Here is a 114760-nt window from a genome sequence, read left to right as displayed (position 1 = left end):
CAACTGGACCGGCTGCACAGTTTCCAAGCCGATCACGCCGAACAAGCCCATCTCGCGCTGGCCCGGCTGACCGAAGTCGCGCACACCGACGGCAATATTTTCGATGTGCTCATGGACGCGGCGCGGGTGTGCACATTGCAGCAGGTCACCGATGCCTTCTTCGCGGTGGGAGGACAGTATCGGCGCACGGTGTGAGCAGCGTAATCCGTCGCTGCGCGCCGCTGACGTGTGACAATCGCCGAGAGCAATGCCAGCGGCGGCGACGGGACGCACAGCATGGATCTGACCGACTTCGACATCATCGATGCCCATATTCACCAGTGGGATCCACATGCCACGCCACGCGAGTTCAGCAAGCTGGCGAAACTGATGCGCTATCTGCCCGTGCCGGTCGATATCGCCGCAAAGCTGGCCCCGCGTGGTGACCGCGAATTCGTCGGCGACCCCAGCGCCTACCTGCAGCCTTATCTGCCGGCCGACTACCGCGCCGATCGGGGAAATACGCCGGTCGAGTCGGTCGTGGAAATCGAGGTGCAATGGACGGGCTGGAAGCCCGACGAGACGCGCTGGGTGGCGAGCCTGCCCTTCGGTGTCGACACACCCGCCTTGGCCACGATCATCGGCTCGGCCGACCCCGCCGCCGCGGACTTCGGCGCGGTGCTGGATGCGCATCAATCCGCGTCGCCGCTGTTCCGGGGCATCCGGACGATGGTCGCCCATCACCCTGATCCCGCCGTGAAGTCGTTCGCCGCGCACGACGGCGCGCTCACCGCCCCCGCCTTCCTGAACGGCTTCGGGCAGCTCGCCGAGCGAGGGCTCTCGTTCGACGCGTGGGTGTATTCGGGGCAGCTCCCCGAGGTGACGGCACTGGCCGAACGGTTTCCCGAGGTACCGATCGTGCTCGATCACCTGGGGACCCCGGCGGGCATCTTCGGACCGGTCGGCAAGAACACCGGACACACCGCCGCGCAGCGGGAGGCCGTGTTCGATCGGTGGCGTGAAGACCTCACCGATCTGGCCGCGCAGCCGAACGTGGTGGCCAAGGTGAGCGGGCTGATGATGCCGGTGCTCGGCCATCCGGTGCCGCGACGCGGCACGCCGACGCCCGTGCCGACGCTGCTCGGCCGGGTGCGGCCGCTACTGGCGCACGCACTGTCCGTCTTCGGCGCCGACCGGCTGATCTGGGGGTCCAACTTTCCCGTGGACAAGCCGATCACCAGCCTCGGTGGAGCAGCCGAGACCGTGGCCACCGGCCTGAGCGACGCGGGTGCGAGCACCGACGACCTGCGGAAGGTGTTCGGCGGCAATGCCATCCGGTTCTATCGGATCGAGCCGGCCGGGTGAATCGCCGCGCACGTCGCTCGTTTCTGTCGGTGCGCGGGTTTAGCATCGGCGCATGAAAGCCATCGGCACCTTCGAGGTCACCGCGTTCGATCCCACCGAGCTGACGCCGCAGCCCCCCATCGTCACCGGGATGCCGGTCGGCATCTCGACCATGACGAAGTCCTACGCGGGCGAGATCGAAGGACTCTCGGCCACGCTGTTCACCGCCGCCTTCGACATGGACACCGGCGCGGGCACCTACCTCGCGATGGAGTCGTTCGAGGGTGCGCTGAACGGAAAGGCCGGTGCGTTCAACTTCGTCCACTCCGCCACCACCGCGGGTACCGACCGCACTGACGAGTTCTTCCACATCGTCCCCAGCAGCGGCACCGGGGAATTGACCGGCATCGCCGGGACCGGCGCGTTGTATGTGGATGCCGAAGGCGGACACCACATCTGGTTCGAGTACGAGCTGGGCTGAACCGCTCCGGTTCGAACGGCGGGGCAGTTCCGCTGCCCCGCCCAGCTCAATTCAAGTGTCGAATTCGGTGTAGAGCGAGCGCAATTCGCGTAGTCCCGTTGCCGCGGTCGGCTCGTCCTCGGTGGACATCCGAAGCGCGCGACGCAGCGGGATCGCGTCGAGGTCTTCGATCACGGCGTGGAATTCGACGCGGGGCAGCTCGGGCAGGACCAGTTCGTCGCCGTAGGGGTCATCGGAATCGGCGGTGCTCGCCGACCTCTCGACGCCGCCGATGAGGGTGTCCAGGTCGAGTCCGCGCAGGGTGAGGATCTCGCTCGGCTGTTCGTCGAGACGCTCGGCGAGCAGGTAGCAGACCGCGGCGACGTGCTTGCACGGCCAGCCCATATCCGGGCAGCTACAGGTGAAGTCCAGCTCCGAGGCGGTGGTCGGCAGCAGGTGCGGACCGAGCGCGGGTGGGAGCGCGCCCGAGGCGATCTCGGCGAGCATGCCGGGCGCCTCCCTGATCTCGGCGAGCAGTAGGTCGACCTCGTCTTCGCGCAGTGGCCGGATCGACAGCACCGAGGTGAAGGGGCTGGGTTGGCTGCCCTGGACCTCGGCGGTCACCGCACCGCGTTCGATCCGGTAGTTCACCACCTGTCCGACCCTGGCGTAGGTGCGTCCGCGCGAGAGCCTGCCCGCGTCGGCCACTTTCTCCACCGCGTCGAGCAGCGATTTGCCCCACCAGGTCCGCCCGAAACCGCCGCGAGCCTGGGCTCCACCGCGGACCGGTTTGCGCGGACCGAACTGGCTGAAGTCGGCCATCAGTCGCCCACTGCCTCGGCGCCGAGAGTGAACAGCTCGCGCAGTTCCTCGGTGCTCATCTCGGTGATCCAGTTCTCCCCCGCGCCGACGGCCAGATCGGCCAATTGCTTCTTACCGTTGATCATTTCGTCGATCCGCTCCTCGATGGTGTCGACACACACCAGCTTGCGGACCTGCACCGCACGCTGCTGGCCGATCCGGAACGCGCGGTCGGTGGCCTGGTTCTCGACTGCCGGATTCCACCAACGATCCAGGTGGATCACGTGATTGGCGGCGGTGAGATTGAGGCCGGTGCCGCCCGCCTTGAGCGAGAGCAACATCAGCGGCGGGCCGTTGTCGCCTTGGAAACCGGTCACCATGTCGTCGCGGCGCTGTTTGGCCACACCGCCGTGCAGGAACGGGATCGGGGTGCCGAATCGTTCGGTGAGATACGGCAGGATCAGATCGCCGAATTCGCGGAACTGGGTGAAGAGCAGGGCTTTCTCGCCATCGGCGAGTACCGCGTCGAGCACGTCCTCGACCAGCGCCAGCTTGCCCGAGCGGTGCCCGCCGCGACGCAGGATCGGCGACCCGTCGCCCAGATAGTGCGCGGGGTGGTTGCAGACCTGCTTGAGCCTGGTCAGCGCGCCGAGCACAGCGCCCTTGCGCGCCATGCCTTTCGCGTCTTTGAGCTTGTCCAGCATGTCGTCGACAACGGCCTGGTAGAGCGCGGCCTGCTCGACGGTGAGGTTGGCCCGCACCGTCATTTCCAGCTTCTCCGGCAGGTCGCTGATCACCGTCGGATCGGTTTTGAGCCTGCGCAGCACGAACGGATCGGTGATCAAGCGCAGTCTGTCGATGGCTTGCTGATCACGCTCGCGTTCGATCGGCACCGCGAACTTGGCGCGAAACGATTGCGGGCTGCCGAGCAGTTTCGGCATGGCGAAGTCGAACAGGGCGCGCAGTTCTTCCAGGCGGTTCTCCACCGGAGTTCCGGTGAGCGCCAGCCGATGTCGGGCTTTCAGCGCCCTGGCCGCGCGCGCCTGCCTGGTCACCGCGTTCTTGATGTGCTGCGCTTCGTCGAGCACGATCCGCTCCCACTGCTGTTCGCTCAGCAAGGTGACGTCGCGGGCGAGCAGTGCGTAGGTGGTGATCACCAGGTCCGAATCTGCCACCGCCGCAGCGAATTCCGAACCGGTGAGCCGCCCGGGGCCGTGGTGCACGAGCATGCGCAGGTCGGGCGCGAACCGTTGGGTTTCGCGCTGCCAGTTGCCGACCACCGACATCGGACACACCAGCAGTGTCGGCCCGACCACCGACTCGCCCATCGGCGTCGGTCGCACGCCTGCCAGGCCGGCCTCGCGCTCATGGACCAGCAGCGCGAGGACCTGCACGGTCTTGCCCAAACCCATGTCGTCGGCGAGGATCGCGCCGCAGTTCAGTCGACTCATGGTGGCCAACCAGCTCAGCCCTCGCTCCTGGTACGGACGCAGCTGAGCCTTCAGGCCGACCGGCACCGGAACCGGCTCGGGTTCGCTTTCCCTGGCGAACAATTCGGCCGCCCACCCGTCGGCGGTGACCTCGGTGACGGGGACATTGTCGACCCGTTCGGCGGCCAGTTCACCGATCATGTCGGCCAGGGTGATCGGGCTGTCGTCGGCGTGCTGCGCGACATAGCGGGCGGCGGCGGCCAGGGCTCGGTGGTCGGCCTGCACCCACTCGCCGCGCAACTGGACCAGGTCGGACTTACTGCTGATCAGCCGGTGCATCTCGGCCGGGGTGAGCACCAGATCGCCGAGCGCCAATTCCCAGCGGTAGGACAGCAGTCCGCTGAGTCCGACAGTGGATTCGGCGGCGGCGGGGCTGCTCACCCGCAACCGCATACTCGGTTCGGCGATGTTCCAGGCGCGCGGCAGGAGTAGTCGAATTCCGGCTTCCTGCAGGGCATGCGCGCCGTGCGCCACCAGGTCGGCGACCACCTCGGTGGGGAGCAGCAGGTCGAGGCCGCGCGGATCGGTGGGCAGGTCACGCAGGCGCGGGTAGGCCTTGCGCGCCTGGCCGAGTTTCTCCGCCGCTGTTCGCACGAGCACCGGATCATCGTCGAAGACAATGGGTTTGGGCGCGTCGTCGACCGGGCGCAGGCATACCTGTAGCCGCCACAGCGCCACCGATTCGTCGGCGGTACCGAATTCGCCGTCGGGTTCGCACAGGCGCAGCACGAGTTCCGGCTCGTCGGCGGCATAGCCTTCGCGCCACTGCGTCAGCGTTTCGGACAGTCGGTAGGAGCCGACTTCCAGCGGAGTGTCGGCGATCAACGCGGCCAGCAGCGGGTGGGTCATCGTGCGGTGCGTGAGATATTCGCGGGCGATCGGGTCGGTGAGATGCGTGCACAGATCATCGAGCACGGCGGCGGGCGGACCGGCGACCCGCAGCGCCGGTGGCATCGCGGCGGCCAGCTCGGCCAGCCACGCCCGTTGACGTTGTCCGCCGACCAGCCGCCAGCGCACCCACCACTGACCGTCGGCCCGCTCGATCTGGGGCACCACCCGTCCGGCCCGCACCCACCGTTCGATGCCGCGCGCGACGTGCGCGAGGAACCGTAGATCGCCCGAGATGTTCTCGCGCGGGAGTCGGCTGCGCAGCACGACGGCCGCCGTCGGTGGCGCGAGCGCGTGCGCGCGAACCTCGGCGGTGCCCGACTGCCCCTCGGCATCGACGACGAACACCTCGGCGCGGTGCCGGAACCTGGCGCGGTCCAAGATGTCGCCGAGCACCGACCCCACGGTGACCGGCTCCGCGTCGTGCCACAGCAGTAGGCCCGATTCGGGGGACCACAGACCGTGCAGCATGGGCACCATCCAAGCAGGCGGCACCGACACCGATCACAGCCGCCATACCTCTGGATTTCTCGCCGCAACGAGCGGATAATTAACTAACCCCTGGTCAGGGCCGGAACACCCACCGGCGACAACTCCATACTCACCCAGGCGAGCCGGACTCGATCCGGTTCGGCCGATGACCCCTTGTAATTCGTGCGGAGGGCAGCGATGACGATTCTGCTCCAGGTTCTCGAGCAGAGCTACACACCCAACACCCCTTGGGAACGGCGCAAATTCACCTTCATCGACACCACGAAAATCCTCGGAATGCGCCTGGACGGCCAAGCCGGTGTCTGGCTCGATCTGTCGCGGCCCGGCGAATCCCAGCGCCTGGCCCACACCATCGACCCCCGGGAATCCATCACCTTCCTGCTCACCGTCTTCGCCAAGATCGCCGAGTGCGAAGAGCGTGGCGGTTCCTGGCTGGTCGGCCACGACGGCGCCCATGTCTCCTCGATCGCAGCGACGCGCTTCCCGCCGATCGCCAATGGCCTCGCCGCCGACGACCTGCTGGCCCGAGCCTGGTTATAGGTCGGTCCCTCTCCGCGAAATACGGCCTTGTCCGCCCAGAACTGACCCATCAGCGGTAATTGTCGGTGCCACCGACTACAACCTGCGGGTATGGGGAAAGCGGCGGGGTTGCTCGTGCTGGTGCTCGCGATAGCCGGGTGCGGGGTGATCGGGCCGACTGAGCCGGTCACTCCCGCTCCCGGCAGCCCGACGCGCGCCGAGGTCACCGCCCTGCTCGACACGGTGCGGGTCATCGCCTCGCGTCCTCGACCGGGCGGCTACGAACGTGGTTGCAAGGCGGGCCAGGCCTGTGTCTTCGGCCCAGCCTGGACCGATGATTCCGATGCCCCCGGCAGCCACGACGGCTGCGACACCCGCAACAACGTCCTGGCCCTCCAGTTGCGCCAGGTCGTCCATCGCGGCCGCTGCGTGGTCGTGGAAGGCATCCTCACCGACCCTTACACCGGTACCGACATCGCCTTCAGCAAGTCCGACGGCGGGCGCATCCAGATCGACCACGTCTACCCGCTGGCCGCCGCATGGGACATGGGCGCGGCGGCCTGGACCCCCGACAAGCGCCGCCGCTTCGCCAACGATCTCGCGATCAACCTCCTGGCCACCGGAGCATCGACCAACCAGTCCAAAGGCGACGACACTCCGTCCGGATGGCTCCCGCCCGCGCGGCCCAACCACTGCTTCTACGCGGCGAAGTACCTCACCGTCGCGGTCGACTACGACCTACCGATCACCGCCGCCGACAATGCCGCTCTCCACGACATCGCCCGGAGCTGTCCGTGAGGGTCGGCACCAGCCCTCACGCTCCGGTGGCCACGGCCCGCTTCGGATCGTTGGACCACTGCGAGTACGAGCCCGGGTAGAGCACGGCGTCGATGCCCGCGACGGCGAGGGCGGCGATCTGGTGGGCGGCGGTGACGCCGGATCCGCAATACACCGCGACCGGACCTTCGCCGAATCCCGCGAAGCGAGCACGCAGGTCGTCGGCGCCGCGGAAATGTCCTGTGCCATCCAGATTCTCGGTGGTCGGCGCGCTCACCGCGCCAGGGATATGTCCCGGTCGCGGATCGACCGGCTCGACCTCGCCGCGATAGCGCTCGCCGGCTCGCGCATCGAGCAGTACACCCGGCCACTTCGCGGCGGCGTCGGCGTCGATCACCGGCAGCCCGCCGGGACGAACCACCAGGTCACCGCCGACCGGGTCCGTTTCGGCGCCGGTCGCGAGTTCTCCACCGGCCGCGATCCAGGCGGGCAGCCCGCCGTCGAGGATGCGCACGTTGTCCACACCCGCCCATCGGAGCAGCCACCATGCCCTCGCGGCCGCCGTCGCGCCGGTCGCGTCATAGACCACCACCGGCTTGCCCTCGCTCAATCCCCAACTGCGCGCACACTTCTCGAAGGTGGCGGGCTCGGGCAGCGGATGCCTGCCGCGGGCAGGCGACGGCGCCGCGGCCAGTTCGGTCTCCAGGTCGACGAATACAGCGCCCGGAATATGCCCGTCGAGATAGTGCTGCGGCCCATTCGGATCACCCAGTGCCCACCGCACATCGAGTAGATGAATCGCTTTGTCCGCCAGCTCTTCCCGAAGCTCCGCCGACGAAATCAACACCGCGTCCAATCCCACTCCTTACCGAGGCCCCCACCTGCGAAACAGTGCCCGCCACCTTACGCACCGTGCCGCCCGACGACACGGGACTTGTCCCTTCCCACCCTCTCTCCGCGCCATCGGTCACGTCGGGCAACGCTGCCGGGGCGGACACCGGGCACCCCTCACGACCCGAGGCCCGCTGAGGCCGGTGGAGGGAACTGGACCGACGAGCGTGCTGATGAATCAGTCCACTTTCGCGGGACTGGTAGGCGACGAGGGCGGATTCATCGGGCAATATCGGCACAATGTCGCAGGTCTCCACCACTTCCCCTGATATCGCCGACGAACCGGCGGGAATCGCGCAGCCTCTCGGCGCGGGCGCGATCACGGCACTGGTCGGGTTCACCAGTTCGTTCGCGGTGGTGCTGAGTGGTTTGCGCGCGGTGGGGGCCAGTCCGGCGCAGGCGGCGTCGGGGTTGCTGGTGTTGTGCTTCACGCAGGGCATCGGCATCCTGCTGCTGAGTTCGCGGTACCGGATCCCGATCACCCTGGCCTGGTCCACACCCGGCGCCGCGCTGCTCGCGAGCACGGGACTTGTCGCGGGCGGCTGGCCAGGCGCTGTCGCGGCCTTCGCGGTGACCGGCGTGTTGATCGTGATCACCGGGCTGTGGCAGCGGCTCGGGTCGCTGGTCGCCGCGATTCCGGTGCCGATCGCCCAGGCGATGCTGGCCGGTGTCCTCGTCCCGCTGTGTTTGGCGCCGGTGCAGGCGCTGCGCACCTCGCCCGCCGTGGTCGTCCCGGTCATCGTGGTGTGGCTGGTCCTGCAACGGTTCGCGCCCACATGGGCCGTGCTCGTCGCCTTCGCGACGGCGGCCGTCGGCACCGGCATCGACATCGTCGTGAACAACCGGCACCTGGAGCTGTCCGCCATGGTTCCGACGGTGCAATGGACTGTCCCCCAATGGCATTGGCAGGCGATCATCGGCATCGCCGTCCCGCTCTACATCGTCACCATGGCTTCACAGAACATCCCCGGCGTCGCGGTGATGCGCTCGTTCGATTTCGAGGTGCCGTGGCGGCCCGCCATGCTCGTCACCGGTATCGGCACCATCCTCGGCGCCGCGGCGGGTGGCCACGCGATCAATCTCGCCGCCATCAGCGCCGCGCTGGCCGCCGCCCCCAGCGCCGGCCCGGACCCGAAACGCCGGTGGATCGCCGCGGCCACCGCGGGCGCCGCCTATCTCGTCCTCGGGCTCGCTTCCGCCGCCCTGGTCACCCTCATCGCCGCCGCCCCCGCGGGCACCATCGAAACCGTCGCGGGTCTGGCCCTGCTCGCCACCCTCGCCGCTGCCCTGACCGGCGCCCTCAGCGATCCCACCCATCGCATGGCGGCCCTGGTCACCTTCCTCGTCGCAGCCTCCGGCACCACCCTGTTCGGCATCGGCGGCGCCTTCTGGGCCCTCGTGGCCGGCCTCGTCGTCCGCCGCTTCCTGCCCACCGGCACCTGACGGTTCGTGCAGTTCAGTTCGGGTCGGCCAGTCGGTCGAGCAGGGGACCGGTTCGGGGGCCGACGAGTTCGCGCATGACCAGAGCCATGTTGGTGCGCTCCACGCCCGGGATCTTCAGTATTCGGCCCGCGATGCGGTAGAGGTCGTCGGCGTCGCGGGCGACAATGCGGACGGTGAGGTCGGTGGCGCCGGTCATGCCACAGACCTCGGTGACCTCGGGGACGTCGGCCAGGTCGTCCACCACGGGGTCGAGTCGGTGCTGGTCGACCACGACCGCGACAAACGCTGCCAGTGGGTAGCCGAGGGCGCGTGGTTCCACTCGGCGTTCGAAGCTGCCGAGCACCCCACCGCTGTCCCATCGGGCCAGACGGGCCTGCACGGTGTTGCGCGACAGGCCGAGGCGCGCCGCGAGCTCCACCCCGGTGGCCCGCGGGTTGGCGACCAGTTCGCGCAGTAGCCGCGCGTCGGTGGCGTCGAGTGTCACGGCATCGGGTTCGCCACTGGTCATACAACGCAGTATGACAGCGCGGGAATCCCACAGACCATGCATTCTGCTCATTTGTGCGCGTATCGCTTGCGCATACCGCGTTATGGGGGATGCTGAAGTGATACACATCGCACTCAGCGGCGTGGCGTACTTGCATCGGCTCACAAGGCAGGGTGACGAGGAGGCGATCACGATGTCGCAGAAGCAGACCTACCCGGTCCAGCTGGTGCAGCCCGACGGCCGTCGGGTGTTCGACAAGGCGCACGCCGCGCTGGTGGCCGATATCGATGCGGCGCGATTGCGGCAGCTGTATCGGGACATGGTCGTCACCCGCCGGATCGACGTCGAAGCGACCGCACTGCAACGCCAGGGGCAGCTCGGATTATGGCCGCCGCTGCTGGGCCAGGAGGCCGCGCAGGTCGGCTCGGCGCACGCTTTGCACCCCGACGACTACGTCTTCTGTTCCTACCGCGAGAGCGCCGTCGCCTACTGCCGTGGCGTGCCGCCCGAGCAACTCACCGCCCTGTGGCGGGGCGCCTCCCACCACTGCTGGGACCCCGCCGAGTTCAACATCACCAACGCCAACATCGTCGTCGGCTCCCAGGGCCTGCACGCCACCGGTTACGCCTACGCCGCCCACCTCGACGGCGCCGACATCGCGACCATCGCCTACTTCGGGGACGGCGCGACCAGCACCGGCGATATCGCCGAGGCGCTGGGATTCGCCGCGGCGTGGAGCGCGCCGGTGGTGTTCTTCTGTCAGAACAACCATTGGGCGATCAGCGAACCCGTCACCGTTCAGAGCAACGTCGCGCTGGTGCGCCGGGCCGACGGCTACGGCATCCCGGGCGTGCAGGTGGACGGCAACGACGTGCTCGCCGTCCTCGCCGTCACCCGGCAGGCCGTCGAACGTGCCCGCACCGGCGGCGGCCCCACCTTCATCGAGGCGATGACCTACCGCATGGGCCCGCACACCACCGCCGACGACCCCACCCGCTACCGGACCGCCGCCGACACCGAGTACTGGGCCCAGCGCGACCCCATCGACCGGGTTCGGCTGCTCCTCGAGCGGGAAGGCCACCTCTCCCCCGAGCTCGCCCAGCAGGTCACCGACGAGGCCGACGATGTCGCCCGCCGCCTGCGCGCCGCGACGATCGAGATGCCCGACCCCGATCCCGAGCGGATGTTCGACAACGTCTACGCGACCGAGCACCCGCTGATGACCGAAGAGCGCCAACAGCTCTCGGCCTACCTCGCCGAAGGAGCGCAGTCATGATCACCACCTTCGCCGCCGCCCTCAACACCGGCCTGCGCAACGCGATGGAAGACGACGCCAAGATCGTCTTGCTCGGCGAGGACATCGGTCGACTCGGTGGTGTGTTCCGCGTGACCGACACCCTGCAGAAGGATTTCGGCGACAACCGCGTCATCGACACGCCGCTGGCCGAATCCGGCATCGTCGGAACGGCTTTCGGGATGGCCTTGCGTGGATACCGGCCCGTGGTGGAGATCCAGTTCGACGGTTTCGTCTACCCGGCCTTCGACCAGATCGTTTCCCAGGTGGCCAAGATCCACAACCGTACCGGCGGAAAGATCAAGGCCCCGTTGACGATCCGCATTCCCTTCGGCGGCGGCATCGGCGCGGTCGAACACCATTCGGAGTCGCCCGAGGTGTATTTCGCGCACACCGCGGGCCTTCGCGTTGTATCACCGAGTACGCCCGCAGACGCGTATTCGATGATTCGCCAGGCCATCTCACTGGACGACCCGGTGGTTTTCTTCGAACCCAAACGTCGCTATTGGGACAAGGCCGACGTAGATTTCGAAGGCGAACCGGATCTGCCCCTGCACAAGGCCAGGGTCTGTACCCGCGGCGCCGATGCCACCGTCGTCGCCTACGGCGGCACCGTCGCCACCGCACTCACCGCGGCGAAGATCGCTGCCGAGGAAGGACATTCGCTCGAGGTGATCGACCTGCGCAGCCTCTCGCCGATCGACGTCGACACGATCGCCGAGTCGGTGGTCAAGACCGGCAGGCTCGTCATCGTGCACGAGGCGCCCGTGTTCGCCGGGCTGGGCGCCGAGATCGCCGCCCGCGTCACCGAACGCTGCTTCTATCACCTCGAGGCGCCGGTGTTGCGCGTCGGTGGCTACGACATCCCCTACCCCCCGGCTAAGCTCGAAAAGCACCACCTGCCCGACCCCGACCGCATTCTGGCGGCGGTCGACCGCTGCCTGACCGCGTGATGAAAGGTGCCCTCGTGCCGGAACCAGCCGCCACCGACGACGGTCATGTTCTCGAGTTCCGCCTCCCCGACCTGGGCGAAGGACTGGCCGACGGCGACCTGGTCTCCTGGGCCGTCGCGGTCGGCGACACGGTGGAACTGAACCAGACCATCGCCGAGGTGGAGACCGCGAAGGCGGTGGTGGCGCTGCCGTCGCCGTTCTCCGGGGTCGTGGTCGAACTGCTGGCCGAGCCCGGCGACACCGTGCCCGTCGGCGCGCCGCTGATCCGGGTGCGCAACGACCTGGAGGTGACGGCGCCGCCGACCGCCGAGCCCCGCACGGACGTGCTGGTCGGCTACGGCCCCGAGGCCGAATCGACCTCGCGGAGAAGGAAAGCCACGCCGTCGATGGCGGCGAGCACGCCGAGCACCCATCGCGCCGCGGCTACCCCCGCGGCCCGCAAGCTGGCCAAGGAACTCGGCATCGACCTGTGGTTCGTCGCGGGTTCGGGGCCGGAGGGCGCGGTCACGGTCGACGACGTGCGCTCGGCCGTGCCGGTCACACAGCCGCGCACCCCCGCCCGCCTCGGTGACATCGCGCCGACACGGCCGTCGAACGGCCACGTCACCGATGCCGACGGGCTCATCGAGCCGACCGCCCGCGAAGAACGCACTCCCATCACGGGTATCCGCAAACGCACCGCTGCCGCGATGCAGGCCAGTTCGCGCACGATTCCGCAGGCCAGCACATTCGTCACCGTCGACTGCACCGCCTCGATGGAACTGCTCGACCACCTGCGCACGACCAAGTCCTTCGAAAACCTCACCCTCACGCCCCTGGCCCTGGTCGCCAAGGCCACCTTGGCGGCGATCGCGGAGTACCCGGGGATCAATACCGCGTGGGACGAGCAGAACCAGGAAATCGTCACCAAGCACTATGTGAATCTGGGGATCGCGGTCGCCTCGGATCGCGGCCTGATGGTGCCCAATCTCAAGGAAGCGCAAGCGCTGAGCCTGCGCGAACTGTGCCGCGAGATCACCTGGGCGGCCGACACCGCACGCTCCGGCAACGCCACCCCCAGCGACCTGCGCGGGGGTACCTTCACCCTCACCAATGTCGGGGTCTTCGGCGTCGACAGCGGCGTCCCCCTGGTGAATCCGGGTGAAGCCGCGATCCTGTGCATCGGCGCGATCCGCAAGCGCGCCTGGGTTTTCCGCGACGAGCTGGCTGTCCGCTGGGTCACCACCCTCGGCCTCAGCTTCGACCACCGCATGGTCGACGGCGAACTCGGCGCCCGCTTCCTCGCCACCACGGCGGGCTTCCTGGAGGACCCGCTGACCCTGCTCAGCCGCATCTGAGAGCTCCGAAAATCGCCGTATAGTGCGGGGCGGTGCGCGTCCGACCGGACTGGGCCACCGCTCGAACGAAGGTCGGCAGAGGCAGCCGAGAACTGGGGGATGTCATGGGGTATCCGTATGGGCCGCAACAAGGTCAGGGCTACCCGCCTGCCGGTCAGCAGGGGTACAACCCATATGGCCGAGCAGCTCCCGGGTACGGCGCACCGGGCCCCGGCGTTCCCGTGTACGGCGCCCCTGTGCCCGGCTACGGCGCTCCCGGATACGGAACGCCTGGCCTCGGCGCACCCGGCTACGGCTATCCCCAACCACCCGCTACAGGGGGCACCGCGATCACCGCAGCTGTTCTCGCCCTGCTGCTTTCATTGATAGGCGGGGCAGGGTTGGCGATCGGCTACGGGATTCTGGGGGATAGCAGCGCCGGCCCGCTGGTGCAGATGCCGGACGGTAGCTTCGCGCGTGAGTCCGTGCCCCTCTCCTCGTTGGTGATGACCTACTTCACGATCGGAGCCATCGTCGCCGCGCTGTGGTTCATCGGCGCGATCCTGCTGTTCCTCCGCAAATCGGCCGGCCGAGTGATCATCATCATCCTGGCGTCCCTCACCGCGCTCGGTGGCCTCGTCTCCCTCGTATTCACTCTCGAATCCGCGGTGAGCTCGGTCGCGGGTGTGACCATCGGCCTGATCCAAGCCGGGTTCGCGACGCTGATCCTGTGCCTCGCCGCGGCCGGGTCGACCGGGCGTTGGATCCGGGCAGCACAGCAGCCACCGAGCTACCCGCAGGGCGGTTACCAGCAGTATTGAACCCACCGGGTGATATATCCGACCCGCAACGCCGACGAAACACGGCGCTCACTCACGGTAAAGAACGGGGACTACAACCTGTTACATGAGTGAGGCACATCCCGTCGACACCCGGCTGCCGTTCGCTCGGCAGCTGGCTTTCGGCATTCAGCACGTCCTGATCATGTACACCGGCTGCATCACCGTGCCGCTGGTCTTCGGTGCGGCCGCCGGGCTGGACCGGGCGACGATCGCGCTGTTGATCAGTGCTGATCTGCTGGTCGCGGGCATCATCACGCTGGTACAGAGCCTCGGCGTTGGCAAGCTGGCCGGTGCGCGACTGCCGATCGTGTGTGGCGCCACGTTCGTCGGGCTCAACCCGATGATCCTGATCGCCAAGGAATACGGGCTCGACGCTGTGTACGGGTCGATGCTGATCGGCGGTGTGGTCGGTGTCGCGCTGGCGTGGCCGTTCGCGCGGGTGGTGCGGTTCTTCCCGCCGCTGGTCACCGGGACCGTGCTCACCGTGGTCGGGGTATCGCTGATCGGGGTCGCCGGTGGCCTGATCATCGGGACCGATCCGAAGTCGTCGAGCTTCGCCTCGCCGTCGAATATCGGGCTGGCCGCCGTGGTCGTGCTGATCGCGGTCGGTTTCGTGTGCCTGGGGCGCGGCGTGTGGTCGCAGCTCGGTGTGCTGATCGCGTTGGTCGCGGGCATCGTGATCGCGCTGCCGATGGGTCTGATCACCACCGCCGGAGTCGGTACCGCCGACTGGATCGGCATCCCGCAGCCGTTCCACTTCGGGTCACCGCAGTTCCCGGTGACCGCGGTGGTGGCGATGAGCATCGTGATGGCCGTGGTGTTCGCCGAGTCGACCGCGAGCATGCTGGCGATCAGCGAGATCACCGGCAAACCGCTCAGCAGAGGCGATCTCGCGCGCGGCCTGGTCGGCGACGGTCTGTCGGGCGTGCTCGGCGGCATCTTCACCGCGTTCGTCGACACCATCTTCAATCAGAACGTCGGCGCGGTCTCCACGACCAGGGTCTTCAGCCGGTATGTCACCGCGGTGAGCGGTGCGATCCTGGTGGTGCTCGGGCTGGTGCCACGCATCGGCGAGGTGGTCGCGGTGATTCCGAAACCGGTGGTCGGCGGGGTCGGGCTGGTGTTGTTCGCGACGGTCGCCGTTGTCGGCGTCACCACGCTACTGAAAGCCGATTTGATGGACCGGGTCAACGCCACCGTCGCGGCGACCGCCATCGGTATCGGCCTGCTGCCGGTGTTCACCCACGGCATGTTCGACAAGTTCCCCACCTCGGCCCAGATCCTCCTCGACAGTGGCGTCACCCTCGGCGCGGCCACCGCGTTCCTGCTGAACCTGATCTTCAACCACAGCCGCCTCGGCACCATTGCCCGCGCCGCGACCACACCACCACCGGCGCCGGATCCTCTGCGCACCACCCCGAAACCCGCCGCCGCCATCTGATCGAGCCGATCGAACCAGTACGGCCTTACTCGTGCTCTCCGAAGTGACCGCATTCCCGGCCACGCACATCCCGACCCCGAGGAGGGATCGACGGGACCGCCGGGGGCACGAACTCGAGCGCGCCAGCGCTCCAAAAACTACAGTGCGGGCATGGAGATAGCAGGCAAGGTCGCGATCGTCACCGGCGCGGGTGCGGGCATCGGCGCCGCTCTCGCTTATCGTCTCGTCGCCGGTGACGCGCGGGTTGTCGTCGCCGATCTCGATGCGGACAACGCGGCGAAGGTGGCGGCCGAACTCGGCGACAAGGCGATCGCGGTCGGTGGCGATGTGGCCGACGAGCTGGTCGTCGCGGAGTTGATCGCCACCGCCGAACGCGAATTCGGGCCGGTGGACCTGTATTTCGCGAACGCGGGCATCGGCGGCGGACCCGGTCTCGACAGCACCGAGGCCCAGTGGGCGAGCACCATCGAGGTGAATGTGATGGCCCACGTGCGGGCCGCCAAGCTGCTCGTCCCCGGCTGGCTCGAGCGCGGCAGCGGCTATTTCGTCTCCACCGCGTCGGCGGCGGGCCTGCTCACGCAAATCGGTTCCGCCCCTTACTCGGTGACCAAACACGCCGCCGTCGGCTTCGCGGAATGGCTCTCGGTCACCTACGGCGACAAGGGCATTCGCGTGAGCTGCCTGTGTCCGATGGGCGTGGACACCCAGCTGCTCACCGGTGGCCTCATCCCCGACGCCCCGGAGGCGGGCGCGCTGGCGATCAAGGCCGTGAAGACGGCGGGCGCGGTGCTCTCCCCCGAGGAAGTCGCCGACACCGTCGTCGAAGCGATGGCCGCGGAACACTTCCTGATCCTGCCGCACCCCGAGGTATTGCAGATGTACCGCAACAAAGGTTCCGACTACGACCGGTGGATTTCCGGCATGCGCCGATTCCAGTCCATGCTCGGAGCGTGAGAACCGGTCGGTCCGCGAGAAAAATTTCGGCGAGGTAGCGGCGAGATCGCTCGATTCCTGCCACGATGGTCGGTAGCCGCCGGTCACGATCCGCTGCCCGGCGGAGGTCTACGCGGAGATCCGGCGATGGCACACCTGATGTATTTCAAGAAGGTTCGCGACGAACGCACCGAGGTCGAGTACCACTGGGGACCGAGCCGAGAACAACTCGACTCGTCGGTGGTGATCGACAAAACCACCTTCGCCGCACTACCCGGACCGCCGGGCTACTCGCCGGCGGGCCAGATCATCCTGCGCGCTCGCCGCGGCAGCGAATGGCCCGAGGTAGGAGTCATAGCATCCTGAACGCATACCGTCGGAGTCATAGCATCCTGAGCGCTACTCGGTGACGAGTTCTGCCGCCGCCGCCCGCACTACCTCGGGTATCGCGACCGGTTTGCGGGTGTCGGCGTCGACATAGACATGGACGAATTCGCCGGACGCGGCGAGCTCCAGACCGGCGTCGCCCTCGCGGAAGATCGCCAGATCGTAGGTGATGCTCGTGTTGCCGAGGCGGGCGATCCGCAGCCCCACCTGCAACTGGTCGGGGAAGCTGACCGATCCGTGGAACCGGCACGAAGTCTGCGCGACGACGCCGAGCGCGGGCAGCGCGGTGATGTCGGCGCCGGTGGCGCGCATCAGCCAGGCGTTCACGGCGGTGTCGAAGTAGGAGTAGTAGGTCACGTTGTTCACGTGGCCGTACTGGTCGTTGTCGGCCCACCGGGTCGGCATCGGCCACAGGACGGGATAGCTCATCGGGCCATCATGCCGCGCGACCCTGTCGATGGTCGCGCGGGCTCACCCCGAAGTGCCGTTTGAAGGCGGTGCTGAGCGCGAACGCGCTGCCGTACCCCACCTGGTGGGCGATGGATTCCACCGTCGCGTCGGATTCGGCGAGCAGATCGGCCGCGAGCGAGAGCCGCCATTCGGTCAAGAAGCTCATCGGCGGTTCCCCGACCAACTCGGTGAACCGGCGGGCCAGCGCGGCGCGGGACATGCCGACGGCCTCGGCCAGGGCCACCACTGTCCACGGATGCGCTGGATTGTGCTGGAGCAGCCGCAGGGCCTTGCCGACCAGCGGGTCGCTGTAGGCGTGGTACCAGGCAGGGGCGTCGTCGCGGGCGAACCAGGCGCGCAAGGCGGCGATGAGCAGCAGGTCGAGCAGCCGGTCCAGGACGACGGTTTGCGCGGGCAGGTCCTTGGTCGCCTCGTCGACGAGCAGGTCGAGCAGTCGAGAATCGAGCTCGCCGCGCGGCAGCACCGCGACCTGCGGCAGCGCGCGCAGTAAGCGTCTGCTCACCGCACCCGCCGATTCGTAGGTCCCGGTGACCATCAGCGTCTCACCATCGGGATCGGTGCCCCACTGCCGGACACCGAGACTCAATGTCTCGCACAGGATTTCACCGTCGGGCGTCGTGGATACCTGTCCCGGACGGATGACGACCTGGGGTTCGGTCAGCGGATCGTCGGCCACCGTATACGGCTGCGGCCCACGGAAAACGGCGACATCGCCCGCGCCGAGTTGCCGCGGCGGCATCGAATCCGTACTGACCCAAGCCTTTCCGCGGATCATCGCGAGCACCGTGAGCGGGGCTTCATCCTGCACGCGCAGCGACCACGGTGGATTCAGCAGCGAACACATGAGGAACGCGCCGCGGGCGCGTGGACCTTCGAGCAGACCGGCTAACGCATCCACCCTTCCACAGTAGACGACTTCGCGTAGACGACAACGCATGTTCGTGAGCGGCACGACGATGTTGCCGCGAGCCGCGCGGCGGTGTACTTATCTCATGACGAACACAGCCTCTCACCAGCAGCTTTCCCTCATCACCGGCGCGACGGGCAAGACCGGCAGCCGAGTGGCGGCACTCCTCGAAGCCGCCGGTCGGCCGGTCCGCCACGGCTCACGCACCGCCGCGATCCCCTTCGACTGGACCGACCGCGAGACCTGGGCACCCGCGCTCACCGGCGTCGACTCCGTCTACCTCGCCTTCCAGCCCGATCTGGCTGTTCCCGGCGCACCGGACACCATTCGCGCGTTCACCGCCGCCGCCCGATCCGCGGGCGTGCGCTCGGCGGTACTGCTGTCCGGTCGCGGTGAACCCGAAGCGCTGGAATGCGAAGAGATCGTGCGGGATTCGGGTCTGAGCTGGACCATCGTGCGCTGCGCCTTCTTCGCCCACAATTTCAGCGAAGGCGCCTTCGTCGACGATGTGCTCGCCGGTGCGGTGGCGCTGCCCAACGGCGATGTGCCGGAGCCGTTCGTGCACGTCGACGACATCGCCGAGGTGGCGGCCGCCGCGCTCACCGACCCTCGCCACGAAGGCCAGCTCTACGAGCTCACCGGCCCACGCGCCCTGACCTTCGCCGACGCGGTCGGCGAGATCGCCGCTGCCACCGGTCGCGAGATCGCCTTCATCCCCGTGTCCCGGCCGGAATTCGTTGCGGCCCTGAGTGAATACCAGGTACCCGACGACGTGATCAGCCTGCTCGACTACCTCTTCGGCACCATCCTCGACGGGCGCAACACCCCCACCGCCGACGGTGTCCGCCGCGCCCTCGGCCGCGAAGCCCGCGATTTCACCGACTACGCCAAGGAAACCGCCGCCACCGGAGCCTGGACACCCCAGCGGTAACACCGCGATCTACGACGGGGGTCCGGTCACGCCCGGTACCGTCGAAGTGGTGAGTTCAGCGACGATCGACCGCCGCCTTCGCCTCGGCAGGGCCGCGGTGTTCGCGACCTTCACGCTGAACGGGTTCCTGCTCGCCATGTGGGTGGTCCACATTCCGGCGATCACCGATCGGACCGGGGTGTCGGCCTCGACGTTGGGGATGTTCGTCCTCTTGCTGGCGGGTGCCGCGATCGTGGGGATGCGGCTGGCCGGGCCAGCGGCTGACCGGTTCGGCAGCCGCACCCTGGTCGCGCTGGCCGCGTCCGCGGTGTCGGTGACGGTGCTCGGGCCCGCGCTCGCGACCGGACCCGCGAGTCTGGCGATCGCGTTGATCTGCTTCGGTTTCGGCAACGGCGCGCTCGATGTCTCGATGAATACCCAAGCGGTGCACGTGGAGCGGGCCTATCGCCGCCCGATCATGTCGGCTTTCCACGCGATGTTCTCCGGCGGCGGGTTCGCGGGTTCCCTGGTCGGCGCCGCCACCCAGCGGGCCGGTTGGTCGCCGCAGGTGACGTTGACCTGTGCGGGCATCGCCGGACTCGTCACCACCGCGCTGCTGGTCCCCCATCTCGTCAGCCACCATCGGCCGGAAGCCAGCTCGCGCCCGGAGCAATACGACGCACCTGGTGACGGCCACGCGCCACACGGCCCGTCCGCTCACCATGCTGTGTCAGCACTCGACAAAGAACCACTCGGTGGAGCCAGTACTTCTGCACTACCCGACCACAGCTCCGGCCATCGCGGTCTCGACACAATGTCCGGTCGAGCTGAGGCGGACGCGCGAACCCGTCGCGAACGCACACGAAAGGTAGTGTCGCTCGGCGTAATCGCATTCGTTCTGCTTCTGGCGGAGGGGGTGGCGGGCGATTGGAGCGCCTTGCAGGCCCGCGAACATCTCGGCGTCTCCGATGCCGATGCCGCACTGGCGTTCGGCTCCTTCTCCGCGACGATGACCCTCGGTCGCTTCCTCGCCGATCGGGTGAGCGGCGCCATCGGCCCGGTCGCCATCGTCCGCTACGGAAGTCTGCTCGCCGCGGCAGGATTCGCCCTCGTCATCGCCTCCCCCTGGCTCCCGCTCACCCTCCTCGGCTGGGCGATGTGCGGGCTCGGCCTCGCCGGCGGCGTTCCCCAGATCTTCTCGACCGCAGGCAATCTCGGTGGCACGACAGCCGCCACCGATATGTCCCGCGTCTTCACGATCGGATACCTCGGCCTCCTGGCGGGCCCCGCGATGATCGGCTGGCTCACCGCCGTCATCCCCCTCACCGCGGCGCTACTCGTACCCCTCGTACTCACCCTCGCCTGCGCCATCGCCGCGCCGGTCGTCCGCCGGTGAAATCACTTGTCCTGGAGGGAAGCAGGCGGTGCCGATCGCTAGAGGTACATGCCGACGTCGGTCGAGTGGTCGATGGTCGACTGGATCTGGATGCCGCCGTCGCGGTGGGCGACCAACTCGGCGAGGGTCGCGCCGTCGGGAAAGCTCGGTGCGGCGGGAACACCGTCTTGGCGGCTGAGCCAATCGTGGGCTTCGGCTGCCGACAACCGGCCCACCTCGAGTTGGGCCAGGCAGCGGCCCGGCCGGACGACGGCGGGGTGCAGCCGGGAGAGGTCTTCGTTGGTGGTGATCGCGATCAACACATTGCGGCCCTGACCGAGCATGCCGTCGGTGAGATTGAGCAGACGCGAAAGCTTCTGGCCCGCAGCTTCTTTCGCCTCGCCGCGGATGAGTTCGTCGCAGTCCTCCAGCACCAGCAGCCGCCAGCGGCCGTCCTCGTCGTCGCCGTCGGCACCCGCCGCGACTTCCATCAGGTAGCCGGGATTGCTGAACAGTTCTTCCGGGTCTACGACGCAGTCGACCTGACACCACGGCGCCCACGACCGCGCCAGCGCACGCAGCGCGGTGGTCTTGCCGGTGCCGGGCTCACCGTGCAGCAGCACCAGCCGACCCTTGATATCGGCGACGCCGAGCCCCATCAATCGCTCCATGCCCGCGGTCACCCCGCCGGTGTAGTTCCCGCGAATGTCCGACCAGGCGGGCGCGGCGATCTGGCGGCGTCTGCGCGCGGGGCGGCGCACGTCCATGTGCCAGAACCCCATCTCGACCGTGGCTTCACTGTCACGTGACAGTGAAGCGCCTTCGGTGGCCGTAGCCAATACTTCGACGGCGAGTTCGTCGCTCACCGCGGTCACTTCGATCGTGGCCGAACCACTCGCCCACCGCACGGCCCGCAGCGCCCAACCGTCACCGGCCGCGAGCAACGCACTGCTGTCGTCGTCGGCGACCGAGCGGACGATCCGCGAGTCGGTCGGCCGCAGCGGCGCGTCGGGACGCACTCGGTCCAGGTGGGCTTGGCGGGCGAAGGGCTGGTCGCCGCGCAGGAACGGGGCAAGGGCCAACGCGTCGATCGCATCGCGGGTGGAATAGGTGGAGTCGATGGTCGCCGACCACGGAAACGGCTTCTCCTGATCCTCCGGTCGACGCGGCGAATCGACGAGCCTGAGCTGTTCGTTACGTGTGGACACCGAGCCCATCCTCGTGGCCGTCCGCCGGAAATGTCCAATGACTTACGGCGAGCACGGCCGGAAAACTCACTGGCACCGGAGGTGTACCCGTCGGTACGGTCGTAGTGTGACGTCGACTCAGCACGACCAGTCCCCGCCGGAATCCACCACGAGGGCCGGGGTCAGGGAGTGGATCGGGCTCGCCGTCCTCGCCCTGCCGACGCTGCTCATCTCGATGGACTTGAGCGTGCTCTACCTGGCGATCCCCAGCATCAGCGAAGCACTCGAACCCAGCAGTACACAACTGCTGTGGATTCTCGATATCTACGGCTTCCTCGTCGCCGGCTTCCTCATCACCATGGGCACCCTCGGCGACCGGATCGGCCGCCGCAAACTCCTGATGATCGGCGCGCTCGCCTTCGGCATCGCCTCGGTGATCGCCGCGTACTCGACCAGCGCGAACATGCTGATCGGCACCCGCGCGCTGCTCGGCATCGCGGGCGCGACGCTGATGCCGTCCACGCTGGCGCTGATCCGCAATATGTTCCACGACGACCGCCAGCGCACCGCCGCGATCAGCGTGTGGATGACCAGCTTCATGGTCGGCATGGTGATCGGACCGCTCGTCGGTGGCGCGATGCTCGAGAATTTCTGGTGGGGTTCGGTGTTCCTGGTCGCGGTGCCCGCGATGGTGTTGTTGCTGGCGACCGGCCCGTTCCTACTGCCCGAATACAAGGACCCGAACCCGGGCAAGCTCGACATTCTCAGCGCGGTGCTGTCGCTGCTGTCGGTGATGGGTGTCATCTACGGCATCAAGGAGCTCGCCAAGGACGGCTGGTCGATCGAGGCCGTCGGCGTCCTGGTCGCCGGTCTGGTGCTCGGCACGGTGTTCGTCCTGCGCCAGAAGCGCCTGACCAACCCGCTGATCGACCTGCACCTGTTCGGCAATGTCCGGTTCAGCGGCTCGCTGGTCGCGTTGATGGTGGCCATGCTGGCGATGGGTGGGCTGTTCCTGCTGCTCTCGCAGTATCTGCAACTGGTGCTGGGCCTTTCGGCATTCGAGGCCGGATTGTGGACCGTGCCGCAGGCGGCCGCGATGGTGGTGGCGGCCGGTGTGGTCAGCGCGCTCGCGCCCAAGATCCGGCCCGCGTACCTGATGACCGGCGGTCTGATCATCGCCATGGCCGGGTACGCGCTGTTCACCCAGCTCTCCGGCAGCGACGACCTCGCGTTGATCGTCACCGGCATGGTGGTGTTCTCGCTCGGCCTGAGCCCGATGTTCGTACTCGGACTCGATCTGATCGTCGGCGCGGTGGACCCGGAACGCGCCGGTGCCGCCTCGGCCATCTCCGAAACGGGTCAGGAACTCTCGGCCGCCCTCGGCGTCGCGGTGATCGGCAGCATCGGTACGGCCGTCTACCGCGGGCAGATGACCGAGCAGCTGCCCGCCGGACTCCCGCCGGAGATCACGCACACCGCAGAGGACACGCTCGCGGGCGCCCTGTACGTCGCGTCAGCGCTGCCCGAACCCTTCGGCGACGAGCTGACCACGATCGCCCGCGAGGCCTACACCCATGCGCTGCAAGTGAACTCGGTGGTCGGCATCGGGCTGACGGCCGTCGCCGCCGGGCTGGTCATCGGCCTGCTGCGACACATCCCCGCACCCGACGAGAAGGCACCTGTCACCGACTGACCCAACGTCGTTCGGACACAACGAGTCCCGCCCGATGCTGATCGGACGGGACTCGCTACTCGCTGAGTTGTCCCCTCCGCGAGGTTCGGATTCGGCCGACTCGGCCGAAGTCTTTCGCCTACTTCGCGGCCGGGGCCGTGTTCGGCATCGGGGAATTGATGGTGGTGAAGTACTGCACCGCAGCCATGATCGCCACGGGAGCGGTGATGAAGATCTGGCCCGCGAGGGTGCCGAGCGCACCGATAGCCATGATGCCCGCGATGCAGCCGACAGCCGCGGCCGGGATGAACGGACCGAACATGCCGACGATGGTGGCCGAGGCGATGGTGGCGCCCGCGATGCCGCCGAGCACACAACCGATCGCGCCGCCGCCGAGGCCGCCGACCAGGGTCGCGATGCTGGCGCCCAGCGAGATGGTGCCGGTCATGCGGCTCCACGCGGCCTGCTCACGGTCGTACTCGCTCTTCCACGGAGCCACGTTCTCGTAAGGCAGCGCGACCGGCTTGTAGGTGGCGTGCGCCAGGTCGAACTGCGGGGTCAGCGTGGCGGTGCGGCCGGAGATGTCGGCGGCGATCGGAAAGACGAATTCGTCCACCCGGAAGGACAATTCGGTACCCGCGACGGTGGTGCCGTTGGCCGCCTTGATCTTGAACACGCCGTCCTCGACCACCATCGAGCCCGCGTCGGTACCGATGATCGTCGAGGTCTCGGTAGTCGTGGAGGTGTAGTTGATCGGCTCATCCGCGGCGGGTGCTGCGTGGCTGGTTCCGGCAGCGATGCCGAGGGCAACGCTGACGGTGGATGCCAGCAGAGCGAATTTTGTAATTTTCACGGGGGGTGAACCTTTCGTGTTCCTCATCATGATGTGCGGCGCACAAACTGTGATCCGAACGAGATGTGACCATAGCTAGGTAAGCCTCACCTATCAAGACCTTGCTTAGGCTAACCTCCAAAACGACCCAGTTTCGCCGCGAGAGAGAACCCTGATGAGAAATCCGCGTTGGTGCGGGTGGCTTCTTGCCGCATTCGCGCTGGTCGCAGTATGTGCTCTCAGCTTGCTGGTCGGCACGAAAGCCATTGCGATCGGCGAAGTCTGGCAGGCCCTGTTCGGCGTGAGCACCACCCCCGATCACGTGACCGTCACCGAGTACCGCGTGCCGCGCACGCTGCTCGGACTGCTGGTCGGGCTCGCGCTCGGTATCGCGGGCTGCTTGATGCAGGGCCTGACCCGCAACCCGCTGGCCGACCCCGGTCTGCTCGGCGTCAACGCGGGCGCGGCCTTCGCGATCACCATCGCCGTCGCGATGTTCGGTGTGAGCGAGATCACGTCGTATGTCTGGTTCGGGTTCCTCGGCGCCGCGCTGGTGTCGGTGGTCGTCTACCGCGTGGGCACCGCGGGCCGATCCGGCACCGATCCGGTGCGTCTGACGCTGGCAGGTGTCGCCGCCACTGCGGTTCTCGGCGGTCTGACCAGGGGCTTGATCCTGATGCACCCCAAGGCTTTCGACGAAATGCGCCAATGGGATTCCGGCGGCCTCACCGGACGCGGATTCGAGATCCTCTACGGCGCGACCCCGTTCATCGTGGTGGGCCTGATCATCGCGGCGCTGTGCGCGCGCTCGCTCAACGCGGTGGCGCTCGGCGACGATCTTGCGCACTCGCTGGGTGTGCACGTGGGGCGCACACGCTTGTTCACCGCGCTGGCGGTGGTGCTGCTGTGCGGCACCGCGACTGCCGCGGTGGGCCCGATCGCGTTCGTCGGTCTCGCGGTTCCGCATGTGGCCCGGTGGCTGATCGGACCCGACCAGCGCTGGATCTTCGCCTATTCGCTGGTGCTGGCGCCGATCCTGGTGCTGTCGGCCGACATCGTGGGCCGCCTCATCATTCGTCCCGATGAAGTCCCCGCCGGCCTGGTCACCGCGTTCCTCGGGGCGCCGGTACTGATCTGGCTGGCTCGTCGCGCAAGAGTAGGTGCCGCCGCGTGAGTTCGACGATCGATTTCGGCCGCGCGATGCTGGTGATCCGGCCGCGCGGAGCGCGTTTGTCCGCCCGCATCGGCGTGCGCACCCTCGTGGTTTGCGCTGTCCTGCTGACGATTTCGGTGGTGACGGCGGTGCTGGCACTCGGCAGCGGCGACTACCTGATCCCGCCACTGCGGGTGCTGCGCGCGCTGGTGATCGGCGACGAGCGGTTCGACCGGCTGGTGGTGTGGGACTGGCGGCTGCCGCGCATCCTGCTCGCCCTGATCCTCGGTGCGGCACTGGGCGTGAGCGGCGCCATCCTCCAGTCGGTGACCCGAAATCCGCTGGGCAGCCCGGACATCGTCGGCTTCAACACCGGCGCCTACACCGGCGCGCTGATCGCCATCCTGACCCTCGGCGGTGGGCACCTGCAGACCGCGACCGGTGCGGTGATCGGCGGGCTCGGCGCCGCGTTGGTCATCCATCTACTCGCGTTCCGGCACAACGTGGCCGGGTTCCGGCTGATCATCGTCGGCATCGGCGTCAGCGCCATGCTCGCCTCGATCAACACCTGGCTGATCCTGCGCGCCGACCTGGACGCCGCGATGTCCGCGGCGGCCTGGGGCGCGGGCACGCTCAACGGACTCTCGTGGCCGCAGGTGGGTCCCGCGGTGGTGATCCTCGCGCTGCTGGCGATCGCGCTGATCCCGGCGGCCCCCCGCTTGCAGATCCTCGAACTCGGCGACGACACCGCTCGCGCGTTCGGCCTGAACGTCAGCCGGGCGATGCTGTGGCTGATCGTGCTCAGCGTCGCGTTCACCGCGGTGGCGACGGCGGTCGCGGGCCCGATCGCGTTCGTCGCCCTCGCCGCACCACACCTGGCGCGCAGGCTGGCTCGCACACCGTCGATCGCGCTCGCGCCCTCGGCGGCGATGGGAGCGATGTTGCTGATCACCTGCGACTGGATCGCCCAGCACGCGTTCGCCCCGACCACCGTGCCGGTCGGCCTCGTCACCGTCTCGGTCGGCGGCCTGTACCTGGCGTATCTGCTGGTCGCCGAGGCGCGACGGAACTAGGAAAGCGAAAAGATGAACGACACTTCACGGCTGCGCGCCGACCGGGTCCGCCTCGGCTACAAGGGCACCACGACCAGCGACCAACTGTCGGTGGACATCCCGGACGGCAAGTTCACGGTGATCATCGGCCCGAACGCGTGCGGCAAGTCCACCCTGCTGCGCGCACTGGCCCGGCTGCTCACCCCCGAGTCGGGGACCGTGCTGCTCGACGACAAACCGATCAGCTCCTACCCTGCCAAGCAGGTGGCCCGGCAGATCGGTCTGCTGCCGCAGACTTCGACCGCGCCGGACGGCATCCGCGTCGCCGATCTCGTTGCGCGCGGGCGCTATCCGCATCAGACGCTGCTGCGGCAGTGGTCGAAGGCCGACGAGGAAGCCGTCGCGTCGGCGATGGCGGCGACCGGCGTCACCGAGTTGTCGGCGCGGATGGTCGACGAGCTGTCAGGCGGTCAGCGCCAGCGGGTGTGGATCGCGATGGTGCTCGCTCAGGACACCCCGCTGATCCTGCTCGACGAGCCGACGACCTACCTCGACATCGCCTATCAGATCCAGCTTCTGGATCTGTGCCGGTCACTGAACCGGGAAGCCGGGCGGACCGTCGTGGCCGTGCTGCACGACCTCAACCACGCGTTCCGCTACGCCGATCACCTCATCGCGATGCGCGACGGGCGGGTGGTCGCCACGGGTGCGCCCGCCGACATCGTGACCGCCGAGCTCGTCGACGAGGTCTTCTCGTTGCGGTGCCGAATCGTCGACGACCCGGAAACCGGTACGCCACTGGTGATTCCGCTGGCAGAAGACGCCGCCAAGGTGCGCTAGACCTGCGGCGATGCGGTAGCCGAACATAGGTATTCCACAATCAGTTAAGTTAGGCTAACCTAACTGATTGTGAATGTGACGAGGGAGGGAGTTGCCGTGAACGCTGGTCTCGAGTTGCCGCTGACCGGACCGCAGCTCGGCATCTGGAACGCCCAGCGCTTCGATCCCGAGTCCGGGCGCTATCTGGTCGGCGAGGTCCTGGAGATCACCGGGGACGCGCCGATCGATGTCGACTCCCTGAGCGAGGCGATCCGTCGCACCGTCGCCGAGGCCGAGAACATGCGGCTGCGGTTCACCGAAACTGCCGACGGGCCGAGGCAATTCGTGAGCGATGCCGAGGCGGTGCTGCGCCCGACCGTCGATCTCCGGGCGGCGGCGGAGCCGATGGCCCTGGCCTACGAGGCTGTCGCGCTGGAGCGCGCGCAGGCCGCGCAACGGTGCCGTGGCATGGTCGACCGGCAGCTCTACAACTACACGCTGATCCGGATCTCCGACTGCGTGGTCTGGTGTGTGCAGCTCTACCACCACCTCATCGTCGACGGTTACAGCGCGGCGCTGCTGTCGCGCCGGGTCGCCGCCCACTACACCTCCCTCCGACGCGGAACACCTTCGCCGAAACAAACTTTCGGAACCATCGCAGAGCTGGTCGCCGAGGAGCAGGCCTATCGGGCCGGGCCCGAATTCGAGGCCGACCGCGCCTACTGGCGCGACCAGCTCACACCGTGGCCTGATCTCGACGGTCGCGGTCGCCACCTCGGCGGTGCGGTCGAGCGGACGATCCGCGCCGAAGCCATCCTGTCCATCGAACTGCTGGCGGCACTGCGCGAGAGCGCCGACCGGCACGGCATCACGTGGGCCGACGCGCTCGTCGCCTGCTACGCCGCGTTCCTGCACCGCCGACTCGGCACCGCCGATGTGGTGGTCTCGATGCTGCTGATGGGCCGGGTCGGCCGCGCCGCCCTGCGCACGCCCGCCATGGCGGTGAACGTACTTCCCCTCCGGGTCACGGTGAGCGCGGGCGATCGGCTCGGCGAGCTGGGCCCCCGCATCGCCGACACCCTGCGCGAGGTCCGCAAGCACCAGCGCTACAGCGGCGACGACCTCGCCCGCGACTTCCACGGTCACGGTGCGGGCGAACTCCTGCACGGAATCGGCGTCAACCTCAAGGTTTTCGACTTCACCCTCGATTTCGACGGTGCGCGTGGTGTTCTGCGCAATGTGGCAGGCGGGCCACCGGAGGACTTGGGGCTGACCGTCACTCCACTGCCCGACGGCACGGTGCTGCTCGGATTCGAATCCGACGCGCGAACCAACGACGCGGACACGGTGCGCGGGCGGATCGCCGGGTTGGTCCGGGTGATCGAGTCTTTCACCGGGTCGGACAAGATCGCGGTGGGTGCGCTCGAACTGCTCGATCCGGCCGAGCGCACGCGGCTGCTGGCCGCGCGGTCGACGACAATGCGGCTCCCGGACACCGAAACCCGGGCTCTTCGCGACGACGAGTCGTCGGTCGCGATGGTCCCCGACGTTCTCGAACAGGTGCTCGCCGAGCAACCGGACGCCGTGGTGCTGAGTTCGGCTGAGGCCGAGTACACCGTCGCCGAACTTCGACTCCGGGTGAACCGGCTCGCGCGCTTCCTGCGCGGCGCCGGAGTCGGGCCGGATGCCATCGTCGGTCTCGCGCTCCCTCGCGATGTGGAATTCGTTGTCGCGTTGCTCGCCGTCTGGCGCGCCGGTGGCGCCTCTCTGCCCTTGGATCCGGAACATCCGGTCGCCCGGCTGCGAGCGACGATCGCGGACGCGGGCCCCGCCGTGGTGCTCAGCGCCGGTGAGTTGGCGGCCCAGCTCGGTGCCGACGCCGTCGCGATCGACGACACCGACTTCCGCGCGCGCCTCGACGACCACGCGGACACCGACTTCGATCTCGCGGTGAGGCCCGAACACGCGGCCTACGTCATCTACACCTCGGGCTCGACCGGTCAGCCGAAAGGTGTTGTCGTACAGCACGGGTCCGTGGCCGCGCTCGTCGCCGCGCACCGCGCCGGGATCCACAGCGCTGCCGCGAGCCGTGCGGGCAACCGTCAGCTGACCGTCGCGCACACCACCTCTTTCGCCTTCGACGCCTCGCTCGACCCACTGCTGTGGATGACGGCCGGACATCGAATCCACGTGTACGACAGCGATACCCGACGTGACCCGGCCGCCCTGGTCGAGGCTTTCGCCCGGGACGGCATCGACGTCGTCGACGGCACTCCGTCGTTGGTCGCCGCCCTGCTCGAACACGGCTTGACCAGCGAACTACCGTCGGCAGCACAGTCGAGCCCGGTCGGCCGGAAGTCGGCGACAGCGCGCCCGCCGCTGACGCTGGTGATCGGCGGCGATGCCTGCTCGGCGGAGCTGTGGGGCGCGATCGACCGTGGCGGGTTCGCGGCGGTCAATCTGTACGGCCCGACCGAGGCGACAGTGGATGCGATCGGGGCGCCGATCGACGGCGCTGGTCCACGGATCGGGATGCCGGTCGCCGGCTCGCGGGCTCAACTGTTGGACAACGGTTTACAGATCGTCGCCGACGGACAGGTGGGCGAGCTGTATCTCGCCGGTCCGCAGATCGCGCGTGGCTATCTCGGCCGGTTCGCCACGACCGCACAGTCGTTCGTCGCCGATCCGTACGGTCCGCCGGGAGCGCGGATGTACCGCACCGGCGACCGGGCGCGCTGGGTTCCCGGTCTCGGCTACGAATACCTGGGCCGGGTCGACAACCAGGTGAAGATCCGCGGCCACCGTGTCGAACTCGGTGATGTGGCGGCGGCACTCGACGGTCTGCCCGAGATCCGCACCGCGGCAGCCGATATCCGCGACTTCGCCGGGCGCCCCACCCTGATCGGCTACGTCGTCGCGGCGACCGACGACCTCGATACCTCGGCCGCACGCACCCGCCTGGCCGACCTGGTCCCCGAGCACATGGTGCCGGCACGACTCGTCGTCCTCGACGCCCTGCCCACCACGGTCAACGGCAAACTCGACCGCACTGCGCTACCGGACCCCGCGACCGACGAGTCCGGACGCGCACCGGCCACCGCCGCCGAACATGCTGTCCACCAGGCGATCTCGAGCACCCTCGACCTCGACGCCGTCAGCATGGACGACGACTTCTTCGCCGTCGGCGGCGACAGCATCACCGCCATCACCGTCAGCAGCGGTCTGCGTGCCAAGGGCCTCACCCTCCTCCCCCAGCAACTGCTGACCCGGCGCAGCCTCGCCGCGCTGGCCGCGGAGGCGGCCCCCGAGCCGCAACATCCCACGACCGCCGTGGGATTCGAGTCGGCAACCGCTGTCTCGTCGTCGCTCCCGACAGCGCCCGGTCGCCTGATCGCAGCGCTCGCGCAGAGTGACGTGGACGAGTTCAGCGCTACCTACGGACCGGTCGCCGACGTGCTCCCGCTGTCCCCCTTGCAGGAGGGATTGCTGTTCCACGCGCTGCGCGACGGCGCCGCCGACGTGTACACGATGACGGCCCGGTTCAGCCTCGACGGCGTCGTCGATCCGGAGCGGATGGGTGCGGCGTTCGCGAGCATGCTGCGGCGGCATCCGAACCTCGGCGCGGCGTTCAGCTATGAACAGTTCGACCAGCCGGTGCAGATCGTTCCGCGGACACCGGGGGTCTCGTGGCAGGTCGAGGATCTGCGTGAGACACCTGATCCCGAAGCGCGAGCGCGGCTTTCGGTGCGGCGCGCCGGCTCCGAACCGTTCGACATCGATCAACCGCCGCTGATCCGCGGCCTCCTGATCCGCCTCACCGACACCTCGCACTGGCTGGTCCTGATCGCCCATCACCTCCTGGCCGACGGCTGGTCGGTACCGACGATGGTCCGGGAAACCCTCGCCCTCTACACCGGCGAGACCCTCTCGACCCCCGCCTACTTCGGCGACTACCTCACCTGGCTCGCCACCCGCGACACCACAGCGACCCTGCACTGGTGGACCGAAAACCTCACCGGCCTGCGCGCGCCGACCCTGCTCGCCGCCACCCCTACGGAGCCGACCACGAACGGCGTTGGAGCACCGCGCTCGGCGGATTCGACGACTGCCCAGCGACAGCGTCCAGTCGGACTTCGGGTTCCGCTGACCGCCGACGTGGCGACGGCCTTGGCCGAGAACGCCCGGCGGCACGGGCTGACCATGAATACCGTGCTGCAGGGCGCGTGGGCGATGGTGCTCGCGGATCACTTCGGGCGGACCGATGTGGTGTTCGGGACCGTGGTGTCCGGGCGTCCCGCCGATCTCGCCGGGGTCGGCGGGATGGTCGGTTTGTTCAGCAATACCGTGCCCGTGCGGGTATTGCTGGGGACCGGTCGGCCGGTGGCCGAGCAGTTCGGAGAGTTGCAGCGGACCTCGTTCGACGGCCAGGCTCGGGGATACCTCGGATTGGCCACCATCGAGCGGGCGCTGGGCATCGGGCGATTGTTCGATTCACTCGTCGTGTTCCAGAACTTCCCGAAAGCCGGTCTGTCGCAGCCGGATCCCGGTGGGGTTCAGGTGGTGGACGTCGATGTGGACGGGCTGACGGACTTCCCGGTCACGGTGACCGCGTTGCCCGGCGCCGAGTTCGCGCTGATGTTGCACCACGACGCGGCCGCGGTGCCGGGCCCGGTCGCCACGCGGCTGAGCGATCGCCTCGGTGCCGTATTGTCCACGCTGGCCGCCGATCTCGATGGGTCCGTCGAGGAAGCCATGGCTGTCGCGATGCCGTCGGAAACACACGGCGGCACGCTGGCCGACTGGTCGGTGACGGCGACGATCTCGGCCGATGCTCCGGCCGTCACCGCGAACGGCGTGACGATCTCGTTCGGTGAATTCGACAGCCGGGTCCATCGGCTCGCGCGCTGGCTCATCGACGCGGGCATTCGGCCCGAAACTGTTGTCGCGGTGGCGATGACGCGGGGCATCGAGTCGATCGTCGCCGCGCACGCGGTGTGCCGGGCAGGCGGGGTCTACCTGCCGCTGGATCCGCGCAGTCCCGCGCAGCGCGCCGACAGGATCCTCGGCACATCCCGCACGGCGCTGGTTCTCACGACCGCGGCCGACGGCTTCGCGACCGATCGCGCGCCCGTGGCGCATGTCGAAGCGTTGGATCTGTCCGATTTCGCCGATACCTCGGTCTCCGACCTCGACCGACTAGCACCACTGCTGCCCCGCAATGCCGCGTACCTGCTGTTCACCTCGGGCTCCACCGGCGAACCCAAGGGCGTGAGCGTCTCGCACGAGGCCATCGTCAACACCTTCGAGTGGATGCAGCGACGGCACCGGTTCGGCGCGGGCGATACCGTCTTGTACCGCACCGCGGCGACGTTCGACGCCTCCCTGCTGGAGCTGTTCCTGCCGCTGCTGGTCGGCGCGCGCGTCGTCGCAGCGCCGGTGTCGGGTCGACTCGACCGCGACCCGCACTACCTGGCCGAACTGATGGCCACCGAGCGGGTCGGCATGGTCCAGCTCACCTCGTCGATGCTCACCGTGCTCGCCGAGGAGGCCGACCTGAGCGGCTGCACCGCGCTGCGCTGCGTGATCACCGGCGGCGAACCGCTGCCGCCGCCGACCGCGGCGCGGATCAGAGCGCTCACCGGCGCCCGCGTCCACAACCTGTACGGGCCCACCGAAGCCGCGGTGTGCATCACCCACCACGAGACCTCCGACGCCGACCGCGGCAATGTCCCGATCGGTCTGCCCGCCGCCGGTGCCGATGTGCGTGTTCTCGACACCGAGTTGCGCCCGGTTGCGGTCGGCGTGATCGGCGAGTTATACCTCACGGGAACGCAATTGGCGCGCGGATACCTCGCCCGCCCGGCCCGGACCGCGGGTTCGTTCGTCGCCGACCCGCTGGGACACGGCGAACGCATGTACCGCACCGGCGATCTCGTGAGCTGGGGCCCACACGGCGAACTCGACTACGTAGGCCGCGCCGACAGCCAGGTGAAGCTACGCGGTCAACGCATCGAACTCGGCGAAATCGAGGCGGCCCTGCTGAGCTGCCCCGGCGTCGCCCACTCGGCGGTGATTCTGCGCGAAGACACCCCCGGCGATCAACGCCTCGCCGCCTACCTGGTGGCCAAGGCGGACACCGACATCGACATCGCCGCGGTCCGCTCCGGCTTGCAGGCACGGGTGCCCGCCTACATGGTCCCGGCCGCGTTCGTCGTCCTCGACCACATCCCCCGCACGACCAGCGAGAAGATCGACCGCAAGGCCCTGCCGGTCCCGACCTATGACGCAGGCCCGAGCAAGGCCGGCGGCTCCCACTTCGCGGTCGGCACCGCGACAGCGACCGGTAGCGGCCCGCACCAGGGCGCCGAGCTGATCAGCGCCATTCGTTCGGCGATGGCAGCCGTCCTGTCCACCACCGACATCGGTGCCGACGACGACTTCTTCGAGGCAGGCGGCCACTCCCTGACCGCCGTCCGCGTGATGGGCAGGCTCCGACGGGCAGGTCTCGCGGTCGTCCTCGATGACGTCTTCGAGGCACCGACCCCACGGGCGCTCGCCGATCGGATCGCTCAGCGCGACAATGCCTCTCGCACGACTTCCCGAGCACAGGACGCGAAGGCCGACAACGCCTGGGGCTCTCGACTCGATCATGTCCTCGAACTCCGCACCACCGGATCGCGCGAGCCACTGTTCTGCGTTCACCCGGTCGGCGGTACCGCCTGGCAGTTCGGCCCGCTCGCGAAACTGCTGCGAGCCGACCGCCCGATCGTCGGCCTACAGCTCCCGACGCTGAGCGACAACACCTTCCGTGCCGAGACCATCGACGACCTGGCCGCGTACTACGTGGCCACCCTCCGCCGAATCCAACCGCACGGCCACTACCACCTGCTCGGTTACTCCCTCGGCGGCACCGTCGCCCACGCCATGGCCGCCGCACTGACCGCGGCGGGCGAGCAGGTCGCCTTCACCGGACTGGTCGACGCGTTCGCCCTGTCCGATCTCACCGAACAGGCGACCCGCGCCCTCACCGATCCCGCCGATCTGGACCGGCTGTTGCCCGACATCCCGGACGACGCACCAGAACTGGCGGCGAAACTCCGCGATGCCGCGACCACCCTGCTCGGCATGGTCACCGCGTCCACCGCGGCCGACTACGACGGCCCGATGGCGCTCTACGCCGCCGACACCGGAACCACACCGGGCCGCACCGAGGCGCAACTGGCGGGCTGGCAGTCCGCACAGGCCCGGCTCGTGGTGCGCCGACTGCCTTACTCCCACTTCGAGATCGTGTCGCCCGCCGGCTGGGCCGAGGTCGCGGCACTTCTCGACACAGACCCGGTGATCGGCGGCTGAGCATGCAGCGCACCGCTTTTCACCGTTCGAAAAGAAAGATGAGGACAACTCCTTCCATGTTCACCACACGATCATCGGGCAGGCTCCGCGCCACCCTCGCCCTGCTGGTTCTCGCGCTGATCGCAGCGCTCACCGGCTGCGGCACCTCTTCGGACGACACCGCCGCACCCAGCGGCCCCCGCGAGGTCCAGACACCGAAGGGCCCGGTCTCCGTCCCCGCGGATCCGCAACGCATCGTCGTGCTCAACGGCACCCTGGCGGGCTACCTCTACGACCTCGAGGCGCCGGTCGTCGCCGCCGACCCGCGTCTGCTCGGCGTCGCGAGCAAGCCGGGTGAGTTCCCGACGGGCTGGGCCGAGGACGCGGCGAAACAGGGCACCAAGGCCCTGCCCACCGGTGAGAACATCAACCTGGAGTTCATCGCCGCCCAGCGCCCGGACCTGATCATCGGCGGCGGCCAGGGCTACCCGGCGCAGCAGTCGGTGAACGCCTACGACCAGCTCAGCGCGATCGCCCCGACCGTGCTGGTGCCGACCGAGACCACCTACTGGCAGGACCAACTACGGGTGATCGCCGACGTGGTCGGCAAGCCGTCCGAGGTCGACCAGCTGATCGCCAACTACAAGGACAAGCTGGCCGAGGCCAAGAGCTCCATCAAGGCGCCCGCGGGCAACGCCGTCGTCATGCAGTCGCTCAAGAGCCAGAAGCCGACCGCGTTCGTGCCCACCGCCGCACTGCCCACGCTGCTCTCGGAGGTCGGCTTCACGCTGGACCGTCAGCTCGAGAGCAAGGCGGGCAACCCCGCTCGTGAAGGGAGCGCCGACTTCATCAGCTTCAGTCCGGAGTTGCTGAACACCGCGGTCGACGCGCCCGTGCTGTTCATGATCCCGCTCAACGGCGGCCGGAGCCTGGCCGAGCTGCGGGCCGACCCGATGTACGCGTCGCTGCCCTCGTTCAAGGCGAACACCGTCTTCGAGCTGCCCGCGACCAGCTCACGTCCTGACTACCGCACGGTCATGACCACGCTCGATCTGCTCGTGGAACGCTTCAAGTGACAGCGGTCGGCGGCCTGCTCATCGACATCAGCCCGCTGCGGACCTCGCGTCCGTTCCGGTGCGCGTTCGCGGCGCGGCTGGTGTCGGTGCTGGGGCTCGGGCTGCTCATGGTGGCCCTGCCGTTGCAGGTCTATCAACTGACCGGCTCGACCCTGCAGGTCGCCGGCATCGCGACAACCACCGCGGCCGCGTTGTTCGTCGGCAGCCTCGCGGGCGGTGTGATCGCCGACCGTTACGACCGGCGCAACGTGATCCAATGGTCGCGCAGCGCCGCGGGTTTCGGCTTCCTGATCCTCGGCATCAACGCGGTGCTGCCCGATCCGATGCTGTCGGTGATCTATCTGGCCGCCGTCATCGACGGACTCGCGGGCGGCGTGAGCGGCTCCGCGTTGATGGCTCTGGTCCCGATGTTGGTCGGTCGCGAGAAGATCGCGGCGGCAGGCGCTTTGACCGCGCTCACCACCGACCTCGGCACCATGATCACGCCCGCGATCGCCGGCGTGCTCGTCGCGCAGACGGGGGTGTCGGTCGCGTTCTTCCTGTGCGCGGGCGCCACCGTCGCCACAGTCGGACTGATCACGGCGATCGGGCCTGCGCCTCCGCCGGCCCGCGACCTGCAGAACCCGGTGCGCGAACTGGCGATCGGCATTCGATTCGCGATGCAGCACAGGACTATTCGCATCATCCTGCTCACCGGCCTGCTCGCCATGCTCGTCAGCGGCCCGCTGGTGCTGTTGCCCGCCTTCGCCGAGGTCGAACTCGGCGCGGGCCCCGGCACCCTCGGCCTGCTCTACGCCGCGCCGGGCGCCGGTGCGGTTCTCGGCTCGCTCACCAGCGGCTGGATGAGTCGCACCCGCTACAACGGGCTCGCCCTGCTGATCTCGCTGGCCCTCATGCCACTGGGCGTGATCGCAGCCGGACTGTGGTCGCACGCGGCGCTGGTGTTTCTCGGGCTGGCCGGATTCGGCCTGGCCAGGGCGGTGAACATCGTGCTGCGCTACACCCTGCTGCAACAGCAGGCGCCCGAGGAGCTGCGCGGCCGGATGGCCGGACTTCTCATGGTGCAGTCGGTGACCGGCACCGCGATCGGTTCGATGGCCGCCGGTTTCGTCGGCCAATTCTTCGCACCGGGTTCCGCGCTCGTGTTCTACGGCGTCGCGGTCCTGGTGCTCACCGGCGTGGTGGCGCTTGCCGCCGGGCCGCTGCACGGAAAGGAACAGCAGTGACAGATCGCAGTGGCTATGCCGCGCGCATCGCCGACGTGCTCGCCAGTGAGCACGGCGCCAAGGTCCCGTATCCGATCGGATTGCAGGAAGTGGAGGTGATCCGCACGGTGGCGGTCGGGGCAGGGCTGCTCAGGATCACCTTCGGCGGACCCGATATCGCGTCCTTCCACAGCTATGTGCCGGATGAGCATGTGCGCCTGGTATTTCCGTGTGAGGACGGGGTGCTGCGGCTGCCCGCGCGCGACGGTCAGTCACTCGAGTGGGGCAACCCGCGCCCGGTGTCGCGCGAGTACACGGTGCGCCGCCACAGCATCGCCGACAACGAACTCGATATCGATTTCGCGATCCACCCCGGCGGCTTGGCCTCGGAGTGGGCGAGCGCGGCGACCCCGGGCACCAAGATCCACATCGCGGGCCCTCCCGGTGGCGTCGTCGTCCCGGAGTCCTACGACCGGTTCCTCTTCGTCGGTGACATCACCGCGCTGCCCGCCATCGCGCGCTGGCTGGAACGGCTGTCGAGGACCGCGCGGGGCTGGGCCTTCATCGAGGTGACCGGGCCCGAGGAAGAGATCGAGATCGACGCGCCGGCGGGCATCGAGGTGCGCTGGCTGCACCGCGGCGACCTGGAGCCGGGCACCGGTGACGCGCTGGAGAAGGCGGTCCGCGGGGTGGAAGTCTCTGCCGGGCAACGGGTTTACGCCTGGGTTGCCGGCGAGGCGGGGTGCCTGCGTGGCATCCGCAAGGTAGTGCGCGGCGAACTCGGCATCGGTCCCAAGGACTCACTGATCGCCGGGTACTGGAAGCGCGGCGTCGCCGACTTCGATCGAGAGGAATGAGCGATGACCGACGAACAAGTCGTCTCGGATGTGGCCACAGCACTCGGTGTCGACCGATCCGAACTGGCCGCCGATACCGACCTGCTGGACGCGGGCCTGGACTCGGTTCGCATCATGTCGCTCGTGGAGAAATGGCGGTCGGCCGGACATGCAGATATCGACTTCCCCACGCTCGCCGGTGATCCCGTGCTCGGGTCGTGGATCGAACTGCTGGCCTGATCGCGTGCCGCGGGCCGGGGGCGGCTCGAAATCCGCGCCGCCCCCGGCTCGGTCAGTTGCCGTGCGCCCCGTCGGCGAGTGCCTGCCGCAGATCCTTGCGGCTGGTCTTGCCGACGCCGGTTTCCGGGAATTCGTCGACGACCACCACCGTGTCGGGCATCTTCCACGCCGCCACTCCGCGCGAGCGCACGAACTTGCGCACCGAGATCAGCGTGGGCCGCTGCGCGGGGTCGATCGGCTGGACGAAGGCGCAGATACGTTGACCCAGAACAGGATCCGGTGTTCCCACGATGACGGCGTCGCGGACCCCGGGATGTTCGAGCAGGTGCGCCTCGAGCTCTTCGGCCGATACCTTCTCGCCGCCACGGTTCACCCAGTCGCCCGCGCGGCCCGCGACCACGAGATTGCCGTCGGGGCGCACGGACACGATGTCGCCGGTGCGGTACCAGCCGTCGACGGTGAAGCTGCGGGCATCGGCGTCGGGGTTGTCGTAGTAGCCGCGAATGGTGTACGGGCCCTGCGTGATCAGGTTCCCGGTCGACCCCGGCGCCACTTCGACGCCGTTGTCGTCGACGACGGCGAGCTGGTCGTGCTCCGACATCGGCCGCCCCTGCGTGCTCACCACCACGTCGATCGGGTCGTCGAGCCTGGTGTAGCAGACCAGCCCCTCGGCCATCCCGAACACCTGCTGCAAGGTCACGCCGAGCGCGGGACCGATCCGGCGGGCCAGCTCGTCCTGGCACCGTGCCCCACCGACCTGGAGGACTCGCAGACTGGACAGGTCGGGGGTCGCGCCCGCCTCCGCGCGCTCGGTCCACAGCCGAGCCAGCGGGGGCACCAGACCCGTGATGGTGACGCCGAACCGCTCGATCAGCGGAAATGCCGTCGCCGGAGTCGGATCCGGCGTCATCGCGACCGCACCGCCTGCCCACAGCGCGCCCAGGATACCGGGCGAACTCATCGGGAAATTGTGCGCGACGGGCAGCGTCGCGAGGTAGACGCAGGCGTGATCGAGTTCGCAGATCTCGGCGCTGCGGCGCACGCTGTAGAGGTAGTCGTCGTGGGTGCGGGCGATGAGCTTCGGGATACCCGTACTGCCGCCGGACAGTTGCAGGAACGCCACGTCGCTCGGCGACGGTCCCGCCAATTCGGCAGGGGTGTCCCGGTATTCGTCGATATCGTGCGCGTCGTCGGGCAGCGACAGACAGTCGACCAGCACCAGGTGACGCAGACTCTCGACCTCGCCGCGTACCTCGGCGGCCAGCGCCGCGTAGTCGAAACGCTGGTGGGTACCGCAGGTGATCATGGCCTTCGCCGCGGCGGCACGGGCGATCGGCACCAGCTCGGCCTTGCGGTGGGCGGGCAGACAGAACACCGGCAGAGCGCCGAGCTTGAACAGCGCGAAGATCACCTCGACGAATTCCGCGCGGTTGGGAAGCTGCACCAGCACCCGGTCACCGGGCGCGATGCCGAGGCGGGCCAAACCGGTGGCGAGCGAGCGGGAACGGCGCTCGAGCTCGGCGTAGGTCCAGCTGTTCGCGTCGTCCAGGACCGCGATCCGGTCCGGCGCCGCGACCGCGCGCGCGGTGAGTACATCGCCGAATGTCTCACCGGTCCAACAGTTCTGCTCTCGATATCGTTGCGCCAGCTCAGCGGGCCACGGAGTGAATCCGGGGAGCACGGGATCGGTCAAGTCGAGCACCTCTTTCCAGCGGATCTTCGAAGTTCCTCGCCGGAAGCTGTAAGGGAAGCTAACCAACCGACGATGAAATCAGGTTAGGCTAACCTCATGCATAGTGGTGAGTCCAGAGGGCGAATCGTTGTCGTCACCGGCGCCGCCGGGGGAATCGGCGCCGCGATCGCCGCCCGTTTCGCCGGCGAAGCGCGAGTTCTCTCGCTGTGGGACCGCGACCCCGCCGTCCACCAGGTCGCAGCCCAGCTGTCGGCACGATCCGCTCATGGCGTCGAACTGGATGTCAGCGACGGCGCCGGAGTACAGGCCGCATTCGACCGTCTCACCACGGAATTCGGAACACCCGATGTCGTCGTGCACGCGGCCGGGCTCATGGTCGGCGGCTCGGCACTCGACCTCGACCCACGGGAGTGGGCACGCTGCCTGACCGTCAACGCCACCGGCACGATGCTGGTCACCCAGCGTGCGGCCGCCGAGATGGTCCGCGCCGGTCGCGGCGCGATCGTGATCGTCTCCTCGAACGCGGCCGCCACGCCACGCGTCGGAATGGCCGCCTACGGCGCCGCCAAGGCCGCCGCCACCGCGTTCACCCGCTCGCTGGCCCTGCAAGTCGCGCCGCTCGGCGTGCGGGTGAACCTGGTCTCGCCCGGTTCCACCGATACCCCGATGCTGCGTGAGATGTTCGGCGGCACCGTCGACGACGCGGCCGAGAACGCGCTGCTCGACGGCGACCCGAGTGTCTACCGCCTCGGAATTCCGTTGCGCCGCATCGCCACTCCCGCCGATATCGCGGGCTCAGTCCACTTCCTGGCGTCCGAGGACGCCCGCCACATCACGATGCACGACCTGCGGGTCGACGGTGGCGCAACGCTCGACATGTGACCGAGAGGAATGATCACCATCAGTACCGACAGCTCAGACCCCGCTTTCCTGCTGTCCCGTCCGCAGCGGACCGTGTCCGCCACCGCGGGCGGGACGGTCTTCCGCTCGGCACACGACGCGATCACCGCACTGCGCAGCGGCCGGATCAGCCACATCGTCGGCGCGCTACCGTTCGCCCCCGGCGCGCCGACCGCGCTGTGGGCGCCGGACTCGGTGACGATCACCGAGGCGCCGCACCGACCCGGTTCGCGGGCGCTCCCCCGCTTCGAACTCGATGCCGCGCTGCCCGCGCCGGAGGAACACCGCCGGCGCGTCGCCACCGCTGTCGAACTGCTCGGCGATCCCGCGAATCCGTTGCGGAAGGTGGTGCTGGCCCGCGCCGTTCGTGCTTGTGCGCCGAAACCCGTTCGAGCACTGGACATCCTGAATTCGATGGTCGCCTCGGATCCGATGTCCAACGGGTTCCTGGTCGACCTCTCCGCCGCCGTCGGGCGCTATCCCGGCCGTCATCTGGTCGGCTCCAGCCCTGAGATCCTGGTACGCCGCAACGGAAGTCAGGTTCTGAGCCACCCTCTGGCGGGCTCGGCCCGGCGAATCCTCGACGACAGCAGCGCCGACCGCACCGCCGCCGACGCACTGCTCGCCTCCACCAAAGACCATGCCGAACACCGCTTCGTGACCGACCAGGTCTCCGCCGTGCTGCGCGACCGCTGCGCCGAAGTACACACTCCCGCACCGGAACTCATGGCCACGCCGGCGATGTGGCATCTGGGCACGCCGATCACCGCGACGGTCCCGCTCGCCGGACCATCGGCACTGGAGTTGGCCGTGGCACTGCACCCGACCCCCGCGATCTGCGGCACACCCACCGCGGCGGCCGCCCGGCTGATCGCCGAACTCGAGGGCGAACGCGGCTTCTACGCGGGCGCGGTCGGCTGGTGCGATGCCGACGGCAACGGGGAGTGGATGGTGAGCATCCGCTGCGCCGAACTGTCCGCCGACGGCACCACCCTGCTCGCCCACGCGGGCGGCGGGATCGTCGCCGCCTCCGACCCCACCGCCGAATTGGCCGAGACCACCGGCAAATTCCAGCGCATCCTCGGGCCGCTCGGTATCGCCGACCTGCCCGTCACCGTCGGCTGACCCCGCCGACCCCAACGTCCAACGGAGACTCCCCCATGCCCATTCCCCCGATCGCGCCCTATTCCATGCCGACCGCGGACGAATTCACGGCCGATCAGGTCGACTGGACCGCCGACGCAGGCCGTAGCGCGCTGCTGATCCACGACATGCAGCAGTACTTCCTCGACGCCTACGACCTCTACCGCGATCCCGCGCGCACCCTCATCGCCAACATCGCCACCCTGCGCGATCACTGCCACCGGTTCGACATCCCGGTCATCTACACGATGCAGCCCGGCGACCAGCATCCGTCGCGACGCGGGATACTCGCCGACTTCTGGGGCACCGGCATGTCCGAGGGCGCCGATACCGAGGTGATCAACGCCATCGCCCCCGACCCACAGGACATCCAGGTCACCAAGTGGCGCTACTCCGCCTTCCAACGCACCGATCTGCGTGAGCTACTCGGCTACTACGGTCGCGATCAACTCCTCATCACCGGCGTCTACACCCACATGGGCTGCATGCTCAGCGCCGCGGAAGCGTTCATGGGCGACGTGCGCCCCTTCCTCGTCCACGATGCCACCGCCGACTTCAGCCGCGACGAACACATCATGGCGCTGAACTACGTCGCCCGCCGCTGCGGTGCCGTCACCAGCACCGACGATCTGATCCGTCAGCTCGGCACCACGAAGGTGGAATCCACCGAACGCCGATCCGCCTGATCGGTACCGACCGAGGGCCCTGCCGTTCCGCCGAACAGCAGGGCTTTTGCCCGCCGAGTCACCTAACCTGGAGTTCATCGCCCGCCAACTGGCAGGACCGGGTGATTTGGGCGAGCGAACCAAGTGAGACGACCGTCGGCGGTCTGTTGATCTAGCGCGCCGACGAAGCCCAAGTGGCCGACACTCGCTGGTCGCCGACGCCATCACCGGCGCGGGCCTCCTCGCCGGAATGGGTGATCGGGATCTTGGGAAACGCGTGGGCGTGGTGGCGCCCGATCCAGGTCAGCAGCTCCTCGCGGACCGCGCAGCGCAGGTCCCACGCATCGTCGGCATCGGCGGCCGACATCGTCGCGCGGACGACGATGTCGGTCGGCGTGCTGTCGGTGACCACGAGATTCCAGCTGCGGCCGTCCCATTCCCGGCAGTCGCGCAGGTAGGTGCGCAGGTGCTCGCGCAGCGCGGGCACGGGGGTGCTGTGGTCGAGGTGCAGCAGGACCGTACCGGTGACCTGCGAGCCCCCCCGCGACCAGTTCTCGTAGGGCTTGCTGTTGAAGTAGGACACCGGCATGGTGAGCCTGCGGTCGTCCCAGATCCGCACGGTCAGGAAGGTCAGGGTGATCTCCTCGACCGTGCCCCACTCCCCTTCCACGACAACGGTATCGCCGATCTTGACCGAGTCGCCGAAGGCGATCTGCAGTCCGGCCATGAGATTGCTCAACGTCGACTGGGCGGCGACACCGACGATGATGCCGATCACGCCCGCCGAGGCCAACATCGACGTGCCGAGGGTTCGCAGACTCGGGAACAGCAGCATGATGGCCACCGCGGCGGTGGTGACAACCAGCACCGAGGTGACGATGCGGCGCACCAGTCCGAACTGGGTGCGCAACTGACGCACGCGCGAAATCTCGCCGGCGCGTTGGGCATAGCGACCCAGCAGGCTGTCGGCGACCACATCGGTGGCGCGGATGACCAACCACACCGCGGCGATGATGGCCGCCGTCGCCAGGAAGTTCCGGATCACCCCGTCCTGGCGCAGGTCGAGTTCGGCAAGCGGGTAGACCGCGTGCAACGTGCCCGTGCCGAGCAGCACCTGAAGCGGCAGTTGCAGTCGCCGCAGCGACGGCAGATGGACGCCGGGACTGCGGCGCGCCGCGTAGCGCAGCAGACGCTCTACCAGCAGACCCACCGAAACCGTGATCGCCACCGTACCGAGCAGCACGACGATCGGCCGTAATATCTCCTCCACGAGATCGAACTCCTCTCGTTGTCGGCTCGCTTCTGCTGCGGCATACCCACTCCCACTCCCGACAGACATGACCGTCTGATGGCGAGTCCCGGTCGGCACAACGACAAGAGGCTCCGCTGTTCGACGAGAACAGCGGAGCCTCTTGCGGATGTATTCGGCTGTCTTACAGCGCTTTCAGTTCCTCGGTGACAGCACCGACGGACTTCTTCGCATCACCGAACAGCATCGAGGTGTGATCGGCGTAGAACAACGGGTTGTCGATACCGGCGAAGCCGGAGTTCATCGAGCGCTTGAGCACGATGACGCTCTTGGCCTGGTCCACATTGAGCACCGGCATACCGTAGATCGGACTGGACTTGTCGTCACGGGCCGCCGGGTTGGTGACGTCGTTGGCGCCGATGACCAGAACCACATCGGTACGGTTGAACTCACCGTTGATGTCGTCCATTTCCTTCATCGCGTCGTAGGACACCTCGGCCTCGGCCAGCAGCACATTCATATGACCGGGCATACGACCGGCGACCGGGTGGATCGCGTACTTGACCTCGACACCCTTGGCCTCGAGCAGCAGCGCCATCTCCTTGACCGCGTGCTGGGCCTGGGCCACGGCCATACCGTAACCAGGAACCACGATCACCTGGTTGGCGTAGGCCATCTGGATCGCGGCGTCGGCGGCGGAGGTCGCCTTCGCGGTCTTGGCCTCACCGTCACCCGAACCCGCCACCGCGCCGCCGCCACCGAAACCACCGGCCACGATCGCGGGAATGGAGCGGTTCATGGCCTTGGCCATCAGGTTGGTGAGGATGGTGCCCGAAGCGCCGACGATCATGCCCGCCACGATCATCGCGGTGTTGTTCAGCGCCAGACCCGCCGCCGCGGCCGACAGACCGGTGAGCGCGTTGAGCAGCGAGATGACGACCGGCATATCCGCGCCACCGATGGGCAGCACGACCATCAGGCCGAGCACACCGGCGAGCACGAGCAGACCGATCATCCACAGCTGCGAGACGCCACCGTTGTCGGCACCGAGGCCGATCACGACGGCGCACACGATCGCACCGACGAGCAGGATCAGGTTCAGCGGCTGCTGCAAGCGGCCGACGCTGATCGGCTTGCCGGACAGGATCTCCTGCAGCTTCGCGAAGGCGATGATCGAACCCCAGAAGGAGATCGAGCCGATCACCGCGGCGAACAGCGAACCGATGATGATGTGGATGGTCGGGGTTTCGTGCAGCTCGGAAAAACCCGCGCTGTCGACGAATTCGGCCCACGCGATCAACGCGACGGTGCCACCACCGACGCCGTTGAACGCCGCGACCAGCTGCGGCATCTCGGTCATCTTGGTGCGGATGGCGGGCGGAACACCCAGCGCCACACCGACGATCAGGCCGGCGGCGATGAGAATCCAGTTGAGCAGGGCGGCGTGGCGCACCGAGATCAAGGTGGCGACCACCGCGATACCCATACCGACAGCGGCGATCTGGTTGCCGCGCACCGCGGTCTTCGGGCCGGTCAGACCCATCAGACCGTAGATGAACATGGAGAAGGCCACGATGTAGAGGCCGTTGACCAGGTAGGTCATATTGTCGACTGCGTGCATCACTCGGCCGCCTTCTTCTTACCCTTGAACATGCCGAGCATGCGGTCGGTGACCACGAAACCACCGATGACGTTCAAAGTTCCGAACACCACCGCGACGAACAGGATCACCTGCACCAGCAGCGAGGGGTCCTGCACATTGCCCAGGGTCACCAGCGCGCCGAGCACGACGATGCCGTGAATGGCGTTGGTGCCCGACATCAGCGGGGTGTGCAGGGTGTTGGGGACCTTGGAGATCACCGCGAAGCCGACGAAGCCGGACAAAACGAGAATCGCGATATTGGCGAGCAGTTCGGTGTACATCAGGCTTCCACGCTCGATTCGTTCTTATCGCTGCGCTCGCGGGTGACACAGGAATCCGCCAGGACCTGATCCTCGAAGTCGGGGGCGAGCTTGCCGTCGACCAGCATCAGTTCCAGCAACGCCGAAATGTTCTTCGAGTACAGCTCGGACGCGTGCTCGGGCATCGTGGCGGGCAGGTTCAGCGGCGAGGCGATGGTCACCTCGTGCTTGACGACGACCTCACCGGGCTCGGTGAGTTCACAGTTGCCACCGGTCTCACCGGCCAGGTCGACGATCACGCTGCCGGGCTTCATGCCCTCGACCGCGGCGGCGGTGACCAGGCGCGGCGCGGGACGACCCGGCACCAGCGCGGTGGTGATCACGACGTCGAATCCCTTGATGGCGTCTTCGAGGGCCTGCTGCTGCTGGGCCTTCTCCTCGTCGGTGAGTTCGCGGGCGTACCCGCCTTCACCGGCGGCGTCGATGCCCAGATCCAGCCACTGCGCACCGACCGAGCGCACCTGATCGGCGACCTCGGGACGCACGTCGTAACCGGTGGTCCGCCCGCCCAGACGCTTGGCCGTGGCCAGCGCCTGCAGACCGGCCACACCCACACCGAGCACCAGCACGGTGGCCGGCTTCACGGTGCCCGCCGCGGTGGTGAGCATCGGGAAGAACCGGGTCGACTCCGACGCGGCGAGCAGCACGGCCTTGTAACCGGCCACGTTCGCCTGCGAGGACAGCGCGTCCATCACCTGCGCGCGCGAGATACGCGGAATCGCCTCGACAGCGAAGGCCTGCACACCGGCAGACTTCAGCGCACCGATCTGATTCTCGCCATTGCGCGGCGCCAGGAAACCGATCAGGGTCTGCCCGGACGACAGCTTGGCCACCTCGCCATCGCTGGGCGGGGCCACCTTGACGACGACCTCGGCCGACCACGGATCACCGATGGTCGCACCTGCCTCTACATAGGCAGCGTCGGGAATGAGCGCGCCGAGGCCGGCACCGGCTTCCACGATCACCTCGACACCCTGCTTGGACAGGGTGGGGATGATCTTGGGCACCAATGCGACTCGCCGCTCACCCGGGCCGGATTCGCGAACGACTCCGACCCGCGCTCCGCGCGGCGAACCCTCGCCCACGTTTTGCGTTGTCTCCACTAGTCAGACTTCCTTTTCGTGCTGGCTTCGAGCCTGGGAACAACGGGGCGCCGAAGTTACCTGTGAGTAAGTTCGACTGAAATCCTCGCCACTGTACTCGGCTCGCGGTGAGCCTAGCCGAGATGCCCGTCACAACGGAGAACTGGACTGACGACCACAAAACGGACACCACCGACCTGATCACCTCTGACAACGACCTCCCGACCCGGTGGACGCCAGTCGGCGCGCGCACCCGGATTCGTCGCCGCAGGTGGGACACATAAGATCACAGGCCCGCGCCGATCACTCGCCGAGGTGCCCGAGCACCGCCGCGTCACACGGGACGTGACGCGGGTCATGTCGACGGACCATTCAGGCTGTTGCGCGACCCAGATCACACCGTAGGGTCGAGGCCGTGAACGACTGCGCCTTCTGTTCGATCGTGGCGGGTGCCGCACCGGCAACCGTGGTCTACTCCGACGACACGGTGTGCGCGTTCCTCGACATCCGTCCCATCACCCGCGGCCATACCCTGATCGTTCCCAGGGTCCACGCGACCGAGCTCGACGATCTCGATCCCGAACTCGGCGCACAGATCTTTCGCACCGGCCACCGTCTCGCCCGCGCCCTGCGCGTGAGCGGGCTCGCGAGCGACGGGGCCAATCTCATCCTCAACGACGGCACCGCCGCGTTCCAGACCGTCGGCCACGTCCACCTGCATGTGGTCCCTCGCAAACACGGTGACAAACTCACCTTCGCCAAGGGTTTCCTGCTGCGTCGTCCGCACGAACCGAATTCGACCGCAGCGGCGATCCGCGCGGGCCTCACCGCGCTCGACCAGAGCGATGCAGAAGGAGCACAGGGATGAACCGGACGCCGGAGCGCGAGCAACTCACCGATCTACTCGCCGAACAGTGGGAAGCCATCGCGCTGCTGGTCGCCGACCTCGACGAAAAGGCCTGGCGCCGCATGTCTCCGCTGCCCGGCTGGACCCTGTTCGATGTTGTCGCGCATGTGGTCGGCAGCGAGTCCTGGCTGCTCGGCGAGACGCCGCCGCCGCATGATCCGTTGCGCCCCAAGGACGATGTGCGAACGCTGCCGCATGTGCGCAACGAAGTGGCCGTGCTCAACGAGATCTGGGTCGACCGGTTGCGCCCGCTGTCGGGCAAGCGCCTGCTCGCGCTGTTCGACGAGACCACCGAGCGTCGCCGGGCCGCGCTGGCCGCCATGGACGACGAGGCCTGGCAGGCCTCTACCGTCTCGCCGGTCGGGCAGGTGCCCTATGGGCGCTTCATGCGGGTGCGGTTGTTCGATTGCTGGATGCACGAACTCGACCTCGCCGACGGGATCGGTCGCAGCGTGCCAGAGGGTGGGGCGCGAGCCGAGACCGCGTTCGCCGAACTGACCATCGGCCTGGGCCGCGCGGTGGTGAAAGGCGCCAAAGCGCCGGATGGTTCGCTGATCACTCTCGATCTGACCGGGCCGGTGACCAGGCAGGTACATCTGTCGGTAGAGGGTGGGCGCGGCACGGTTCTCGACGAGATCTCCGGCGAGCCGACTACCCTGCTCCGGTTGGACTCCGGGCTCTTCGCGCGGCTGCGCGGAGGGCGTACAACGGCTGACCGGCACCCCGGCGAGGTGGTCGTCGAGGGCGATACGGCGCTCGGTGAGCGACTCGTGCGGAATCTGGCGTTCACCATCTGATGCGACTTTTCCTGGCGTCGTACAGGTTCGGCGGTTTCGCCGATCGGCTCGTCGGGCTCGTCGGTGCGCCGGGGCGGGTGGCGGTGATTCCGAACGCGTGTGACGCGTGGCCGGACGCCTGGTCATCGGCGGTGACGAGCGATGTGAAACCGCTGGAACAGCAGGGTTATTCGCCGGAAGTGCTGGATCTGCGCGAGTACGTGGGACAACCCGAGCGGCTGGAACGGCATCTGCGTGGGTTCCCGATGGTCTGGGTTCGCGGTGGCAATACCTTCGTCCTGCGCGCGCAATTCGCCCGCAGCGGTGCGGATTCGGTGTTTGCCACCCTGTTGCGCGAAGACGCGCTGGTCTACGCGGGCTACAGCGCGGGCGCGTGCCTGCTCGGACCCGATCTGCACGGACTGGAAACCATGGACGACCCCGCCGAGGTCCGGCCCGCCACCGGTATCGAACCACTGTGGGACGGACTGGGTGTGGTGGATCGTCGGCTGGTGGTCCACCTGGACTCTCCCACCGACCCGGACGGCGACTCCGCCGCGATGCTGGCCCACTGCGTCGCCGAGCAGATCCCGCATTGGGCACTCACCGACGACGACGTGGTCCTGGTCGACGGCGATCGGACCGAGGTACTCAGAGGCTGAGCCTCACGCAGCGGTCGGTGCGGCCACCGCCGGTGTGCGGCGGAAGACGATCCAGCGCATCGCGCAGTACATGTACACGGCCTCACAACCGCCCGCGAGCAGCCTGGCCAGGTGGTATTCCAGGCCGAGCGCGGTGAGACCGGAGCCGACGCCGAGGATGAACGCCAGGTAGTTCACCAGGACGACAACCGCATACACCGCGGCCTGCTTGCCCATCGGCGCGTGGGAATGGAAGTTGAAGGTGCGGTTGAGCAGGAAGCTCAACCCGAACGCGACGATGTAGGCGAGGGTGATCGACAGCCAGATCGGCAGGCCCAGCCCGCTGTGCAGCAGTGTGAGCAGCAGCAGGTCGACACCGAAGGTGAAGCTGTTGATCAGCGCGAAGCCGAGGAAGGTCGCGGGCACATACCGGTCGAGGCCCCACGGCAGCCGGGCCACGACCGCCTCGCACCAACGGGTGAATCGGTCGGCCACCGACTCGGTGACACTCGCCTGATGCTCCACGCGGCCAGCCTGCCAGCGGCAGATGAAGCCAGGGTGAGCAACCGGCAAACGGGCGGGCCGTGCGGCTAGCGGCTGACCGCCGCGAACGGGCGAGTATCGAACGAGGCCCATGCGGCGAGACAGCGGCGACGGGTGAGCTCGTCGGCCTCGGCGAGCAGGGCGTCACGCAGCAGCGCGGGGTCGGCGCTCCAGCGCGCGGCGATCTCGGCCATCGCGCGGACGTCGAACATCCCGGTCGATTCCAGCGCGGACAGCCATTCCTGATGGACGCCGGTGTGGACACAACGCATCGCCTCGGTGTCGAGGCCCGCGTCGGCGAACTCCGCGGCCAGCAGAGCACCCACCAGCTCGCTGCGGTCCTGCGGTTGTTTCATCATCGCCAGTCCTCCCTACGAAAAGCGGTGCGGCGCAACGGCGTCGCATGAACGATGCGCGCGGAGCGCACCCGTGGAGCAGAACTCGAAACACGCTGGGCGGCGAGGCGATTCACCATCGAACACACCCGGTACGGGCATTGTGACGGATTGGACGGCGTATACACCAACGGGGCGCGCCAGATCACATCGATGCGGAGATTTCCTTGTTCGGGCCCACATCACATCTGGTCGATCACCCGGGCGATGTTCGCGTGACTCCCTGGTGCGCGATCGACCAGGACGAACTGCCCGCGGCGGAGGGGGTGTGCGGGTTAGCGTGAACACGTGGACGAGCCCAGCGGTGACCTCGATTCGTTGATTTCGGCGCTGTCGGACGGGGCGGTCGTCATCGACCCCGATCTGCTGGCGGGCTACCGGCAGGACTGGGCGCGCGATCCCGATGCGGGCACGCCGCTGGCGGTGGTGCGGGCGCGCACTACCGCCGATGTCGCCGCCACGCTGCGGTGGGCGCACGCGAACAAGGTGCCGATCGTGCCGCGCGGGGCCGGGACGGGTTTGTCCGGCGGAGCGACCGCGGTGGACGGCGGGATCGTGCTCAGCACCGAGTTGATGCGCGAGATCGACGTCGACACGGTGACCCGGATCGCGGTGGTGCAGCCAGGGCTGCTCAATGCGGAGGTGAAGCGGGCCGTCGCCGAGGTCGGTCTGTGGTACCCGCCGGACCCGTCCTCGTTCGAGATCTGCTCGATCGGCGGCAACGCGGCGACCAACGCGGGCGGGCTGTGCTGCGTGAAGTACGGCGTGACCACCGACTATGTGCTCGGCATGGAGGTGGTGCTCGCCGACGGGACCGTGGTGCGGCTCGGCGGGCCACGGCTCAAGGATTCGGCCGGGCTGTCGCTGACCAAACTGTTCGTCGGGAGCGAGGGCACGCTGGGCGTGATCACCGAACTCACGCTGCGGCTACTGCCCGCGCAGCCGCCGCAGTCGACCGTCGTCGCGAGCTTCGGCTCGCTCACCGCGGCGACCGAGGCGATCCTGGCGATCACCTCGACACTGCGGCCCGCCATGCTCGAATTCATGGACACCGTGGCGATCAACGCGGTCGAGGACGAGATGCGGATGGGGTTGGACCGCACCGCCGCCGCCCTGCTAGTCGCCCGCTCCGACGCACCGGGCGAATACGCCGGGCAGGAAGCGCAATTGATGGTGGGGCTGTGCGAGAAGGCCGGGGCGACAGAGGTTTTCCACACCGCCGATGCCACCGAAGGTGAAGCGTTCACCGCCGCACGCCGATTCGCGATTCCCGCGGTGGAGAAGATCGGGCCGCTGCTGCTCGAAGACGTCGGCGTGCCGCTCCCCCGCCTCGGCGATCTGATCGCCGGGGTCACCGCGATCGGTGAACGCAACGACGTGCTCGTGTCGGTCATCGCGCACGCGGGCGACGGCAACACCCACCCGCTGATCGTGCACGACCCCACCGACCCCGACAACACCGCCCGCGCCCACCGCGCCTTCGGCGAGATCATGGACCTGGCCATCGCCCTCGGCGGCACCATCACCGGCGAACACGGCGTCGGCCGCTTGAAAAAGGCCTGGCTTCCCGACCAGGTCGGCCCCGACGTCATGGCCCTGACCCGCCGCATCAAGGACGCCCTCGACCCCGAAGGCATCCTCAACCCCGGCGCGGTCCTCTGACCGGGTTAGCATCTCCAGGCATGACCACCAGGCTCGAGCACAACGTCGACGACACCCGCTACGAGATCTACCACGACGATGTCCTCGCGGGATACGCCGACTACGCCGAACGCGAGGACCCCAAGGTCCGCGACTTCCACCACACCATGACCTTCCCCGAATTCCGGGGCCGGGGAGTAGCGGCCGAGGTCGTGAAATACGGCCTCGACGACTCCCGCGAACACGGCTACCAGATCATCCCCACCTGCTGGTACGTCGAGAAGTACGTCGCCGAACACCCCGAATACGCCGAACTCGTCCCGTAATCCGACGCGGTCATCGCGTCTCGTTTTCGGTGCTGCCGGCCACATTCGTATTGTGAACCGAACTGACCCACCAGCTGTCGTCCTGTTCCGTGAAAACCCATGTTCCGCGGTTGGTTACGGAGAAATTCGACGTCCGCAGTGTCTGTTCGACATTGACGATCGCATGCCCTCCGGCAAGCAAACGCGCGGCGAGAATCTTGTAGTTCGCTTCGGCATCCGGGATGTTCCGCAACGCGGTGAGGTGGTAGGCGTGCAGCTCATCCCAGCCTACGAAGACAGCGCCCGCCGGATTGATGAAAACCACGTCGTCGGTGAAGACGCTGTCGAAGGCGTCGGCATCCTTAGCCGTGAGTGCGGCTTCGAGACTGTCGAACACCTTGGTGATCGTGGCTAGAACGAGATCCTGATCCGTTGCGACCACGGCCGCCTTCGGGCGCGCGCTCTGCGCATCGACAGTCATCGTTCCAACATACGTATCCGTCTGCTATCGGTACGAATCCGCTTGTCTCCGCACAGCAATCGACCGGGTGTTCCGGCCTACCCACCCCGAGGGGAGGTAGGCGATGTGGAACACCCGGTCGGTGCGGGAACTAGCCCTTGAGCAGGTTGCGAGCCATCACCAGACGCTGGATCTGGTTGGTGCCCTCGTAGATCTGCGTGATCTTCGCGTCGCGCATCATGCGCTCGACCGGGAAGTCGGTGGTGTAGCCGGCGCCGCCGAAGAGCTGGACGGCGTTGGTGGTGACCTCCATGGCCACGTCCGAGGCGAAGCACTTGGCGGCGGCGGAGATGAAGCCGAGGTTCTTCTCGCCACGCTCGGCGCGGGCGGCCGAGGTGTAGACCATCAGGCGCGCGGCTTCGATCTTCATGGCCATGTCGGCCAGCATGAACTCCGTGTTCTGGAAGCTGGCGATGGTCTTGCCGAACTGCTTGCGATCCTTGGTGTAGGCGATCGCGGCGTCGAGCGCGCCCTGGGCCAGGCCGACGGCCTGCGCGCCGATGGTCGGGCGGGTGTGGTCGAGGGTCTGCAGCGCGGTCTTGAAACCGGTGCCGGGCTCGCCGACGATGCGGTCGCCGGGGATGCGGCAGTTCTCGAAGTACAGCTCGGCGGTGGGCGAACCCTTGATGCCCAGCTTGTGCTCGAGCGGGCCGACCACGAAGCCCTCGTCGTCCTTGTGGACCAGGAACGAGGAGATGCCGTTGGCGCCCTTGTCGGCGTCGGTCACGGCCATCACGGTGTACCAGGAGGACTTGCCGCCGTTGGTGATCCAGCACTTGGAGCCGTTGAGGATCCAGTCGTCGCCGTCGGCCTTGGCGCGGGTGCGCATGGCGGCGGCGTCGGAGCCGGCCTCACGCTCGGACAGCGCGTAGGAGGCCATCTCGCCGTTGACGATGTCGGCGAGGACCTTGGCCTTGAGCTCTTCGGAGCCGTTGAGGATCAGGCCCATGGTGCCGAGCTTGTTCACAGCGGGGATCAGCGAGGAGGAGCCACAGACGCGGGCGACTTCCTCGATCACGATACAAGTGGCGACCGAGTCGGCGCCCTGGCCGCCGTAGGCCTCCGGCACGTGCACGGCGTTGAAGCCCGCGGCGTTGAGCGCGGTGAGCGCCTCCTCGGGGAAACGGGCGTTGCCGTCGACGTCCTTGGCGTAAGGAGCGATCTCCTTCTCCGCGAGGCCGCGGATGGCACCGCGCAGCTCGTCGTGGAAGTCCTCGAGCTTGAACAGGTCGAAATCGGGGTTTCCAGCCATCGGGGGCACACTCCTGGTCGTGGTCGTGATCGCTGCGACGATGCTCACAGCGCGTGGCGCGTCGGCACGCAGTGCCAATCTACCGAGGATTATACGCCCGGCACTCTATCGCTACATGCGGATATATGGGTGGCACTCAGTGTCACCGCTTCCGCGCCCCAGCGCGAGCGGCGCTTACAGGTTACCGAGGCGGGCGGTGAGTAGATCGGCCACCTTGCGTGGCGGCATGTCGCGGGGGAACACCGCGAGCACCAGCTCGTCCGGCTCGGTCTGCACGCTTCTGCCGCGCGGGATCATGGCCAGTTCGGTGCGCAGATCCGCCACCGCGGCCCCCGATTCGCCACGAACCATCCGACGCAGCAAGTAGTTGTGCGTGGCGGTGACAGCGGCGGTGTACTGCACCCGGGCGAGGTCGGGCACCTCCGGCAATCGGCCGCGCAGGAACTCGGTGAACAGCCGCTCATACCGGAACACCGTGACGATCTCGCGCTCACGCAACGCGGGCACCCGCCGCACCACCTGATACCGCCGCGCCGCGATGTCACGCCACTGCGTGAACCGCTCGAACACCCCGATCACGGCCTCGCAGATCGCTTCCCACGGATCACCCCCCGCCCCTTCGAGGAACTCCTGCGCCGAGGCCAGCTGGAACTCGTGATCGGCGAAGATCACATCCTCTTTGGACCGGAACTGCCGAAAGAACGTCCGCCGCGAGATTCCCGCCGCCACCGCGATCTCATCCACCGTCGTCGCCTCGTACCCCCGCTCGGCGAACAACCGCAACGCCTGATCAACCACCGTAAGCCGAAACTGCGCCGCGTCATCGTGTGCCACGGGGGTCAACCGTAGTCACTGCCATGTGGCGGGATTCAGGCAGGCGAACGCGGCGGCGACTGTGCGGTGAATGCGGCGACCAGTTGTGCCATCCCGCCAACTACCTGGTCAGGCGACCTACCGCTCGCGAGACGGCGCAGTTGGAGGCCGACCAACGTCGCGACGGCCAGCGGCGCCACCGAGTCGGCGTCGGCGACACCGAGTGCGCGCAGGATCGATACGGTCGTGTCGCTACGGTCATCGACACCCTCGTCGAATTCCCGCACCCCTGCAAGGACGATGGTCGGCCGGCGGACGCGATCAGCCGAGGAGTTTGTTGCGCAGGGCCTCGTCCTTGTCGAGGACCATTTGCTCGAGGCCGGCCTGGAACTGTTCCATGCGGGTGCGCAGGGCCGGGTCGGCGGCAGCGAGGATGCGGACGGCGAGTAGGCCCGCGTTGCGGGCGCCGCCGATGGAGACGGTGGCTACCGGGACACCTGCGGGCATCTGGACGATCGAGAGCAGTGAGTCCATGCCGTCGAGGTATTTCAGGGGGACGGGGACGCCGATGACCGGGAGGGGGGTGGCCGAGGCGACCATGCCAGGGAGGTGGGCGGCGCCGCCCGCGCCCGCGATGATCACCTGCAGGCCGCGACCGGCCGCTTCGCGGGCGTAGTCGAGCATGCGCTGGGGAGTGCGGTGGGCGGAGACGACGCCGACCTCGAAGCGGATGCCGAATTCGGCGAGTGCCTCAGCGGCGGCTTCCATGGTGGGCCAGTCGGAATCGCTGCCCATGATCAGGCCGACCTGGGGTCCGTTGGTGCTCACGTGGGTTCCTTAAGTGGTCGAAAGCGTTGTGGTGGAAACGGTTTCACGCCCCGTGCGGGTCCCAACCATCGGTCCAGACGGCGTGCGACATCCAGTGCGCGGCCCGCTCGGCCTTGTCGCGCACCTCGGTGACGTCGTCGCCGAGGATGTTGATGTGGCCGATTTTGCGGTCGGGGCGCTCGCCCTTGCCGTAGAGGTGAACCTTGGCCTCCGGCAGGCGGGCGAACAGGTGGTGCAGGCGTTCGTCCATCGACATCTCGGGCGCTTGCGCCGCACCGAGGATGTTCGCCATCACCGTCACCGGCGCGAGGGGGCTGGTGTCGCCGAGCGGGTAGTCCAAAACCGCGCGCAGGTGCTGCTCGAACTGGCCGGTGCGGGCACCGTCCATGCCCCAGTGACCGGAGTTGTGCGGGCGCATCGCGAGTTCGTTCACCAGGAGTTCGCCGTCGTGGGTTTCGAACAGCTCGACAGCCATGACGCCCACCACACCGAGACCGGCGGCCAGCTCCAGCGCCATGGTCTCGGCACGTGCGGCCAGGTCCTCGTCCAGATCCTGGGCGGGGGCGATCACCACGGCGCACTGACCGTTGCGCTGCACGGTCTCCACGACCGGCCACGTCGCGGCCTGCCCGAACGGCGAACGCGCGACCATCGCTGACAGCTCACGCTTCAAGTCGACCTTCGACTCGGCCAGCAACTGCACACCGTGTGCGAGCTGGTCGGTGACCAGCCGGGTGGCCTCGGCGGCATCGGCGGGCATCCAGACGCCGCGTCCGTCGTAACCGCCGCGCACGGCCTTCAGCACGAACGGCCAGCCGTGCTCGTCGCCGAACGCCACCGCCTCCGCGGGCGCGTTCACCTCGACGAACGCGGGCACCGGCAGACCGAGCGAGGACAGCTTCGTCCGCATGGCCAGCTTGTCCTGGGCGAAGATCAGCGCCTGCGGCGGCGGCGCCACGTTCACGCCCTCTGCGACCAGCACGTCGAGGTGCTCGGTCGGCACATGCTCGTGATCGAAGGTCAGCGCGTGCGAGCCGTTGGCGGCTCTGCGCAGCGCCGACAGGTCGTTGTGGCTGCCGAACACGACGTCGGGAGTCACCTGCGCGGCCGGGTCGTCGGGCCGCTCGGCGAGCACCCGTAGACGCTGGCCGAGGGCGATGGCGGCCTGGTGCGTCATGCGCGCGAGCTGGCCCCCACCGACCATCGTGACGGTGGGCATGGCTGACGGATCGAATGAACGTGCACTCACGTCGTGCAATGTTGTCATGTCGAATGCGAATGTTCGCGACCGGTACACTCGGAACTCGTGTCAATCGTCGACGACGTGGTCAGCGTCCTTCCCCCGCGCCTTCGCGAAACCGCGATCAGGCATAAAGAGCTGATCAAGTTCGCCATCGTCGGGGCGACGACGTTCGTGATCGACAGCGGCCTGTTCTACCTCCTGAAATGGACGGTTCTCTCGGATAAGCCGATCACCGCCAAGATCATCTCGGGCGTGGTGGCGGTAATCGCGTCTTACATCCTCAACCGAGAATGGTCATTCAAGAACCGCGGCGGGCGAGATAAGCATCACGAGGCACTGCTGTTCTTCGGAGTGAGCGGGATCGGGGTGATCCTGAGCAATATCCCGCTGTGGATCTCGATCTATGTGCTCGATCTGCGCCAACCCCATGTGAGCTTCCTCGTCGAGAACATCGCCGATTTCGTCAGCGCTTTCGTGATCGGCAATCTGCTGCAGATGGCGTTCCGGTTCTGGGCGATGCGGCGCTGGGTGTTCCCCGACGAGATCGACGACATCGTCGCCGAACTCGAGGTCTTGGTCGAAGGGGAACAGGAACCTCTCGGCCAGAGCTGAGTCAGCGCGGCTCGGTCAGCGTCGCGTTCTGCGGCCGGTTGAGCTTGGAACCGAGGAACACCGCGAACAGCGCCGGACGGCGACGCTGCAGCTCGAGGCGACCACCGTCGGCCTCCACCAGCGCGCGGGCCAGCGCGAGACCGACGCCGGTCGACCCGCCCGCGGAGAAACCACGATCGAAGATGTGCGGTGCGAGTTCATCGCGCACACCCTCGCCCTCGTCGGACACTTCCACACAGATCAGCGGGTCGCGCGAACTCATCGTCGGGACCGTGCGCACCGAGATCGTGCAGGTGCCCGCGCCGTGCATCAGGGCATTGTCGACCAGCACCGCGACGGCCTCGCGCAACCGCGAACCGGTGATCGGGGCCCGCAGGGATTCGTCGCCGAGCAGGAGCAGTTCGCGCCCGGTCTCGTGGAACGGATGGGTCCACTCGGTGACCACACCGCGTAATTCCGCCATCACCGGGACCGGATCGCGGTCGGTGGCGTCCTCGTCGCGGGAGGCGCGGACCAGGTCGTCGATGGCCTCGGTGAGCCGGTCGACCTGCGCCATCGCCTCCTCGGCCTCGTGCACCACCTCGGGGTCGGCATGGGTGGACAGCTCGTCCAGGCGCAGCCGAACGGCGGTCAGCCGGCTGCGTAGCTGGTGGGAAACGTCGGCCACCAGCGCGTGCTCGCGTTGCAGGCGGCCCGCGATCTCGACGGTCGCCGAATCGAGCACGTCGGAGACCCGGTCGAGTTCGGCGATGCCGTGGCGGCGGGGATCGGGCCGGAAGTCGCCCATCGCCAACCGGGCGGCCCGCGCGGCCACATCGCGCAGCGGATCGGCGACCCGGCGCGCGGTGACCACGGCGACCGAGAACGCCGCCCCGAGTGAGGCGAGCACGGCCAGCGCCACCGCGGCCACCGCCTGCTCCTGCCTCGAGTGCATCGGCCCGGCGGGCACCTCGAGCCGCAGCGAACCGGAGGTGCCCATCGACAGCGATTCGACCAGCGGATCGGCGACCTCACCGACACCGACATCGGTGCGCGCGGCATTGTCGTCCGGGGTCGGATAGACGATCGTGAGCTTGCCGCCCTCGGGGACCAACGCGCTCATGGCGCGTATGTCGAGGCCGTCGTGGACGGTTCCGTCGACGCGTTCCTGGGCGATCACCTCGGTCGAGATCCGTTCCAGGCGACTCTGCAGATCGTTGCGGGTGATGTCTTCGACCCACAGCCAGGCGGTGTAGATCAACGGCACGCCGAGCACCACCGTGGTGATGGTCAGCACGGTCAGGATCGAACGCAGGATGCGACGGCGCACGGCCCGTCAGCCTCGGTGCGAGGTGGGTCCGTCGGTATTGAGCCGGAACCCGACACCGCGCACGGTGACGATGCGACGCTCGGCCATCGGGCCCTCGTCGCCGATCTTGCGACGCAACCAGGACATGTGCATGTCGAGTGTCTTGGAACCGCGCAGGTCGGCATCGCCCCAGACCTCGCGCAGGATGGTCTCGCGCGCCACCACCTGACCGGCCCGGTCGATGAGCACCTTGAGCAGCTCGTATTCCTTGTTGGCCAGGTTCACCTCGGCCCCGTTGACCAGTACGCGCCGCGCCGCGGGTTCGAGCCGGATCGCGCCGACCTCCACGGCGTCGTCACCGATTCCGCTGCGCCGCAACAGAGCTCGCACGCGGGCCAGCAGCTCGGCCAGGCGGAACGGTTTGCCCACGTAGTCGTCGGCGCCTGCGTCGAGGCCGACGACGAAGTCGACCTCGTCGGTGCGGGCGGTGAGCATCAGCACGGCCAGGTCGGCGCCGCTCGCGCGCACCTGCCGACACACCTCCAGCCCGTCCATGCCGGGCAGGCCGAGGTCGAGGATCAGCAGGTCGTGGTTGCCCTCGAGCGCGCGGCGCAACACCGCCGGACCGAAGCGCTCGACGGTGACGGTGTAGCCCTCACGCCCCAGTGCACGCGACAGGGGTGCGGCGATCGCCTCGTCGTCTTCGGCCAGCAGTACAGCGGTCATCTGCACAGGTTATGCGAAACTTCCGCCCGCGCTCCGGCCATGCGCAGCTGAGGAACGCTGCGCGTCGGCTCACCGGTATCCGCCACCCCAGTGCTGCTCGTTGGCGGAACGCCCCGCCTCGAACACCTGGTGATAGAGCAGCGAGTGGACCTGCTGCACCTGGGGCACGTCGTCGTACTCGAGCGGCTCCTCCGACGAGGAACCGATGATCAGCGTGCCGGTGCCGAGCGCCCGGTCGAGGAGACCGTGGCGGAACTGCACACTGGAGATACGGCTGAGCGGGATATCGATGCCGGTATGGGTGAGCACGCCCTGGCGCACCAGCACCCGCCGTCCGGTGACGATGAAATGCGTCGACTTCCAGGCGATCACGCGCGCGACGACCCGCCAGGCGATCAGCCCGAGCCAGGCGAGGCCGAGCAGGATCAGCAGCACCGTGCGGACGTGACCGGTGGTATTGCGCCAAGCCAAGCCGCCGAGAAAACCGGCGACCGCGGTCCCGACGATAAGAGTGACGATGGGCCACACCAACATTTTCCAGTGCGGGTGGCGGTGCAGGATCAACTGCTCGTCGGGCGCGAGGACATCCTCCGGGTAACCCATGATGTGACAGTACCGCGCTGGCACACCGCATTTCTCGATGCCACGGCCGAGGCGATACTGTGGATTACACGCTAGATGCCAGGTTTTGCCCATATCTGCTTGCTCGACACCGACAGTGGAGGCACGCGTGACCGAAGATCTGACTCAGCTCGAAATCCTCACGGCCCTCGAACCAGTGGCCGAACAGAACCTCAACCGGCACCTTTCCATCGCCAAGGACTGGAATCCGCACGATTACGTTCCGTGGGAGGAAGGCCGCAATTTCGCCGCCATGGGCGGAAGCGATTGGGAGCCATCACAATCGAGGCTCACCGAGGTCGCCAAGGCGGCGATGATCACCAATCTGCTCACCGAGGACAACCTGCCGTCCTATCACCGCGAGATCGCCGAGAACTTCTCGCTCGACGGCGCGTGGGGCACCTGGGTGGGCCGCTGGACCGCCGAGGAGAACCGCCACGGCATCGTGATCCGCGACTATCTCGTCGTCACCCGCGGCGTCGACCCGGTGGCGCTGGAAGAAGCGCGGATGGTCCACATGACCCAGGGCGCGCACGCACCGGCGAACTGGGGTGGATTCCTGGTCAACGTCGCGTATGTGACGTTCCAGGAACTGGCCACCCGGGTGAGCCACCGCAATACCGGCCGCGTGTGCGACGACCCGGTCGCCGACAAGATGCTGGCTCGCGTCGCCACCGACGAGAACCTGCACATGATCTTCTATCGCAACCTGTGTGCGGCGGCTCTCGATCTCGCGCCGGACCAGGCGATGCCCGCGATCACCAAGGTGCTCACCAACTTCCAGATGCCGGGCGCGGGCATGCCCAACTGGCGGCGCAACGGCGTGCTGATGGCCAAGCACGGCATCTACGACCTGCGCCAGCACCTCGACGAGGTGGTGCGTCCGGTACTCAAGCAGTGGAACGTCTTCGAGCGCAACGACTTCGGTGCGCGCGGTGAGGCCGCGCGCGATGAACTCGCACTGTTCATCGACAAGTTGGAGAAGGACGTCCTGCGGTTCGAGGAGCAGCGCGACCGGTTGCTCGCGCGCGAGCGCGAGGTGGCCGAGCGTGCGACGGCGGGTTCGGCCGCACGCTGACCCCGTGCCGGCGACGGGCCCGGCTCGGGCCCGTCGTCAGTACTGTCCGCGCAGGTGGGACACGTCACCCGCCGACACAGCCCGCTCGCCGATGAGCAGCCGTCCGGTGTCGTCGACGCCGGAGGCCACCCCGGTGAGCACCGTCCCGCCGGGCAGTTCGGCACGCACCTCGATCCCGATGGTGGCGCACCGCTCGCGATATTCGGCCACCAGATCGGCGGTTTCCCAGCCTGCCCGCTCCCACGCGGTGAAGCGGCGCGCGAACTCGGCCAGGATCGCCGCGACCAGCGCGGTGCGGTCGATGTCTCGCGCACCGGCCAGGGCCAGCGAAGTCGCGTGCGCGACAGGCAGTTCCGACTCGTCGAGGTCGACATTCATCCCGATGCCGACCACGACCGCGGGCGAGATCCCGGTCGTGGCGACCTCGGCCAGGATGCCCGCGAGCTTGCGGCCGTCGAGCAGAACATCGTTGGGCCACTTCAATTCCGGCGAGACCCCGGCCGTGCCGCGCAGCGCGTCGACCACCGCGATGCCGGTGAGCAACGGCAGCCAGCCGAGGGCGGTGGGGTCGATGCCGGGCAGGCGAACCAGGATCGACAGCGAGATCTGCGCACGGGGCGGACTCACCCAGGCGCGGGCATGTCGGCCACGACCGCTCACCTGTTCCTCGGCGAGCAGCGCCTGACGGTCGGCGGACGGGTCGGCGGCGCGGGCGACCAGATCGGCATTGGTCGATCCGGTCGATTCGACTACATCGATCCGGTCGTAGAACGACAGTCCCTGCGAGCTGCGCAGACCCTGTACATCGATGGGTGCCCTGTTCATTCTCGGCACGTTACTGGAGTTCTCTGTGAACGATCATGACCACACCGAATAGGCGCTGTGGGCGCAGCCCATCATCAGACCGCGCATGGCCGGAGCGAATGCGAAGGTACGCCTAGCTGGGGTTTCTCTACTGGCCGGTAGGCGAGACTGCCGTGGTGCGCGACGGTGTCACTCGTTACACTCGCAACCCATGACGAGTGTCCAGCAGCAGCCCGCATCGGAATCGGCGGGCACCCCCGATATCCACACCACCGCCGGGAAGCTGGCTGATCTGCGGAATCGGCTGGAAGAAGCGCAACACCCGATGGGTGAGGCCGCGGTCGACAAGGTGCACGCCAAGGGCAAGATGACCGCGCGCGAGCGCATCCTCGCTCTGGTCGACGAAGGCTCCTTCGTCGAGCTCGACGCCCTGGCCAAGCACCGCAGCGTGAATTTCGGGCTCGAGCACAACCGCCCGCTCGGTGACGGCGTCGTCACCGGCTACGGCACGATCGATGGCCGCGACGTGTGCATCTTCTCCCAGGACGTCACCGTGTTCGGTGGCTCCCTCGGCGAGGTCTACGGCGAGAAGATCGTCAAGGTGATGGACCTGGCGATCAAGACCGGCCGTCCGCTGGTCGGCATCAACGAGGGCGCCGGCGCGCGCATCCAGGAGGGCGTCGTCTCGCTCGGCCTCTACGGCGAGATCTTCCACCGCAACGTGCAGGCCTCCGGCGTGATCCCACAGATCTCGCTGATCATGGGTGCCGCCGCCGGTGGTCACGTGTACTCCCCCGCGCTCACCGACTTCGTGGTGATGGTCGATCAGACCTCCCAGATGTTCGTCACCGGGCCCGACGTGATCAAGACCGTCACCGGTGAAGAGGTCTCGATGGAGGACCTGGGTGGCGCGCACACCCACATGGTGAAGTCCGGCGTCGCCCACTACGTCGCTTCCGGCGAGCAGGACGCCCTCGACTACGTCAAGGACCTGCTGAGCTACCTACCGAGCAACAACCGCGCCGAGGCCCCGCGCCACGCGCCCACCGACCCGATCAACGGCGCGATCGACGAGTCCCTCACCGATGAGGACATCGAGCTCGACACGATCATCCCGGACTCGCCGAACCAGCCCTACGACATGCACGAGGTCATCCGCCGTCTGCTCGACGACGACGAGTTCCTCGAGGTCCAGGCCGAGCGCGCGATGAACATCATCTGCGGCTTCGGTCGCGTGGACGGCCGCAGCGTCGGCATCGTCGCCAACCAGCCCATGCAGTTCGCCGGCTGCCTCGACATCGACGCCTCGGAGAAGGCCGCGCGCTTCGTGCGCACCTGCGACGCCTTCAACGTTCCGATCATCACCCTGGTGGACGTGCCCGGCTTCCTGCCCGGCACCGGCCAGGAATACAACGGCATCATTCGCCGTGGTGCGAAGCTGCTCTACGCCTACGGCGAGGCCACTGTGGGAAAGATCACGATCATCACTCGCAAGGCTTACGGCGGCGCCTACGACGTCATGGGTTCCAAGCACATGGGTGCCGATGTGAACCTGGCGTGGCCGACCGCTCAGATCGCCGTGATGGGCGCCTCCGGCGCCGTCGGCTTCGTCTACCGCAAGCAGTTGGCCGATGCCGCCAAGAACGGCGACGATGTCGATGCGCTGCGCCTCGAGCTGCAGAACGAGTACGAGGACACTCTCGTGAACCCGTACGTCGCCGCCGAGCGCGGATACGTCGACGCGGTCGTCCCGCCCTCGCACACCCGTGGCCAGATCGTGTCGGCGCTGCGGCTCCTCGAGCGCAAAATGGTGACCATGCCGCCGAAGAAACACGGCAACATTCCGCTCTGAAAACGCGATATCCCGGATAGGCCGCGCACACTTGTTGTGGAAGACAACTATTGATCAGCGCGGCCACACCGGGAATGATCGCGTCAACCGCGCTGTGAAGCGAAGTAAGTGCAGGAAGGATCTGGCACTGTGACAACTGTGGCAGAAGAAGACGTGCTGACAGTCGCCGAGCTCGAGCTCGTCGTCGAACCACTCGTCGAAGAAGCTGAACTGTCGGTGGACGCGGCGGTCGAGGCCCCGGTGTCGAGCACCGGCGAGCCGATGTTCCGCATTCTCAAGGGTTCGCCCACCGATCAGGACATCGCGGCTCTGGTCGCCGTCCTGAGCGCGGCAACCGCCGACGCGCCCGCCGGTGCATCGAACGGACCGGCCGACGCATGGGGCACATCGACGATGATGCATCGGGGCACCAACCCGTTCTCGCCGTACGTGTACCCGATGCTGTCGCACCTGCGCTGAGGTGACCGAGCTGGTGGGCGAGATGACCAGACTGGTTCTGGCATCGGCGTCGCCGGCCCGGCTCGGGATCCTGCGCACCGCGGGCATCGACCCCGTGGTGCGGGTCTCGGGCGTGGACGAGGACGCGGTGTCGGCGGCACTGCCCGCGGACACCTCCTCGCATGATGTCGTCGTCGCCTTGGCTCGCGCCAAGGCGGCCGACGTCGCCGCTTCGATTCCCGAACTCGCCGCCGACTGTGTTGTCGTCGGCTGCGATTCGATGCTGCTCGTCGACGGGCAGCTGCAGGGCAAACCGCACACCCCAGAGGTGGCGCGCGAGCGCTGGGCCACGATGGCGGGCCGCAGCGCGGACCTGATCACCGGGCACTGTGTGCTGCGTCTACGCGACGGCGAGATCGTCGCCGAGTCGGCCGAATGCAGCAGTACCACGGTGCATTTCGCGAAACCGACGCCCGATGAGCTCGATACCTATATCGCGACGGGCGAACCCTTGAAGGTCGCGGGCGCGTTCACTTTGGACGGGCTCGGTGGGTGGTTCGTCGACCGGATCGAGGGCGACCCGTCCAGCGTCATCGGGATCGGATTACCGCTGTTGCGCCGACTGCTCGAAGACGTCGGCGTCGGTGTCACTCAGTTGTGGCGGGATCCGCGGGGCTGACGGCGCGATCACGTGCTGATCCCCCGGCTCCTTGGCCGGGGTGCGGTCGGGCGCGTTCATCGTCAGGTCGAGCCGGGCCGTACACAGCTCGGGCTCGACGAACGGATGCAACTGCACGTCCACCCGCCCGCGGGCTCCGTTGCGCTCGAGAACCTCCCGCATGAGACCCATGTGCACACCACACACGACCTCGGAGTGCGAGCGGGCCAGTTCACGCAGCGGACAGGCGGTCAGGTTGATCTGTACGTGCTCCGGGGTCTCCCCGGCGGGCTCCTTCTCGGGCGCGAACCCGAGCTCCGACATCAGCGACATGGTGATGTCCCTGGCATCGGCGAGGGTCTCCACCTGCTGCGTGCCGACATCCATCCGCGCACCCCACGCGCGGCCCGCGGCCACGGCGGCGGCGGATCGGGCGACCGGATCGGGACCGAGATGGTCGGCCAGTACCTGCGCGAGCTCCTGGTAGCCCACCGAGCGCTGCACCGCGCGATAGCCGATGCGCGGGCGTCCGCGGCCGCGTGGCGGCTGCTGGAACTGGCGAACCAGCGATTCACGGGTGAGGACATCGAGGTGGAATCGGACGGTGGTGACGTGCTGTCCGGTGATGCGGGCCAGTTCCTGGGCATCGAGGGGCTCGGTGGCGCCACGTAGGATCGCGAGCAGTCGCCGTCGCGGCCAAGAATCGGACATAGCTCACCCCTCCTCTCCAGAGACTTTATCGGACATCCGTGCGCTTTATTCGCCCATTGTGTCGATTCGTGATGTGCCACCACACACTTACCATCGGCTGCGACCACCAAGTGCTCGCACCCGCCCAACTCGCGTGAAGGACCACACCGTGCCTGTCGCCCCGGATCCGCACCCCGCCTTCGGTTCCTACGCAGTCCCGCATCGATTGGTAACCACAGAATGGCTGTCCGCAAACATCGGCGTGCGTGGTTTACGAATCATCGAGTCCAACGATGACATCCTGCTCTACGACATCGGCCATGTCCCGGGCGCGGTCAAGATCGACTGGCGCGGCGACCTGAGCGACCCGGTGACCCGCGATTATGTAGACGGCGAGCGCTTCACCGAGCTGATGCGCGCCAAGGGCATCGAGCGCGACGACACCATCGTGATCTACGGCGACCGCGGCAATGCCCAGGCCGCGCACACCGCCTGGATCTTCACGCTGTTCGGCCACGAGGACGTGCGCCTGCTCGACGGCGGCCGCGACGCCTGGATCTCCGAGGAACGCGACACCACCTTCGACCAGCCCTACCCCACCCCCAGCGACTACCCCGAGGTCGTGCGCGACGACTCGACCGCGCGCGCGTTCCGCGAGGAGGTGCTCGGCAGGCTCGGCAAGCCCCTGGTCGACGTGCGTTCGGCGCAGGAGTACTCGGGCGAACTCGAGGACAAGCCGCTCAACCAGGAGTACGCGACCCTGCGCGGCGGACACGTGCCGACCGCGGTGAACATCCCGTGGACCGCCGCCGCCACGATCGACGGCCGCTTCCGCTCGCGCGCCGACCTCGACGAGGTCTACGGCGCGCTTCCGGCCGACGACCTGGTCGTGTACAGCCGGGTGGGCGAGCGGTCCAGCCACACCTGGTTCGTCCTCACGTTCCTGCTCGGCCGCAGGTCGGTACGCAATTACGACGGTTCGTGGATCGAATGGGGCAACTCGGTGCGGGTACCGATCGCCACGGGCACCGAACCAGGTGTCGCGAATCAGATCATTTGAAACATGTTCACATCACTGGACGCCGCGTAGTGTGACCTGCGACCTACTCGACAGTAGGGCTAGCCGAGTTCGAGCAGGGTTGGCACACTGCCTACACTCGCCCGAGACGAAAGTTGTCGATACCGGGCACGGGGCCTAACCGGCGACCCGTTCCCCGACGCGACCAAAGATTGCACACAGGAGGCTCAGTGCCCAGCCATGCCAGCGCACGGATCACAAAGGTACTCGTAGCTAACCGCGGCGAGATCGCGGTTCGCGTGATCCGGGCTGCCAAGGACGCGGGAATCACCAGCGTCGCGGTGTATGCCGAGCCCGATGCCGACGCTCCCTTCGTGAAGCTCGCCGACGAGGCCTTCGCCCTCGGCGGTCAGACCTCTGCCGAGTCGTACCTCGTGTTCGACAAGATCCTCGACGCCGCGGCCAAGTCCGGCGCCGACGCGATCCACCCCGGTTACGGTTTCCTCTCCGAGAACGCCGACTTCGCCCAGGCCGTCATCGACGCCGGGCTGATCTGGATCGGCCCGTCGCCGCAGTCCATCCGCGACCTCGGTGACAAGGTCACCGCGCGCCACATCGCCGAGAAGGCGAAGGCGCCGATGGCCGCGGGCACCAAGGACCCGGTCAAGAACGCCGACGAGGTCGTCGCGTTCGCCAAGGAATACGGCGTCCCGGTGGCCATCAAGGCCGCTTTCGGTGGCGGTGGCCGCGGCATGAAGGTCGCCCACACCATCGAAGAGATCCCCGAGCTGTTCGAGTCGGCCACCCGTGAGGCCATCGCCGCCTTCGGTCGCGGCGAGTGCTTCGTCGAGCAGTACCTCGACAAGGCCCGCCACGTCGAAGCCCAGGTCATCGCCGACCAGCACGGCAACGTGGTCGTCGCCGGTACCCGCGACTGCTCGCTGCAGCGCCGGTTCCAGAAGCTCGTCGAGGAGGCGCCCGCGCCGTTCCTGTCCGCCGAGGTTCGCGCCGCCATCCACGAGTCGGCCAAGCGCATCTGCCGCGAGGCGGGCTACTACGGCGCCGGCACCGTGGAGTACCTGGTGCAGGGCGAGACCGTGTCGTTCCTCGAGGTGAACACCCGCCTGCAGGTGGAGCACCCGGTCACCGAGGAGACCGCGGGCATCGACCTGGTGCGTCAGCAGTTCGCGATCGCCAACGGCGACGAGCTCTCCATCAAGGAAGACCCCACCCCGCGTGGCCACTCGTTCGAGTTCCGGATCAACGGTGAGGACGCCGGTCGCGGCTTCCTGCCCGCTCCCGGCCCGGTGAACGTCTACCGCGAGCCCTCGGGCCCCGGTGTGCGCGTCGACTCCGGCGTGGTCCAGGGCAGCGTCATCGGCGGTCAGTTCGACTCGATGCTGGCCAAGCTGATCGTCACCGGCGAGAACCGCGAGCAGGCGCTGCAGCGCGCCCGTCGCGCGCTGGCCGAGTTCGATGTCGAGGGCCTGGCGACGGTGATCCCGTTCCACCGCGCGGTCATCGAGGATCCGGCATTCATCGGTGACGGCGAGAAGTTCGACGTCTACACCAAGTGGATCGAAAACGAGTGGAAGAACACCGTCGAGCCGTACACGGCCGCCGGTGCCGCCGACGATGACGACGACGATCTGCCCCGGCAGAAGGTTGTCGTCGAGGTCGGTGGACGTCGCGTCGAGGTGTCGCTGCCCGGTCAGTTCACCCTCGGTGGCGGTGCGGCCGGTTCGGTCGGCAACGGTGTGGTTCGCAAGAAGCCGAAGGCGCGCAAGCGTGGCGGCGCCGGTGCCGGTGCCGCGTCGGGTGACGCGGTGACCGCGCCGATGCAGGGCACTGTCGTGAAGGTCGCGGTCGAAGAGGGCCAGACCGTCGAGGTGGGCGACCTGATCGTGGTGCTCGAGGCCATGAAGATGGAGAACCCGGTCAACGCGCACAAGGCCGGTGTCGTCACCGGGCTGGCCGTCGAGGCGGGCGCCGCGATCACCCAGGGCACCGTTCTGGCGGAGATCAAGTAGGTAGCAAGTCTCACCAACGGGCGTCGGTCTTCTCGGACCGGCGCCCGTTGTCGTTCGCCGGGGTGAACGGCGGACGAAAATCACCTGTCCGCGCCGGATGGGTGCCCGTGTTCTGTCGTATCGTGGATCGGGTGACCAGTACTGCGCACACCGATCTGGACCCGCTCTCGACGCCGGGTTCGGCCACGGTGGCCGAGGTCATCCGGGCTCGCCGGGAATCCGGGCAGCGCGCCGACGGCAATCGGCTCGCGTTGGTGATCGAGGGTGGTGGCAGCCGCGGTGTGTACTCCAGCGGCATGGTCCAGGCGCTCGAGGAGTTGGGCCTTTCGAAGGTTTTCGACGCCGTCTACGGCACCTCGGCCGGGGCGATCAACGGCGCGTGGCTGCTGTGCGGGCGCGCGGCGACGGGAATGCGTTCGTGGACCGACCCGGTGATCATGCGCCGCGTGGTCGATCCGGTGCGGATCTTCCGCGGTCGACCCGTCTTCGATCTGCACTATCTCGTGCACCGCGTGTACGACGGCATCGAGCCGATGGACTTTCCTGCCATCCTGGCCAATCCGACCACCTTCCACCCGATCGCGACCGATATCCGCACCGGGCAGTCGGTGGACCTCGGGCCCTACATCACCGATAAGAACACCCTCATGACGGCGCTACGGGCCTCTGCGGGCCTACCGCTGCTAGCGGGACCACCGGTGGCCCTCGCGGGCGGCAGCTACTTCGACGGCGGGCTCACCGAGACCGTCCCGATCCGCACCGCCGTGGCCGCGGGCGCCACCCACGCCCTGGTCCTGCGGACCCGCCGGACCGATGAACTCCGCCCGCCCGCTCCTTTGCTGCATCGGGTGGTCGGCGGCGGCTATATGCGTGCCATCGCGCCCGGCGCCTTCCGGGCGTGGAGCAAGCGGCCCGGCCAGCAGGCGGTCGAGGACAGCTACCTCGACGGGCTCGGCGATCACGTCCTCCAGGTGCACCCACCCGTCGGTTCCCCCGCCATCGACAGCGCGGCCCGCGACACCGACCTGCTCACCCGCGCCCTCGACATCGGTCGCACAGCGGTTCACTCACTGCTCGGCGGCGGCGCCCTGCGCACGGCCTGACCCCGGCTCGGCGCACGGCACCACTAGGCTGCTCGCGTGGAACCGATCGAGATCAACGCAGGGTCCTGGTATCTACGCGCCCTTCGCGCCGACGAGCGCATCGACGACCGGCCCGCGCTGGCCGACGGCGGCATCACCGATCCGGACTACGTGGCCACCCGGTCGGCGCAGTGGGCCGATGAATCCCATTTCTCCTGGGCGGTCTGCGTTCCGACGACGGCCGAACTGGTAGCCGAGATCGGCGTGACACCGGGCCCCGACGACACCGCCACCGTCACCGGCTGGGCTCGCCCCGGCGAGGACGAGGCACTGACCGCCGGTCTGGCCTCGGTCCACCGCTTCGTCGCGGGCGCACTCGGATTGACTGTCCCGCAGACCTGATCGCCGCTACCGCATGGCACCGCGTGCCCGGCGGAACAGTCTCCGGGCACGCGGCCAACCGTCAGGGTTCTCGCGTGAGCACCGCGTCGAGGGCGCCGACGGCCTGACTCAGCTCGTCCTCGGTGACGGTCAACGGCGGCCGGAACCGGATGCTGCGCTCCCCTGTGCCGAGCAGCAGCACATGTTCACGGTCACGAAGCTCGTTCACCACCCGATCACGCAGCTGCGGCGTCGCCAGGGTGATCGCGCACATCAGCCCACGCCCCCGCGCCTCGCTGACCTTGTCCGGGTGCGCGGTGGCGAGCTTGCCGAGCAGCTCGAGCAGATACGCACCGAGCGGCCCCGCGCCCTCGATCAGCCGATCCCGCTCCAGCACTTCGAGAATGCGCCGGGTGCGCACCATGTCGGTGAGGTTGCCGCCCCAGGTGGAGTTGAGCCGTGAGCTCACCTGGAAGACATTGCCGGCCACCTCGTCGACCCGCCCGCCTGCCATGATCCCGCAGACCTGGGTCTTCTTGCCGAAGGCGATCACATCGGGCTGCACGTCCAATTGCTGGAAGGCCCAGGTGGTTCCGGTCATGCCGACACCGGTCTGCACCTCGTCGAGGATGAACAGCGCGTCGTTGGCGTGGCACAGCTGCTGCATGGCGCCGAGGAATTCCGGTCGCAGGTGGCGGTCACCACCTTCGCCCTGGATCGGCTCGGCGATGAAGCAGGCGATGTCGTGCGGGTTGTCGGCGAAGGCCTGTTCGGCCTGGGCTATGGCGTGCGCTTCGAGGGCGGCGATGTCGGGCCCGGCGAAGGTGTGCGGTGTGTCGATTCGCGGCCAATCGAATTTCGGGAATCGCGCGGTCTTGACCGGGTCAGTATTGGTGAGCGACAACGTATAGCCGCTGCGCCCGTGGAAGGCGCCGGTCAGGTGCAGCACCTTTGTACCGAGATCCGTTGCGCGGCCGTGCAATTCGTTGTGTCTACTCTTCCAGTCGAAAGCGACTTTCAGCGCGTTCTCGACCGCGAGCGCACCACCGTCGACGAAGAACAGATGCGGTAAACGCGGATCACCGAGAACTCGGGCGAAGGTGTCGACGAAGCGGGCCATCTCGACGGTGTAGATATCGGAGTTGCTCGGCTTGTTCAGCGCGGCGGTGGCCAGTTCGGCGAGAAAGCTCTCGTCGCCGGCCAGCGCGGGATGGTTCATCCCGAGCGCGTTGGAGGCGAAGAAGCCGAACATGTCGAGATAGCTGGTGCCGTCGCGTTCGTCGACCAGCGTTCGGCCGTGCGACTCGTGTAGGTCGAGCACAAGCTCGAAACCGTCCGCGAGGATGTGCGAGGACAGGATTTCGTGGACCCGGTTGGCGGGGATGACCGCCGCGCCGGGGCGCTCCAGTTCGATGGTCATGAAACCGACGATACGCAAATATTTACGGAAGTTCTACGGAATCACGGATCAAATTACGGAAGATGACTACCTGTCATAGAATGTCTGCAGGATGATGGTGCTGCGGGTGTGTACGTTGGCTGTGGCCCTGATCTCCTGCAGCAGATGTTCCAGATGCCGAGGCGAGGCCACCCGCACCAGTAGGACGTAGCTCTCCTCGCCCGCCACCGAGTGGCACCCCTCGATGCCGGGGATGTGCTGCAGCAAGGCGGGCGCGTCATCGGGCTGGGACGGGTCGAGAGGAGTGATCGCGACGAACGCCGACAACAAGTGCCCGAGCGCTTCGGGGTCCACCTGCGCCGCGTACCCGCGAATCACCCCGCGCGCTTCGAGCCTGCGCACCCGCGATTGCACCGCGGAGACCGAGAGACTGGCCTTCTCGGCCAGATTCGACAATGTAGCGCGACCGTCGGCCATCAGTTCTTTGATCAATAGTCGATCGATGTCATCGAGCTGGGGTCGAGCCGGTGTATCCGCCATCAGCGAAGGCTAACTCAGCGTGGGGCTCGGGCGGGGAAAACTTCTTACCGTTCCCCACCGAATTCTCCCGAACTATTCCGTGAGTCGTACCAAACAGCAGAAGGTGAGCAGAGTACCGATGACGCAGACCGTGAACTTCTCCGAGCAGCTCTCCCTGCGAGCCAGGGCGCTGCTGCAGGGCCTCGGCGCCGCCGTGCCGGAACCCGGCCCGCTGCTCGCGCGCACGCCGATCTCCGGCGGTGTCCTGTTGCCCCTGACCGCCGACACCCCCGACGACGTCGATGCCGCGATCGGCCGCGCCGCCACCGCATTCGAGGCGTGGCGCACGGTTCCCGCGCCCGTACGGGCGGCGTTGGTGCGCAGGCTGGCCCAGTTGCTGGTGACCAATCAGAACGAGCTGGCCGAGCTGGTGACCCTGGAAGCGGGCAAGATCGGCCCCGAGGCACTGGGCGAAGTGCAGGAGATGATCGACGTCTGCGAGTTCGCGATCGGGCTGTCGCGCCAACTCTACGGCGCCACAATGCCTTCCGAGCGGCCCGGACACCGGCTCATGGAGACGTGGCATCCACTCGGCGTCGTCGGGGTGATCTCGGCGTTCAATTTCCCTGTCGCGGTGTGGGCTTGGAATACCGCGATCGCGCTGGTGTGCGGGGACACGGCGGTCTGGAAGCCCTCGGAGACCACGCCGTTGACGGCGTTGGCGTGCCACACGCTGCTGCGTCGCGCGGCGGTCGAGGTGGGCGCCGATCCCGAAGTGCACCAACTGATCCAAGGTGACGCCACGGTCGGATCCGCGTTGGTCGACGATCCCCGGGTCGCCTTGGTGAGCGCGACCGGTTCGGTGCGGATGGGCGCCACCGTCGCCCCGCGGGTGGCCGGGCGGTTCGGGCGCTGCCTGCTCGAACTGGGGGGCAACAATGCCGCGATCGTGGCGTCGAGTGCCGATCTGGAGCTGGCGGTACGCGGCATCGTCTTCTCGGCGGCCGGGACGGCGGGCCAGCGGTGTACGAGTCTGCGGCGGTTGATCGTGCATCGTTCGATCGCCGACCAGCTGGTCGACCGGCTCGCCGCGGCGTACAGCCAACTCCCCGTGGGCAATCCACTCGACGACGGAGTGCTGGTCGGGCCGCTGATCAACGAGCGTGCCTTCGCGGCGATGCAGCAGGCGCTGGTCGGCGCGGTGGCCGAAGGCGGCGACATCATCTGTGGCGGTGAGCGAGTCGAGGTACTCGGCCCCGACGCCTACTACGTGCGCCCCGCCCTTGTTCGCATGCCCGCGCAGACCGAGCTCGTGCGCGAGGAGACCTTCGCACCGATTCTGTACGTGCTGACCTACGACGACATCGACGAGGCCATCGCACTCAACAACGATGTGACACAGGGACTTTCCTCGTCGATCTTCACCCTCGACCAGCGCGAGGCCGAACAGTTCCTGGCCGGATCCGACTGCGGCATCGCCAATGTCAATATCGGAACATCGGGTGCGGAGATCGGCGGCGCGTTCGGCGGGGAGAAACACACCGGCGGCGGCCGGGAATCGGGCTCGGACTCCTGGAAGGCCTACATGCGCCGGGCCACCAACACCGTCAACTACTCCACCGAGCTCCCGCTCGCGCAGGGCATCCATTTCGGCTGAACAGCCAGGCGCGACTGCGCCCACCAGGCGATTTCACCTTCTGACCCACCCCGTGTAAAGTGGTATTTGCAACGCGGGATGGAGCAGCTCGGTAGCTCGCTGGGCTCATAACCCAGAGGTCGCAGGTTCAAATCCTGTTCCCGCTACTACGAAGAAGGCCCCGGATTTTCGAATCCGGGGCCTTCTTCGTTATCCGTTGCCGAGTCGCAGGGTCCAGTTCCCGCGATAGTGCAGCCGGGTGATGCTCGCGGGCGGAACATCCATGCGCCAGAACGACTTCGCCGGTGCGTCGAGCACCACGAGCAGCGCCGCGCGCACCACGGCCGGATGCGTCACCGCCACGGTGTTCTGCCCCGACGACGCGATCTCGGCCAACCAGAACCGCACCCGATCGACCAGATCGGTGACGGATTCGCCACCGTGCCCACGGAATTCGGGATCGGTCAGCCACGCGAACAACTGATCCTGTGCGAGTTTGCCCATCTCACTACCGCGCCACGACCCCGCATCGAGATCGCGTAATCGCACGTCCTGTTCGCCGACGAGGCCCAATTCCTCCGCCGTCTCCCGAGCTCGTCGCTCCGGTCCTGTCCGCACCAACGCTTCGTCGAGCGGTACACAGGCACGCACAGCGGCCCGCCCCGACTCGTCCAGGGGTTCGTCGACAGGAAAACGCGCCTTACGTACCGCCTCGGTAAGGCCATGGCCGACAAGGTCGACTCTCAGCACCGTTTGCACGAGAGTCGAGGGTAGCGACGAATGCGATCCACGTCACAACCCGGTCTGCGGGCCGCCCCGGTCATCGGCATATCCACGCAGGTGGGGGTACATGAGGCCGGCGAAGTTGTCGGTGGGTCGGTGCACACTTGGTGTCATGGATCGGTTCTCCCCCGCGACGGCACAGTGGTTCGACGGCGCCTTCCCCGGCGCGACGTCGGCCCAGCTCGGCGCGTGGGACGCGATCGCCGCCGGGGAGAACACGCTGGTGATCGCGCCGACCGGATCGGGCAAGACCTTGTCGGCGTTCTTGTGGGCCATCGACCAGCTGGCGCACCGGGACCCACCCGAGCCGGGAGCATCCCGTGGCACGTCGGTGCTCTATGTCTCGCCGTTGAAGGCACTGGCCGTGGATGTGGAGCGCAATCTGCGGGCGCCGCTGGTGGGCGTGACGCAGACGGCGAAACGGCTGGGACTCGACCCGCCGGAGATCTCGGTGGGAGTGCGCTCCGGTGACACGCCGCCTGCCCAGCGCCGGGCCATGCTGCGCACGCCGCCGGACATTCTCATCACCACTCCCGAGTCGCTGTTCTTGCTGTTGACCTCGGCGGCCCGCGAGACGCTCGCCCAGGTCGACACGGTGATCGTCGACGAAGTGCACGCCATCGCCGGGTCCAAGCGCGGCGCTCACCTGGCGCTGTCGCTGGCCCGGCTCGACCAGCTCACCGACAAGCCCGCGCAGCGGATCGGGTTGTCGGCGACGGTGCGCCCGCCCGAGGAGGTCGGACGGTTCCTGGTCGGCAACGCGCCGATCACCATCGTGCGCCCGCCCGCGCCGAAGACCTTCGACCTGTCGGTGCGGGTGCCGGTGGCCGATATGACCGACCCGGGGGGCGACTCCGATCAGCCGGGCTCGATCTGGCCGCATGTCGACGAGGCGATCGTCGACCTGGTGCTCGAGCACCGGTCCTCGATCGTGTTCGCCAACTCCCGGCGGCTCTCCGAGCGATTGACCGCGCGACTCAACGAGACCTACTCCGCCCGGCTCGGCGAGCCGGTGGACACCGAGCACAAGCCACCCGCCCAGCTGGGGCCGTCCACCGAGGTGATCCACGGGGCCGAGCACCTGTTGGCGCGCGCGCATCACGGGTCGGTCAGCAAGGAACAGCGCGCCATCATCGAGGACGATCTCAAGACCGGTCGCCTGCGCTGCGTGGTGGCCACCAGCAGTCTCGAACTCGGCATCGATATGGGCGCGGTGGACCTGGTGGTGCAGGTCGAGGCGCCGCCGTCGGTGGCCAGTGGCTTGCAGCGAGTCGGCCGCGCCGGGCACCAGGTGGGTGAGATCTCGCGCGGCGTGCTGTTTCCCAAGCACCGCACCGATGTCATCCACTGCACCGTGGCCGCCCAGCGGATGCTCTCGGGTGAGATCGAGAAGCTCCAGATCCCCGCGCACCCACTCGACATCCTCGCCCAGCAGACGGTGGCGGCCTGCGCGCTCGAACCGATCGACGTCGACAGCTGGTTCGATATCGTCCGCTCCACCGGCAGCTACGCGAACCTGCCGCGCTCGGCCTACGAATCGGTGCTCGACCTGTTGGCCGGGCGCTATCCGTCCGACGAGTTCGCCGAACTGCGGCCGCGCGTGGTGTGGGACCGCGACGCGGGCACCATCACCGGTCGTCCCGGTGCGCAGCGCCTGGCGGTGACCTCCGGCGGCGCGATCCCCGACCGTGGCATGTTCGCGGTGTTCATGGTGGGTGAAAAGGCTTCACGGGTGGGCGAACTCGATGAGGAGATGGTCTACGAATCACGCGTGGGCGATGTGTTCGCGCTCGGCGCGACCAGTTGGCGGATCGAGGAGATCACCTTCGATCGGGTGCTGGTGTCGCCCGCGTTCGGACTGCCGGGCAGGTTGCCGTTCTGGCACGGTGACGGTTTGGGTCGCCCGGCCGAATTGGGCGCCGCGCTGGGCGAATTCGTGCGCACGGCGGGTCAGGTCCCAGCCGACGAGCTGTCCCGGATCGTGGCGAACATGGGCTCCGGCGCTGCGCCGACCCCGGCCGACGTCACGTCGGAAGTTCCCGCACCCACCAAGACGACCCGGGGCTCGAAGAAGGCCGGGCGTGCCGCAGCGTCCAGCGTCGACGACGCCGCCGAGGGGCAGATCGCCACTCCGAGGAAGGCGAAGTCGTCCGCGGAGCAGAGCAAGCCCGCGGTAAGACTCGAGCAGTTGGTGCGCACCGCCGGACTCGATCAGAACGCGACAGCGAATCTGGTGGGTCTGCTCGAGGAACAACGCAGTGCGACAGGTCAATTGCCCACCGACCGCACGCTGGTCGTGGAACGGTTCCGCGACGAACTCGGCGACTGGCGCCTGGTCCTGCATTCCCCCTACGGCACTCCGGTGCACGCCCCGTGGGCACTGGCGGTGGGCGCGCGCCTACAGGAACAGTTCGGCATCGACGCCGCCCCGACGGCCTCCGACGACGGCATCGTGGTGCGCCTCCCCGATACCACCGATCAACCGCCCGGCGCCGAACTGTTCGCCTTCGAGCCCGACGAGATCGACGACATCGTCACCGAACAGGTCGGCGGCTCAGCCCTTTTCGCGTCCCGCTTCCGCGAATGCGCCGCCAGGGCGCTGCTGCTGCCGCGCCGCGATCCCGGCAAGCGCGCCCCGCTGTGGCAGCAGCGGCAGCGCTCGGCCCAATTGCTGGATGTGGCACGCAAATTCCCGCAGTTCCCGATCCTGCTGGAAACCGTCCGCGAATGCCTGCGCGACGTATACGACCTGCCCGCCCTGCGCGACCTGCTCACCAAGGTGGCCCGCCGCGAGATCCGCCTGATCGAGGTCGAAACCGCGAGCCCGTCACCCTTCGCGGGCGCTCTGCTGTTCTCCTACATCGGCCAATTCCTCTACGACGGCGACAGCCCGCTGGCCGAACGCCGAGCCGCCGCACTGGCGCTGGACTCCAGCCTGCTCGCCGAACTCCTCGGCCGGGTCGAGCTCCGCGAACTCCTCGACCCCGACGTCATCACCCTGACCGAGCAGGAACTCCAACGCCTCACCCCCGAACGTCGAGCCCGCGATGCCGAGGGTCTGGCCGACCTCCTGCGTCTACTCGGCCCCCTCACGCCCGTCGAAGCCGCGGCCCGCTGCGTCCCCCGGCCCGGCACCGCATCCGCCGCCCGCCACGCCGAAGCCATGGAAAGCCGAGCACCCGACGACTATCGCACGCACGATCTCGCCTCGGAATCCGGTGAGCTCACCACAGGACCCAACGGGGGCGCTCTCGCAGCCGAGCCGTCCGATCTCGCTGGAACCGCAGCGATTGCTGCTCCCTCCGACGGGGTGGATCGCGGACTAGCTTCCGGTCAAGATGAGCGTGACCTCGTCATCGACTCCGACGCGCCCGCGTGGTTCGCGGAACTACGGGATTCGCGTCGGGCGCTGGAGGTTTCGTTCGCGGGACGAACCTGGTGGGTGGCGGTCGAGGACGCGGCGCGCCTGCGGGACGCACTGGGAGTGCCGTTGCCGATCGGGGTTCCCGCGGCGTTCATCGAACCGGTGCCCGATCCACTGGGCGACCTCGTCGGTCGCTACGCGCGCACCCATGCGCCGTTCACGACGGCCGCGGTCGCCGACCGGTTCGGCCTGGGTACCGCCGTCGCCGCGACGTCGCTGCACCGCCTGCTCGCCGAAAAGCGGGTCGTGGAAGGTGAGTTCACGCCGGGTACCGCCGGCGGAGAGTGGTGCGATGCCCAGGTCTTGCGTCGGTTGCGCCGCCGTTCGCTGGCCGCCGCCCGGCACGAGGTCGAGCCGGTGTCCACCGCCGCCTTCGCACGCTTCCTCCCCGCGTGGCAACACGTCGGTTCCGGCGAGCTACGCGGCGTCGACGGCGTGGCGACCGTCGTGGAACAGCTTGCGGGCGTGCCGATTCCGGCCTCGGCCTGGGAGTCGCTGATCCTGCCGACGCGAGTGCGCGACTACTCCCCCGCCATGCTGGACGAGCTGATGGCGACCGGCGAGGTGGTGTGGTCCGGCCACGGCGCCATCACCGCCCGTGACGGCTGGATCGCCCTGCACCTGGCCGACCAGGCCCCGTTCACGCTGCCGCCCGCCGATGACATCGACCCCACCGACATCCAGCTCAGCCTTCTGGTTGCCCTCGGCGCGAACCTGGAGCCATGGCCCCCGCCCGGCACCGACTCGAAGGCGCCCGGCCCGCGCGCGAAGGCTGCTCGTGGAAAATCGTCCGACGACAAGGTCGTCGACCTCGACGCCGCCGAGCCAGCCAGCGGCAACGGCCAACGGCCTGATCCAGAACACGATGCGCCCATGGCATCCGGTGGTGCCACACGATTACCACCCACGCTGACCGGCGGCGGTGCCTATTTCTTCCGCCAGCTCTCCGATGCCGCGGGTCTGCTCGACGACAAGGCGGCCGGGGACGCACTGTGGCAGCTGGTCTGGGCCGGCTACGTCTCCGGTGACACCTTCGCCCCGGTGCGCGCCCTGCTGTCCGGCACCGCCAGGACCACCACCGCGCACCGCACCCCGCGCCGCGCTCCCCGAGGCCGCGCGTACCTGCCGCGACCCTCGATGCCGACCCGGTCCGGTCCGCCCACGCTGGCCGGCCGCTGGTCGATCTTGCCCGGACGCGTGCAGGACAACACCGTTCGCGCCCACGCCACCGCCGATCAGCTCGTCGAACGCTACGGCGTGCTGACTCGCGGTTCGGTGCAGAACGAAGGGATCTCCGGTGGGTTCCAGCTGATGTACCGGGTGCTCACCGAATTCGAGGATCGCGGCCGTTGCCGACGCGGCTATTTCGTCGACACGCTCGGCGGCGCCCAGTTCTCCACCACCGATACCGTCGATCGCCTGCGTTCGTTCGACACTGACCGTGACAACACCAGAGCGGGCGTCGCGCTCGCCCTCGCGGCGTGCGACCCCGCCAACCCCTACGGCGCGGCCCTGCCGTGGCCGAAGGGCGACGCCGACGGCGGTCATCGGCCGGGCCGCAAGGCGGGCGCGGTGGTGGTGCTGGTCGGCGGCGAGTTGGTGCTCTACTCCGAGCGCGGCGGCAAGACACTGCTCAGCTTCACCGAGGACATCGGCCTGCGCCGGGCGGCAGCGATCGCGCTGGCCGGACTGGTACGCGACCGCAGGGTCGACAGCTTGGTGATCGACAAGATCAACGGAGAAACCGTGCACGGCAACCTGTTCGTCGAAGTCCTGATCGAAGCCGGTTTCTCGATGACCCCGAGCGGTCTGCGGCTGCGTAGGCAGGTGTAGCCGAATGCCAGAGGGCGACACAGTCTTCCACGCCGCGAAGCGCCTACGCACGGCCCTGGTCGGTAGAACTCTGACCCGCAGCGACTTCCGGGTCCCGCGCTACGCCACCGTGAATCTGGTCGGCGAGCCCGTCGAGGAGGTCGCCAGCTACGGCAAGCACCTGTTCATCCGCACCGACCGCGTGAGCATCCACACCCACCTGAAGATGGAAGGCGTGTGGCGGGTGTTCCATCGCGGCCAGCGCTGGACCAAACCCGCGGTCACCGCGCGACTGGTGCTCGCCAACGACGAGTTCGAGGCCGTCGGCTTCTCGCTGGGCAAGGTTCAAGTGCTGGCGCGCGCCGACGAACACACTGTCATCGGCCATCTCGGCCCCGATCTCCTCGGTCCGGACTGGGATGCGGCCGAGGCCTTGCGCAGGCTCACCGAGTACCCCCGTCGCGCCATCGGTCTCGCCCTGCTCGACCAGCGCAATCTGGCAGGGATCGGCAATATCTACCGCAGCGAGATCTGCTTCCTACGCAAAGTCCACCCGGTTACCGCCGTCGGCGACATCCCCGATCTCGTGGCGCTCGTCGACGAAGCTCACCGCGTCCTCGGCAAGGCCGCACACCAACCACCGTGGCGCGCCATGGTCTACGGCCGTACCCGCCGCTCCTGCCCCCGCTGCGGCACCCCTATCGCCTCCCAACTCCTCGGCGAGAACGAGCCCGCCGACCGCATCACCCAGCGCGAACGCGGCATCTACTTCTGCCCACGCTGTCAGCCCCTACCCTGAAATCGTCTACTGAGGCTCAGCGGTCCTGCGGTACCGGTTCCAGCAGTTGTGGGCGCGGCTCGGGGGCGGCGGCGCGTAGTGCGTCGGCCGATTTGTCGTCGGGTTGGGTCTGCGATTCGATTTCGGCCCGCACGCGCGCTTGATACGTGGATACCTCGCGGTCGATATCGTCGGCGTCCCAACCGAGTACGGGTGCGACGAGGTGGGCCACCTGTTCGGCACTGTTCGCGCCGCGATCGGAGTATTCGATCGAGATGCGGGTGCGACGGGCCAGGATGTCGTCGAGGTGCAGCGCGCCCTCCGCGGCGGCCGCGTACACCGCTTCGACCTGCAGGTAGGCGGGGGCGTCGGTAATCGGTTGCAGCAGTTCGGGTTTGCCCGCGGCCATGGCGAGGACCTCGTCGACCAGGGAGCCGTAGCGGTCGAGCAGGTGCGTCATCCGGTACGGGTGGATGCGGTAGTGCTCGGCCAGCTGCACGGTCTGGTTGACCAGCGCGAAGTAGCCGTCGGCGCCGAGCAGCGCGACCTTCTCGGTGATCGAGGGCGAGACGCGCGCCGGAATGTCCTGTGCGGCTTCATCCATCGCGTCAGCCGCCATCACCCGATAGGTGGTGTACTTGCCGCCCGCGATGCTGACCAGTCCGGGCGCGACCCTGGCCACGGCGTGTTCGCGCGAGAGCTTGGAGGTCTCGTCGTTCTCCCCCGCGAGCAAGGGGCGCAGGCCCGCGTAGACCCCGTCGATGTCGGCGTGGGTGAGCGGGGTGACCAGCACCTCGTTGACCCGGCCGAGCAGGTAGTCGATATCGGCCTTGGTCGCCGCGGGGTGGGCGAGGTCGAGATTCCAGTCGGTGTCGGTGGTGCCGACGATCCAGTGCGCGCCCCACGGGATGACGAACAGCACCGAGGTGGCGGTGCGCAGGATGATCGCGGCATCGCTGACGATGCGGTCGCGCGGCACCACGATGTGCACACCCTTGGACGCGCGCACATGGAATCGGCCACGTTGATTCGATAGACCCTGCACCTCGTCGGTCCAGACGCCCGTCGCGTTGATCACCACATTCGCGCGCGCCTCGCCGGTGCGCCCGTCCTCGGTGTCGCGCAGTTTCACCCCGACGACCCGGTCGGCTTCGCGCAGGAACCCGACGACCTGCGTGGAGGTGCGGATGACCGCGCCGTAATGGGCCGCGGTGCGGGCGACCGTCATGGTGTGGCGGGCGTCGTCGACCACGGTGTCGTAGTAGGTGACGCCGCCGATCATCGAATCCCGGCGCAGGCCGGGAGCGAGGCGCAGCGCGCCGTGCCGGGTCAGATGATGCTGTCCCGGAACCGATTTCGCGCCGCCCATGGAGTCGTAGAGAGTCAGTCCGGCGGCTACGTACGGTCTTTCCCATACGCGGTGGGTCAGCGGGTAGAGGAAGCGCAGCGGCTTCACCAGGTGCGGCGCCAAGGTCGACAGCGCCAGCTCACGTTCCTTCAGCGCTTCCCTGACCAGCCCGAATTCGAGCTGTTCGAGGTAGCGCAGGCCGCCGTGGAACATCTTCGACGAGCGGCTCGACGTGCCCGACGCGAGATCACGGGCTTCGACCAGCGCGACCGACAGACCGCGCGTCGCGGCGTCGAGCGCGATACCGGCGCCGACGACTCCGCCGCCGACGACCAGGACATCGAACTGATCCTTGCCCAGACGCTCCCAGGCGCTGCGCCGATGTTCGGGCCCCAGCTCACCCGGCCCGAGCCGGTCCCGCTTCCCGCCCGCGACCAGCTCACCCGGGTGCAGGAACGGAAACTCCGGTGTCTGCGACATGCTCGACTCCTCGCCGCCGGCCGAGGAACGGCCGGTCCCAGTCGACAGTGGGGGCGAACGCCGCGTTCGGCGGCGCCGCTGCGTACAGGCTAAACGTAGTGCCCGCTCGGCGCTCGGGACGTGCGCGGCGGGGCGCGGCTGCGAAATTCGTCGCCGACGACAATTCCCGCGGTCGCTGGCTCCGCATTCGGTAACCTGCAGCAATGCGTCGCTATGTGGCTGCCATCGATCAGGGCACGACTTCGAGTCGGTGCATCATCTTCGATCGGCGGGGTCGGATCGTCGGGACCGCGCAGCGGGAGCATCGGCAGATCTTTCCGAAGCCGGGCTGGGTGGAGCACGATCCGGCGGAGGTGTGGCGCAATACCGAGTCGGTGCTCGGTGCGGCACTGGGCAACAGCCGGTGCTCGGCCGGGGATCTGGCCGCGGTGGGGATCACCAATCAGCGCGAGACCACGGTGGTGTGGGACCGGGCCACCGGCGAGCCCGTGTACAACGCGATCGTCTGGCAGGACACCCGCACCGATCAACTGTGCACCGAACTGGCCGGTGAGCAAGGACCGCAACGCTATGCGGACCGCACCGGACTGCCGCTGTCGACCTATTTCGCCGGACCGAAATTGCGCTGGATTCTCGACAATGTCGACGGCGTCCGGGCGCGCGCCGAAGCCGGCGACCTGTGTTTCGGCACCATGGACAGCTGGGTACTGTGGAAGCTGACCGGTGAGCACCTCACCGACGTCACCAACGCCTCACGCACCATGCTGATGGATCTTCGTACCCTGCGATGGGACTCGCGGATCTGCGCCGACTTCGGCATCCCGATGTCGCTGCTGCCGCAGATCCGCAGCTCGTCGGAGGTCTACGCCGATATCGTCTCCGGTCCGTTCGAAGGAATCCCCGTCGCCGGCATCCTCGGCGACCAGCAGGCGGCCACCTTCGGCCAGGCGTGCCTGTCCCCCGGCGAAGCCAAGAACACCTATGGCACCGGCAATTTCATGCTCCTCAACACCGGCACCACCCCGGTGTTCAGCAAGCACGGGCTGCTCACCACCGCCTGCTACCAACTCGGTAACGCCCCCGTCGTCTACGCCCTCGAAGGCTCCATCGCCGTCACCGGCTCACTGGTCCAGTGGCTGCGCGACAACCTCGGCATCATCTCCTCCGCCGAGGAGGTGGAACCGCTGGCCCGCAGCGTCGACGACAACGGCGGCGCTCACTTCGTCCCGGCCTTCTCCGGCCTGTTCGCCCCCCGCTGGCGCCCCGACGCCCGCGGCGTCATCGCCGGCCTCACCCGCTTCGTCACCAAGGCCCACCTGGCAAGGGCCGCGCTCGAATCCACCGCCTTCCAGACCCGCGAGGTCGTGGACGCCATGCGCGCCGACGCCGCCGCCCAACGCCTCGACCTGGAGCTCACCACCCTCAAGGTCGACGGCGGCATGACCGGCAACAACCTGCTCATGCAATTCCAAGCCGACATCCTCGACGTCCCCGTCGTCCGCCCGGTAGTCGCCGAAACCACCGCCCTCGGCGCCGCCTACGCCGCCGGTTTGGCGGTCGGCTACTGGTCCGGCCTCGACGATCTGCGCGCCAACTGGTCCGCTGATCGAACCTGGACTCCCGCGCTGTCGGAGGAGGAACGGGCCCAGCGCTACGCCGACTGGAACAAGGCCGTCGAACGCACCTACAACTGGGTATGAACCGACCGCGCAAGCTGCCTCGGCAACAGCGATCCAGGAACACCGTGGAAGCATTGCTCGAAGCGGCTGCCAACTCGCATTCGGCGCCCGGTGGGCCGCCGACCGGAATTGCGCCCGACACCGTGGCGAGAGAACCGGCGACGAAGGGCCTCGGCGTTCAGCTCGTAGTCTGTGCGGCCTTCGACAAGCGCCTGACCGCCTCGGTCAGGGTGGCTTCGTCCGAGGTGGTGAAGCACAGGCGTAAGGTGTTGGGGGTGGTGTCGGCGACGGCGAAGGCCGCGCCGGGGACGTACGCGACGCCGGCTTCGAGCGCCGTGGGCAGGAGTGCGGAAGTGTCGGTGTTGTCGGTGAATTCGGCCCAGATGAACATGCCGCCGGTGGGGTCGGTACAACGAACGCGGTCGGCGAAAGTGGCGCGGACGGCGGAGACGAGGGCTTTGGCTCGGGTGCCGTAGGTGGTGCGAATCGAAGCTATGTGGGTGGACAGCCAGTCGGTGTCGGTGAGCAGGTCGGTGGTGATCTGCTGGGTCAGGGCCGAACCGCAGAGGTCGGCGCCCTGTTTGAGCAGTTCCACTGCGCGACAGACTCTTTCGGGGGCGATCATCCAGCCGACGCGGAGCGAGGGGGACAGGATCTTGGAGACGCTGGACAGGCGGACCACCTGGGGCGAGTACGCGGCCACCGGCGCCGGGGCCGGGGTGTCGAACCAGAGTTCGCCGTAGGGGTCGTCTTCGATGATCCAGAAGCCATGTGCCTCAGCCAGTTCCGCGAGGCGCCGGCGGCGTTCGGGGGTGAGGGTGACGCCGCCGGGGTTGTGGAAGGTGGAGACGGTGTGGACCACGGCGGGGCGTTCACCTGCCGCGAGAAGGTCTTCGAGGATGTCCAGACGCATGCCTTCGCTGTCCAAGGGGACGGCGACGATTCGGGCACCGGCCGCTCGAAACACTTGCAGGGCACCCACATACGCGGGATCTTCGACGATCACGAGGGCGCCGGGGTCGAGGAGGACTTCGGCCAGCAGGGAGAGCGCCTGCTGGGAGCCGTGAGTGATGAAGACTTCCGCGACCGGCACCGTGCGGCCGATCTTTGCCGATTCGCGGGCCGCGATCACCGCGCGCAGCGCGGGCCAGCCGGACGACTCGGTGTACTGCAGAACGGCGGCGTCGCGCAGCGCGGTCTCGGCGGCGAGGGCGATCCGCTCGCGCGGCATCAGGGCGGCGTCGGGGAGGCCGCCCGCGAGGCTGATGATGTCGTCGCGAGCGGTGAGTTTCAGCAGGTCTCTGATCGCCGAGCTCTGCAGGCCGGCGAGCTTGCCCGCCAATGCTGGAATGGTCAGCGACATGGGAACCTCCGGGGACGCCAAGAGAAGCAATCATCCTACGATTGCATATCGCCCACCAGAATATGAAATTGTTGTCTCAAATAATGAGAGCCTACCGAGCAGTGATCGACTTGACCTGCCACTTTCCGTCGGTGTTGGTGGTGATGATCTCCTGCTTGTAGACCACCGCCGAGCCATCGGGGTGCATTTCGCGCAGTTCCACGTCGTAGCGGCCCAGGGTGGTTTCGCGCATCTTCACGCAGTGGGTGGTGCCAGGGGGGATCTGACCGTCGATCGCCTGCTGGATCGTCTCGGCAGGCGAGATGTTCTCGGCGTCGGGCGCCACGAACTCGCGCACTTTCGCCCCGGACCGATCGGTGTAGAAGGCGTATTGGAAGCCGAGGATGGCCCTGGCGCCGGTGGTGGTGTCACCCGGTCCGTTGCCGACGGTGACGGATTGTTCTGCGACAGTCTGGCATTCGGAGGCGGACGCGATCGAGGGAATCGGCGCGGCCGTGACACCCGGATCGGCACCGCCGCCGCGCTTGACCAGACCGATCGTCAGCACGAGGGCCACCACGAGCAGGACGGCCGCGGCCACCCCGCCGATGATCCAGCGCAGGCGCTTGTTGTCGGACTCCTCCTCCACCGGCGCAGGGGCGATCGGCGTCTTCGGCGCCAGACGGCGCGCGATCGGGTCGTCGGCCCACGACAGACCGGGTTCGGACGGCGGCTTCGGGATCGCGCCGTCATCGTCGGGGTTGTCCCACCACGCCTTGTCGGCGGCGGGCCTCGGCTTATCCGGGACCAAGGGGGTGCGTGAGCCCTCCGGCGGCCGCACCGGTTCCGAGGCAGGCCCGACATCGCGCGAGAGTACCTGCGGCACAGCGTCTTTGGGGCCGGGGCGACCACGACGGATCACCTCGGTGAGCTCACGACCGGAAGTCACCGGCACGGAATCACCGAACACCGAGTCGCCGAAGACAGAACTCTCACCGCGCGGCTGCTCGCCACCGAATCGCACCGTTGGATCGGCAGCAGGCGGACCAACGGGGGTGGGACCACCGAACGGTGCCGCGCTCCGCGGACCCGATCCGGCGGGCGGCGTAGGAGGCGGCGTCGCCACCGCGTCACCGAAGACGGACGTCGGCGCGGAACGACGACCATCGGGCAACCGAGGCGGCGCTTGACCGGCGGACGGTCCCGGCGGCACCGAACCGGTGAACGGAGCCGCGGGGGGACCCGGCGGCGGAGTCACGGGCGGCTGACCCGCGACAGGTCCACCGAACGGACCCGGCGCGGGTGCCCCGGCCGGCGGACCGAATGGACCGGGCGCAGGTGTACCGGCCGGCGGACCGGCCGGTCGCCAACCCCGCTCCGGAACCCCGGACGGCGCGGGCGGCGGCGCGGCGGGGACAGGCCCACCGAAACCGGCTTCATCGACCGGCGGCCCGAATCCGCTTACGGGGGGCCCGAATTCCGCAGCAGGTCGTTGATCGCCGCGTTCGTTGTCGTCGCCCTCGGTGCCCAAGTCCAATCCTTTCCCGGGACACACGTGTGGGGCGGTCGAAGGCGACCGCCCCACACGTCAAACTGCGTGTCAGTACTGGATCGAGCCACCCCACTGGGTGTTCACACCCGCGACGTTCAACGTCTGAAGCAACTCCCCCGGCACGGGCAGTGTAGCCTTCGCGGCCGCATCGAGCGCGGCGGTGCCGCCCGGCTGCGCCTTGATCCAGTTCTCCACCGCGGCCTTGGCCAGGTTGGCCTGCGTGGTGTCGAGCACGGTCACCGTGGTGTTGTCACTGCGACCGTCGCCACCGTTGAAGGTGGTGACCTTGACCTCGTTCGCACCGACGTACTCGACCGAGACACCGGCGTCACCGAAACCGCCACCCGGCGTCCGGTAGCCGACGGTGCCGACGTAGCCCGAGGCGTTGTTGTAGTGGTGGGTGTTGGCCAGGATCCCGGCGCCGTCGACGGTGACGCCGATTTCCTGACGCGGGCCTTCCATCTCGACGACGGGCGCGGCGGGCGCGTTAGCCAGGCGCGGTGCCTGCCAGGACGGTTCCTTCGGCTCCTGGACGAGGGTGTCCGGAGACTCGACCTCGGCCTGGGTGCCGTTCCCGGTGCCCTGATCGGACGGCACGGTGGGCTGCGTCTGCTGCTGGCCCGGCGTGGCGCCCGGCTGGCTCGGCGTGGTGCCCGTCTCGGGCTTGGTGGTGCCCGGCTGGTCGGGCGTCGCGCCTGCGCGCTCCGGCTGGACCGCGGGCTGTGCCTGTCCCGGCACGGGCAGCGGCGCGACACGCGGGCTGGTGACGCCCGGCTGGCTCGGCGTCGGCTTGGCGGGGGTCTCCTGCCCCGGCTGACCCGGCGCGGGGCTGGTGACACCCGGCTGGGCCGGCGTCGGCTTGGTCTCGCCCGGCTTCGTCTGACCCGGCTTCACGCTCTCCGGGGTATCGGGGGTCTCCGGGGTCTCTACTTCACCCGAAGGCTGGCCCGGCTGCGCAGGAGCCGGAGTCGCGGGGGTGGTCGGCTGGTCGCTGGGGACCGCGCCGGCCGGCGCCGCGAGGAGGGTTGCCACTGCTGCCGCGGCAGCCAAAGGCAATGACGTGCTTGCCATCGCTCGCTGCGCCCGACTCGGCTTACGATGCTTCACTTTTCGTAATCCCTTTCCCGGAGGGAATCCCCCACTGCATCCACCACGCGATCACAAACTGATCGCGCCTCGGCGGTGAGTCAACCACATGAGCGCGGGACAGGCAACGCAGCACCAGGTTTCGAGTTCACCGGGTGCCGCCTGCGCAAACACCTGGCGTGGCGGTTGCCGAGAAGCGACGAGCAACGTTGGCGAACAAGACAATTCGAAACCCGGAAGCCCTTGTGATTCGTTTCACACTCCGGCGTCGGGGGCTCAGTCGAGGTCGTCGTGCCGCATCAGCAAACGTCCGGCTTCGGTGAGCGAACCGGTAAGCGAGGGATACACCGAGAACGTCTGCGCCAGGTCGGTGACCGTCAGATTGTTCTGCACCGCCAGCGCGATCGGCAGGATCAGCTCCGAGGCGATCGGCGCGACCACCACACCGCCGATCACCACACCGGTGGCCGGGCGGCAGAAGATCTTGACGAAGCCGCGCCGCAGCCCCGACATCTTCGCGCGCGGATTGGTGTTGAGCGGCAACATCACCGTGCGCGCGGGGACTTCACCGTTGTCGATGGCGGTCTGGCTCACGCCGACGGTCGCGATCTCCGGGCGGGTGAACACCGCCGAGGCCACCGTCTTCAACCTGATCGGGCTCACGCCCTCGCCGAGCGCGTGGTACATCGCGATCCGCCCCTGCATGGCCGCCACCGAAGCCAGTGGCAGCAGACCCGTGCAGTCGCCCGCGGCGTAGATGCCGGGCACCGAGGTTCGCGAAACCCGGTCGACGCGAAGGTATCCACCACGATCGAGTTCGATCCCGACCCGATCCAGGCCCAGATTCTCAGTGTTCGGGGTGGAGCCGACGGTCATCAGCGCGTGCGAGCCGGTGACGGTGCGACCGTCCGACAGCTTCACCACGATGCCTTCGGCGGTGCGTTCCACGGCGTCGGCGCGGGCGTGCTTGACCAGCTCCACGCCACGTTCGGCGAGGGCTTCCTCCAGCACGAGGGCCGCGTCGGCGTCCTCGCCGGGCAGCACGCGGTCACGGCTCGACACGAGCTTCACCCGCACACCCATCTCGGTGTACGCGGACACGAATTCGGCGCCGGTGACACCGGATCCGACGACGACCAGCGTCTCCGGCAGTTCCGGCAGGTCGTAGAGCTGACGCCAGTTCAGGATCCGCTCACCGTCGGGCTCGGCGCCCTGGAGCACCCGCGGGCTCGCGCCGGTCGCGATCAGCACGACCTCGGCCTCGAACTCCTCGGAGCCGCCGTCGACCAGGTTCGCGCGCACGCGATGCGCCAAACCCGGTGCGGGCCCGACCAATTCGCCGTAACCGGGGAGTAGTTGCACACCCGCGGCCTGCAACTTGGCGCGGATATCGGAGGACTGCGCCAGGGCGAGCGCCTTGACGCGCGCGTTCACCTCGGGCAGGTGCACCTTCGCCTGGTCGGCATCGATATTGATGCCGAGGTCGCGGGCGCGGCGCAGATCGGTGCGCAGACCCGTCGAGGCGATGAAAGTTTTCGACGGCACGCAATCCCACAGCACGCAGGCACCACCGATACCGTCGGCGTCCACCAGGGTCACCGTGGCCCCGTGCTGGGCGGCTACCAGTGCCGCCTCGTATCCGGCCGGTCCACCACCGATGATCGCAATCCGTGCCACCAGTCACGCTCCTTGTGCTCGCCTGATCGGACTGCCCCTTGTGAGGGCTCGTCCGTGCTGTCGACTCATCATTTCAGGTGCGATGTGACATGGCCGGGTCGGATCGGTGAACAACGGTGCGCGTGTTCCGCGCCGTGTTCTGCGCCACCGGCAAGTGTGACGGTCAGCCGATCTGGGAGGGAGACGGGAATTCCACCGGGGTTATTGGCTACAGTTCCATGGTGCCGATCTATGCCGCCTACGGGTCCAACATGGACTCGACGCAGATGCTGGAACGCTGCCCGCATTCGCCCATGTCCGGGACCGGGTGGCTGGAGGGTTGGCGCCTGACCTTCGCCGGTGACGACATCGGCTGGGAAGGGCCGTTGGCCACCGTCGTCGAGGATCCCGGCTCGCGGGTATTCGTCGTGCTCTACGACGTCTCCCCCGAGGACGAGGACAGCCTCGACCGCTGGGAGGGCTCCGACTTCGGTATCCACAAGAAGATCCGAATCCGAGTCACCGGCACCCAGGGCGAGTCCCGCCTGGCCTGGCTCTACGTCCTCGACGCCTACGAAGGCGGCCTTCCCTCGGCCCGCTTCATCGGCGTGATCGCCGACGCGGCCGAAAAAGCAGGCGCCCCAGAGGACTACGTCCACGCCTTGCGCACCCGCAACAGCAAGAACGTCGGGCCCGGAGCTTGAGAGGAACCCGCGCCGGTCACGTGACCGGCGCGGGTTGGCTCAGTGTGCCTGCAGGATGATGTTGGTCAGGGTTCGCACGCCGACCGCCAGCGCGCGCTCGTCGATGTCGAACGTCGGTTGGTGCAGATCCAACTGCTCGCCGACACCGGACCAGACGCCCAGCCTGGCCATGGCGCCGGGCACTTCCTCCAGGTACCAGGAGAAGTCCTCGCCGCCGCCCGACTGCGGAGTGTCGGCCAGCGCGTTCTCGCCCATCCCCAGGATCGCGTTCTCGAACATCAGCGCCGACGTCGGATCGTTGACCACCGGCGGCACACCGCGCTTGTAATTGAGCTGGTAGCGCACGCCCGTCGGCGCGAGCAAGCCGTCGACGATCTCGCGGACCAGCGGTTCCAGCAGCAGCCAGGTGGCGTGATCGCCGGTGCGCACGGTGCCCGTGAGCATGCCCGTCTGCGGAATCGCGTTGGGCGCCTTGCCCGCACTCACCGCACCCCAGACCATGATCGTGCTGGTCCGAGGATCGACGCGTCGGCTCAGCAAACCGGGCAGACCCGTGATGACAGTTCCGATCGCGTAGACCAGGTCGCTGGTCAGATGCGGCCGCGAAGTATGCCCACCCGGCGAATCGAGCACCAACTCGACCGTATCGGCCGCCGACGTGATGGCCCCGGTACGCACGCCGACCTTGCCGACCTCCAAACGCGGATCACAATGCAGCGCGAAGATCCGATCGACCCCGGTCATCCCGCCGGCCGCGACCACATCGAGCGCACCACCGGGCATCACTTCCTCGGCAGGCTGGAACACCAACCGCACCCCGACCGGCAACCTGTCCTGAGCCTCGGCCAGCGCGAGCCCGGCACCGAGCAGCACCGTGGTGTGCGCGTCGTGCCCGCAGGCATGCGACACACCGGGCACCGTCGAGGCGAAGGTCAGACCGGTGAATTCCTGCATCGGCAGCGCGTCCATATCGGCGCGCAAGGCGATGCGCGGACGATCGGTGGGGCCGAAGTCGCAGATCAATCCGGTGCCGCCCGGCAGTACTTCCCAGGTCAATCCGGCCTTGGTGAGCCAGCCCGAGACGAACTCGGTGGTGGCGAACTCCGCCCGGGACAACTCGGGGTTGGCGTGGATGTGCCTGCGCCATTGCACCAGGTCACCAGTGTGCTCGGCCAGCCATGCGTCGATGATCTCGGTTCCCGACATCAGAGTTGGTTCGGTGTCCGGCGTGGTCGGACACGCTGCGGTCTCGCGTGCCATCGAGGGGGTTCCCACACCCATCGATAGCGCGTCGGAGCCTGCGCGTGCGGTGCCCGGATGGCCGGAAATGGTCACCGAATATCCTCCTGTCGTTCGATCAGCCGTTGCAACAACCTGTCCCTGTGTACTTCATCGCCTGCCACGGCGACAGCGGTACGCGCCAACGCGAGCGCGCCGTCGAGCACCGCCCGGTCCGCCGAGGCGTTCACCGCGGCGGCGGCGAACGCGGGTTGATGGGTCGCCGCGCCACCCGCGTCGATGCCGATCACCGGGTGGATACCGGGAACGACGTTGGTGACGTTGCCCATGTCGGTGCTCCCGAGCGGTCGCAGCACCTCGAGCTCGGGCGCCATCGGCGTCCGTCCCAGCCCGGTGATCTGCGCGCGGTAGGCAGCGGAGAGAACCGGATCGGGGGTGAGCTCGGTATAGGTGGGCGCGAGCGTCCGAATGTCGTGGGTGCAGCCGGTTGCCAGGGCGCCCGCTTCGAAACACGCCTTCGCTCGGCGCATCAGGTCGTCGAGGGAGTCGGAATCGGCCGCGCGGAGGTAGTACAGCAACTCCGCGCGTCCGGGCACGATGTTGGGGGCTACGCCACCGTCGGACACTATACCGTGCAGCTGCTGCCCGGGTCGCAGATGCTGTCGTAGCAAGCCGACAGCAACCTGGGTCACGGTCACCGCGTCGCCCGCGTTGCGGCCCAGTTCGGGCGCGGCGCTGGCATGCGCCTCGCGGCCGTGGAAGACGATGGCGAGGTCGGCCAGCGCCAAGGAGCGCGCGCCGACGATATCGACAGGGCCCGGGTGGACCATCATCGCCATCGCGATGTCGTCGAAAGCGCCCGCTTCCAGCATGAGCACCTTGCCGCCGCCGCTCTCCTCCGCGGGCGTGCCGAGCACGACCACGGTCAGGCCGAGCGCGTCGGCCACGGCGGCCAGTCCGAGGGCGGCGCCGACGGCGGACGCGGCGATGATGTTGTGCCCGCACGCGTGCCCGATCTCGGGCAGCGCGTCGTATTCGGCGCAGATACCGACAGTGAGCGGGCCGCTGCCGTACACGGCGCGAAAGGCCGTCGACAGGCCCGCGACGTTCGTCGTGACCGCGAATCCGCGCTCTACCAGCGGCGCGAGGACCTTGGCGACGCTACGCGTTTCGGCGAAGGCCAGCTCGGGTTCGGCGTGGATCGCGTGCGAGAGCCCGATCAGCTCGTCCGAGGCAGCCATAATCGCGGCGTCGGAGGCGGTGGCTGTGAGTTCGCCGGTGCGCGAGGGTGCCATACCCCCAGTCTTGCATCAGTGCCCGACAACGGCGCACCGGCGAGCGGAGGTCAGTTGCCGAAGGGAAGATTCTCCGGAGTAACGGGGGTGGCCAGCGCGGCGAGGGTCTCCGCGTGCAGCGCGGTCTTGATGATCGGGGTGATCGGCTTGCGCAGGCTGGTGAGCGCGGCGGCGCGAGCGATCGCGGCGGGCAGCACCTCGTCGGCGTCGGCCTTGGCATCGACGATGCCCGCGGCGATGGCCTCGTCGGCACTGAAGCGGTGGCCGGTGGTCATCGCCTGGACACACACCTGGTTGCTCAGGCGACCCTTCAGCAAGCCGTTCATGCCGACGGTGAACGGCATGCCGAGGTGCACCTCGGGCAGCGACCAGAAGCCGCGGTCACCGCGCATCACGCGGAAGTCGTGAGAGGTGGCAAGCATGGCGCCCGCGCCGAACGCGTGGCCGTTGACCGCGGCGATCGTCGGCATCGGGAAGGTCAGCAGGCGGGTGTAGAGGGAGTGCACCCGGTCGAGGTAGCCGTGGATCTTGTCGAGGTTGCCGAAGACGTAATCGGTGTCGAGGCCGTTGCTGTAGTACTTGCCGGTCGCGACGGTGACCAGCGCGGCAGCACCCTCGGACGCCTCGACCTTGTCGAGTGCGGCGTGGAAGGCTTCGATCCAGTCCGGCGAGAAACGGTTCTCGTTGTCTGTCTCACCCTCGTTGCCGAGGTACAGGACGAAAACATCACCAGAGCGCTCCAAATACGGCATGCAGGGAGAATAAACCGCGACGGAAGGCGTACCTACTCGCGGGTACGACACGTGGGGACCGCACCGTGGCGCCGCTGCCGCTCGGGCCGGGGACACCCGCCGCCCACGCGGCTTAGACTCCCTTCATGACTGCCGAACAGGCCGCTGCGGCGATTGCCGAACGTACGGGGGTGCCGCGTCATCGCGTGGCCGTGGTGCTGGGATCGGGGTGGCAGGAGGCAGCAGCCGAAATCGGCGCGCCGCATGCCTCGATCCCGATGACGGAGCTGCCCGGCTTCGGCAAACCCAGTGCGCAAGGGCACGGGGGCATGGTGCATTCGGTCACCGTGAACGACAACAACGTGCTGCTGCTGATGGGGCGTCAGCACCTGTACGAGGGCTATACGCCCCAGCAGGTGGTGCATCCGGTGACCGCGGCGATCGCGGCGGGCGCCGAGATCGTGCTGCTCACCAATGCCGCGGGCGGGCTCAGGGCCGGGCTGCAGGTGGGTGAGCCGGTGCTGATCGCCGATCACATCAACCTCACCGCGCGCACCCCGTTGGTCGGTGCGCGATTCGTCGACCTGGTCGACGCCTGGGACCCCGAATTGCGGGCGCTGACAAGGGAAATCGACCCCAGCCTGACCGAAGGCGTGTACGCCGGGCTCATCGGTCCGCAGTACGAGACGCCTGCCGAGATCCGCATGCTCGCGACCATCGGCGCCGATCTGGTCGGCATGTCGACGGTGCTGGAGGCGATCGAGGCGCGTTCGCTCGGCGCGAAGGTACTCGGCATCTCGCTGGTCACCAATCTGGCCGCGGGCGTTACCGGGGAACATCTTTCGCACGCGGAGGTGCTGGCCGAAGGTCAGGCCGCGGCGCCCCGGTTGGGCAAGCTGCTGCGCGGCATTCTGGAGCGCGTGTAGATGCTGCGTTTCGGGACCGCAGGCCTGCGTGGACCGTTGCGCGAGGGCCCGGACGGCATGAATGTGACGACGGTGTCGCGGGCCACGGCCGGGCTGGCCGACTGGCTGCGCGAGCGGTGCCTCGGCGGCGGGGCCGTGGTGGTGGGACGGGACGCGCGGCACGGGTCGGCCGAGTTCGCCACGGCGACCGCTGAGATCTTCACCGCCGCGGGCTTTCCCGTGACAGTGCTGCCGGATCCGGTGCCGACTCCGGTGGTGGCGTTCGCGGTGCGCGAGCTGGGTGCGGTGGCGGGAGTGCAGATCACCGCCTCGCACAATCCGCCCGCCGACAACGGTTACAAGGTGTATCTCGACGGCGGGTCGCAGTTGATCGCGCCCGCCGACAGCGAGATCGAGAAGCACATCGAGGCGGTTGTCGAACCGATTGCGCGGGAAACTGTTTCGGTTTCCGGTGCGGACCTGATCGATCGCTATCTCGAGCGCGTCGCGGAACTGCCCGCCCTGCTGGGCGGTCCCGGCGAGCGGGCGGGTGTGCGGATCGCGCTCACCGCGCTGCACGGTGTCGGCGGCGAGCTCGCGGTGCGCGCGCTGGCCGCGGCGGGGTTCACCGACGTGCATGTGGTCGAGGAACAGTTCGCCCCCGATCCCGACTTCCCCACCGTCGCCTTCCCCAATCCGGAAGAGCCGGGCGCCGCCGATCTGTTGCTCGCGCTGGCCGAGCGGATCGAGGCCGACGTGGCGATCGCGCTCGATCCCGATGCCGATCGCTGTGCGCTCGGCGTGCCCGGCCCGAACGGTTGGCACATGTTGCGCGGTGACGAAACCGGCGTGCTGCTGGCCGATTACGTGCTGCGCACGCGTCCCACCGACCCGCTCGTCGCCACGACCATCGTGTCCTCGCGCCTGCTGTCGAAGCTGGCCGCCGCGCGTTCGGCTCGCTACGCCGAGACCCTCACCGGCTTCAAATGGCTGGCCAGGGCGGGCGACGGACTCGTCTACGCCTACGAGGAAGCCATCGGACACTGCGTCGACCCCTCGAAGGTCCGTGACAAGGACGGCATCTCGGCCGCGGTGGCCGCCGCCGACCTCGTCGCCCTGTTGAAAGCTCAGGACAAGACGCTGCAGGGCGAACTCGACTCCTACGCCGCAGAATTCGGCCTGCACGCGGGCGGCCAGGTCTCGCTGCGCCTCCCCGACCAGGCCGCCGCGACCGTGCTGGTCGCCGCCCTGCGTGCGAATCCACCCAGCGAAATAGCGGGCACCCCGGTGAAATTCACCGACCAGGCGCAGGTCCGCGGCCGATTGCGCACCGACGCGCTGATCTTCGACGCCGACGACTTCCGCATCGTCGTCCGCCCGTCGGGCACCGAACCCAAACTCAAGTGCTACCTGGAAGTCTTCGCCCCGGTGGCCGACCGAGACGATCTGAAAGACACGAAACAGCTCGCTGCCCAGCGTCTTTCCCAGCTCACCACGTTTTGCCGGTCGCTGGCAGACAGCGAGGAATAGTTCAGCGTGGGCCGAACTGGCGGTCGCCCGCGTCGCCGAGGCCGGGGACGATGTAGGCGTTCTCGTTCAGTTTCTCGTCGACGGCGGCGGTGACCAGGCGGACCGGCAGGCCCGAGGCCGCCAGGGCGGCAACGCCTTCGGGGGCCGAGACGACGCAGACGGCGGTGATGTCGGTGGCGCCGCGGGCGACGAGGAGTTCGATGGTGTGGCGCATCGAACCGCCGGTGGCCAGCATCGGGTCCAGGACGAAGACGGGCAGGCCGGTGAGGTCGGCGGGCAGCGATTCGAGGTAGGGCACCGGCTCATGGGTCTGCTCGTCGCGGGCGATGCCGACGAAACCGACGCGGGCTTGGGGGACGAGTTCGGCTGCGGCGTAGACCATGCCGAGCCCGGCCCGCAGCACCGGCACCAGCAACGGCGGCGACGCCAATCGGACGCCGTCGGTGACCGCGACCGGCGTGTCGATCGGCTCGCGCACCACCGGCGCGTCGCGCAGCGCCTCGTACATGAGGATGCCGGTGAGATCGGCCAGAGCATTGCGGAAGGTGGCGTTGTCGGTACGGGCGTCCCGCATGGTGCTGAGCAGGGTTGCGGCGAGCGGATGGTCGACGGTGTCGGTGCGCATGAAAAGACGATAGGGTCGCTTGGCGCTTCGCGCCTACGACCGCTGGGGAATATTTTCGCGGTCGAGGGAACCGAATGCGGAGTCGGTGCGTCCAAGATACTGAGTGACGTACTCTGCCCGGGAACTCGAGGATTGGGGGAAGTTCGATGACGAAAATGTCAGCCGATGCCGAGGGCATCGTCGCGTACAGCGCGGCTGCTGAGGTGATGGCCACGGAACTGGCCACCGCGGCGGCTGGTTCGGTTGCCTCCGACCCCACTCTGCTCGGCCCCATCATGGGTCTCATCGGCGGAGATTTCACCGCCGCCTACTCTGCCGCGCACGCCGGCCACGTGGCGGCGATCGCCCAGCTGTCCGCTGTCATGGGGAGCATGGGGCTGGCCACCGCCAGCGCCGCGACAACTCTGGTCGAGACCGACCTGAACAACGCGGCCGGGATCACCGCCACCGCCGGCGAACTCGGTACCGACGCATGATCGACCTCACCGGGCTGGCTCAGCCCCTCCTCGATCTGCTGTCGAGCTTCGGCACCGGCGTGGTCGGCACCGGCGGCGCCTCCGACGGCTTGCGCTCGACCTCGACCAACCTCGACCAGATCTATCAACAGGGTCGCTACAGCATCAACAACGTGAACACGGCGTGGGACGGCCAGGCCGTCGACGCGGCCACGTCCAAGGCGCTACGCGTGCAGACGTCCTCTGCCACGCTGAGCGACAACGGCACCGAGATGGCGACCGTCGTCGACCAGGCGGCCGCCTATGTGGAGACCGGGCAGAAGGAGCTCGACGGGATCGTCAACTCGTTCCTGTCCCAGGTGTCCGCGCTCAGCCCCACCCTCGGCACACCCGCCGGTCTGACCGCCGTGGTGAGCTCGGCGATCGACCACATCGGTCAGGGCATGGGCGTCGTCGGCCGGGTGCAGGACGAAATGAGCACCCAGACCGCCGCGATCCAGGAACTCACCCCCGCACCGTCGAGCACGACGCTGGCGAACGTCTCGTCCGGCGCGAGCAACCTCGTGTCCTCGGCGTCGAGTTCCGGTCTGCTCTCGACCGCGGCGAGCACCGGCAGCACGGTGCTCAGCGCCATGGGATCGGGTCTGTCGACGGCGATGGGCGGCAGCAACAGCAGCACCTCGAAGTCGACCACCACCGGCGGCACGGGCGCGGGCACGGGGACGGGCGGATCGACGGGGTCGTCGGCCGGTTCGTCGACCGGATCGGGCACGGGCGTCAAGATCACCCTGCCCGACGGCAGCACGGTCGAGGCACCCAACGAGGAGGCCGCCACCGCGGTCCGCTCGGCCATCGGCGCCGTCGGCACCCCGTACGTCTGGGGCGGCAACGACCCGCAATCGGGCATCGACTGCAGCGGGCTCACCCAGTACGCCTACGGCGAAGCCGGGGTGGAACTTCCCCGCCTCGCGCAGCAACAGCACATCGGACATCCTCAGGTATCCCCCGGTGACCTGATGCCGGGCGATCTGGCCGTGTGGGACGGCCATGTCGCCATGGTCGTCGGCAACGGGCAGCTCGTCGAGGCGGGCGATCCGGTTTCGATCAGTTCCATCCGAACGGAGAACAGTGGCATGGAGTTCTACGGCTTCTACAGGCCCACCGAATGAGCGGCACGCCGATCCCCGAGGTGCCCAATGTGGAGTCCGCGGTCAGCACCAACCGGTCGGGCACGATCTCGGTCCGTGCGACCAGCATGGGTCTGCCGATCGCGATCAAGTTCGAGCGCAGCGAATACCAGTTCGGCGCCCAGGCGCTGGCCGACGAGATCCTGCGCCTGACCCGGCGCTCGACGATCGCCGCCGCCGCCCGCCTTCGCGAGGTCTACAGCGAGCAGGCGCAGATTCCCGATGAACTGCTCGACAAGATGAACCTGCCCACCCGGCGTCAGGCGGTCGACGAGCTCGATCGCATCGACGACGCCGACACCGGTCAGACGAGTTGGATGAGGCCACTGTGAGTGCGGAAATGGACGCCCTGGTCGCGGGCGTCACCGGAAAGCTCGAGGCGCTCGAAGCGGCGCTGTACGGGTTGAAGCAGGTCAACGGGCGTTTCACCACCGAGGACGGGCTGGTCACCGCCGAGGTGAACAGCGAGGGCGCCCTCGTCGCCCTGACACTGGACGAAGGCATCACCACGCTGGCGCCCACCGAGGCCGCCGCGCTCATCCTGGCCGCCTGCAAACAGGCCACCGAGACCGCCGGCGAGGCGCGTTCCAACATCATTGCGACACTGAACGAATCGCTCACCGGACCGAGTGCACAGCCCGACGGGCAATTAGCACCCGGGCCGGATAGTGCCCGGCGCTCGAGCTAGCTAGGCTTCGCGTCATGGCTTCTGGAGACATCGTCCCGATCGAGCTCGGTCTGACCGATGGCGATCTCGTCACCCTGTGGGCACCGCGCTGGCGCGACGGTGACGACGAGTGGGAGGCGTTCCTCGGTCACGAGGACGACCTCTACGGATTCGAGTCCGTTGCGGAGCTGGCGGCATTCATCCGCACCAACTCCGACAACGACCTCGTCGACCACCCGTCCTGGGCGGTCATCGTCGGTCTTTCGGCCGCTGAGCTGGAGCCGGAGGAGAACTTCAGCTTCGATCTGGTCTCCGTGCCGGAACTGGCCGCGGGCGAGCCGGACGTCGATGTCATCGGCGAGCTCGAGGACACCCTGGCGATGGTGCGCAATATCGCCGAGGTGTGCGAGCTCGACGTGGTGACCAAGTTCTTCGGCAACAACCCGGTGCTCGGCGCATTGGCCAGCGGGGCGAGCACGTTCGTCGGCCGCGACGGCGAAGAGCTGTGGGACCAGGTCGGCGCCGCGATCGTCAAGGGCTGGGACGACGTGCTCGACGCGATCGACGGCGTCGTGACCACCCCCGAGGTCGACTCGGCCGCGGTCGCCGTCGCCGAGGCGGAGCTGCTGGCGGCCGAGGAGAACGAGGTCGACGCCGACGATGTCGCCGAGGAGGAGGAAGAGTTCGAGAACGTCGACCTCACCGCCACCGACGACGACGAAGAGGAAGAGGATTCCTTCTGGGACGAGGTCGGCATCGACCCCGTCAAGATCGTCACCTCCGACGGCGAGCAGTTCACCCTGCGTTGCTACCTCGACGACGAGCCGATCTTCCTCGGTGACGGCCGCAGCATCACCGTCTTCGGTTCCGAGCGCGCACTGGCCCGCTACCTGGCCGACGATCACGAGCACGAGCTGGCCCGGGTGTCGACCTTCGCCGAGGTGCAGACGGCGGCGGTGGACGGTTCGCTCGAGGTCGAGGTGACCGACGAGAACGTCTACGTGCTCACCGGTCTGGTCGACGATCTGGCCGAGGGGCCGGAGGCGGTCGATATCGAACAGCTCGATCTCGCGGTCGAACTGTTCAGCGACGCCGCCGACTACGCCGATGACGACAGCGTGGAAACCGCTCTCGCGCAGTCGAATCCGCTCGGCTGGTACGTCTCGTACCTGCTCAACCCGGATCCGAACCGGATGGCGCCGAACCCGCCGTACGCGTCGGAGGCCCAGCAGTTCCGCGACTTGCAGCGTACGTTCGAAGCGCGACTCGTCAGCGAATAGTTCTCGACAGATCAGGGGTGGCGCCGATGCGGTGCCACCCCTGATTCATGTCAACCGAGCAATACCGCGTAACCCGGCTTGATCACTTCGTCGATGATCTTCAGCCGGTCCGGGAACGGGATGAAGGCCGACTTCATGGCGTTGATGGTGAAGCGTTCCAGGTCGCTCCAGCCGTAGCCGAAGGTGTCGACCAGCTTGCGCATCTCCTCGCTCATGGAAGTGTCGCTCATCAGCCGGTTGTCGGTATTGACGGTGACCCGGAAGCGCAGGCGGGCGAGCAGGTCGAACGGATGCTTGTCCAGCGAGGGCACCGCGCCGGTCTGCACATTCGACGAGGGACACAGTTCCAGCGGCACCCGCATATCGCGCACATAGTTCGCGACCAGGCCGAGCTGCGCGTCCTCGATATCGCCGGGGACGCTGATGTCGTCGGTGATCCGCACTCCGTGGCCGAGCCGATCACAGCCGCAGAACGCCAGCGCCTCGTGAATCGACGGCAAGCCGAACGCCTCACCCGCGTGAATCGTGAAGTGCGCGTGATTGGCTCGCAGATACTCGAACGCGTCCAGATGCCGGGTGGGCGGGAATCCCGCCTCGGCGCCCGCGATATCGAAACCGCCGACGCCGCTGTCGCGGAACCGGACGGTGAGCTCCGCGATCTCGCGCGACCTGGCCGCGTGCCGCATCGCCGTGAGCAGACACGTCACCCGAATGGCATTGCCTTGCTCGGCCGCGATCGCCTCGCCCTCCCGGAATCCCGCGAGCGTGTGTTCGACGACCTCGTCGAGCGTGAGGCCCTTCTCCAGATGCTGCTCGGGCGCGAACCGCACCTCCGCGTAGACGACCCCGTCGGCCGCGAGGTCTATGGCGCACTCCCGCGCCACCCGACGCAGCCCCTCGGGGGTCTGCATCACCGCGACCGTGTGCGCGAACGTCTCCAGATACCGCTCCAGCGACCCACTGTCGGCGGCGTCGCGGAACCACGCCCCCAGACTCTCGGCATCGGCAGCGGGTAATTCGTCATAGCCGCAGTCCGCGGCCAGCTCTAGCACCGTCGAGGGCCGCAGACCACCGTCGAGGTGATCGTGCAGCAAGGCCTTCGGTGCGCGTCGGATCGAAGCTAGGTCAAGGGGCGCCGGTCCAGTCATGTATAGACGGTAGCGGCCCGCGCCGATCCCGGCAGCGAAGTCCCCACGTGGCAACCGTCTCGTTGATTATCCGTCCCGCAAAGGACTATTGCGGGCCATCCGGCGTGCGCGAACCCCGAGGCTCGCACTCACTCGATCCGCCCGAGCACCAACTCCCCCGGCTTACCGTCGGGCGCGGAATCGATCGTCACCGCGTCGGCGAGAGCAGCCGAAGCCCCGGCGAACGCCTCCGGCGTATCGGTGTGCAGCGTCAGCAACGGCTGCCCCGCCACCACCGAATCCCCCGGTTTGGCATGCATCTCGATGCCGGCTCCCGCCTGCACCTTCTCCCCTTGTCGAGCACGCCCCGCGCCGAGCCGCCACGCGGCGACCCCCACCCCCATCGCGTCGAGCCGAGTCAGTACCCCGCTCGATTCCGCCCGCACGATCTCGCTGTGCCGCGCGACCGGCAGTGCGGCATCGGGGTCCCCGCCCTGCGCCTGAATCATCGCGCGCCAGTGATCCATCGCCCGACCGTCAGCGAGAACATCGGCGGGATCGATCCGCAGCCCCGCCTGCGCGACCATCTCCCGCGCCAGCGTCAACGTCAGCTCGACCACATCCGCAGGCCCCCCACCAGCGAGAACTTCGACCGACTCGGCCACTTCCAGCGCATTGCCCGCGGTGCGCCCGAGCGGTGTATCCATCGCGGTGAGCAGCGCGACGGTCTGCACACCCGCGTCGCGCCCGAGCTCGACCATCGCGGTGGCGAGTTCACGAGCGCCGTCGAGCGTCTTGAGGAAGGCGCCCGAGCCGACCTTCACATCCAGCACCAGCGCCGCCGTCCCCTCGGCGATCTTCTTGCTCATGATCGAACTCGCGATCAACGGAATCGACTCGACCGTCCCGGTCACATCCCGCAGCGCGTAGAGGCGCTTGTCGGCGGGGGCGAGATCGGCGCCCGCGGCGCAGATCACCGCGCCGATCGCCGGGTCGGTCAGGATCTCGCGCATCCGGGGTACCGTCACGTCGGCCTGCCAGCCGCGGATCGCCTCGAGTTTGTCCAGCGTCCCGCCGGTGTGCCCGAGCCCACGCCCCGACAACTGCGGCACCGCCGCCCCGCACGCGGCCACCAGCGGAGCCAACGGGAGGGTGATCTTGTCGCCGACCCCACCGGTCGAATGCTTGTCGACGGTCGGTCGCGGCAGATCGGTGAAGTCCATCCGGGTACCCGACCCGATCATCGCCGCCGTCCACCGCGCGGTCTCGCGCCGGGTCATTCCCCGCCACACGATCGCCATGGCCAGCGCCGACATCTGCTCGTCGGCCACGATCCCCCGGGTGAACGCGTCCACCACCCAGTCGATCTGTGCGTCGGACAGCTCTGCGCCGTCGCGCTTGGTCGTAATGACTGAAACCGCATCCAGTGCCGTCATGCTGCCAAGTCTGGCACTGCGATCCGACTACCGCTGTCCGGCTGCCAGGTCGTCGGGTCCGAATGCGTAGGGCAGCAGCTCCGACAGCGGCTTCGGGCCGTCGGCGTGATCGACCAGCAACTCGCCCCCGCCGTGTTCGAACAGCAGCTGGCGACAGCGCCCGCACGGCATCAGGATTTCGCCGCGGGAATCGGTCACGGAGACGGCGATGAGACGCCCGCCACCCGACACGAATAAGTTACCGACGAGTACACATTCGGCACACAGGGTTAGCCCATATGAGACATTTTCCACATTGCATCCGCTCACAATTCGGCCATCCGCGCTGAGAGCAGCGGCGCCGACCGGGAAACGCGAGTACGGGGCATACGCCGACCCCATAGCGCGAATTGCCATGTCATGCAACGTATTCCAGTCGATTTCGGGCATCGAAAACCTCCAGCGGATCCCGCCGAACACAGGGAAACCGGGGCCGAAACACCAGTATTCGGCATTGGGAAAGGTAAACCTAACTCGCCTGTTTTACGCGCAACGCACGGCACGCCGAATTAGTTCCGCGAAACAGAGGGGATTAGAGTTCAGCGAAGATCGGTTCAGGTTCCCGGCGGCGGGCGAGCGCTCGAGAATACAGCGCAGCCACCTGGGCATTTGCCTCTCCACGCATGCCGGCGTCGGATCTGTGACCGGGTCCATCAACGACGTTGGAGGCACCGCACTCTATGACCACGATAGAAGCTCCGGCTCCGGCCCAGCCGAAGCGGAAGACGCTGTACCGCGGCGACCCCGGCATGTGGTCCTGGGCGCTGCACCGGATCACCGGTGTCACGCTGTTCTTCTTCCTCTTCGTGCACGTGCTGGACACGGCATTGGTCCGGGTCAACCCGGACACCTACGACCACTCGATCGCGATCTACAAGAACCCCGTCGTGGCGTTGATGGAGATGGGTCTCGTCGTCGCCGTCCTGTTCCACGCCCTCAACGGCGTCCGGGTCATCCTGGTCGACTTCTGGTCCCAGGGTCCGCGATTCCAGAAGCAGATGCTGTGGATCGTCCTCGCCATCTGGATTCTGGTCTCCGCCGCCGGCATCGGCCGCCAGTTCTTCTACCTGCTGACGGAGCACTGATATGTCTGCACCTGTCCTCGGCAAGTCCTACGATCGCCCGGCCAGCCTCGACTCCCCGCGCTCGCCGCGTGCCAAGTCGAACGGCAACTTCGAGAAGTACGCATGGCTGTTCATGCGCATCTCGGGCCTGTTCCTGATCGTCCTCGTGCTCGGCCACATGTTCATCATGCTGATGATCGACGGTGGCGTGAACCGGCTGAACTTCGCGTTCGTGGCCGGTCGCTGGTCCAGCCCGTTCTGGCAGTTCTGGGACCTGTCGATGCTGTGGCTGGCTCAGCTGCACGGCGGCAACGGCCTGCGCGTCATCATCGACGACTACTCGCGCAAGGACTCCACCCGGTTCTGGCTCAAGACCATTCTCGCGATTTCGATGGTCCTGGTCGTCGCTGTCGGCACGTACGTCATCTTCACCTTCGACCCCACCATCACAGGTTAGGAACAGGCCACCTCGCATGAGTGAATCCCGTCCGATTCAGGAGCATCGCTACGACGTGGTCATCGTCGGCGCCGGTGGCGCGGGCATGCGCGCGGCGATCGAGGCCGGCCCGCGCGCTCGTACCGCGGTCCTGACCAAGCTGTACCCGACCCGTAGCCACACCGGCGCGGCCCAGGGCGGCATGTGCGCCGCGCTGGCCAACGTCGAAGAAGACAACTGGGAATGGCACACCTTCGACACCGTCAAAGGTGGCGACTACCTCGTCGACCAGGACGCCGCGGAGATCATGGCCAAAGAGGCCATCGACGCGGTCATGGACCTGGAGAAGATGGGCCTGCCGTTCAACCGCACGCCCGAGGGCAAGATCGACCAGCGTCGTTTCGGTGGCCACACCCGTGACCACGGCAAGGCGCCCGTGCGTCGCGCGTGTTATGCCGCCGACCGCACCGGTCACATGATCCTGCAGACGCTTTACCAGAACTGCGTCAAGCACGACGTCGAGTTCTACAACGAGTTCTACGTGCTCGACCTGGTGATGACCGAGTCCGATCGTGGCCCCGTCGCCACCGGCGTCGTCGCCTACGAGCTGTCGACCGGCGAGATCCACATCTTCCACGCGAAGTCGATCGTGTTCGCCACCGGCGGCTCGGGCCGCATGTACAAGACCACCTCGAACGCGCACACGCTGACCGGTGACGGGATGGCGATCGTGTTCCGCAAGGGCCTGCCGCTCGAGGACATGGAGTTCCACCAGTTCCACCCGACAGGCCTCGCCGGCCTCGGCATCCTCATCTCCGAGGCTGTTCGTGGCGAGGGCGGCATCCTGCGCAACGCTTCCGGCGAACGCTTCATGGAGCGCTACGCCCCCACCATCAAGGACCTCGCGCCGCGTGACATCGTCGCCCGCTCGATGGTGCTCGAGGTGGCCGAAGGCCGTGGCGCAGGCCCGAACAAGGATTACGTCTACATCGACGTGACCCACCTCGGCGCCGACGTGCTCGAGGAGAAGCTGCCCGATATCACCGAGTTCGCGCGCACCTACCTCGGCGTCGACCCGGTCTCCGAGCTCGTGCCCGTCATGCCGACCTGCCACTACGTGATGGGCGGTATCCCCACCCGCATCCGTGGCGAGGTGCTGCGCAACAACACCGACGTGGTCCCCGGCCTCTACGCCGCCGGTGAGTGCGCCTGCGTGTCGGTGCACGGCGCGAACCGTCTCGGCACCAACTCGCTGCTCGACATCAACGTGTTCGGCCGTCGCGCCGGCATCGCGGCCGCCGAGTACGCCAACCGCACCGAGTTCGTCGAGATGCCGGAGAACCCGTCGCAGATGGTGATGGACTGGCTCGAGCTGATCCTGTCCGATCACGGCAACGAGCGCGTGGCCGACATCCGCACCGAGCTGCAGGCCACGATGGATGCCAACGCGGGCGTGTTCCGCACCGAGGAAACCCTCAAGAAGGTCCTCACCGACATCCACACGCTCAAGGAGCGCTACACCCGGATCACGGTGCAGGACAAGGGCAAGCGCTACAACAGCGACCTGCTCGAGGCCGTCGAGCTCGGCTTCCTGCTCGAGCTGGCCGAGGTCACCGTCGTCGGCGCGCTCAACCGCAAGGAATCGCGTGGCGGCCACGCCCGCGAGGACTACCCGGACCGCGACGACGTGAACTTCATGCGGCACACGATGGCGTACAAGGAGGGGCCGGAGCTCATCTCCGAGATCCGCCTCGACTTCAAGCCGGTGGTGCAGACCCGCTACGAGCCGATGGAGCGTAAGTACTGATGACTGCTGCAGTCGATACCGCAAAGCAGAAGCCGGCGCCGGTGCCCGAGGGCTCGGTCATGGTCACCGTCAAGGTGGCCCGCTTCAACCCGGAGAACGGCGAGGGCGCCTACTGGGATTCGTTCCAGGTGCCGGTCCTGCCGACCGACCGCTTCCTCAACGTGCTCATCTACATCAAGTCCTACCTGGACGGCACCCTCACCTTCCGGCGCTCCTGCGCCCACGGTGTGTGTGGCTCCGACGCCATGCGGATCAACAATGTGAACCGCCTGGCGTGCAAGGTGCTGATGAAGGACCTGCTGCCCAAGGGCGACAAGACCCTCACCATGACCGTCGAGCCGATCCGCGGCCTGCCCGTGGAGAAGGACCTCGTGGTCGACATGGAGCCGTTCTTCGACGCGTTCCGCGCGGTGAAGCCCTACCTGATGACCTCGGGTAACGAGCCCACCCGCGAACAGATCCAGAGCCAGGCCGACCGGGCCCGCTTCGATGACACCACCAAGTGCATCCTGTGCGCCTGCTGCACCACCTCGTGCCCCGTGTACTGGACCGACGGCAGCTACTTCGGCCCGGCCGCGATCGTGAACGCCCACCGCTTCATCTTCGACAGCCGTGACGAAGGCGCCCGCGAGCGCCTCGACATCCTCAACGACGTCGAAGGTGTCTGGCGCTGCCGCACCACCTTCAACTGCACCGACGCGTGCCCCCGCGGCATCGAGGTCACCAAGGCGATCCAGGAAGTCAAGCGGGCCCTGCTCTTCACCCGCTGATCTTTCCGCTCGGCACAGGCCGTCCACACCGAAAGGTGTGGGCGGCCTTTGTCGTTCGTCGGCACTTGCGGGAATGTCAACAGAGTGGATAGTGTTACTATCCATAGTAGATAGTATCAGTATCCATTCCGGGAGTCCTTATGATCACCCTCGTAGCTCTGATCGGCTCGCTCGTCGTCTTCCGAACGCTCGGAGCCCTCGGCGTGACCCGATTCGCCTCGTGGTCCGTCAGCGCCGCCCACGCACTGGCCGTCATGCTGGTGATGACGGGAACCGCGCACTTCATGCCCGCGAGCGTCACCGTGATGCCGAACTACGCCGACATGGTCGCCATAATCCCGCCCTTCGTCCCGTTCCCCGGCTTCATGGTCCTCGCCAGCGGCGTCCTGGAACTGCTCGCGGCCGTCGGCCTGATCCTCACCCGCACCCGCTGGCTGGCAGGCTGGGCCCTGGTCCCCCTGTTCCTCCTGCTCCTGCCCGCCAACATCTACGCCGCCCTCAACGACATCCCCTTCGCGGGAGAGCCCGCCTCGCCCCTGTGGCAGCGGATCCCGGAACAGGTCCTGTACATCGGGTTCGCGATCTGGGCTACCCGTTCGGCACCTCGCGTCCTGCCCGCAATGCGGCGACAGGAGCCGTCGCCGATCTGAACACCACACCAGCGAAGGCCATCAGCATCGAATGATGTTGGTGGCCTTCGTTCTGACACAACATGTCCCGTTACGACCAGCTAGCGGTAAGGGTAAGCCGCGTCCAGGACGGCGGTTCGGTAGGAGCGGCCGAAGAGGACGGCGTGGGCCAGTAGGAGGTGGAGTTGATGGAGGGGGATGCGGGTTTGCCAGTCGGGGGCCAGGGGGTGGACTTCGTTGTAGGCGGCGATGATTCGGGGGAGGTAGGGGGCGCCGCCGAATAGGGACAGGGTCGACAGGTCTGTTTCGGGGTGGCCTCCGTGGGCGGCGGGGTCGATCAGCCAGGGGGTGCCGGAGGGGCCCCAGAGGATGTTCCCCGGCCAGAGGTCGCCGTGGATTCGGGCAGGGGGCTCGGCGGGCGCTTCGATGTGGATCGATTCGATGGAGCCGGCGTCGGCGGGGTCGAGGGCGCCCGCGTCGACGGCGAGTTTCAGGTACGGCAGGATTCGGCGCTCGCGGTACCAGGTCGGCCAGTCCTGGCCGGGGGTGTTGTCGAGGGGAAGTCCCGCGAGGAAACCGTCGGCGGCAGCGCCGAATTCGGGGGCGCCCGCATCATGGGTGACCGCCAGTCCGGCACCGAACCGTTCGGCGGCGACGGCGCTCGGCTCGGCGTGGTCGATCCACTGCATCAACAACAGTTCGCCGGTCTGGGCATACAGCTCCGGCACCGCGACTCCACCGGCTTCTCGCAACCAACGAAGCCCCCACGCCTCCCCCTCGAAGAGCCCCGGCGGAGCAGGCACGGGCTCGGCGGTCGGGACGGCGGATACCCCGCCCGGCCAGGTCTTGAGAAACAGGTGGGTCCCGTCGTCGAGCACGATCCGCTCGGCGACGCTGATCGACCCACCCGAGACGGGGGTAGTCCGCAGCCGCTGATGAGCGAGAAACGTCGGCAACAGGTGCGGGTTCGCACGCAGAAACGGCAGGTCCACGCCGCCATCTTGCCCAAGCGCGGCCAGTCGTGGTCGGCGAATGGGAGATCCCCGGGCCGCACAGCCCAGTCGGCGTTCGACGTTCTATGTAAACGGGTATTACTAAACGCTGTTCATAAATAAGCTCGGCGTGGTTTCATCTTCTCGAACGTGTTCCACATCACGTCGTGACGTCCGCGCACCGGGCCGAAGGAGATAAGCCGTGACCAGCACAAACATTCCCGCGGGGTTCGATTTCACCGATCCCGACCTGCTCGCGAGTCGATTGCCGATCGAGGAGTTCGCCGAACTGCGGCGCACCGCTCCGGTCTGGTGGTGCGCGCAGCCCGACCGCGCCAGCGGCTTCGACGACGGCGGGTACTGGGTGGTGTCGACGCTGGCCGACATCAAGGAGATCTCGAAGAATCCGGAGGACTTCTCCTCGCACGAGAACACCGCGATCATCCGGTTCAACGAGGAGACCACCCGCGAGCAGATCGACATGCTCGGCAACATGCTGATGCTGAACCTGGACCCGCCGCAGCACACCAAGATCCGGCGGATCGTGTCGAAGGGCTTCACCCCACGCGCGGTGGAGAACCTGCGGGCCGCGCTCACCGAGCGAGCCGAGCGGATCGTGTGGGAGGCCAAGAAGGCCGGTCGCGGCGACTTCGTCGAGCAGATCGCGTGTGAGCTGCCGCTGCAGGCCATCGCCGAGCTGATCGGCGTGCCGCAGGAGGACCGCATGAAGCTGTTCGACTGGACCAATCAGATGATCTCCTACGACGATCCGGAGTTCGAGGGCAACCACCACACCGCGACCGCCGAGGTGATGGGCTACGCCTGGAACATGGCCGAACAGCGCCGTGGCTGTCCGGCGGCCGACATCGTCACCCAGCTGGTGAACGCCGACGTCGACGGCGAGCACCTCGGCTCGGACGAGTTCGCGTTCTTCGTCATCCTGCTCGCGGTCGCGGGCAACGAGACCACCCGCAATTCGATCACCCACGGCATGAAGGCCTTCGTGGACAACCCGGATCAGTGGGAGCTCTACAAGGAGCAGCGTCCGCGCACCGCGCCCGACGAGATCGTGCGGTGGGCGACGCCGGTGACCGCCTTCCAGCGCACCGCCACGCGCGACCTGGAACTCGGCGGGCAGCAGATCAAGAAGGGCCAGCGCATCGGCTTGTTCTACAGCTCGGCCAATTTCGACGAGCAGGCCTTCGTCGACCCGTTCCGGTTCGACATCCTGCGCAACCCCAACCCGCACGTCGGCTTCGGCGGCACCGGCACCCACTACTGCGTCGGCGCGAATCTGGCCCGCCTGGAGATCGACCTGATGTTCAATGCCATTGCCGACGCGATGCCGAACCTGCGCCAGGTCACCGAGCCGGTGCGGCTGCGCAGCGGCTGGCTCAACGGCATCAAGCGCTGGGAGGTCGAATACGCTTGAACCGACGTGTGATCGAGGGGGTGGCCGGGTGACGGGCAAGGCGCGTGGCCGTGCGCCGGTGGTGACCGATGCCGATATCCGGCGGGTCACCCGGGCGCTGCTGTCCGAGCAGGGCGCGGACGCGGTCACCCTGCGGGCGATCGCCCGCGAACTCGGCGTCACCGCGCCCGCGCTGTATCGGCACTATTCGTCACGCGACGAGTTGATCGAGCGGATGCGAGTGGAGTTCTGTGCCGATCTCGCCCAGTTCCTCTCGACCGAGATCGAGCCGCTGCCCGATGACGGCGCGGTGCGGTTCCTTGCCATCTGCCGGGGCTTCCGGCACTGGGCGCTGGCGAATCCGAGGGAATTCACCCTGGTGTTCGCCTCGCCCACCTCGCAACGGTCGATGATGCACCGCTTCGACGAACCCTTCGGCCGGATCTTCCTCGCCGCCGCGGGCGGACTCTTGGCGAACTTCGAGATCGCCACCCCACCGGGCGAGATCATCCCGGCCGCGCTCCGCGACGACCTCGTCGGCTTCCAGACCGACCTGCTCGCCATGCTCTCCGAATCCGGGCAGAAGTTCCCCGCCGAGAAGCTCGACCTCGGCGTGACGTATCTGATGGTGCAGATCTGGGCCCGCCTGTTCGGCCACGTCACCCTCGAGGTGTTCGGCAACTACCCGATCCCCCTGGCCGACCCGGAGATCATGTTCGACGCCATGCTCGCCGACCTCGCCCGCACCACCGGTTTCGCCGGCTGAGAGAACCACCCCTCGGTCACGGGAAAGGTGCGGCGGTGGACCAGATTTCGCCCGCTACAACGAGGTGGTCCAGGTAGCGCAGGCCCACCGTGCGGGCGGCTTGGTGGAGCAGGGTGCTGGCTCGGCGGTCGTCGGGACTGGGAGTCGGGTCGCCGGAGGGGTGGTTGTGCACCAGCGCGAAGGCTCGGCCGTCGTGGCGCAGGACGGTGTTGAGGATTTCGCGGACGGGGACGGCGACGTGGTCGATGGCGCCTTCGGCGACGAAAGCCCGGTGACGTAGGCGGTTTTGGGTGTCGCAGACGAGGACGAGCAGGCGCTCTACGCGGGCGCCCGCGAACAGCGGGATCGCTACGGCCGCGATGTCTTCGGGGGTGGTGAGCTGGGGCAGCGACTCGGTGGGGGTGCGCGAGCGGGTGCCGAGGTGGAAGGCGGCGACGACCGTGGCGGCTTTGGCCGGGCCGATACCGGCGTGGACGGCCAGTTCCTCGGGCCGGGCGGCGGCGAGTTCGGCCAAACCGCCGTAATCGCCGATCAATTGGGCGGCGACTTCCAGTGCGGATCGGCCACGGGTGCCCTGGCCGAGCAGCAGCGCCAGCAGCTCACCGTCGCTGAGCGCGTGTGGGCCGAGCGTGCGCAATCGCTCGCGCGGGCGTTGGGCGACAGGCAAACTCGCGATCGGAACCGACATCGTATCCCCCTGCGGATCGGTGACTGACTCCGATAATCGCAGGGGGTACCGACAGACTCGGGCTACCCCTCGGCCACCACCTCGGTGACGAACCCGAACCTGGACCTGTCCCCCTAGGTCGACTCCGCGAGGAGGACGGAATCCGTGGGCGGATCTGTGCTGAATACCGAATCTGGATCGAGGGTACTGCCCCGGTCGGTGGGCGGATCTGTGCTGAATACCGAATCTGCCATCAAGCGTTCCAAATTCCGTAGCTGACGTTCGTGCACCACGATGCGGCGCAGCGCCTCGTTGACGGTGGCATTGCTGTCGGCGGTGCCCATGATGTCGGCGGCAGCGGCCAGCAGGCGCTGATCGAGATCTATTCGCAGGGTGCGCACGCAACCTCCTCTTCTTCGCTCGCAATTTTGCGCGATGGCCGCTCGGCTCGTCCGCTAATTCACCGCGTCGTTACCGAAACCGCGTGTTCGCAAGTCCGCACAGCTATGCGCGAGGACCGTCAGCAAGCACACAGAAAACACAGTTCACCGCCGGAATCCGACCGCGACGAACCCTGCAACTGTGCAGTTTGCGCAGTTGTCGGCGTGGTTGTTGTCGCGACGGGAATGCGGTGCTTGCCTGGAGTCATGTTCACCGAGGCCCAGCTCTACTCGCCGGTGACGCGCGAGCGTGACGGCGACGTGACAGTGCACCTGAGCGATGACCACCCCGGCGTGCACGACGAGCACTACCGCGCGCGCCGCAACGCCATCGCCGCGCTCGCGCTCGACCATTCCCCCGGCGCCCCCGCACCGCACATCGACTACACCGACGACGAGCAGCGGGTGTGGCGGATCGCGTCGGCGGAGCTGGCCCGCAAACACGAGGTCTACGCCTGCCGTGAGGTGCGGGAGGCAGCGAGCAACCTCGCCCTCCCGCACGATCACATCCCGCAACTCGACGAGGTATCGCGGCTGCTCACCCCCCTCACGGGCTTCCGGTACGTGCCCGCCGCCGGCCTGGTTCCGCTGCGCGAGTTCTTCGGTTCCTTCGCCGAGCGCACCTTCCACTCCACCCAGTACATCCGTCACCACTCCGCCCCGCTCTACACCCCGGAACCCGATGCGATCCACGAGATCATCGGCCACGCCAGCCAGATCGCCAGCCCACGTTTCGCGGCCCTGTACGAGACGGTCGGAGCCGCGGTGGCCCGGTTGGAGACCGACACCGCGCTGAAATTCCTCGCCGATGTCTTCTGGTTCTCGCTCGAGTTCGGCGTGGTCCGCGAGAACGATGAAATCCGTTGCTACGGCGCCGGACTGCTGTCGTCCTACGGCGAGATCGACGAGTTCCGGCACGCGCGCCTGCGGCCGCTCGACGTCGCGGAGATGGGCACCATCGCCTACGACATCACGCACTACCAACCGGTGCTGTACTGCGCGGATTCGGTGGACCAGATAGTCGGCGTGCTCGGCGAATTCTTCGCGACCATGGACGACGAGACACCGGCCAGGCTCGGCCACCCTACCCAGCCGGTGTCCTAGCTACCCTCGAAAACATTGCTACAGAACACAGTTCGACATTTCGTGTTTCTCACTTGTTGGGACCCGACACGCGCGACCGATGCGCGACTGTTACCTTCGACCCGTTCTTCGAGCTTTTTGAAAGGGTCGGGTAGACCGAAAATGACTGTGGACGTGACAAATACGCAGGCCGAGCAGAACCCGGAACCGGAAGCGCCCCTGTGGCTGCAGGGCCGGGAAGCCGTGATCGCCGCCGCAGCGCCGGAGGAATGGCGCGGCAACGTTCCCGACTACGAGCTGAGCCACGAGGTGATCCCGCGCGAGCGCAGCGTCGAGCACGCGCCCGGATCCCTGGAGGCGATCGTCGAAGACCTGGTGAAGGTCTTCGAAATGGAGGTCTCGCACAAGGCCGACCCCGCCACCTGGCTGTCGGTGGTGGCCGAGCACTACCGCGGCCGGGTCAACGGTGGGACGTGGCAGGACGCCGAGGAATTCGCGCGTATCGGCAGCTACAACATCCTGATCGGCGACAATCCGTACTACGACGCCGCGAACGAGACCTTCGATTCCTCGCACCACATCTTCCATACCGCCTTCCCCGGCGGGTTCTTCTGGGAGGTCCAGGAAGTGCTGTCGGGCCCGCCGTCGGTGAGCTTCCGCTGGCGTCACTGGGGCAAGTTCGAGGGCGAGTACAAGGGCCACCAGCCCACCGGTGAGCAGATCGAGATGTTCGGTGTGACCATCGCTCGCGTCAGCGAGGATCTGCGCATCCTCGAGCTGGAACACTTCTACGACAACAACCAACTGTTGGGCCCGCTGGCACACGGTTGCCCTGTGCAGCACGGCAAGGCCGACTAGTCAGGACCGATCGCTGCCGTTCGGTGCGTCATCCGGACCGAACGGCAGCCCGGCCTGCAAAAATCGCAGGGCGCGACCGACATTCTCGGCATTGATCGGCGTGGTGGTCGCGATGGCGAGCATGGTGCCGATCATGGCGCCTGCGGCCACCCGGACCTCGAAATCATCGGCGGCCCGGCCGGTGTACTCGGCCATCAGTTGCGCCGCGAATTCGATGCTGCGCTGGAATTCCAGGCCGATTGCCGGGCGCAGCTCGGGAACGTGGTACAGCAGCGCGTGCCGTTCCTGCTCGAAGGCCATGTCGGTGGCCGACATGGCCGAGAACATCGCGTCGGTGGCATTGCGGAAGGCGGTCAGCGGGTGCAGGCCGCGCGGTTGCGCCGCCAGGGCCTCGATCATCAGCGCGTCCTGATCGTCGGCGATGACCAGCTGTTCCTTCGTCGGGAAGTAGCGGAAGAAGGTGCTGGGCGAGATCTCGGCGGCCGCCGCGATCTGTTCCACCGTGGTCTCGGTGTAGCCCTGCTCCCGAAACAGCCGGAACGCCTCGACCCGGATGGTTCGGCGGGTCCGCTCCTTCTTCCGCTCGCGCAGCGATATCTCAACCGACATGTATCGATTCTGCCGCATCCGGCTGAGTAACCGGTGCCGTCGGTCGCCGCAACCGCAGCGCGGTCACGAGCCCGGCGACCAGACACAGCGCCGCGCACAGCCCGAGCATGGTGTCCATGCCCGCGACGAAGGCCTGCTGCACCTGTGCCAGCATCGCCGGATCACCGGTCTCCCGCGCGGCCGCGACGCCCGCGTTGACGCCGTCGGAGATCGGCGCACGGTCGAGCGCACCGAGTTCGGCCCGGTACCGGGTGGACAGCACGGTGCCGAGCACGGCGACGCCGATGGTCCCGCCCGCCTGCCGAAGTGCCTGCAGCAGCGCCGAACCCGACCCCGAACCGGCGGCGGTGAGTTCCCCGAGCGCCATGCCCATGGCGGCGGGCATGACCAGACCCATCCCGATGCCGAGCACCGTGGTCCACAGCGCGGTCAGGCCGTAACCGCTCTCGACCCGGGTGAGCGCACCGAACCCGATTCCGGCCGCGAGTACCAAGAATCCGGCGGTGAGCATCACCCGCAGGCCGAGCTTGGGGAGCAACATGTCCACCAACCTGCTGCCGATCACCAGTCCGCCGATCATGGGCAACAGCCGCAACCCGCTACCGAGCGCGTCGACCCCGAGCACGGCCTGGAGATACTGCGGGACGGTGAAGAACATCCCGAACATGGCGAAGCTGACGAGAATGGACAGTGCTGTGCCCCAACGGAATCCTGGGCTGGCGAATAGCGTGATGTCGATCAGCGGATGCGCGACGCGGCGCTGCCACCACAGGAAGACGGCGAGTAGCGCGGCCCCCGCCGCCACCACGAGCCAGGCGGCGATGTCGCCCCAGCCCCGTTCGCCGATGCGGATGAAACCGTAGGTGAGCCCGAG

107 protein-coding genes, 1 tRNA gene and 1 pseudogene (2 of these 109 cut by a window edge) are annotated in these 114760 nt (G+C 67.9%); 63 read left to right on the top strand and 46 right to left on the bottom strand.

From position 1 onward, the window contains the following. From icmF to NS1_RS12870, 3 genes are all read left to right on the top strand, one after another. On the top strand, window positions 1–195 hold the 3' portion of the coding sequence (gene icmF, locus NS1_RS12880; protein ID WP_255284511.1) for a fused isobutyryl-CoA mutase/GTPase IcmF. 3015 nt of this gene lie to the left of the window's left edge; 195 of the gene's 3210 nt are visible here — the last part of the coding sequence; the start codon falls outside the window, past its left edge; it ends in the stop codon at window positions 193–195. An 81-nt stretch (window positions 196–276) separates the two neighbouring features. Beyond that, a complete protein-coding gene (locus tag NS1_RS12875) occupies window positions 277–1344 on the top strand; it encodes an amidohydrolase family protein (RefSeq protein ID WP_062984542.1) in 1068 nt (355 codons plus the stop codon). A gap of 52 nt (window positions 1345–1396) precedes the next feature. After that, window positions 1397–1804, top strand: coding sequence for a DUF3224 domain-containing protein (locus NS1_RS12870; RefSeq protein WP_056817953.1), 408 nt, complete (start codon window positions 1397–1399; stop codon window positions 1802–1804). A gap of 51 nt (window positions 1805–1855) precedes the next feature. Here NS1_RS12870 and NS1_RS12865 read toward each other — a convergent pair whose 3' ends face one another. Beyond that, window positions 1856–2605 carry an SWIM zinc finger family protein gene (locus NS1_RS12865; protein ID WP_062984428.1) on the bottom strand — a complete coding sequence of 250 codons (750 nt, stop codon included), beginning with the start codon at window positions 2603–2605 and terminating at the stop codon, window positions 1856–1858. Continuing rightward, complete coding sequence (locus tag NS1_RS12860; RefSeq protein ID WP_174562645.1) at window positions 2605–5433, bottom strand: DEAD/DEAH box helicase; 2829 nt, start codon at window positions 5431–5433, stop codon at window positions 2605–2607. Before NS1_RS12860 ends, NS1_RS12865 begins: the two co-directional genes overlap by 1 nt. Window positions 5434–5631: 198 nt before the next feature. On the opposite strand from NS1_RS12860, the gene NS1_RS12855 reads away from it, so the two are divergent. Both NS1_RS12855 and NS1_RS12850 read left to right on the top strand, forming a co-directional pair. Continuing rightward, entirely contained in the window at window positions 5632–5994 is a 363-nt protein-coding gene (locus tag NS1_RS12855; protein ID WP_062984423.1) for a hypothetical protein, read from the top strand. 90 nt (window positions 5995–6084) lie between these two features. After that, a complete protein-coding gene (locus NS1_RS12850; RefSeq protein WP_062984421.1) occupies window positions 6085–6771 on the top strand; it encodes an HNH endonuclease family protein in 687 nt (228 codons plus the stop codon). Window positions 6772–6787: 16 nt separating this feature from the next. On the opposite strand, the gene NS1_RS12845 is transcribed toward NS1_RS12850, so the two are convergent. Further along, window positions 6788–7594 (bottom strand): sulfurtransferase, encoded by an 807-nt coding sequence (locus NS1_RS12845; protein ID WP_255284515.1) that lies wholly within the window; start codon window positions 7592–7594, stop codon window positions 6788–6790. 287 nt (window positions 7595–7881) lie between these two features. Between NS1_RS12845 and NS1_RS12840 the strand changes: the two genes are divergently transcribed. Beyond that, window positions 7882–9084, top strand: coding sequence for a benzoate/H(+) symporter BenE family transporter (locus NS1_RS12840; protein WP_062984418.1), 1203 nt, complete (start codon window positions 7882–7884; stop codon window positions 9082–9084). 13 nt (window positions 9085–9097) lie between these two features. On the opposite strand, the gene NS1_RS12835 is transcribed toward NS1_RS12840, so the two are convergent. Further along, complete coding sequence (locus NS1_RS12835) at window positions 9098–9592, bottom strand: Lrp/AsnC family transcriptional regulator (protein WP_056817966.1); 495 nt, start codon at window positions 9590–9592, stop codon at window positions 9098–9100. Window positions 9593–9764: 172 nt separating this feature from the next. Between NS1_RS12835 and pdhA the strand changes: the two genes are divergently transcribed. From pdhA to NS1_RS12800, 7 genes are all read left to right on the top strand, one after another. After that, window positions 9765–10847, top strand: a complete 1083-nt coding sequence (pdhA, locus tag NS1_RS12830) for a pyruvate dehydrogenase (acetyl-transferring) E1 component subunit alpha (protein WP_062984538.1) — start codon at window positions 9765–9767, stop codon at window positions 10845–10847. Beyond that, complete coding sequence (locus tag NS1_RS12825; RefSeq protein WP_062984416.1) at window positions 10844–11818, top strand: alpha-ketoacid dehydrogenase subunit beta; 975 nt, start codon at window positions 10844–10846, stop codon at window positions 11816–11818. Before pdhA ends, NS1_RS12825 begins: the two co-directional genes overlap by 4 nt. Beyond that, window positions 11818–13155, top strand: coding sequence for a dihydrolipoamide acetyltransferase family protein (locus NS1_RS12820; RefSeq protein ID WP_062984414.1), 1338 nt, complete (start codon window positions 11818–11820; stop codon window positions 13153–13155). Before NS1_RS12825 ends, NS1_RS12820 begins: the two co-directional genes overlap by 1 nt. A 104-nt stretch (window positions 13156–13259) precedes the next feature. Beyond that, a complete protein-coding gene (locus NS1_RS42170) occupies window positions 13260–13955 on the top strand; it encodes a hypothetical protein (protein ID WP_157125188.1) in 696 nt (231 codons plus the stop codon). 85 nt (window positions 13956–14040) lie between these two features. Then, window positions 14041–15417 (top strand): uracil-xanthine permease family protein, encoded by a 1377-nt coding sequence (locus NS1_RS12810; protein ID WP_062984411.1) that lies wholly within the window; start codon window positions 14041–14043, stop codon window positions 15415–15417. Between the two features lie 150 nt (window positions 15418–15567). Then, window positions 15568–16371 (top strand): SDR family oxidoreductase, encoded by an 804-nt coding sequence (locus NS1_RS12805; RefSeq protein ID WP_062984410.1) that lies wholly within the window; start codon window positions 15568–15570, stop codon window positions 16369–16371. Window positions 16372–16497: 126 nt separating this feature from the next. Continuing rightward, window positions 16498–16716, top strand: a complete 219-nt coding sequence (locus tag NS1_RS12800) for a hypothetical protein (RefSeq protein WP_056817977.1) — start codon at window positions 16498–16500, stop codon at window positions 16714–16716. Window positions 16717–16749: 33 nt separating this feature from the next. On the opposite strand, the gene NS1_RS12795 is transcribed toward NS1_RS12800, so the two are convergent. Together NS1_RS12795 and NS1_RS12790 are read right to left on the bottom strand one after the other, a co-directional pair. After that, complete coding sequence (locus NS1_RS12795) at window positions 16750–17166, bottom strand: acyl-CoA thioesterase (protein ID WP_062984409.1); 417 nt, start codon at window positions 17164–17166, stop codon at window positions 16750–16752. A 7-nt stretch (window positions 17167–17173) separates the two neighbouring features. Beyond that, window positions 17174–18106 carry an AraC family transcriptional regulator gene (locus tag NS1_RS12790; RefSeq protein WP_056817981.1) on the bottom strand — a complete coding sequence of 311 codons (933 nt, stop codon included), beginning with the start codon at window positions 18104–18106 and terminating at the stop codon, window positions 17174–17176. A 94-nt stretch (window positions 18107–18200) separates the two neighbouring features. On the opposite strand from NS1_RS12790, the gene NS1_RS12785 reads away from it, so the two are divergent. Together NS1_RS12785 and NS1_RS12780 are read left to right on the top strand one after the other, a co-directional pair. Continuing rightward, on the top strand, window positions 18201–19046 hold the full coding sequence (locus NS1_RS12785) for an NAD(P)H-binding protein (RefSeq protein WP_062984408.1): 846 nt from the start codon (window positions 18201–18203) through the stop codon (window positions 19044–19046). A gap of 7 nt (window positions 19047–19053) precedes the next feature. Then, the gene (locus NS1_RS12780; RefSeq protein ID WP_063816129.1) at window positions 19054–20421 is read left to right on the top strand and encodes an MFS transporter; all 1368 of its coding nucleotides are present in this window, start codon (window positions 19054–19056) and stop codon (window positions 20419–20421) included. Window positions 20422–20459: 38 nt separating this feature from the next. On the opposite strand, the gene NS1_RS12775 is transcribed toward NS1_RS12780, so the two are convergent. Beyond that, window positions 20460–21617: a DUF5925 domain-containing protein gene (locus NS1_RS12775; protein WP_084503678.1), complete on the bottom strand. Its 1158-nt coding sequence runs from the start codon at window positions 21615–21617 to the stop codon at window positions 20460–20462. 97 nt (window positions 21618–21714) lie between these two features. Between NS1_RS12775 and NS1_RS12770 the strand changes: the two genes are divergently transcribed. Continuing rightward, window positions 21715–23280 (top strand): MFS transporter, encoded by a 1566-nt coding sequence (locus NS1_RS12770; protein ID WP_062984407.1) that lies wholly within the window; start codon window positions 21715–21717, stop codon window positions 23278–23280. A gap of 118 nt (window positions 23281–23398) precedes the next feature. On the opposite strand, the gene NS1_RS12765 is transcribed toward NS1_RS12770, so the two are convergent. After that, window positions 23399–24112 (bottom strand): DUF8020 domain-containing protein, encoded by a 714-nt coding sequence (locus NS1_RS12765; RefSeq protein WP_062984405.1) that lies wholly within the window; start codon window positions 24110–24112, stop codon window positions 23399–23401. A 154-nt stretch (window positions 24113–24266) separates the two neighbouring features. Here NS1_RS12765 and NS1_RS12760 point away from each other — a divergent pair, with 154 nt between their 5' ends. The 8 genes from NS1_RS12760 (at window position 24267) to NS1_RS12725 (ending at window position 37804) form a co-directional block, all read left to right on the top strand. Continuing rightward, complete coding sequence (locus NS1_RS12760) at window positions 24267–25265, top strand: iron chelate uptake ABC transporter family permease subunit (protein ID WP_062984403.1); 999 nt, start codon at window positions 24267–24269, stop codon at window positions 25263–25265. A gap of 26 nt (window positions 25266–25291) precedes the next feature. Further along, the gene (locus NS1_RS12755) at window positions 25292–26317 is read left to right on the top strand and encodes a FecCD family ABC transporter permease (RefSeq protein WP_062984532.1); all 1026 of its coding nucleotides are present in this window, start codon (window positions 25292–25294) and stop codon (window positions 26315–26317) included. Between the two features lie 12 nt (window positions 26318–26329). Beyond that, window positions 26330–27136, top strand: coding sequence for an ABC transporter ATP-binding protein (locus tag NS1_RS12750; RefSeq protein ID WP_062984401.1), 807 nt, complete (start codon window positions 26330–26332; stop codon window positions 27134–27136). Between the two features lie 96 nt (window positions 27137–27232). Beyond that, window positions 27233–34468, top strand: a complete 7236-nt coding sequence (locus NS1_RS12745) for a non-ribosomal peptide synthetase (RefSeq protein ID WP_062984399.1) — start codon at window positions 27233–27235, stop codon at window positions 34466–34468. Window positions 34469–34524: 56 nt separating this feature from the next. Then, complete coding sequence (locus tag NS1_RS12740) at window positions 34525–35523, top strand: ABC transporter substrate-binding protein (RefSeq protein WP_084503676.1); 999 nt, start codon at window positions 34525–34527, stop codon at window positions 35521–35523. Next, window positions 35520–36749, top strand: coding sequence for an enterobactin transporter EntS (gene entS / locus NS1_RS12735; RefSeq protein ID WP_062984394.1), 1230 nt, complete (start codon window positions 35520–35522; stop codon window positions 36747–36749). Before NS1_RS12740 ends, entS begins: the two co-directional genes overlap by 4 nt. After that, a complete protein-coding gene (locus NS1_RS12730) occupies window positions 36746–37585 on the top strand; it encodes a siderophore-interacting protein (RefSeq protein WP_062984392.1) in 840 nt (279 codons plus the stop codon). The genes entS and NS1_RS12730 overlap by 4 nt, the downstream gene beginning before the upstream one ends. 3 nt (window positions 37586–37588) lie before the next feature. Further along, a complete protein-coding gene (locus NS1_RS12725; RefSeq protein WP_062984390.1) occupies window positions 37589–37804 on the top strand; it encodes a phosphopantetheine-binding protein in 216 nt (71 codons plus the stop codon). Between the two features lie 52 nt (window positions 37805–37856). Here NS1_RS12725 and NS1_RS12720 read toward each other — a convergent pair whose 3' ends face one another. Beyond that, window positions 37857–39506: a (2,3-dihydroxybenzoyl)adenylate synthase gene (locus tag NS1_RS12720; protein WP_084503675.1), complete on the bottom strand. Its 1650-nt coding sequence runs from the start codon at window positions 39504–39506 to the stop codon at window positions 37857–37859. Between the two features lie 87 nt (window positions 39507–39593). On the opposite strand from NS1_RS12720, the gene NS1_RS12715 reads away from it, so the two are divergent. Genes NS1_RS12715 through NS1_RS12705 form a run of 3 tightly spaced genes read left to right on the top strand, consistent with a single transcriptional unit; the run spans window position 39594 to window position 42226 of the window. Continuing rightward, on the top strand, window positions 39594–40379 hold the full coding sequence (locus NS1_RS12715; RefSeq protein WP_062984388.1) for an SDR family oxidoreductase: 786 nt from the start codon (window positions 39594–39596) through the stop codon (window positions 40377–40379). Window positions 40380–40388: 9 nt separating this feature from the next. Next, window positions 40389–41522 carry an isochorismate synthase gene (locus NS1_RS12710; RefSeq protein WP_062984386.1) on the top strand — a complete coding sequence of 378 codons (1134 nt, stop codon included), beginning with the start codon at window positions 40389–40391 and terminating at the stop codon, window positions 41520–41522. Window positions 41523–41557: 35 nt separating this feature from the next. Next, window positions 41558–42226: an isochorismatase family protein gene (locus tag NS1_RS12705; protein WP_062984384.1), complete on the top strand. Its 669-nt coding sequence runs from the start codon at window positions 41558–41560 to the stop codon at window positions 42224–42226. A 151-nt stretch (window positions 42227–42377) separates the two neighbouring features. On the opposite strand, the gene NS1_RS12700 is transcribed toward NS1_RS12705, so the two are convergent. The 4 genes from NS1_RS12700 to NS1_RS12685 form a co-directional block, all read right to left on the bottom strand. Further along, a complete protein-coding gene (locus NS1_RS12700) occupies window positions 42378–43475 on the bottom strand; it encodes a mechanosensitive ion channel family protein (protein WP_062984382.1) in 1098 nt (365 codons plus the stop codon). Window positions 43476–43638: 163 nt separating this feature from the next. After that, window positions 43639–45057, bottom strand: coding sequence for an NAD(P)(+) transhydrogenase (Re/Si-specific) subunit beta (locus NS1_RS12695; RefSeq protein WP_062984528.1), 1419 nt, complete (start codon window positions 45055–45057; stop codon window positions 43639–43641). A gap of 17 nt (window positions 45058–45074) precedes the next feature. Next, entirely contained in the window at window positions 45075–45377 is a 303-nt protein-coding gene (locus NS1_RS12690; protein WP_062984380.1) for an NAD(P) transhydrogenase subunit alpha part 2, read from the bottom strand. Beyond that, window positions 45377–46519: a Re/Si-specific NAD(P)(+) transhydrogenase subunit alpha gene (locus NS1_RS12685; protein WP_062984378.1), complete on the bottom strand. Its 1143-nt coding sequence runs from the start codon at window positions 46517–46519 to the stop codon at window positions 45377–45379. Before NS1_RS12685 ends, NS1_RS12690 begins: the two co-directional genes overlap by 1 nt. 394 nt (window positions 46520–46913) lie before the next feature. On the opposite strand from NS1_RS12685, the gene NS1_RS12680 reads away from it, so the two are divergent. The 3 genes from NS1_RS12680 to NS1_RS12670 are packed head-to-tail and all read left to right on the top strand — an operon-like array spanning window position 46914 to window position 48843. After that, the gene (locus tag NS1_RS12680; RefSeq protein WP_062984377.1) at window positions 46914–47366 is read left to right on the top strand and encodes an HIT family protein; all 453 of its coding nucleotides are present in this window, start codon (window positions 46914–46916) and stop codon (window positions 47364–47366) included. After that, window positions 47363–48202, top strand: coding sequence for a maleylpyruvate isomerase N-terminal domain-containing protein (locus tag NS1_RS12675; RefSeq protein ID WP_062984376.1), 840 nt, complete (start codon window positions 47363–47365; stop codon window positions 48200–48202). The genes NS1_RS12680 and NS1_RS12675 overlap by 4 nt, the downstream gene beginning before the upstream one ends. After that, complete coding sequence (locus tag NS1_RS12670; protein WP_062984375.1) at window positions 48202–48843, top strand: Type 1 glutamine amidotransferase-like domain-containing protein; 642 nt, start codon at window positions 48202–48204, stop codon at window positions 48841–48843. Before NS1_RS12675 ends, NS1_RS12670 begins: the two co-directional genes overlap by 1 nt. Window positions 48844–48846: 3 nt before the next feature. Here the strand turns inward: NS1_RS12670 and NS1_RS12665 are convergent, their stop codons facing one another. Together NS1_RS12665 and NS1_RS12660 are read right to left on the bottom strand one after the other, a co-directional pair. Then, window positions 48847–49347, bottom strand: a complete 501-nt coding sequence (locus tag NS1_RS12665) for a GtrA family protein (RefSeq protein ID WP_062984374.1) — start codon at window positions 49345–49347, stop codon at window positions 48847–48849. A 65-nt stretch (window positions 49348–49412) separates the two neighbouring features. Continuing rightward, window positions 49413–49724 (bottom strand): hypothetical protein, encoded by a 312-nt coding sequence (locus NS1_RS12660; protein ID WP_063816124.1) that lies wholly within the window; start codon window positions 49722–49724, stop codon window positions 49413–49415. A 324-nt stretch (window positions 49725–50048) separates the two neighbouring features. Between NS1_RS12660 and NS1_RS12655 the strand changes: the two genes are divergently transcribed. Together NS1_RS12655 and NS1_RS12650 are read left to right on the top strand one after the other, a co-directional pair. Next, complete coding sequence (locus NS1_RS12655) at window positions 50049–51422, top strand: FAD-binding oxidoreductase (RefSeq protein ID WP_062984373.1); 1374 nt, start codon at window positions 50049–50051, stop codon at window positions 51420–51422. A 20-nt stretch (window positions 51423–51442) separates the two neighbouring features. After that, window positions 51443–51727, top strand: coding sequence for a GNAT family N-acetyltransferase (locus tag NS1_RS12650; RefSeq protein ID WP_062984372.1), 285 nt, complete (start codon window positions 51443–51445; stop codon window positions 51725–51727). 10 nt (window positions 51728–51737) lie between these two features. Here NS1_RS12650 and NS1_RS12645 read toward each other — a convergent pair whose 3' ends face one another. The 6 genes and pseudogenes from NS1_RS12645 to NS1_RS12620 all read right to left on the bottom strand — a co-directional run bounded on the left by NS1_RS12645 (window position 51738) and on the right by NS1_RS12620 (window position 56386). Then, on the bottom strand, window positions 51738–52187 hold the full coding sequence (locus NS1_RS12645) for a YybH family protein (RefSeq protein ID WP_062984370.1): 450 nt from the start codon (window positions 52185–52187) through the stop codon (window positions 51738–51740). Between the two features lie 130 nt (window positions 52188–52317). Next, window positions 52318–53478, bottom strand: a complete 1161-nt coding sequence (locus NS1_RS12640; RefSeq protein WP_056819164.1) for an acyl-CoA dehydrogenase — start codon at window positions 53476–53478, stop codon at window positions 52318–52320. Window positions 53479–53652: 174 nt separating this feature from the next. Further along, window positions 53653–54312 (bottom strand): TetR family transcriptional regulator, encoded by a 660-nt coding sequence (locus tag NS1_RS12635; protein WP_062984368.1) that lies wholly within the window; start codon window positions 54310–54312, stop codon window positions 53653–53655. Window positions 54313–54347: 35 nt separating this feature from the next. Next, a pseudogene (locus NS1_RS41610) lies at window positions 54348–54542 on the bottom strand (hypothetical protein); the annotation flags it as partial. Window positions 54543–54612: 70 nt separating this feature from the next. Then, window positions 54613–55119, bottom strand: coding sequence for a 5-(carboxyamino)imidazole ribonucleotide mutase (purE, locus tag NS1_RS12625; protein ID WP_255284508.1), 507 nt, complete (start codon window positions 55117–55119; stop codon window positions 54613–54615). Window positions 55120–55162: 43 nt separating this feature from the next. Then, window positions 55163–56386 (bottom strand): 5-(carboxyamino)imidazole ribonucleotide synthase, encoded by a 1224-nt coding sequence (locus NS1_RS12620; RefSeq protein WP_062984525.1) that lies wholly within the window; start codon window positions 56384–56386, stop codon window positions 55163–55165. Window positions 56387–56425: 39 nt separating this feature from the next. Here NS1_RS12620 and NS1_RS12615 point away from each other — a divergent pair, with 39 nt between their 5' ends. Further along, on the top strand, window positions 56426–56974 hold the full coding sequence (locus tag NS1_RS12615) for a GtrA family protein (RefSeq protein ID WP_062984364.1): 549 nt from the start codon (window positions 56426–56428) through the stop codon (window positions 56972–56974). A gap of 1 nt (window position 56975) precedes the next feature. Here the strand turns inward: NS1_RS12615 and NS1_RS12610 are convergent, their stop codons facing one another. The 3 genes from NS1_RS12610 to NS1_RS12600 form a co-directional block, all read right to left on the bottom strand. Further along, window positions 56976–58283 (bottom strand): sensor histidine kinase, encoded by a 1308-nt coding sequence (locus NS1_RS12610; protein ID WP_062984362.1) that lies wholly within the window; start codon window positions 58281–58283, stop codon window positions 56976–56978. Between the two features lie 6 nt (window positions 58284–58289). Next, window positions 58290–58988 (bottom strand): response regulator transcription factor, encoded by a 699-nt coding sequence (locus tag NS1_RS12605; RefSeq protein WP_056818039.1) that lies wholly within the window; start codon window positions 58986–58988, stop codon window positions 58290–58292. A 69-nt stretch (window positions 58989–59057) separates the two neighbouring features. After that, entirely contained in the window at window positions 59058–59591 is a 534-nt protein-coding gene (locus NS1_RS12600; protein WP_056818042.1) for a PH domain-containing protein, read from the bottom strand. A gap of 127 nt (window positions 59592–59718) precedes the next feature. Here NS1_RS12600 and NS1_RS12595 point away from each other — a divergent pair, with 127 nt between their 5' ends. Then, window positions 59719–60687, top strand: a complete 969-nt coding sequence (locus NS1_RS12595; protein ID WP_056818044.1) for an acyl-ACP desaturase — start codon at window positions 59719–59721, stop codon at window positions 60685–60687. 36 nt (window positions 60688–60723) lie between these two features. On the opposite strand, the gene NS1_RS12590 is transcribed toward NS1_RS12595, so the two are convergent. Beyond that, window positions 60724–61512, bottom strand: coding sequence for a biotin--[acetyl-CoA-carboxylase] ligase (locus NS1_RS12590; RefSeq protein WP_062984360.1), 789 nt, complete (start codon window positions 61510–61512; stop codon window positions 60724–60726). A 190-nt stretch (window positions 61513–61702) separates the two neighbouring features. On the opposite strand from NS1_RS12590, the gene NS1_RS12585 reads away from it, so the two are divergent. The 3 genes from NS1_RS12585 (at window position 61703) to NS1_RS12575 (ending at window position 64460) form a co-directional block, all read left to right on the top strand. Next, entirely contained in the window at window positions 61703–63343 is a 1641-nt protein-coding gene (locus NS1_RS12585) for an acyl-CoA carboxylase subunit beta (protein WP_062984358.1), read from the top strand. Window positions 63344–63472: 129 nt separating this feature from the next. Next, window positions 63473–63802: an acyl-CoA carboxylase epsilon subunit gene (locus NS1_RS12580; protein WP_062984356.1), complete on the top strand. Its 330-nt coding sequence runs from the start codon at window positions 63473–63475 to the stop codon at window positions 63800–63802. A 22-nt stretch (window positions 63803–63824) separates the two neighbouring features. Then, window positions 63825–64460, top strand: coding sequence for a Maf family protein (locus NS1_RS12575; RefSeq protein WP_056818052.1), 636 nt, complete (start codon window positions 63825–63827; stop codon window positions 64458–64460). Here NS1_RS12575 and NS1_RS12570 read toward each other — a convergent pair. Continuing rightward, window positions 64386–65150 (bottom strand): helix-turn-helix transcriptional regulator, encoded by a 765-nt coding sequence (locus NS1_RS12570; protein ID WP_056818054.1) that lies wholly within the window; start codon window positions 65148–65150, stop codon window positions 64386–64388. The two genes, NS1_RS12575 and NS1_RS12570, sit on opposite strands and share 75 nt — an antisense overlap. A 148-nt stretch (window positions 65151–65298) precedes the next feature. On the opposite strand from NS1_RS12570, the gene NS1_RS12565 reads away from it, so the two are divergent. The 4 genes from NS1_RS12565 (at window position 65299) to NS1_RS12550 (ending at window position 69661) form a co-directional block, all read left to right on the top strand. Further along, complete coding sequence (locus tag NS1_RS12565) at window positions 65299–66189, top strand: sulfurtransferase (RefSeq protein ID WP_062984523.1); 891 nt, start codon at window positions 65299–65301, stop codon at window positions 66187–66189. Window positions 66190–66377: 188 nt separating this feature from the next. After that, on the top strand, window positions 66378–68177 hold the full coding sequence (locus NS1_RS12560; protein ID WP_062984353.1) for an acetyl/propionyl/methylcrotonyl-CoA carboxylase subunit alpha: 1800 nt from the start codon (window positions 66378–66380) through the stop codon (window positions 68175–68177). A gap of 131 nt (window positions 68178–68308) precedes the next feature. Then, window positions 68309–69280 carry a patatin-like phospholipase family protein gene (locus NS1_RS12555; protein ID WP_084503687.1) on the top strand — a complete coding sequence of 324 codons (972 nt, stop codon included), beginning with the start codon at window positions 68309–68311 and terminating at the stop codon, window positions 69278–69280. 36 nt (window positions 69281–69316) lie between these two features. Continuing rightward, the gene (locus tag NS1_RS12550; RefSeq protein WP_062984351.1) at window positions 69317–69661 is read left to right on the top strand and encodes a hypothetical protein; all 345 of its coding nucleotides are present in this window, start codon (window positions 69317–69319) and stop codon (window positions 69659–69661) included. A 61-nt stretch (window positions 69662–69722) separates the two neighbouring features. Here NS1_RS12550 and lat read toward each other — a convergent pair whose 3' ends face one another. Together lat and NS1_RS12540 are read right to left on the bottom strand one after the other, a co-directional pair. Continuing rightward, window positions 69723–71060 (bottom strand): L-lysine 6-transaminase, encoded by a 1338-nt coding sequence (gene lat / locus NS1_RS12545; RefSeq protein WP_062984519.1) that lies wholly within the window; start codon window positions 71058–71060, stop codon window positions 69723–69725. A gap of 66 nt (window positions 71061–71126) precedes the next feature. Next, window positions 71127–71579 (bottom strand): Lrp/AsnC family transcriptional regulator, encoded by a 453-nt coding sequence (locus NS1_RS12540; protein WP_056818059.1) that lies wholly within the window; start codon window positions 71577–71579, stop codon window positions 71127–71129. A 118-nt stretch (window positions 71580–71697) separates the two neighbouring features. Between NS1_RS12540 and amaB the strand changes: the two genes are divergently transcribed. Both amaB and NS1_RS12530 read left to right on the top strand, forming a co-directional pair. Further along, window positions 71698–73215, top strand: a complete 1518-nt coding sequence (gene amaB / locus NS1_RS12535) for an L-piperidine-6-carboxylate dehydrogenase (RefSeq protein WP_062984349.1) — start codon at window positions 71698–71700, stop codon at window positions 73213–73215. Window positions 73216–73287: 72 nt separating this feature from the next. Continuing rightward, a tRNA-Met gene (locus tag NS1_RS12530) sits at window positions 73288–73361 on the top strand. Window positions 73362–73404: 43 nt separating this feature from the next. Here NS1_RS12530 and NS1_RS12525 read toward each other — a convergent pair. Then, the gene (locus tag NS1_RS12525; RefSeq protein ID WP_056818063.1) at window positions 73405–73953 is read right to left on the bottom strand and encodes a histidine phosphatase family protein; all 549 of its coding nucleotides are present in this window, start codon (window positions 73951–73953) and stop codon (window positions 73405–73407) included. Between the two features lie 136 nt (window positions 73954–74089). On the opposite strand from NS1_RS12525, the gene NS1_RS12520 reads away from it, so the two are divergent. Further along, complete coding sequence (locus NS1_RS12520; RefSeq protein WP_062984347.1) at window positions 74090–79234, top strand: Lhr family ATP-dependent helicase; 5145 nt, start codon at window positions 74090–74092, stop codon at window positions 79232–79234. A gap of 4 nt (window positions 79235–79238) precedes the next feature. Beyond that, the gene (locus NS1_RS12515) at window positions 79239–80012 is read left to right on the top strand and encodes an Fpg/Nei family DNA glycosylase (RefSeq protein ID WP_062984345.1); all 774 of its coding nucleotides are present in this window, start codon (window positions 79239–79241) and stop codon (window positions 80010–80012) included. A 16-nt stretch (window positions 80013–80028) separates the two neighbouring features. Here NS1_RS12515 and glpD read toward each other — a convergent pair whose 3' ends face one another. Then, a complete protein-coding gene (gene glpD, locus NS1_RS12510; protein WP_255284507.1) occupies window positions 80029–81819 on the bottom strand; it encodes a glycerol-3-phosphate dehydrogenase in 1791 nt (596 codons plus the stop codon). Window positions 81820–82022: 203 nt separating this feature from the next. Between glpD and glpK the strand changes: the two genes are divergently transcribed. Further along, window positions 82023–83519: a glycerol kinase GlpK gene (gene glpK, locus NS1_RS12505; protein WP_062984343.1), complete on the top strand. Its 1497-nt coding sequence runs from the start codon at window positions 82023–82025 to the stop codon at window positions 83517–83519. A gap of 157 nt (window positions 83520–83676) precedes the next feature. Here glpK and NS1_RS12500 read toward each other — a convergent pair whose 3' ends face one another. The 4 genes from NS1_RS12500 to NS1_RS12485 all read right to left on the bottom strand — a co-directional run bounded on the left by NS1_RS12500 (window position 83677) and on the right by NS1_RS12485 (window position 89155). Continuing rightward, window positions 83677–84861, bottom strand: coding sequence for an aminotransferase-like domain-containing protein (locus NS1_RS12500; protein WP_062984341.1), 1185 nt, complete (start codon window positions 84859–84861; stop codon window positions 83677–83679). A gap of 91 nt (window positions 84862–84952) precedes the next feature. Next, a complete protein-coding gene (locus NS1_RS12495; RefSeq protein WP_062984339.1) occupies window positions 84953–85864 on the bottom strand; it encodes a DUF8176 domain-containing protein in 912 nt (303 codons plus the stop codon). Window positions 85865–86440: 576 nt separating this feature from the next. Next, a complete protein-coding gene (locus NS1_RS12490; RefSeq protein ID WP_255284506.1) occupies window positions 86441–87463 on the bottom strand; it encodes a hypothetical protein in 1023 nt (340 codons plus the stop codon). 291 nt (window positions 87464–87754) lie between these two features. Beyond that, on the bottom strand, window positions 87755–89155 hold the full coding sequence (locus NS1_RS12485; RefSeq protein WP_062984335.1) for an NAD(P)H-quinone dehydrogenase: 1401 nt from the start codon (window positions 89153–89155) through the stop codon (window positions 87755–87757). Window positions 89156–89376: 221 nt separating this feature from the next. On the opposite strand from NS1_RS12485, the gene NS1_RS12480 reads away from it, so the two are divergent. After that, on the top strand, window positions 89377–89838 hold the full coding sequence (locus tag NS1_RS12480; protein WP_062984515.1) for a gamma-glutamylcyclotransferase family protein: 462 nt from the start codon (window positions 89377–89379) through the stop codon (window positions 89836–89838). A 39-nt stretch (window positions 89839–89877) separates the two neighbouring features. Here the strand turns inward: NS1_RS12480 and NS1_RS12475 are convergent, their stop codons facing one another. The 3 genes from NS1_RS12475 to NS1_RS12465 all read right to left on the bottom strand — a co-directional run bounded on the left by NS1_RS12475 (window position 89878) and on the right by NS1_RS12465 (window position 93124). Then, complete coding sequence (locus tag NS1_RS12475; protein ID WP_062984513.1) at window positions 89878–91044, bottom strand: M20 family metallopeptidase; 1167 nt, start codon at window positions 91042–91044, stop codon at window positions 89878–89880. 125 nt (window positions 91045–91169) lie between these two features. Continuing rightward, window positions 91170–92372: a M20 family metallopeptidase gene (locus NS1_RS12470; RefSeq protein ID WP_062984333.1), complete on the bottom strand. Its 1203-nt coding sequence runs from the start codon at window positions 92370–92372 to the stop codon at window positions 91170–91172. Window positions 92373–92422: 50 nt separating this feature from the next. Then, complete coding sequence (locus tag NS1_RS12465; protein WP_062984331.1) at window positions 92423–93124, bottom strand: enoyl-CoA hydratase-related protein; 702 nt, start codon at window positions 93122–93124, stop codon at window positions 92423–92425. 125 nt (window positions 93125–93249) lie between these two features. On the opposite strand from NS1_RS12465, the gene NS1_RS12460 reads away from it, so the two are divergent. Together NS1_RS12460 and NS1_RS12455 are read left to right on the top strand one after the other, a co-directional pair. Then, window positions 93250–94029 (top strand): purine-nucleoside phosphorylase, encoded by a 780-nt coding sequence (locus tag NS1_RS12460; RefSeq protein ID WP_056818081.1) that lies wholly within the window; start codon window positions 93250–93252, stop codon window positions 94027–94029. After that, a complete protein-coding gene (locus tag NS1_RS12455) occupies window positions 94030–95538 on the top strand; it encodes a phospho-sugar mutase (protein WP_062984329.1) in 1509 nt (502 codons plus the stop codon). Between the two features lies 1 nt (window position 95539). Here the strand turns inward: NS1_RS12455 and upp are convergent, their stop codons facing one another. Continuing rightward, on the bottom strand, window positions 95540–96163 hold the full coding sequence (gene upp / locus NS1_RS12450) for a uracil phosphoribosyltransferase (protein WP_056818087.1): 624 nt from the start codon (window positions 96161–96163) through the stop codon (window positions 95540–95542). Between the two features lie 146 nt (window positions 96164–96309). Here upp and NS1_RS12445 point away from each other — a divergent pair, with 146 nt between their 5' ends. Genes NS1_RS12445 through NS1_RS12425 form a run of 5 tightly spaced genes read left to right on the top strand, consistent with a single transcriptional unit; the run spans window position 96310 to window position 99752 of the window. Further along, entirely contained in the window at window positions 96310–96639 is a 330-nt protein-coding gene (locus tag NS1_RS12445) for a hypothetical protein (protein WP_056818089.1), read from the top strand. Next, window positions 96636–97787, top strand: a complete 1152-nt coding sequence (locus tag NS1_RS12440) for a C40 family peptidase (RefSeq protein ID WP_062984327.1) — start codon at window positions 96636–96638, stop codon at window positions 97785–97787. Before NS1_RS12445 ends, NS1_RS12440 begins: the two co-directional genes overlap by 4 nt. Then, a complete protein-coding gene (locus NS1_RS12435) occupies window positions 97784–98137 on the top strand; it encodes a hypothetical protein (RefSeq protein WP_056818092.1) in 354 nt (117 codons plus the stop codon). The genes NS1_RS12440 and NS1_RS12435 overlap by 4 nt, the downstream gene beginning before the upstream one ends. After that, window positions 98134–98493: a YbaB/EbfC family nucleoid-associated protein gene (locus tag NS1_RS12430; RefSeq protein WP_056818094.1), complete on the top strand. Its 360-nt coding sequence runs from the start codon at window positions 98134–98136 to the stop codon at window positions 98491–98493. The genes NS1_RS12435 and NS1_RS12430 overlap by 4 nt, the downstream gene beginning before the upstream one ends. Before the next feature lie 14 nt (window positions 98494–98507). Further along, the gene (locus tag NS1_RS12425) at window positions 98508–99752 is read left to right on the top strand and encodes a SatS C-terminal domain-containing protein (RefSeq protein ID WP_062984325.1); all 1245 of its coding nucleotides are present in this window, start codon (window positions 98508–98510) and stop codon (window positions 99750–99752) included. Between the two features lie 50 nt (window positions 99753–99802). On the opposite strand, the gene NS1_RS12420 is transcribed toward NS1_RS12425, so the two are convergent. The 3 genes from NS1_RS12420 to NS1_RS12410 form a co-directional block, all read right to left on the bottom strand. Then, window positions 99803–100900, bottom strand: coding sequence for an adenosine deaminase (locus tag NS1_RS12420; protein WP_056818098.1), 1098 nt, complete (start codon window positions 100898–100900; stop codon window positions 99803–99805). Window positions 100901–101028: 128 nt separating this feature from the next. Further along, on the bottom strand, window positions 101029–102315 hold the full coding sequence (locus NS1_RS12415; RefSeq protein WP_062984323.1) for a thymidine phosphorylase: 1287 nt from the start codon (window positions 102313–102315) through the stop codon (window positions 101029–101031). Between the two features lie 27 nt (window positions 102316–102342). Beyond that, window positions 102343–102744 (bottom strand): cytidine deaminase, encoded by a 402-nt coding sequence (locus tag NS1_RS12410; RefSeq protein WP_062984505.1) that lies wholly within the window; start codon window positions 102742–102744, stop codon window positions 102343–102345. A gap of 290 nt (window positions 102745–103034) precedes the next feature. Between NS1_RS12410 and sdhC the strand changes: the two genes are divergently transcribed. The 5 genes from sdhC (at window position 103035) to NS1_RS12385 (ending at window position 107081) form a co-directional block, all read left to right on the top strand. After that, complete coding sequence (sdhC, locus tag NS1_RS12405) at window positions 103035–103439, top strand: succinate dehydrogenase, cytochrome b556 subunit (RefSeq protein ID WP_056818101.1); 405 nt, start codon at window positions 103035–103037, stop codon at window positions 103437–103439. Between the two features lies 1 nt (window position 103440). Beyond that, window positions 103441–103875: a succinate dehydrogenase hydrophobic membrane anchor subunit gene (locus NS1_RS12400; RefSeq protein ID WP_062984321.1), complete on the top strand. Its 435-nt coding sequence runs from the start codon at window positions 103441–103443 to the stop codon at window positions 103873–103875. 34 nt (window positions 103876–103909) lie between these two features. Then, a complete protein-coding gene (gene sdhA, locus NS1_RS12395) occupies window positions 103910–105661 on the top strand; it encodes a succinate dehydrogenase flavoprotein subunit (RefSeq protein ID WP_056819186.1) in 1752 nt (583 codons plus the stop codon). Beyond that, window positions 105661–106431 carry a succinate dehydrogenase iron-sulfur subunit gene (locus tag NS1_RS12390; RefSeq protein ID WP_056818106.1) on the top strand — a complete coding sequence of 257 codons (771 nt, stop codon included), beginning with the start codon at window positions 105661–105663 and terminating at the stop codon, window positions 106429–106431. Before sdhA ends, NS1_RS12390 begins: the two co-directional genes overlap by 1 nt. A gap of 140 nt (window positions 106432–106571) precedes the next feature. Continuing rightward, on the top strand, window positions 106572–107081 hold the full coding sequence (locus tag NS1_RS12385) for a DoxX family protein (RefSeq protein WP_084503673.1): 510 nt from the start codon (window positions 106572–106574) through the stop codon (window positions 107079–107081). 80 nt (window positions 107082–107161) lie between these two features. Here the strand turns inward: NS1_RS12385 and NS1_RS12380 are convergent, their stop codons facing one another. Further along, window positions 107162–108052 (bottom strand): fructosamine kinase family protein, encoded by an 891-nt coding sequence (locus tag NS1_RS12380; protein ID WP_062984319.1) that lies wholly within the window; start codon window positions 108050–108052, stop codon window positions 107162–107164. A gap of 202 nt (window positions 108053–108254) precedes the next feature. Between NS1_RS12380 and NS1_RS12375 the strand changes: the two genes are divergently transcribed. Together NS1_RS12375 and NS1_RS12370 are read left to right on the top strand one after the other, a co-directional pair. Next, window positions 108255–109484, top strand: coding sequence for a cytochrome P450 (locus NS1_RS12375; protein WP_062984317.1), 1230 nt, complete (start codon window positions 108255–108257; stop codon window positions 109482–109484). A gap of 28 nt (window positions 109485–109512) precedes the next feature. Further along, on the top strand, window positions 109513–110229 hold the full coding sequence (locus NS1_RS12370) for a TetR/AcrR family transcriptional regulator (RefSeq protein ID WP_062984315.1): 717 nt from the start codon (window positions 109513–109515) through the stop codon (window positions 110227–110229). A 16-nt stretch (window positions 110230–110245) separates the two neighbouring features. Here NS1_RS12370 and NS1_RS12365 read toward each other — a convergent pair whose 3' ends face one another. Together NS1_RS12365 and NS1_RS41605 are read right to left on the bottom strand one after the other, a co-directional pair. Beyond that, on the bottom strand, window positions 110246–110917 hold the full coding sequence (locus NS1_RS12365; protein ID WP_062984313.1) for a JAB domain-containing protein: 672 nt from the start codon (window positions 110915–110917) through the stop codon (window positions 110246–110248). Window positions 110918–111030: 113 nt separating this feature from the next. Then, complete coding sequence (locus NS1_RS41605) at window positions 111031–111297, bottom strand: type II toxin-antitoxin system VapB family antitoxin (RefSeq protein WP_062984311.1); 267 nt, start codon at window positions 111295–111297, stop codon at window positions 111031–111033. Between the two features lie 246 nt (window positions 111298–111543). On the opposite strand from NS1_RS41605, the gene NS1_RS12355 reads away from it, so the two are divergent. Beyond that, the gene (locus NS1_RS12355) at window positions 111544–112440 is read left to right on the top strand and encodes a phenylalanine 4-monooxygenase (protein ID WP_062984309.1); all 897 of its coding nucleotides are present in this window, start codon (window positions 111544–111546) and stop codon (window positions 112438–112440) included. A 153-nt stretch (window positions 112441–112593) separates the two neighbouring features. Beyond that, window positions 112594–113277 carry an ester cyclase gene (locus NS1_RS12350; RefSeq protein ID WP_235569650.1) on the top strand — a complete coding sequence of 228 codons (684 nt, stop codon included), beginning with the start codon at window positions 112594–112596 and terminating at the stop codon, window positions 113275–113277. Here NS1_RS12350 and NS1_RS12345 read toward each other — a convergent pair whose 3' ends face one another. Together NS1_RS12345 and NS1_RS12340 are read right to left on the bottom strand one after the other, a co-directional pair. Continuing rightward, complete coding sequence (locus NS1_RS12345) at window positions 113278–113886, bottom strand: TetR family transcriptional regulator (RefSeq protein ID WP_062984307.1); 609 nt, start codon at window positions 113884–113886, stop codon at window positions 113278–113280. Continuing rightward, a protein-coding gene (locus NS1_RS12340; RefSeq protein WP_062984305.1) for an MFS transporter crosses the window boundary here: on the bottom strand, window positions 113876–114760 show its 3' portion. 627 nt of this gene lie beyond the right edge of the window; 885 of the gene's 1512 nt are visible here — the last part of the coding sequence; the start codon falls outside the window, past its right edge; its stop codon occupies window positions 113876–113878. Before NS1_RS12340 ends, NS1_RS12345 begins: the two co-directional genes overlap by 11 nt.

Origin of the sequence: Nocardia salmonicida NBRC 13393 (genome assembly GCF_001613085.1) — a bacterium.
Classification (GTDB): domain Bacteria; phylum Actinomycetota; class Actinomycetes; order Mycobacteriales; family Mycobacteriaceae; genus Nocardia; species Nocardia salmonicida.
The sequence above is the reverse complement of the archived record's forward strand: the minus strand, read 5'-3'. Positions and strand labels throughout refer to the sequence as shown.

What these genes read in the sequence shown, in the direction of transcription:
- NS1_RS12875 (WP_062984542.1), top strand. Translation starts at nt 277, where the DNA reads ATGGATCTGACCGACTTCGACATCATCGATGCCCATATTCACCAGTGG.
- NS1_RS12870 (WP_056817953.1), top strand. Translation starts at nt 1,397, where the DNA reads ATGAAAGCCATCGGCACCTTCGAGGTCACCGCGTTCGATCCCACCGAG.
- NS1_RS12865 (WP_062984428.1), bottom strand. Translation starts at nt 2,605, where the DNA reads ATGGCCGACTTCAGCCAGTTCGGTCCGCGCAAACCGGTCCGCGGTGGA.
- NS1_RS12860 (WP_174562645.1), bottom strand. Translation starts at nt 5,433, where the DNA reads ATGCTGCACGGTCTGTGGTCCCCCGAATCGGGCCTACTGCTGTGGCAC.
- NS1_RS12855 (WP_062984423.1), top strand. Translation starts at nt 5,632, where the DNA reads ATGACGATTCTGCTCCAGGTTCTCGAGCAGAGCTACACACCCAACACC.
- NS1_RS12850 (WP_062984421.1), top strand. Translation starts at nt 6,085, where the DNA reads ATGGGGAAAGCGGCGGGGTTGCTCGTGCTGGTGCTCGCGATAGCCGGG.
- NS1_RS12840 (WP_062984418.1), top strand. Translation starts at nt 7,882, where the DNA reads ATGTCGCAGGTCTCCACCACTTCCCCTGATATCGCCGACGAACCGGCG.
- NS1_RS12835 (WP_056817966.1), bottom strand. Translation starts at nt 9,592, where the DNA reads ATGACCAGTGGCGAACCCGATGCCGTGACACTCGACGCCACCGACGCG.
- pdhA (WP_062984538.1), top strand. Translation starts at nt 9,765, where the DNA reads ATGTCGCAGAAGCAGACCTACCCGGTCCAGCTGGTGCAGCCCGACGGC.
- NS1_RS12825 (WP_062984416.1), top strand. Translation starts at nt 10,844, where the DNA reads ATGATCACCACCTTCGCCGCCGCCCTCAACACCGGCCTGCGCAACGCG.
- NS1_RS12820 (WP_062984414.1), top strand. Translation starts at nt 11,818, where the DNA reads ATGAAAGGTGCCCTCGTGCCGGAACCAGCCGCCACCGACGACGGTCAT.
- NS1_RS42170 (WP_157125188.1), top strand. Translation starts at nt 13,260, where the DNA reads ATGGGGTATCCGTATGGGCCGCAACAAGGTCAGGGCTACCCGCCTGCC.
- NS1_RS12810 (WP_062984411.1), top strand. Translation starts at nt 14,041, where the DNA reads ATGAGTGAGGCACATCCCGTCGACACCCGGCTGCCGTTCGCTCGGCAG.
- NS1_RS12805 (WP_062984410.1), top strand. Translation starts at nt 15,568, where the DNA reads ATGGAGATAGCAGGCAAGGTCGCGATCGTCACCGGCGCGGGTGCGGGC.
- NS1_RS12800 (WP_056817977.1), top strand. Translation starts at nt 16,498, where the DNA reads ATGGCACACCTGATGTATTTCAAGAAGGTTCGCGACGAACGCACCGAG.
- NS1_RS12795 (WP_062984409.1), bottom strand. Translation starts at nt 17,166, where the DNA reads ATGAGCTATCCCGTCCTGTGGCCGATGCCGACCCGGTGGGCCGACAAC.
- NS1_RS12785 (WP_062984408.1), top strand. Translation starts at nt 18,201, where the DNA reads ATGACGAACACAGCCTCTCACCAGCAGCTTTCCCTCATCACCGGCGCG.
- NS1_RS12775 (WP_084503678.1), bottom strand. Translation starts at nt 21,617, where the DNA reads ATGGGCTCGGTGTCCACACGTAACGAACAGCTCAGGCTCGTCGATTCG.
- NS1_RS12760 (WP_062984403.1), top strand. Translation starts at nt 24,267, where the DNA reads ATGAGAAATCCGCGTTGGTGCGGGTGGCTTCTTGCCGCATTCGCGCTG.
- NS1_RS12755 (WP_062984532.1), top strand. Translation starts at nt 25,292, where the DNA reads ATGCTGGTGATCCGGCCGCGCGGAGCGCGTTTGTCCGCCCGCATCGGC.
- NS1_RS12750 (WP_062984401.1), top strand. Translation starts at nt 26,330, where the DNA reads ATGAACGACACTTCACGGCTGCGCGCCGACCGGGTCCGCCTCGGCTAC.
- NS1_RS12740 (WP_084503676.1), top strand. Translation starts at nt 34,525, where the DNA reads ATGTTCACCACACGATCATCGGGCAGGCTCCGCGCCACCCTCGCCCTG.
- NS1_RS12725 (WP_062984390.1), top strand. Translation starts at nt 37,589, where the DNA reads ATGACCGACGAACAAGTCGTCTCGGATGTGGCCACAGCACTCGGTGTC.
- NS1_RS12715 (WP_062984388.1), top strand. Translation starts at nt 39,594, where the DNA reads ATGCATAGTGGTGAGTCCAGAGGGCGAATCGTTGTCGTCACCGGCGCC.
- NS1_RS12710 (WP_062984386.1), top strand. Translation starts at nt 40,389, where the DNA reads ATGATCACCATCAGTACCGACAGCTCAGACCCCGCTTTCCTGCTGTCC.
- NS1_RS12705 (WP_062984384.1), top strand. Translation starts at nt 41,558, where the DNA reads ATGCCCATTCCCCCGATCGCGCCCTATTCCATGCCGACCGCGGACGAA.
- NS1_RS12695 (WP_062984528.1), bottom strand. Translation starts at nt 45,057, where the DNA reads ATGACCTACCTGGTCAACGGCCTCTACATCGTGGCCTTCTCCATGTTC.
- NS1_RS12690 (WP_062984380.1), bottom strand. Translation starts at nt 45,377, where the DNA reads ATGTACACCGAACTGCTCGCCAATATCGCGATTCTCGTTTTGTCCGGC.
- NS1_RS12675 (WP_062984376.1), top strand. Translation starts at nt 47,363, where the DNA reads ATGAACCGGACGCCGGAGCGCGAGCAACTCACCGATCTACTCGCCGAA.
- NS1_RS12670 (WP_062984375.1), top strand. Translation starts at nt 48,202, where the DNA reads ATGCGACTTTTCCTGGCGTCGTACAGGTTCGGCGGTTTCGCCGATCGG.
- NS1_RS12660 (WP_063816124.1), bottom strand. Translation starts at nt 49,724, where the DNA reads ATGATGAAACAACCGCAGGACCGCAGCGAGCTGGTGGGTGCTCTGCTG.
- NS1_RS12650 (WP_062984372.1), top strand. Translation starts at nt 51,443, where the DNA reads ATGACCACCAGGCTCGAGCACAACGTCGACGACACCCGCTACGAGATC.
- NS1_RS12645 (WP_062984370.1), bottom strand. Translation starts at nt 52,187, where the DNA reads ATGACTGTCGATGCGCAGAGCGCGCGCCCGAAGGCGGCCGTGGTCGCA.
- NS1_RS12640 (WP_056819164.1), bottom strand. Translation starts at nt 53,478, where the DNA reads ATGGCTGGAAACCCCGATTTCGACCTGTTCAAGCTCGAGGACTTCCAC.
- NS1_RS12620 (WP_062984525.1), bottom strand. Translation starts at nt 56,386, where the DNA reads ATGACAACATTGCACGACGTGAGTGCACGTTCATTCGATCCGTCAGCC.
- NS1_RS12605 (WP_056818039.1), bottom strand. Translation starts at nt 58,988, where the DNA reads ATGACCGCTGTACTGCTGGCCGAAGACGACGAGGCGATCGCCGCACCC.
- NS1_RS12600 (WP_056818042.1), bottom strand. Translation starts at nt 59,591, where the DNA reads ATGGGTTACCCGGAGGATGTCCTCGCGCCCGACGAGCAGTTGATCCTG.
- NS1_RS12590 (WP_062984360.1), bottom strand. Translation starts at nt 61,512, where the DNA reads ATGAACAGGGCACCCATCGATGTACAGGGTCTGCGCAGCTCGCAGGGA.
- NS1_RS12585 (WP_062984358.1), top strand. Translation starts at nt 61,703, where the DNA reads ATGACGAGTGTCCAGCAGCAGCCCGCATCGGAATCGGCGGGCACCCCC.
- NS1_RS12575 (WP_056818052.1), top strand. Translation starts at nt 63,825, where the DNA reads ATGACCAGACTGGTTCTGGCATCGGCGTCGCCGGCCCGGCTCGGGATC.
- NS1_RS12570 (WP_056818054.1), bottom strand. Translation starts at nt 65,150, where the DNA reads ATGTCCGATTCTTGGCCGCGACGGCGACTGCTCGCGATCCTACGTGGC.
- lat (WP_062984519.1), bottom strand. Translation starts at nt 71,060, where the DNA reads ATGACCATCGAACTGGAGCGCCCCGGCGCGGCGGTCATCCCCGCCAAC.
- NS1_RS12540 (WP_056818059.1), bottom strand. Translation starts at nt 71,579, where the DNA reads ATGGCGGATACACCGGCTCGACCCCAGCTCGATGACATCGATCGACTA.
- amaB (WP_062984349.1), top strand. Translation starts at nt 71,698, where the DNA reads ATGACGCAGACCGTGAACTTCTCCGAGCAGCTCTCCCTGCGAGCCAGG.
- NS1_RS12520 (WP_062984347.1), top strand. Translation starts at nt 74,090, where the DNA reads ATGGATCGGTTCTCCCCCGCGACGGCACAGTGGTTCGACGGCGCCTTC.
- NS1_RS12515 (WP_062984345.1), top strand. Translation starts at nt 79,239, where the DNA reads ATGCCAGAGGGCGACACAGTCTTCCACGCCGCGAAGCGCCTACGCACG.
- glpD (WP_255284507.1), bottom strand. Translation starts at nt 81,819, where the DNA reads ATGTCGCAGACACCGGAGTTTCCGTTCCTGCACCCGGGTGAGCTGGTC.
- glpK (WP_062984343.1), top strand. Translation starts at nt 82,023, where the DNA reads ATGCGTCGCTATGTGGCTGCCATCGATCAGGGCACGACTTCGAGTCGG.
- NS1_RS12500 (WP_062984341.1), bottom strand. Translation starts at nt 84,861, where the DNA reads ATGTCGCTGACCATTCCAGCATTGGCGGGCAAGCTCGCCGGCCTGCAG.
- NS1_RS12490 (WP_255284506.1), bottom strand. Translation starts at nt 87,463, where the DNA reads ATGGCAAGCACGTCATTGCCTTTGGCTGCCGCGGCAGCAGTGGCAACC.
- NS1_RS12475 (WP_062984513.1), bottom strand. Translation starts at nt 91,044, where the DNA reads ATGTCGGGAACCGAGATCATCGACGCATGGCTGGCCGAGCACACTGGT.
- NS1_RS12470 (WP_062984333.1), bottom strand. Translation starts at nt 92,372, where the DNA reads ATGGCACCCTCGCGCACCGGCGAACTCACAGCCACCGCCTCCGACGCC.
- NS1_RS12465 (WP_062984331.1), bottom strand. Translation starts at nt 93,124, where the DNA reads ATGCCGTATTTGGAGCGCTCTGGTGATGTTTTCGTCCTGTACCTCGGC.
- NS1_RS12460 (WP_056818081.1), top strand. Translation starts at nt 93,250, where the DNA reads ATGACTGCCGAACAGGCCGCTGCGGCGATTGCCGAACGTACGGGGGTG.
- NS1_RS12455 (WP_062984329.1), top strand. Translation starts at nt 94,030, where the DNA reads ATGCTGCGTTTCGGGACCGCAGGCCTGCGTGGACCGTTGCGCGAGGGC.
- upp (WP_056818087.1), bottom strand. Translation starts at nt 96,163, where the DNA reads ATGCGCACCGACACCGTCGACCATCCGCTCGCCGCAACCCTGCTCAGC.
- NS1_RS12445 (WP_056818089.1), top strand. Translation starts at nt 96,310, where the DNA reads ATGACGAAAATGTCAGCCGATGCCGAGGGCATCGTCGCGTACAGCGCG.
- NS1_RS12440 (WP_062984327.1), top strand. Translation starts at nt 96,636, where the DNA reads ATGATCGACCTCACCGGGCTGGCTCAGCCCCTCCTCGATCTGCTGTCG.
- NS1_RS12435 (WP_056818092.1), top strand. Translation starts at nt 97,784, where the DNA reads ATGAGCGGCACGCCGATCCCCGAGGTGCCCAATGTGGAGTCCGCGGTC.
- NS1_RS12425 (WP_062984325.1), top strand. Translation starts at nt 98,508, where the DNA reads ATGGCTTCTGGAGACATCGTCCCGATCGAGCTCGGTCTGACCGATGGC.
- NS1_RS12420 (WP_056818098.1), bottom strand. Translation starts at nt 100,900, where the DNA reads ATGACTGGACCGGCGCCCCTTGACCTAGCTTCGATCCGACGCGCACCG.
- NS1_RS12415 (WP_062984323.1), bottom strand. Translation starts at nt 102,315, where the DNA reads ATGACGGCACTGGATGCGGTTTCAGTCATTACGACCAAGCGCGACGGC.
- NS1_RS12410 (WP_062984505.1), bottom strand. Translation starts at nt 102,744, where the DNA reads ATGCCCGAAATCGACTGGAATACGTTGCATGACATGGCAATTCGCGCT.
- sdhC (WP_056818101.1), top strand. Translation starts at nt 103,035, where the DNA reads ATGACCACGATAGAAGCTCCGGCTCCGGCCCAGCCGAAGCGGAAGACG.
- NS1_RS12400 (WP_062984321.1), top strand. Translation starts at nt 103,441, where the DNA reads ATGTCTGCACCTGTCCTCGGCAAGTCCTACGATCGCCCGGCCAGCCTC.
- NS1_RS12390 (WP_056818106.1), top strand. Translation starts at nt 105,661, where the DNA reads ATGACTGCTGCAGTCGATACCGCAAAGCAGAAGCCGGCGCCGGTGCCC.
- NS1_RS12385 (WP_084503673.1), top strand. Translation starts at nt 106,572, where the DNA reads ATGATCACCCTCGTAGCTCTGATCGGCTCGCTCGTCGTCTTCCGAACG.
- NS1_RS12365 (WP_062984313.1), bottom strand. Translation starts at nt 110,917, where the DNA reads ATGTCGGTTCCGATCGCGAGTTTGCCTGTCGCCCAACGCCCGCGCGAG.
- NS1_RS12355 (WP_062984309.1), top strand. Translation starts at nt 111,544, where the DNA reads ATGTTCACCGAGGCCCAGCTCTACTCGCCGGTGACGCGCGAGCGTGAC.
- NS1_RS12345 (WP_062984307.1), bottom strand. Translation starts at nt 113,886, where the DNA reads ATGTCGGTTGAGATATCGCTGCGCGAGCGGAAGAAGGAGCGGACCCGC.